Source organism: Mesorhizobium sp. M1142 (genome assembly GCF_040318565.1).
GTDB lineage: Bacteria > Pseudomonadota > Alphaproteobacteria > Rhizobiales > Rhizobiaceae > Mesorhizobium.
Window position 1 is genome coordinate 110154 of the sequence record NZ_JAMYMK010000005.1, and the last position, 110452, is coordinate 220605.

At 63.6% G+C, this 110452-nt stretch carries 114 protein-coding genes, 1 tRNA gene and 1 pseudogene (2 of these 116 only partly in view); 58 read left to right on the forward strand and 58 right to left on the reverse strand.

Features of this window, described 5'->3' with window-relative positions; all coding sequences use genetic code 11:
* Positions 1 to 217, reverse strand: the 5' end (the start) of a protein-coding gene (gene holA, locus NKH42_RS10700; protein ID WP_352751414.1) for a DNA polymerase III subunit delta. 830 nt of this gene lie to the left of the window's left edge; only the first 217 of its 1047 coding nucleotides appear in the window; its start codon is at positions 215 to 217; its stop codon lies beyond the left edge, outside the window.
* 350 nt (positions 218 to 567) lie between these two features.
* On the opposite strand from holA, the gene NKH42_RS10705 reads away from it, so the two are divergent.
* From NKH42_RS10705 to lpdA (NKH42_RS10720), 4 genes are all read left to right on the forward strand, one after another.
* The gene (locus NKH42_RS10705; protein WP_254817940.1) at positions 568 to 1800 is read left to right on the forward strand and encodes a 3-methyl-2-oxobutanoate dehydrogenase (2-methylpropanoyl-transferring) subunit alpha; all 1233 of its coding nucleotides are present in this window, start codon (positions 568 to 570) and stop codon (positions 1798 to 1800) included.
* Positions 1801 to 1802: 2 nt separating this feature from the next.
* The gene (locus NKH42_RS10710) at positions 1803 to 2816 is read left to right on the forward strand and encodes an alpha-ketoacid dehydrogenase subunit beta (RefSeq protein WP_352701186.1); all 1014 of its coding nucleotides are present in this window, start codon (positions 1803 to 1805) and stop codon (positions 2814 to 2816) included.
* A gap of 11 nt (positions 2817 to 2827) precedes the next feature.
* Complete coding sequence (locus NKH42_RS10715) at positions 2828 to 4201, forward strand: dihydrolipoamide acetyltransferase family protein (RefSeq protein ID WP_352701187.1); 1374 nt, start codon at positions 2828 to 2830, stop codon at positions 4199 to 4201.
* A 174-nt stretch (positions 4202 to 4375) separates the two neighbouring features.
* On the forward strand, positions 4376 to 5770 hold the full coding sequence (lpdA, locus tag NKH42_RS10720) for a dihydrolipoyl dehydrogenase (protein WP_352751415.1): 1395 nt from the start codon (positions 4376 to 4378) through the stop codon (positions 5768 to 5770).
* Between the two features lie 168 nt (positions 5771 to 5938).
* Here lpdA (NKH42_RS10720) and NKH42_RS10725 read toward each other — a convergent pair whose 3' ends face one another.
* Entirely contained in the window at positions 5939 to 7042 is a 1104-nt protein-coding gene (locus tag NKH42_RS10725) for a saccharopine dehydrogenase family protein (RefSeq protein ID WP_352751416.1), read from the reverse strand.
* 123 nt (positions 7043 to 7165) lie between these two features.
* Here NKH42_RS10725 and NKH42_RS10730 point away from each other — a divergent pair, with 123 nt between their 5' ends.
* The 3 genes from NKH42_RS10730 (at position 7166) to NKH42_RS10740 (ending at position 9390) form a co-directional block, all read left to right on the forward strand.
* Positions 7166 to 7594, forward strand: a complete 429-nt coding sequence (locus NKH42_RS10730) for an Lrp/AsnC family transcriptional regulator (RefSeq protein ID WP_254817936.1) — start codon at positions 7166 to 7168, stop codon at positions 7592 to 7594.
* Between the two features lie 178 nt (positions 7595 to 7772).
* Positions 7773 to 8138: a RidA family protein gene (locus NKH42_RS10735; protein WP_254817935.1), complete on the forward strand. Its 366-nt coding sequence runs from the start codon at positions 7773 to 7775 to the stop codon at positions 8136 to 8138.
* A gap of 22 nt (positions 8139 to 8160) precedes the next feature.
* Positions 8161 to 9390, forward strand: coding sequence for an amidohydrolase/deacetylase family metallohydrolase (locus tag NKH42_RS10740; RefSeq protein ID WP_352751417.1), 1230 nt, complete (start codon positions 8161 to 8163; stop codon positions 9388 to 9390).
* A gap of 29 nt (positions 9391 to 9419) precedes the next feature.
* Here the strand turns inward: NKH42_RS10740 and NKH42_RS10745 are convergent, their stop codons facing one another.
* From NKH42_RS10745 to NKH42_RS10770, 6 genes and pseudogenes are all read right to left on the reverse strand, one after another.
* Positions 9420 to 11198 carry an NAD(P)-binding domain-containing protein gene (locus tag NKH42_RS10745; protein WP_352754089.1) on the reverse strand — a complete coding sequence of 593 codons (1779 nt, stop codon included), beginning with the start codon at positions 11196 to 11198 and terminating at the stop codon, positions 9420 to 9422.
* 132 nt (positions 11199 to 11330) lie between these two features.
* On the reverse strand, positions 11331 to 13364 hold the full coding sequence (locus tag NKH42_RS10750; protein WP_352751421.1) for an aldo/keto reductase: 2034 nt from the start codon (positions 13362 to 13364) through the stop codon (positions 11331 to 11333).
* Between the two features lie 59 nt (positions 13365 to 13423).
* On the reverse strand, positions 13424 to 14521 hold the full coding sequence (locus NKH42_RS10755) for an ABC transporter ATP-binding protein (protein ID WP_023675944.1): 1098 nt from the start codon (positions 14519 to 14521) through the stop codon (positions 13424 to 13426).
* An 8-nt stretch (positions 14522 to 14529) separates the two neighbouring features.
* Positions 14530 to 15396 carry a carbohydrate ABC transporter permease gene (locus tag NKH42_RS10760; protein WP_352751471.1) on the reverse strand — a complete coding sequence of 289 codons (867 nt, stop codon included), beginning with the start codon at positions 15394 to 15396 and terminating at the stop codon, positions 14530 to 14532.
* Positions 15393 to 16253, reverse strand: a complete 861-nt coding sequence (locus NKH42_RS10765; protein WP_254817930.1) for a carbohydrate ABC transporter permease — start codon at positions 16251 to 16253, stop codon at positions 15393 to 15395. The genes NKH42_RS10760 and NKH42_RS10765 overlap by 4 nt, the downstream gene beginning before the upstream one ends.
* Before the next feature lie 232 nt (positions 16254 to 16485).
* A pseudogene (locus tag NKH42_RS10770) lies at positions 16486 to 17758 on the reverse strand (extracellular solute-binding protein).
* A 106-nt stretch (positions 17759 to 17864) separates the two neighbouring features.
* On the opposite strand from NKH42_RS10770, the gene NKH42_RS10775 reads away from it, so the two are divergent.
* Positions 17865 to 18737 (forward strand): helix-turn-helix domain-containing protein, encoded by an 873-nt coding sequence (locus NKH42_RS10775; RefSeq protein WP_352507383.1) that lies wholly within the window; start codon positions 17865 to 17867, stop codon positions 18735 to 18737.
* A 15-nt stretch (positions 18738 to 18752) separates the two neighbouring features.
* Here the strand turns inward: NKH42_RS10775 and NKH42_RS10780 are convergent, their stop codons facing one another.
* Both NKH42_RS10780 and NKH42_RS10785 read right to left on the reverse strand, forming a co-directional pair.
* Positions 18753 to 19991, reverse strand: coding sequence for a M24 family metallopeptidase (locus NKH42_RS10780; RefSeq protein ID WP_352507382.1), 1239 nt, complete (start codon positions 19989 to 19991; stop codon positions 18753 to 18755).
* Between the two features lie 188 nt (positions 19992 to 20179).
* Positions 20180 to 20518, reverse strand: coding sequence for a hypothetical protein (locus NKH42_RS10785; protein WP_254817926.1), 339 nt, complete (start codon positions 20516 to 20518; stop codon positions 20180 to 20182).
* Between the two features lie 398 nt (positions 20519 to 20916).
* On the opposite strand from NKH42_RS10785, the gene NKH42_RS10790 reads away from it, so the two are divergent.
* The gene (locus NKH42_RS10790) at positions 20917 to 21789 is read left to right on the forward strand and encodes a ferritin-like domain-containing protein (protein WP_352479722.1); all 873 of its coding nucleotides are present in this window, start codon (positions 20917 to 20919) and stop codon (positions 21787 to 21789) included.
* A 141-nt stretch (positions 21790 to 21930) separates the two neighbouring features.
* On the opposite strand, the gene NKH42_RS10795 is transcribed toward NKH42_RS10790, so the two are convergent.
* Positions 21931 to 22005: transfer RNA gene (locus NKH42_RS10795), tRNA-Gly, on the reverse strand.
* Positions 22006 to 22237: 232 nt separating this feature from the next.
* On the opposite strand from NKH42_RS10795, the gene NKH42_RS10800 reads away from it, so the two are divergent.
* From NKH42_RS10800 to NKH42_RS10815, 4 genes are all read left to right on the forward strand, one after another.
* Positions 22238 to 22735, forward strand: a complete 498-nt coding sequence (locus tag NKH42_RS10800) for a prolyl-tRNA synthetase associated domain-containing protein (RefSeq protein ID WP_254817917.1) — start codon at positions 22238 to 22240, stop codon at positions 22733 to 22735.
* 102 nt (positions 22736 to 22837) lie between these two features.
* Positions 22838 to 23830, forward strand: coding sequence for a thioredoxin (gene trxA, locus NKH42_RS10805; RefSeq protein ID WP_352507381.1), 993 nt, complete (start codon positions 22838 to 22840; stop codon positions 23828 to 23830).
* A gap of 163 nt (positions 23831 to 23993) precedes the next feature.
* Entirely contained in the window at positions 23994 to 24665 is a 672-nt protein-coding gene (locus NKH42_RS10810; RefSeq protein ID WP_023675985.1) for an LON peptidase substrate-binding domain-containing protein, read from the forward strand.
* Positions 24666 to 24749: 84 nt separating this feature from the next.
* Positions 24750 to 24989, forward strand: a complete 240-nt coding sequence (locus NKH42_RS10815) for a Trm112 family protein (protein WP_352507380.1) — start codon at positions 24750 to 24752, stop codon at positions 24987 to 24989.
* Between the two features lie 31 nt (positions 24990 to 25020).
* Here NKH42_RS10815 and NKH42_RS10820 read toward each other — a convergent pair whose 3' ends face one another.
* The 4 genes from NKH42_RS10820 to NKH42_RS10835 all read right to left on the reverse strand — a co-directional run bounded on the left by NKH42_RS10820 (position 25021) and on the right by NKH42_RS10835 (position 31743).
* Entirely contained in the window at positions 25021 to 28329 is a 3309-nt protein-coding gene (locus NKH42_RS10820; protein WP_352507379.1) for an error-prone DNA polymerase, read from the reverse strand.
* Positions 28326 to 29804, reverse strand: a complete 1479-nt coding sequence (locus tag NKH42_RS10825) for a DUF6504 family protein (protein WP_352974071.1) — start codon at positions 29802 to 29804, stop codon at positions 28326 to 28328. The genes NKH42_RS10820 and NKH42_RS10825 overlap by 4 nt, the downstream gene beginning before the upstream one ends.
* Positions 29737 to 30819, reverse strand: coding sequence for an ImuA family protein (locus NKH42_RS10830; RefSeq protein WP_352507377.1), 1083 nt, complete (start codon positions 30817 to 30819; stop codon positions 29737 to 29739). Before NKH42_RS10830 ends, NKH42_RS10825 begins: the two co-directional genes overlap by 68 nt.
* 171 nt (positions 30820 to 30990) lie before the next feature.
* On the reverse strand, positions 30991 to 31743 hold the full coding sequence (locus NKH42_RS10835; protein ID WP_352507376.1) for a DUF3800 domain-containing protein: 753 nt from the start codon (positions 31741 to 31743) through the stop codon (positions 30991 to 30993).
* Positions 31744 to 31976: 233 nt separating this feature from the next.
* On the opposite strand from NKH42_RS10835, the gene NKH42_RS10840 reads away from it, so the two are divergent.
* Entirely contained in the window at positions 31977 to 32399 is a 423-nt protein-coding gene (locus tag NKH42_RS10840; RefSeq protein ID WP_023680515.1) for a metallopeptidase family protein, read from the forward strand.
* A gap of 294 nt (positions 32400 to 32693) precedes the next feature.
* On the opposite strand, the gene NKH42_RS10845 is transcribed toward NKH42_RS10840, so the two are convergent.
* Together NKH42_RS10845 and NKH42_RS10850 are read right to left on the reverse strand one after the other, a co-directional pair.
* Positions 32694 to 32900 carry a DUF1737 domain-containing protein gene (locus tag NKH42_RS10845; protein WP_352470863.1) on the reverse strand — a complete coding sequence of 69 codons (207 nt, stop codon included), beginning with the start codon at positions 32898 to 32900 and terminating at the stop codon, positions 32694 to 32696.
* A 28-nt stretch (positions 32901 to 32928) separates the two neighbouring features.
* Positions 32929 to 33810: an HpcH/HpaI aldolase/citrate lyase family protein gene (locus NKH42_RS10850; RefSeq protein WP_352507375.1), complete on the reverse strand. Its 882-nt coding sequence runs from the start codon at positions 33808 to 33810 to the stop codon at positions 32929 to 32931.
* Positions 33811 to 34088: 278 nt separating this feature from the next.
* Here NKH42_RS10850 and NKH42_RS10855 point away from each other — a divergent pair, with 278 nt between their 5' ends.
* Genes NKH42_RS10855 through NKH42_RS10870 form a run of 4 tightly spaced genes read left to right on the forward strand, consistent with a single transcriptional unit; the run spans position 34089 to position 39101 of the window.
* On the forward strand, positions 34089 to 35633 hold the full coding sequence (locus NKH42_RS10855) for a DUF4153 domain-containing protein (protein WP_352507374.1): 1545 nt from the start codon (positions 34089 to 34091) through the stop codon (positions 35631 to 35633).
* 4 nt (positions 35634 to 35637) lie between these two features.
* Positions 35638 to 36330, forward strand: coding sequence for a response regulator transcription factor (locus NKH42_RS10860; RefSeq protein WP_352507373.1), 693 nt, complete (start codon positions 35638 to 35640; stop codon positions 36328 to 36330).
* Positions 36318 to 37904, forward strand: a complete 1587-nt coding sequence (locus NKH42_RS10865; protein WP_352690945.1) for an ATP-binding protein — start codon at positions 36318 to 36320, stop codon at positions 37902 to 37904. Before NKH42_RS10860 ends, NKH42_RS10865 begins: the two co-directional genes overlap by 13 nt.
* A gap of 30 nt (positions 37905 to 37934) precedes the next feature.
* Positions 37935 to 39101: an NAD(P)/FAD-dependent oxidoreductase gene (locus tag NKH42_RS10870; RefSeq protein WP_352751426.1), complete on the forward strand. Its 1167-nt coding sequence runs from the start codon at positions 37935 to 37937 to the stop codon at positions 39099 to 39101.
* 36 nt (positions 39102 to 39137) lie between these two features.
* Here NKH42_RS10870 and NKH42_RS10875 read toward each other — a convergent pair whose 3' ends face one another.
* The 4 genes from NKH42_RS10875 to NKH42_RS10890 all read right to left on the reverse strand — a co-directional run bounded on the left by NKH42_RS10875 (position 39138) and on the right by NKH42_RS10890 (position 40937).
* Positions 39138 to 39602 carry an SRPBCC family protein gene (locus NKH42_RS10875; protein WP_352690943.1) on the reverse strand — a complete coding sequence of 155 codons (465 nt, stop codon included), beginning with the start codon at positions 39600 to 39602 and terminating at the stop codon, positions 39138 to 39140.
* Positions 39599 to 40108 (reverse strand): SRPBCC family protein, encoded by a 510-nt coding sequence (locus NKH42_RS10880; RefSeq protein ID WP_352751428.1) that lies wholly within the window; start codon positions 40106 to 40108, stop codon positions 39599 to 39601. Before NKH42_RS10880 ends, NKH42_RS10875 begins: the two co-directional genes overlap by 4 nt.
* Positions 40108 to 40419 carry an ArsR/SmtB family transcription factor gene (locus NKH42_RS10885; protein ID WP_352690939.1) on the reverse strand — a complete coding sequence of 104 codons (312 nt, stop codon included), beginning with the start codon at positions 40417 to 40419 and terminating at the stop codon, positions 40108 to 40110. The genes NKH42_RS10880 and NKH42_RS10885 overlap by 1 nt, the downstream gene beginning before the upstream one ends.
* Before the next feature lie 92 nt (positions 40420 to 40511).
* Positions 40512 to 40937: a GNAT family N-acetyltransferase gene (locus NKH42_RS10890; protein ID WP_352690938.1), complete on the reverse strand. Its 426-nt coding sequence runs from the start codon at positions 40935 to 40937 to the stop codon at positions 40512 to 40514.
* A 155-nt stretch (positions 40938 to 41092) separates the two neighbouring features.
* On the opposite strand from NKH42_RS10890, the gene leuD reads away from it, so the two are divergent.
* The 6 genes from leuD to NKH42_RS10920 all read left to right on the forward strand — a co-directional run bounded on the left by leuD (position 41093) and on the right by NKH42_RS10920 (position 45526).
* Positions 41093 to 41698 (forward strand): 3-isopropylmalate dehydratase small subunit, encoded by a 606-nt coding sequence (gene leuD, locus NKH42_RS10895; protein WP_254817902.1) that lies wholly within the window; start codon positions 41093 to 41095, stop codon positions 41696 to 41698.
* Positions 41699 to 41759: 61 nt separating this feature from the next.
* The gene (locus NKH42_RS10900) at positions 41760 to 42686 is read left to right on the forward strand and encodes an Ivy family c-type lysozyme inhibitor (protein WP_352690936.1); all 927 of its coding nucleotides are present in this window, start codon (positions 41760 to 41762) and stop codon (positions 42684 to 42686) included.
* A gap of 321 nt (positions 42687 to 43007) precedes the next feature.
* Positions 43008 to 43391 carry a RidA family protein gene (locus tag NKH42_RS10905; RefSeq protein WP_254817900.1) on the forward strand — a complete coding sequence of 128 codons (384 nt, stop codon included), beginning with the start codon at positions 43008 to 43010 and terminating at the stop codon, positions 43389 to 43391.
* Positions 43392 to 43442: 51 nt separating this feature from the next.
* Complete coding sequence (locus tag NKH42_RS10910) at positions 43443 to 43793, forward strand: VOC family protein (RefSeq protein ID WP_352690956.1); 351 nt, start codon at positions 43443 to 43445, stop codon at positions 43791 to 43793.
* Positions 43794 to 43932: 139 nt separating this feature from the next.
* Positions 43933 to 45036 carry a 3-isopropylmalate dehydrogenase gene (gene leuB / locus NKH42_RS10915; protein ID WP_352751430.1) on the forward strand — a complete coding sequence of 368 codons (1104 nt, stop codon included), beginning with the start codon at positions 43933 to 43935 and terminating at the stop codon, positions 45034 to 45036.
* A 4-nt stretch (positions 45037 to 45040) separates the two neighbouring features.
* Positions 45041 to 45526 (forward strand): GNAT family N-acetyltransferase, encoded by a 486-nt coding sequence (locus NKH42_RS10920; protein WP_352690932.1) that lies wholly within the window; start codon positions 45041 to 45043, stop codon positions 45524 to 45526.
* Here NKH42_RS10920 and NKH42_RS10925 read toward each other — a convergent pair.
* The 3 genes from NKH42_RS10925 to NKH42_RS10935 form a co-directional block, all read right to left on the reverse strand.
* The gene (locus NKH42_RS10925) at positions 45516 to 46160 is read right to left on the reverse strand and encodes a DUF805 domain-containing protein (protein ID WP_352690931.1); all 645 of its coding nucleotides are present in this window, start codon (positions 46158 to 46160) and stop codon (positions 45516 to 45518) included. The genes NKH42_RS10920 and NKH42_RS10925 overlap by 11 nt on opposite strands.
* Before the next feature lie 108 nt (positions 46161 to 46268).
* On the reverse strand, positions 46269 to 46982 hold the full coding sequence (locus NKH42_RS10930; RefSeq protein WP_352690929.1) for a DUF805 domain-containing protein: 714 nt from the start codon (positions 46980 to 46982) through the stop codon (positions 46269 to 46271).
* 88 nt (positions 46983 to 47070) lie between these two features.
* Entirely contained in the window at positions 47071 to 48918 is a 1848-nt protein-coding gene (locus tag NKH42_RS10935) for a DEAD/DEAH box helicase (RefSeq protein ID WP_352751433.1), read from the reverse strand.
* Positions 48919 to 49118: 200 nt separating this feature from the next.
* On the opposite strand from NKH42_RS10935, the gene NKH42_RS10940 reads away from it, so the two are divergent.
* Positions 49119 to 49268, forward strand: a complete 150-nt coding sequence (locus tag NKH42_RS10940; protein ID WP_352650252.1) for a hypothetical protein — start codon at positions 49119 to 49121, stop codon at positions 49266 to 49268.
* Positions 49269 to 49374: 106 nt separating this feature from the next.
* The gene (locus NKH42_RS10945; RefSeq protein WP_352479700.1) at positions 49375 to 50409 is read left to right on the forward strand and encodes an aspartate-semialdehyde dehydrogenase; all 1035 of its coding nucleotides are present in this window, start codon (positions 49375 to 49377) and stop codon (positions 50407 to 50409) included.
* A 753-nt stretch (positions 50410 to 51162) separates the two neighbouring features.
* Here the strand turns inward: NKH42_RS10945 and NKH42_RS10950 are convergent.
* A complete protein-coding gene (locus tag NKH42_RS10950; RefSeq protein WP_352479699.1) occupies positions 51163 to 51570 on the reverse strand; it encodes an ACT domain-containing protein in 408 nt (135 codons plus the stop codon).
* 254 nt (positions 51571 to 51824) lie between these two features.
* On the opposite strand from NKH42_RS10950, the gene NKH42_RS10955 reads away from it, so the two are divergent.
* Both NKH42_RS10955 and NKH42_RS10960 read left to right on the forward strand, forming a co-directional pair.
* Complete coding sequence (locus NKH42_RS10955) at positions 51825 to 52235, forward strand: DoxX family protein (protein WP_352690925.1); 411 nt, start codon at positions 51825 to 51827, stop codon at positions 52233 to 52235.
* A gap of 142 nt (positions 52236 to 52377) precedes the next feature.
* Complete coding sequence (locus tag NKH42_RS10960; RefSeq protein ID WP_023680734.1) at positions 52378 to 52641, forward strand: YMGG-like glycine zipper-containing protein; 264 nt, start codon at positions 52378 to 52380, stop codon at positions 52639 to 52641.
* 70 nt (positions 52642 to 52711) lie between these two features.
* On the opposite strand, the gene rpsP is transcribed toward NKH42_RS10960, so the two are convergent.
* The 8 genes from rpsP to NKH42_RS11000 all read right to left on the reverse strand — a co-directional run bounded on the left by rpsP (position 52712) and on the right by NKH42_RS11000 (position 59751).
* Positions 52712 to 53113, reverse strand: coding sequence for a 30S ribosomal protein S16 (gene rpsP / locus NKH42_RS10965; protein ID WP_254817891.1), 402 nt, complete (start codon positions 53111 to 53113; stop codon positions 52712 to 52714).
* A 49-nt stretch (positions 53114 to 53162) separates the two neighbouring features.
* On the reverse strand, positions 53163 to 53489 hold the full coding sequence (locus NKH42_RS10970; protein ID WP_254817890.1) for a chorismate mutase: 327 nt from the start codon (positions 53487 to 53489) through the stop codon (positions 53163 to 53165).
* Between the two features lie 7 nt (positions 53490 to 53496).
* Positions 53497 to 55125, reverse strand: a complete 1629-nt coding sequence (gene ffh, locus NKH42_RS10975; protein ID WP_352690923.1) for a signal recognition particle protein — start codon at positions 55123 to 55125, stop codon at positions 53497 to 53499.
* A 411-nt stretch (positions 55126 to 55536) separates the two neighbouring features.
* A complete protein-coding gene (locus NKH42_RS10980) occupies positions 55537 to 56505 on the reverse strand; it encodes a CPBP family intramembrane glutamic endopeptidase (protein WP_352690921.1) in 969 nt (322 codons plus the stop codon).
* 147 nt (positions 56506 to 56652) lie between these two features.
* Positions 56653 to 57255, reverse strand: coding sequence for a DUF1236 domain-containing protein (locus tag NKH42_RS10985; RefSeq protein WP_352479695.1), 603 nt, complete (start codon positions 57253 to 57255; stop codon positions 56653 to 56655).
* Between the two features lie 63 nt (positions 57256 to 57318).
* Entirely contained in the window at positions 57319 to 58413 is a 1095-nt protein-coding gene (locus NKH42_RS10990) for a zinc-binding metallopeptidase family protein (protein WP_352479694.1), read from the reverse strand.
* Positions 58414 to 58503: 90 nt separating this feature from the next.
* Entirely contained in the window at positions 58504 to 59574 is a 1071-nt protein-coding gene (locus NKH42_RS10995) for a flavin monoamine oxidase family protein (protein WP_352507355.1), read from the reverse strand.
* Entirely contained in the window at positions 59575 to 59751 is a 177-nt protein-coding gene (locus tag NKH42_RS11000) for an FAD-dependent oxidoreductase (protein ID WP_352507354.1), read from the reverse strand.
* Positions 59752 to 59936: 185 nt separating this feature from the next.
* Between NKH42_RS11000 and NKH42_RS11005 the strand changes: the two genes are divergently transcribed.
* A complete protein-coding gene (locus tag NKH42_RS11005; protein ID WP_352507353.1) occupies positions 59937 to 60731 on the forward strand; it encodes a lytic murein transglycosylase in 795 nt (264 codons plus the stop codon).
* 92 nt (positions 60732 to 60823) lie between these two features.
* Here the strand turns inward: NKH42_RS11005 and NKH42_RS11010 are convergent, their stop codons facing one another.
* Positions 60824 to 61495 carry a hypothetical protein gene (locus NKH42_RS11010; RefSeq protein WP_352507352.1) on the reverse strand — a complete coding sequence of 224 codons (672 nt, stop codon included), beginning with the start codon at positions 61493 to 61495 and terminating at the stop codon, positions 60824 to 60826.
* Positions 61492 to 62715, reverse strand: coding sequence for an argininosuccinate synthase (locus NKH42_RS11015; protein ID WP_352974072.1), 1224 nt, complete (start codon positions 62713 to 62715; stop codon positions 61492 to 61494). The genes NKH42_RS11010 and NKH42_RS11015 overlap by 4 nt, the downstream gene beginning before the upstream one ends.
* A gap of 167 nt (positions 62716 to 62882) precedes the next feature.
* Between NKH42_RS11015 and NKH42_RS11020 the strand changes: the two genes are divergently transcribed.
* Positions 62883 to 63524 carry a LysE family translocator gene (locus NKH42_RS11020; protein ID WP_352507350.1) on the forward strand — a complete coding sequence of 214 codons (642 nt, stop codon included), beginning with the start codon at positions 62883 to 62885 and terminating at the stop codon, positions 63522 to 63524.
* Positions 63525 to 63570: 46 nt separating this feature from the next.
* On the opposite strand, the gene NKH42_RS11025 is transcribed toward NKH42_RS11020, so the two are convergent.
* From NKH42_RS11025 to NKH42_RS11035, 3 genes are all read right to left on the reverse strand, one after another.
* Positions 63571 to 64023 (reverse strand): hypothetical protein, encoded by a 453-nt coding sequence (locus NKH42_RS11025; RefSeq protein WP_352507349.1) that lies wholly within the window; start codon positions 64021 to 64023, stop codon positions 63571 to 63573.
* Positions 64020 to 65252 (reverse strand): dual-specificity RNA methyltransferase RlmN, encoded by a 1233-nt coding sequence (gene rlmN / locus NKH42_RS11030; RefSeq protein ID WP_352507348.1) that lies wholly within the window; start codon positions 65250 to 65252, stop codon positions 64020 to 64022. The genes NKH42_RS11025 and rlmN overlap by 4 nt, the downstream gene beginning before the upstream one ends.
* A gap of 261 nt (positions 65253 to 65513) precedes the next feature.
* Positions 65514 to 66020, reverse strand: a complete 507-nt coding sequence (locus tag NKH42_RS11035) for an invasion associated locus B family protein (protein ID WP_023721899.1) — start codon at positions 66018 to 66020, stop codon at positions 65514 to 65516.
* 361 nt (positions 66021 to 66381) lie between these two features.
* Between NKH42_RS11035 and NKH42_RS11040 the strand changes: the two genes are divergently transcribed.
* Positions 66382 to 66888 carry a methyltransferase family protein gene (locus NKH42_RS11040; RefSeq protein WP_352507347.1) on the forward strand — a complete coding sequence of 169 codons (507 nt, stop codon included), beginning with the start codon at positions 66382 to 66384 and terminating at the stop codon, positions 66886 to 66888.
* 142 nt (positions 66889 to 67030) lie between these two features.
* Here the strand turns inward: NKH42_RS11040 and NKH42_RS11045 are convergent, their stop codons facing one another.
* The 4 genes from NKH42_RS11045 to NKH42_RS11060 all read right to left on the reverse strand — a co-directional run bounded on the left by NKH42_RS11045 (position 67031) and on the right by NKH42_RS11060 (position 69167).
* On the reverse strand, positions 67031 to 67393 hold the full coding sequence (locus tag NKH42_RS11045) for a YkvA family protein (protein ID WP_352507346.1): 363 nt from the start codon (positions 67391 to 67393) through the stop codon (positions 67031 to 67033).
* Between the two features lie 92 nt (positions 67394 to 67485).
* Positions 67486 to 67782 carry a 4a-hydroxytetrahydrobiopterin dehydratase gene (locus NKH42_RS11050; protein WP_254817876.1) on the reverse strand — a complete coding sequence of 99 codons (297 nt, stop codon included), beginning with the start codon at positions 67780 to 67782 and terminating at the stop codon, positions 67486 to 67488.
* A gap of 6 nt (positions 67783 to 67788) precedes the next feature.
* Entirely contained in the window at positions 67789 to 68385 is a 597-nt protein-coding gene (gene thpR / locus NKH42_RS11055; RefSeq protein WP_352507345.1) for an RNA 2',3'-cyclic phosphodiesterase, read from the reverse strand.
* Between the two features lie 137 nt (positions 68386 to 68522).
* Positions 68523 to 69167: an arylesterase gene (locus NKH42_RS11060; RefSeq protein WP_352507344.1), complete on the reverse strand. Its 645-nt coding sequence runs from the start codon at positions 69165 to 69167 to the stop codon at positions 68523 to 68525.
* Between the two features lie 109 nt (positions 69168 to 69276).
* Here NKH42_RS11060 and NKH42_RS11065 point away from each other — a divergent pair, with 109 nt between their 5' ends.
* The 4 genes from NKH42_RS11065 to NKH42_RS11080 all read left to right on the forward strand — a co-directional run bounded on the left by NKH42_RS11065 (position 69277) and on the right by NKH42_RS11080 (position 74214).
* Complete coding sequence (locus NKH42_RS11065) at positions 69277 to 69987, forward strand: ABC transporter ATP-binding protein (protein WP_352751435.1); 711 nt, start codon at positions 69277 to 69279, stop codon at positions 69985 to 69987.
* Positions 69987 to 72536, forward strand: a complete 2550-nt coding sequence (locus tag NKH42_RS11070) for an ABC transporter permease (protein WP_352507342.1) — start codon at positions 69987 to 69989, stop codon at positions 72534 to 72536. The genes NKH42_RS11065 and NKH42_RS11070 overlap by 1 nt, the downstream gene beginning before the upstream one ends.
* A gap of 219 nt (positions 72537 to 72755) precedes the next feature.
* Positions 72756 to 73535 (forward strand): Bax inhibitor-1/YccA family protein, encoded by a 780-nt coding sequence (locus NKH42_RS11075; RefSeq protein ID WP_352507341.1) that lies wholly within the window; start codon positions 72756 to 72758, stop codon positions 73533 to 73535.
* Between the two features lie 109 nt (positions 73536 to 73644).
* Positions 73645 to 74214: a GNAT family N-acetyltransferase gene (locus NKH42_RS11080; protein ID WP_352691082.1), complete on the forward strand. Its 570-nt coding sequence runs from the start codon at positions 73645 to 73647 to the stop codon at positions 74212 to 74214.
* Between the two features lie 4 nt (positions 74215 to 74218).
* Here NKH42_RS11080 and NKH42_RS11085 read toward each other — a convergent pair whose 3' ends face one another.
* Both NKH42_RS11085 and NKH42_RS11090 read right to left on the reverse strand, forming a co-directional pair.
* Entirely contained in the window at positions 74219 to 74605 is a 387-nt protein-coding gene (locus tag NKH42_RS11085; protein WP_254817869.1) for a DUF2794 domain-containing protein, read from the reverse strand.
* Between the two features lie 477 nt (positions 74606 to 75082).
* A complete protein-coding gene (locus NKH42_RS11090; RefSeq protein ID WP_352507393.1) occupies positions 75083 to 75832 on the reverse strand; it encodes a DUF1223 domain-containing protein in 750 nt (249 codons plus the stop codon).
* Positions 75833 to 76007: 175 nt separating this feature from the next.
* On the opposite strand from NKH42_RS11090, the gene NKH42_RS11095 reads away from it, so the two are divergent.
* Complete coding sequence (locus NKH42_RS11095; protein WP_352507340.1) at positions 76008 to 76679, forward strand: ceramidase domain-containing protein; 672 nt, start codon at positions 76008 to 76010, stop codon at positions 76677 to 76679.
* Positions 76680 to 76719: 40 nt separating this feature from the next.
* On the opposite strand, the gene acnA is transcribed toward NKH42_RS11095, so the two are convergent.
* Positions 76720 to 79410 carry an aconitate hydratase AcnA gene (acnA, locus tag NKH42_RS11100; protein ID WP_352507339.1) on the reverse strand — a complete coding sequence of 897 codons (2691 nt, stop codon included), beginning with the start codon at positions 79408 to 79410 and terminating at the stop codon, positions 76720 to 76722.
* A 283-nt stretch (positions 79411 to 79693) separates the two neighbouring features.
* Here acnA and ccmA point away from each other — a divergent pair, with 283 nt between their 5' ends.
* The 4 genes from ccmA to NKH42_RS11120 all read left to right on the forward strand — a co-directional run bounded on the left by ccmA (position 79694) and on the right by NKH42_RS11120 (position 81922).
* The gene (gene ccmA, locus NKH42_RS11105; RefSeq protein ID WP_352507392.1) at positions 79694 to 80302 is read left to right on the forward strand and encodes a heme ABC exporter ATP-binding protein CcmA; all 609 of its coding nucleotides are present in this window, start codon (positions 79694 to 79696) and stop codon (positions 80300 to 80302) included.
* A gap of 88 nt (positions 80303 to 80390) precedes the next feature.
* Positions 80391 to 81056, forward strand: a complete 666-nt coding sequence (gene ccmB / locus NKH42_RS11110; protein ID WP_352507338.1) for a heme exporter protein CcmB — start codon at positions 80391 to 80393, stop codon at positions 81054 to 81056.
* Between the two features lie 126 nt (positions 81057 to 81182).
* Positions 81183 to 81350 carry a heme exporter protein CcmD gene (ccmD, locus tag NKH42_RS11115; protein WP_352479673.1) on the forward strand — a complete coding sequence of 56 codons (168 nt, stop codon included), beginning with the start codon at positions 81183 to 81185 and terminating at the stop codon, positions 81348 to 81350.
* Positions 81347 to 81922, forward strand: coding sequence for a DsbE family thiol:disulfide interchange protein (locus NKH42_RS11120; protein WP_254817862.1), 576 nt, complete (start codon positions 81347 to 81349; stop codon positions 81920 to 81922). The genes ccmD and NKH42_RS11120 overlap by 4 nt, the downstream gene beginning before the upstream one ends.
* 34 nt (positions 81923 to 81956) lie before the next feature.
* Here NKH42_RS11120 and NKH42_RS11125 read toward each other — a convergent pair whose 3' ends face one another.
* On the reverse strand, positions 81957 to 82124 hold the full coding sequence (locus NKH42_RS11125) for a hypothetical protein (protein WP_254817861.1): 168 nt from the start codon (positions 82122 to 82124) through the stop codon (positions 81957 to 81959).
* Between the two features lie 262 nt (positions 82125 to 82386).
* Here NKH42_RS11125 and NKH42_RS11130 point away from each other — a divergent pair, with 262 nt between their 5' ends.
* Positions 82387 to 83304: an SMP-30/gluconolactonase/LRE family protein gene (locus NKH42_RS11130; RefSeq protein ID WP_352507337.1), complete on the forward strand. Its 918-nt coding sequence runs from the start codon at positions 82387 to 82389 to the stop codon at positions 83302 to 83304.
* Between the two features lie 32 nt (positions 83305 to 83336).
* Entirely contained in the window at positions 83337 to 83546 is a 210-nt protein-coding gene (locus NKH42_RS11135; RefSeq protein WP_352691081.1) for a tautomerase family protein, read from the forward strand.
* 7 nt (positions 83547 to 83553) lie between these two features.
* On the opposite strand, the gene NKH42_RS11140 is transcribed toward NKH42_RS11135, so the two are convergent.
* From NKH42_RS11140 to NKH42_RS11175, 8 genes are all read right to left on the reverse strand, one after another.
* Entirely contained in the window at positions 83554 to 84087 is a 534-nt protein-coding gene (locus NKH42_RS11140; protein WP_352507335.1) for an NADPH-dependent FMN reductase, read from the reverse strand.
* A 33-nt stretch (positions 84088 to 84120) separates the two neighbouring features.
* Entirely contained in the window at positions 84121 to 84741 is a 621-nt protein-coding gene (locus NKH42_RS11145; protein WP_352479669.1) for a pyridoxamine 5'-phosphate oxidase family protein, read from the reverse strand.
* Between the two features lie 67 nt (positions 84742 to 84808).
* On the reverse strand, positions 84809 to 85483 hold the full coding sequence (locus NKH42_RS11150; protein ID WP_352507391.1) for a septation protein A: 675 nt from the start codon (positions 85481 to 85483) through the stop codon (positions 84809 to 84811).
* A 60-nt stretch (positions 85484 to 85543) separates the two neighbouring features.
* Positions 85544 to 87370 carry a signal recognition particle-docking protein FtsY gene (ftsY, locus tag NKH42_RS11155; protein WP_352479668.1) on the reverse strand — a complete coding sequence of 609 codons (1827 nt, stop codon included), beginning with the start codon at positions 87368 to 87370 and terminating at the stop codon, positions 85544 to 85546.
* 11 nt (positions 87371 to 87381) lie between these two features.
* On the reverse strand, positions 87382 to 88683 hold the full coding sequence (mtaB, locus tag NKH42_RS11160; protein ID WP_352507333.1) for a tRNA (N(6)-L-threonylcarbamoyladenosine(37)-C(2))-methylthiotransferase MtaB: 1302 nt from the start codon (positions 88681 to 88683) through the stop codon (positions 87382 to 87384).
* Entirely contained in the window at positions 88683 to 89567 is an 885-nt protein-coding gene (dapF, locus tag NKH42_RS11165; protein ID WP_352691079.1) for a diaminopimelate epimerase, read from the reverse strand. The genes mtaB and dapF overlap by 1 nt, the downstream gene beginning before the upstream one ends.
* Before the next feature lie 74 nt (positions 89568 to 89641).
* Complete coding sequence (locus NKH42_RS11170; protein WP_031195454.1) at positions 89642 to 89803, reverse strand: DUF1328 family protein; 162 nt, start codon at positions 89801 to 89803, stop codon at positions 89642 to 89644.
* A 71-nt stretch (positions 89804 to 89874) separates the two neighbouring features.
* Positions 89875 to 90885: an MBL fold metallo-hydrolase gene (locus NKH42_RS11175; RefSeq protein ID WP_352691078.1), complete on the reverse strand. Its 1011-nt coding sequence runs from the start codon at positions 90883 to 90885 to the stop codon at positions 89875 to 89877.
* Positions 90886 to 91198: 313 nt separating this feature from the next.
* Between NKH42_RS11175 and NKH42_RS11180 the strand changes: the two genes are divergently transcribed.
* Together NKH42_RS11180 and zapE are read left to right on the forward strand one after the other, a co-directional pair.
* On the forward strand, positions 91199 to 91738 hold the full coding sequence (locus NKH42_RS11180; RefSeq protein WP_352479663.1) for a protease inhibitor Inh/omp19 family protein: 540 nt from the start codon (positions 91199 to 91201) through the stop codon (positions 91736 to 91738).
* 144 nt (positions 91739 to 91882) lie between these two features.
* Positions 91883 to 93091 (forward strand): cell division protein ZapE, encoded by a 1209-nt coding sequence (gene zapE / locus NKH42_RS11185; RefSeq protein WP_352691077.1) that lies wholly within the window; start codon positions 91883 to 91885, stop codon positions 93089 to 93091.
* A 26-nt stretch (positions 93092 to 93117) separates the two neighbouring features.
* Here the strand turns inward: zapE and NKH42_RS11190 are convergent, their stop codons facing one another.
* Positions 93118 to 93546, reverse strand: coding sequence for a GNAT family N-acetyltransferase (locus NKH42_RS11190; RefSeq protein ID WP_352691076.1), 429 nt, complete (start codon positions 93544 to 93546; stop codon positions 93118 to 93120).
* Between the two features lie 232 nt (positions 93547 to 93778).
* Between NKH42_RS11190 and mdh the strand changes: the two genes are divergently transcribed.
* The 11 genes from mdh (at position 93779) to NKH42_RS11245 (ending at position 105384) form a co-directional block, all read left to right on the forward strand.
* Positions 93779 to 94747: a malate dehydrogenase gene (gene mdh, locus NKH42_RS11195; RefSeq protein WP_352507328.1), complete on the forward strand. Its 969-nt coding sequence runs from the start codon at positions 93779 to 93781 to the stop codon at positions 94745 to 94747.
* A 41-nt stretch (positions 94748 to 94788) separates the two neighbouring features.
* Entirely contained in the window at positions 94789 to 95985 is a 1197-nt protein-coding gene (gene sucC / locus NKH42_RS11200; RefSeq protein ID WP_352691074.1) for an ADP-forming succinate--CoA ligase subunit beta, read from the forward strand.
* Positions 95985 to 96476: a hypothetical protein gene (locus NKH42_RS11205; protein ID WP_352691072.1), complete on the forward strand. Its 492-nt coding sequence runs from the start codon at positions 95985 to 95987 to the stop codon at positions 96474 to 96476. The genes sucC and NKH42_RS11205 overlap by 1 nt, the downstream gene beginning before the upstream one ends.
* Positions 96477 to 96508: 32 nt before the next feature.
* The gene (locus NKH42_RS11210; RefSeq protein ID WP_352691071.1) at positions 96509 to 96880 is read left to right on the forward strand and encodes a cupin domain-containing protein; all 372 of its coding nucleotides are present in this window, start codon (positions 96509 to 96511) and stop codon (positions 96878 to 96880) included.
* A 49-nt stretch (positions 96881 to 96929) separates the two neighbouring features.
* Positions 96930 to 97832, forward strand: coding sequence for a succinate--CoA ligase subunit alpha (gene sucD, locus NKH42_RS11215; RefSeq protein ID WP_352691069.1), 903 nt, complete (start codon positions 96930 to 96932; stop codon positions 97830 to 97832).
* A 131-nt stretch (positions 97833 to 97963) separates the two neighbouring features.
* A complete protein-coding gene (locus tag NKH42_RS11220) occupies positions 97964 to 100951 on the forward strand; it encodes a 2-oxoglutarate dehydrogenase E1 component (RefSeq protein WP_352974074.1) in 2988 nt (995 codons plus the stop codon).
* Between the two features lie 29 nt (positions 100952 to 100980).
* Complete coding sequence (odhB, locus tag NKH42_RS11225) at positions 100981 to 102282, forward strand: 2-oxoglutarate dehydrogenase complex dihydrolipoyllysine-residue succinyltransferase (RefSeq protein WP_352974075.1); 1302 nt, start codon at positions 100981 to 100983, stop codon at positions 102280 to 102282.
* Between the two features lie 97 nt (positions 102283 to 102379).
* On the forward strand, positions 102380 to 102835 hold the full coding sequence (locus NKH42_RS11230) for a hypothetical protein (protein ID WP_502896082.1): 456 nt from the start codon (positions 102380 to 102382) through the stop codon (positions 102833 to 102835).
* Entirely contained in the window at positions 102832 to 103587 is a 756-nt protein-coding gene (locus tag NKH42_RS11235; RefSeq protein WP_352691065.1) for an SDR family oxidoreductase, read from the forward strand. The genes NKH42_RS11230 and NKH42_RS11235 overlap by 4 nt, the downstream gene beginning before the upstream one ends.
* Positions 103588 to 103605: 18 nt before the next feature.
* A complete protein-coding gene (lpdA, locus tag NKH42_RS11240; protein WP_352691063.1) occupies positions 103606 to 105012 on the forward strand; it encodes a dihydrolipoyl dehydrogenase in 1407 nt (468 codons plus the stop codon).
* Positions 105013 to 105042: 30 nt separating this feature from the next.
* Positions 105043 to 105384 (forward strand): hypothetical protein, encoded by a 342-nt coding sequence (locus tag NKH42_RS11245; protein WP_352691061.1) that lies wholly within the window; start codon positions 105043 to 105045, stop codon positions 105382 to 105384.
* Positions 105385 to 105757: 373 nt separating this feature from the next.
* Here NKH42_RS11245 and NKH42_RS11250 read toward each other — a convergent pair whose 3' ends face one another.
* Both NKH42_RS11250 and NKH42_RS11255 read right to left on the reverse strand, forming a co-directional pair.
* Positions 105758 to 106825, reverse strand: a complete 1068-nt coding sequence (locus tag NKH42_RS11250) for a TraB/GumN family protein (RefSeq protein ID WP_352691059.1) — start codon at positions 106823 to 106825, stop codon at positions 105758 to 105760.
* An 85-nt stretch (positions 106826 to 106910) separates the two neighbouring features.
* Entirely contained in the window at positions 106911 to 107849 is a 939-nt protein-coding gene (locus NKH42_RS11255; protein WP_352751441.1) for a tyrosine recombinase XerC, read from the reverse strand.
* Positions 107850 to 107964: 115 nt separating this feature from the next.
* On the opposite strand from NKH42_RS11255, the gene rimM reads away from it, so the two are divergent.
* Both rimM and trmD read left to right on the forward strand, forming a co-directional pair.
* Positions 107965 to 108558, forward strand: a complete 594-nt coding sequence (gene rimM / locus NKH42_RS11260) for a ribosome maturation factor RimM (RefSeq protein ID WP_352508963.1) — start codon at positions 107965 to 107967, stop codon at positions 108556 to 108558.
* Entirely contained in the window at positions 108555 to 109253 is a 699-nt protein-coding gene (gene trmD, locus NKH42_RS11265; RefSeq protein ID WP_352751445.1) for a tRNA (guanosine(37)-N1)-methyltransferase TrmD, read from the forward strand. Before rimM ends, trmD begins: the two co-directional genes overlap by 4 nt.
* Here trmD and NKH42_RS11270 read toward each other — a convergent pair.
* Complete coding sequence (locus NKH42_RS11270) at positions 109235 to 109987, reverse strand: sulfite exporter TauE/SafE family protein (RefSeq protein ID WP_023679781.1); 753 nt, start codon at positions 109985 to 109987, stop codon at positions 109235 to 109237. The two genes, trmD and NKH42_RS11270, sit on opposite strands and share 19 nt — an antisense overlap.
* Positions 109988 to 110343: 356 nt before the next feature.
* Here NKH42_RS11270 and rplS point away from each other — a divergent pair, with 356 nt between their 5' ends.
* Positions 110344 to 110452 carry the 5' end (the start) of a 50S ribosomal protein L19 gene (gene rplS / locus NKH42_RS11275; RefSeq protein ID WP_254817835.1) on the forward strand. 431 nt of this gene lie beyond the right edge of the window, so only the first 109 of its 540 coding nucleotides appear in the window; it begins with the start codon at positions 110344 to 110346; its stop codon lies off the right edge, out of view.

The following is a 110452-nucleotide window of genomic DNA, read 5'->3' on the forward strand; positions in this document are numbered from 1 at the left end:
CCTCGTCGAGCAGGCGGCCCTCGTCGCGGTCGACTTCCGATCCGTCCAGCCTGACCACTGAGAACGGATCGTCAAGCGGCAGGCCGGTCTTGCCGGCAAAGGCCTTTGCCCGCTCGGCAACCAGCCCGCGATCGGGACCGTAAAGCAGCACGATCGAGACGCGCGGATCCGGCTTCGCGAGCCATGCATCGACTTCGTATGCTTTCTTCTGTGCCATGGGCGCTGATTAGCACGAGGCGGGCGCAGGGTGAACGGAGGGTTGGCGGGATTGTATCGCGACGCCTATGGGACAGCGCCCCCCTCTATCCTGCCGGACAGAGGGGGGCGCGAAGGAACTCGACAGAGGGATCTTGCCAGCAGGAATCCCTTCTCATGCGCCAGATCAGGCCGGACCATTCGCCAAATTGCGCATGGCGGAGGAAGATCGACAAGAAATTTCGCGGACATATCTTCATCTTGACGAGTGCTGGCCGGCGCGGTCGTTGGCCCGAAGCCGCGCCCGACGAATTGGCACTGGTCCGGCGGTGTGCAACTATCCTGGCCGGGCAACAGTGGAGGACCGAGATCATGGCCGATGCCGGAATGTTGCGCTTCCATGTTCCGGAACCGGAAGTGCGGCCGGGCGGGACGCCGGATTTCTCCAATGTGAGCATTCCAAAAGCTGGCTCGGTGCCGCGCCCGAAGATCGACGTCGACCCGCGCGACATCCGCGATCTGGCCTTCTCGATCATCCGCGTGCTCAACCGCGCTGGCGAGGCGGTCGGGCCGTGGGCAGGGCTGCTTTCGGACGACGAGTTGCTGGAGGGGCTGCGCCATATGATGACGCTGCGCAGCTTCGATGCGCGCATGCAGATGGCGCAGCGCCAGGGCAAGACCTCTTTCTACATGCAGCATCTCGGCGAAGAGGCAGTGAGCTGCGCCTTCCGCAAGGCGCTGTCGCGGGGCGATATGAATTTTCCGACCTATCGGCAGGCCGGCCTGCTCATCGCCGACGGCTACCCGATGGTCACGATGATGAACCAGATCTATTCGAACGAGGCCGATCCGCTGAAAGGGCGGCAATTGCCGATCATGTATTCGTCGAAGGAGCACGGCTTCTTCTCGATCTCCGGCAATCTGGCGACGCAGTACATCCAGGCGGTCGGCTGGGCGATGGCCTCGGCAATCAGCAACGATTCAAAGATCGCCGCCGCCTGGATCGGCGACGGCTCGACCGCCGAGTCCGACTTCCATTCGGCGCTGGTGTTCGCCTCGACCTACAAGGCGCCGGTCGTGCTTAACGTCGTCAACAACCAGTGGGCGATTTCGACCTTCCAGGGCATCGCCCGCGGTGGCTCCGGTACTTTTGCCGCCCGTGGCCTCGGCTTCGGCATCCCGTCGCTGCGCGTCGACGGCAACGACTATCTCGCCGTCCATGCGGTGGCCAAATGGGCGGCGGAACGGGCGCGCAGCAATCTCGGGCCGACGCTGGTCGAATACGTCACCTACCGCGTCGGCGCGCATTCGAGCTCCGACGACCCGTCGGCCTACAGGCCGAAGGCCGAGTCCGACGCCTGGCCGCTCGGCGACCCGATCGTCAGGCTGAAGAACCACCTCATCCAGCGCGGCGTCTGGTCTGACGAACGCCACGCCCAGGCCGAGGCGGAAATCCTCGATACGGTGATTTCAGCGCAGCGGGAGGCCGAGCGCCACGGCACGCTGCATGCCGGCGGCAAGCCTTCGGCGCGCGATATGTTCGAGGGCGTCTATGCCGAGATGCCGCCGCATCTCAGGCGCCAGCGCCAACAGGCCGGGGTCTGACCATGCCGCGGCGGACCATGATCGAGGCGATCCGCGACGCCATGGACGTGTCGATGGCGCGCGACGAACGCGTCATCGTGTTCGGCGAGGATGTCGGCTTCTTCGGCGGCGTCTTCCGCTGCACGCAAGGCCTGCAGGCGAAATACGGCAAGAGCCGCTGCTTCGATGCGCCGATCAGCGAATCCGGGATTGTCGGCGCGGCCATCGGCATGGCGGCCTACGGGCTGAAGCCTTGTGTCGAGGTGCAGTTTGCCGACTATGTTTATCCGGCCTATGACCAGATCGTCTCGGAAGCGGCGCGGCTGCGCTACCGGTCGAACGGCGATTTCACCTGCCCGATCGTCGTGAGAATGCCGACCGGCGGCGGCATTTTCGGCGGCCAGACCCACAGCCAGAGCCCGGAGGCGCTGTTCACGCATGTCTCCGGCCTGAAAGTCGTGGTGCCGTCGAACCCGCACGACGCCAAGGGCCTGCTGATCGCAGCGATCGAGGATCCCGACCCGGTGATCTTCCTGGAGCCGAAGCGGCTGTATAACGGCCCCTTCGACGGTCATCACGAGCGGCCGGTGACGCCATGGTCGAAGCATCAGCTCGGCGAAGTCGCCGATGGCCACTACACGGTGCCGCTCGGCAAGGCGGTGATCCGGCGGCCTGGTGCGGCAGTTACCGTGCTTGCCTACGGCACGATGGTCTATGTCGCCCAAGCAGCAGCCGAGGAGACCGGCATCGATGCCGAGATCATCGATCTGAGGACACTGCTGCCGCTGGATCTCGAGACGATCGTCGCCTCGGTCAACAAGACCGGGCGCTGCGTGGTCGTGCATGAGGCGACGCTGACATCCGGCTTCGGCGCCGAACTTTCGGCGCTGGTTCAGGAGAACTGCTTCTACCATCTGGAAGCGCCGGTGGCGCGGGTCACCGGCTGGGACACGCCCTATCCGCATGCGCAGGAGTGGGACTATTTTCCCGGTCCCGCCCGGCTAGGCCGCGCGCTCGTCGAAACGATGGAAGCCTGAGGGGGAAGACGATGGGCGAATATGTCATCAAGCTGCCCGATGTCGGCGAAGGCGTCGCCGAGGCCGAGCTGGTCGAATGGCAGGTCAAGGTCGGCGATCTCGTGCGCGAGGACGCCGTGCTTGCCGCGGTCATGACCGACAAGGCGACGGTCGAAATTCCTTCGCCCGTCGATGGCGAGATCCTCTGGCTGGGTGCGGAGATCGGCGACACTGTGGCGATCGGCTCGCCGATTGTCAGGTTGAAAGTGGCGGGCGAGGGGAACGTCAGGGTTGGCGCGACGCTTGCAGACGTTACGGCGGAGGGTGCCCCTGACGATGCGCGGGCTCGCCCGTCCTCGGGCTTGGAGCCGTCATTACCCAATTTGGCGCCGTCATCCTCGGGCTTGTCCCGAGGATCTGCCGTCCCACACGGATATGACGCAATCAGTTCCGAGAGGTCGGTAGATTCTCGGGACAAGCCCGAGGATGACGGCGCCAGGTCCAAGGTCAACAGCGCGCCGCGTCCCGAGGGAGAAAAGCCACTGGCCTCGCCGGCCGTCCGCCTCAGGGCGAAAGAGGCCGGCATCGACCTTCGGCAGGTTTCGGGAACCGGCCCGGCCGGTCGCATCCGGCATGAGGACATCGACGCCTTCCTGGCGCGGGGGCCACAGCTGGCGAAGGCCCCTGGCCTCGCCCGCAACGAGACGGTCGAGGACATCAAGATAGTCGGGCTCAGGCGAAAGATCGCCGAGAAGATGACGCTGGCCAAGTCGCGCATCCCGCACATCACCTATGTCGAGGAGATCGACGTCACCGCACTCGAGGATTTGCGCGCCGCGCTTAACAAGGAGAAGCGGCCGGGCGCGGACAGGCCGAAGCTGACGCTGCTGCCGTTCCTGATGCGGGCGATGGTCAAGGCCATTGCCGACCAGCCGAACCTCAATGCGCTGTTCGACGACGAAGCCGGCATCGTCCACCAGCATGGCGGCGTCCATATCGGCATCGCGGCGCAGACGCCTGCGGGGCTGATGGTGCCGGTGGTCAAGCACGCCGAGGCGCGCGACATCTGGGACTGCGCCGCCGAGGTTAACAGGCTCGCCGAGGCGGCCAGGTCGGGCACGGCGACACGCGACGAGCTTTCGGGCTCGACCATCACCATCACTTCGCTCGGCGCCATGGGTGGCGTGGCGACGACGCCGGTGATCAATCATCCGGAAGTGGCGATCGTCGGCGTCAACAAGATGATGGTGCGGCCGGTATGGGACGGCAGCCAGTTCATCCCGCGCAAGATGATGAACCTGTCCTCCAGCTTCGACCATCGCGTCGTCGACGGCTGGGACGCTGCGGTGTTTATCCAGCGCATCAAGACGCTGCTAGAGACGCCCGCGTTGATTTTTGTGGACTGAGGTAATGAGAACGGTCGCAACGGCCCCCTCACCCGGCCTCCGCTTCGCTACCCTCTCCCCGAGGGGAGAGGAGGTCGCCAGCGCCGGCGCTAGCCTCTTCTCCCCAGCGGGGAGAAGGTGGCCGCGAAGCGGCCGGATGAGGGGGCCTTTCTTCGCCAACAAGAGCCTATCGCCATGAAGGAAATCTCCTGCAAGTTGCTGGTCATCGGCGCCGGTCCGGGCGGCTATGTCTGCGCTATCCGTGCCGGGCAGCTCGGCATAGATACGGTTATCGTCGAGTTCGGCAGACCGGGCGGCACCTGTCTCAATGTCGGCTGCATTCCGTCCAAGGCGCTGATTCATGCGGCCGAAGAGTTCCAGAAGCTCTCGCACATGGCGGGTGGAAAAAGCCCGCTCGGCATTGCGATCGCCGCACCATCGCTTGATCTCGCCGCCACCATGGCCTGGAAAGACGGGATCGTTAGCCGGCTGAACAACGGTGTTGCCGGTCTGCTGAAGAAAGCTGGCGTGAAGACGGTGCATGGCTGGGCGACATTTCGCGACGGCAAGACCGTTGCCGTCGACACCGAGATCGGCATGCAGGTGATCCGCGCCGAAACGGTGGTGATTGCGACCGGCTCGGCGCCGGTCGAGTTGCTATCGCTGCCGTTCGGCGGACCGGTCATTTCGTCGACCGAGGCGCTGGCGCTGAGCGAAGTTCCGGAGAGGCTGGCGGTGGTCGGCGGCGGCTATATCGGGCTGGAACTCGGTATCGCCTTTGCCAAGCTGGGGGCCAAGGTGACCGTGGTCGAGGCGTTGCCGCGCGTGCTGGCGCAATATGATGCGGAACTGACCAGGCCGGTGGTGAAGCGGCTGGCCGAGCTCGGCATCGAGGTGCTCGTGAACGCCAAGGCCAAGGGGCTGTCCACCAAGCGCGACGCACTGCTGGTCGAGGCGAATGGCGGCAAGAACGGCAAGATCGCTGCCGACAAGGTCCTGGTCACGGTCGGTCGGAAGCCGGTGACCAAAGGCTGGGGGTTGGAGCAGATCGACCTCGACATGGCCGGACCCTTCATCCGCATCGACGACCAGTGCCGCAGCTCGATGCGCGGTATCTTTGCCATTGGCGATGTCACCGGCGAGCCGATGCTGGCGCACCGGGCGATGGCGCAAGGCGAAATGGTCGCCGAGATCGTCGCCGGCCACAAGCGCAGCTGGGACAGACGAGCAATCCCGGCTGTCTGCTTCACCGACCCGGAGCTGGTCGCCGCGGGCCTGTCGCCGGAAGAGGCCAAGACGCGTGGCGAGATCAAGGTCGGACTGTTTCCCTTCACCGCCAATGGCCGGGCAATGACGAAGTTGGGCGAGGACGGATTCGTTCGGGTACTGGCGCGGGCGGACAACCATCTGGTGCTCGGCATCCAGGCCGTCGGCCAAGGCGTGTCGGAGCTGTCCACTGCGTTTGGGCTGGCGCTGGAGATGGGCGCGACGCTGGAGGATATCGCCGGGACGATCCATGCCCATCCGACACAGGGCGAGGGTTTTCAGGAAGCGGCGCTGAAGGCGCTAGGGCGGGCGGTGCATGTTTGAGGGCTCGCGCTCTCCCCCCTTGAGGGGGAGATGGCCGGCAGGCCAGAGGGGGTCGGTTCGACTGGATGCGACCGCCCTTGCGACAGATGGAGGTTGGCGCTCTTCGCGAGGCGACCCCCCTCTGTCGCCTTCGGCGACGTCTCCCCCTCGGGGGGGAGATTACGCAGCTCACCCCGCAAGCCGGCTAACCATCTCGTGCTGCGCGTAGGCGCGGCCGAAGCGGTTGGCCAGAAAAGCGTCAAGCGCGATGTCCTCCTGCTTGATGAAACCTCTTGCCGGCAAGGTGCCGTCGGCGAGCATGTCGAGCACGGCGCAGATCGCCGATGCGGTGGTGATCTGGATGGCGCTGCGCACCTTTTCGCCGTCGCGCCTGGCGTAGATCTTGTTGGCATAGGTCTCCTGCAGCAGACGGCCGTTCTTGCGGCCGCTGACGGTGACGAAGACGATAACCACGTCCTGCAGCGTTGCCGGCAGGGCGCTTTCGAAAATGTCCTTCAGCACGTCGCGGCGGTGGCGCAGGCCGAGGTCGTTGAGCAGCGCCTTCATGATCGCGGCATGGCCGGGATAACGGATGGTGCGGTAATTCAGCGTGCGCACCCTGCCTCTCAGCGTTTCGGCCAGCGTGCCCAGCCCGCCCGAGGTGTTGAACGCCTCATAGGTGACGCCGTCGAGCGAGAACTCCTCGCGCTCCTCGAGCGGCGGCACTTCGATCAGCTCGCCTTCGACGATCGCCTCGCAAGGCTCGCAATATTCGTTGATGACGCCGTCGGTGCTCCAGGTCAGATTGTAGTTCAGCGCATTCGACGGGTACTGCGGCAGCGCGCCAACCCGCATGCGCACGCTCTCCAGCGTGTCGAAGCGGCTGGCGAGGTCGTTGGCAACGATCGAGATGAAGCCGGGCGCCAGGCCGCATTGCGGAATGAAGGCGCTGTTGCCGGAGCGCGCCAGTTCCTTGACCCGCCTGGTGCTGACGACATCCTCGGTCAGATCGAGATAGTGCACGCCGGCACTGGCCGCCGCCTCCGCGATGCGCGTGGTCAGATGGAAGGGCGCGGCGCTGAGCACCGCGAATTTGCCGGCCAAGGCTGCTTCGAGGGTGCCGGCGGCTTCGATGTCGACTTCCAGCGTCTCGACCGTTTCAGGCAGTTCGGCCGCGCCGAGCTGCGCCGACGAGCGGTCGACGAGGGTGACGTGATAGTCGCCCGTGGAAGCCAGCATCTCGGCAATGGTCGAGCCGATCTTGCCGGCGCCGACGACGATGATTTCCTTCATGACAGGTCCCTCGCACCAACATTGGATTGACGGCTAGAATCGCAGCTTGCCTGTCGAAAGGAAGCGTGAGACTGTACGAAACGCAGTCTCTCTTTGTACAATGTGCCGGCAAGGTTCGTCGAAATGCTCAGCGATGCCGACCAGGCCCTGCTTTCCCTGCTGCGCATCAATGCACGCGCCTCCACTGCTGAACTGGCGCGACGGCTGGGCGTCTCACGAACGACGGTGCAGAGCCGGATCGAGCGGCTGGAACAGCGCGGCATCATCACCGGCTACGGTGTCAGGCTTTCGCCCGACTACGAACAGGGGCTGGTCAGGGCGCATGTCCTGCTTACCGTCACCCCCAAGCTCGCCGACAAGGTGGTGCGCAGCCTGCAGGCGCTGGCACCGGTTCGGACGCTGCACTCGGTCAGCGGCAATTTCGACATGATCGTTGTCGTCGAAGCGCCGTCGATCAGGGATCTCGACACGCTCCTCGACCAGATCGGCGCCATGGACGGGGTCGAGCGGACGTCGTCGTCGATCATCCTGTCGACGCGGATCGACCGCTGAGCCGGCTGGTGTCGCGGGTCCAGACGCTGGCGCGAAGGATCACCAAGGGCGGTGATCGTTCTGGCGTTACCGCAGCAAAGCGATATAGGCTTTCAAAATGTGGATCGATGGCGTGCAGCCGCCCCCAATCTCTCGCAGCATCGCGCGTTCACCCAAAGGACCTAGACAGGAGGCCCCCTTGCCCAAGCAGTGTTTCGGAAAATCCCATGTGCCGTTGTCGCCGGCGGTCAGGGCCGGCGATTTCGTCTATGTCTCAGGCCAGGTGCCGGTCGGCAGCGACGGGCTGGTGGTCAAGGGCGGCATCGCCGAGCAGACCGAACAGGTGCTGTCGAACGTCAAGGCGGCATTGGCGCTGGCCGGCTGCACGCTCGACGATGTGGTCAAGACGACGGTCTGGCTCGAGGACGCGCGCGATTTCGGCATCTTCAACACCGTCTACGCCCGGCATTTCCCGAAAGATCCGCCGGCACGCACGACGGTGGAGTCACGGCTTATGATCGACATCAAGATCGAGGTCGAAGCCGTCGCCTACAGGCCGGCGTGACGGAAAAGCGGAGACGGGCGCAATGCAATTCGATCTCCTGATAAAAGGCGGCCGCCTCATCGATCCGGCGTCCGGCCTCGACGCACAACGCGATCTGGCGATTGCCGACGGCCGTATCGCCGCCATCGACGCCGAAATCCCCTTCGAACGTGCAGCCCGCGTCATCGACGCCACGGGCTCGATCGTCGCGCCCGGCCTGATCGACCTGCACAGCCATGTCTATTGGGGCGGCACGTCGCTCGGCGTCGATGCCGACCGGCTCGCCGCGAAGAGCGGCACCACCACCTTCGTCGATGCCGGAAGCGCCGGCGCCGGCAATTTCCTCGGCTTTCGCCGCCACGTCATCGAGCGCTCGAAGGTCCGTATCCTGGCATACGTCAACATTTCCTTTGCCGGCATTTTCGGCTTCTCGCAGACCGTCGCGGTCGGCGAATGCAGCGACCTCAGGCTCTGCGAACCGCGCGAAACGGTGGCGGCGGCGCGCGAGCACGCGGACGTGGTAGTCGGCGTCAAGGTCCGCTCCGGTCGCCACGCCGGCGGCAGCAGCGGCATCGCGCCGCTCGATCTCGGGCTGGAGGCCGCCGACAAGGCCGGCCTGCCGCTGATGGCGCATATAGACGAGCCGCCGCCGGGCCGCTCGGAAGTGCTGCCGCGGCTGCGCAAAGGCGATATCCTCACCCACTGCTTCCGGCCGTTTCCCAACGCGCCGGTCTTCGCTTCGGGCGCGGTGCGGCCGGACATGCGGCTGGCGCGCGAGCGCGGCGTCATCTTCGATATCGGCCACGGCATGGGCTCGTTCGATTTCGAGGTGGCCAAGGCGATGCTGAGCGAGGGACTGGCGCCGGACGTGATCAGCAGCGACGTGCACCTCTACTGCGTCGACGGGCCGGCCTTCGACATTCTGGTGTGCATGTCGAAGCTGCTGGTCCTCGGCATGCCGCTGGTCGAGGTGCTGCGCGCCGCGACACAGCGGCCGGCCGAAGCGATCGCCAAGCCCGATTTGGGCAGGCTTGCGGTTGGTGCGGTCGGCGACATCGCGGTGCTGCGGCTGCGTCCGGGCCGCTTCACCTTTGTCGACTCGGTCGGCGCCTCGCTGGTCGCCGGGCACAGGCTGGTCTCGGACGGCATCGTGGTCGGCGGCACGTGGTGGCCGAACGACGCGCTGGACGATCTCGGCGAAACCGAGCGCTTCGAAGCGCATGCGCACGACACGCATGTCGAGGTTGCCGCCCGGCATTTCGGGCGTGGGTGATCTCCCCCTCAAGGGGGGAGATCACAGCTTCACCGCGGCGTCCCATAAACCGGCGTCGCAATGCCTTCCATCCTCGCCTTGATCTGCAGCGCCACGAACTTCGAATAAAATCGCGACAGCGCCAGATTGCCGCCGTGGAACCACAGCGCTTCCTGCGCGGTCGGCTTCCACATGTTGCGCAATTCCCCTTGCCATGGACCCGGGTCGCCTTTCACGCCCGAGCCAATCCCCCAGCACGGCCCGACCTTGTCAGCGACTTCACGGGAGACGATCGCCGCCACCGTTTCGTTCATCGAGAGATAGCCGGTGCAGGCGATGATTGCGTCGGCCGCCAGTTCGGTGCCGTCGTCGAAGAGGATGCCTGTCGGCGTCAGCGACTTGATCCCGACGCCGCTGCGGATGCCGATCTCGCCGTCGATGATCAGATCGCAGGCGCCGACATCGATGTAGAAGCCCGAGCCGGTGCGGTAGGCCTTCATCAAAAGCCCGGTCTCGTCGTCGCCGAAATCGATGGCGAAGCCGGCGCCGCGCAAGCGGTCGTAGAAGGCCGCGTCGCGCGCCTTGATGATGTCGTAGAGTGCGCGCTGGCCCTGTGGCAGCAGCGCGAACGGCGTCGAGGCGACGATCATGTCGGCCTTCTCAGTGGTGATGCCGCGGGCCAGCGCCTTTTCCGAAAAGATTTCGAAGCCGATTTCCATCAGCGTGTCCGACTTGACCACCGTCGTCGGCGAGCGCTGGACCATCGTCACCTCGGCGCCGCTCTCCCACAGATCGACGCTGACGTCATGGCCGGAACTTGCGGCGCCGATAACGGCGACCTTTTTGCCGCGGAATTTCTCGCCGCTGAAATATTGGCTGGAGTGCAGGATCTCGCCCTGGAAGGTCTCGGCGCCCGGCAGGTCGATCTGCCTGGGCGGGCCATAAGCACCGGTTGCAAAGACGATGTGCTTCGGCTTTAGCGTGATGCGCTGGCCGGCGCGGTCGACCTCGACCGTCCAGACCTTTTCGGCCTCGTCGTAGGACGCGCTGATGCATCTTGTGGAGGTCCAGTAGTTGAGCTCCATGACGCGCGTGTACATTTCCAGCCAGTCGCCCATCTTGTCCTTGGGCGTGAACACCGGCCAGTTCTCGGGAAACGGGATGTAGGGCAGATGGTCGTACCAGACCGGGTCGTGCAGCACGAGCGAGCGATAGCGACTGCGCCAGGAATCGCCGGCCTGCGCATTCTTCTCGATGATGATGGCCGGCACGCCGAGTTGCCTGAGCCGTGCGCCCAGCATGATGCCGCCCTGGCCGCCGCCGATGACCAGGCAATAAGGCTGCTGGCCGGCGCCGAGTTCACGCGTCTCGCGCGCCCTCGCCTCCAGCCAGGTCTCGCGCTCCGGATCGGCCTTGTGGCGGACGCCCAGAGGCCGCGCCGGGCCCTTGCGCTCCTCAAACCCCTTGAGATCGCTCATCGCCGTAAACAGTGTCCGGCATTTGCCGTCCCTGAGGCGCATGATACCTTGGCTCCACGCTGATGACGTCTCGAAAGAAAACCAGGCTTCGATAATGCCTTCGTCCGAAGTCGCTTCGCTGCTGAGCTGCCACCGAGCAGGCCTTGTCATTGCCAGCGTGGCTTCCAGCATGTCGCGGATCGCCGCGCGGCCTTCCATGGTCTTGATGTTCCAGGTGAAGGTCAGCAGGTCGCGCCAGTAACAGTCCTCGACGAACAGGTTGATTGCGGCCGCGACGTCGCCCGCCTCGAGCGCTCGCGCAAAAGAACCGAGCCAGGTGGCCGCCTGTTTCGACGGTGATATGTCGAGCATCTGTCTTCCCTATGTCCAGCGACTTCGGCGCTGCCCTTTAACCTTATCCTCTCTCCCGAAGAGCGGGGAGAGGGTAGGTGAGGGGCAGCGCAAACAGTCCGGAAATTAAGGGCGCAGCGCAAGACCCCGCTATCAGGCGCGCGCGCGGGCCTGATCCGAACCGCTATCAAGCCATGCAAGATCGTCCGGCGAAAGTGAGATGTCGAGCGCCTGGAGGCTGTCTTCCAACTCGTCGAGCGTGCGCGGCCCGATCAGCGGGACGGACGGAAAGGGCTGTGCCAGGACATAGGCGAGCGCGACGTGGATCGGGCTTTTGCCCAGCCGTTTGGCGAGCTCGATGGCGCGGTCGCGGCGGCCGAAGTTCCTCTCCGAGTACCAGACCCGGACCAGTTCCTCATTGTCGCGCCGGTCGCGGCCGGCGCGGTCGGTGAAGAAGCCGCGGCCCTGGCTCGACCAGGCGAAGTTCGGCATTTGCCGGGCGGTAAGCCAGGCCTTCCACTCGTCGCTGGAGGACGTGACGCAGCCTGCCCAGATCGGCTCCAGCATCTCGGCCAGCGAGAAATTGTTGGAAAGGGCGCCGGGTTTCTGCTTGCCGGTGCGCTCGGCATAGGCAATCGCCTCGTCCATGCGTTCCATCGTCCAGTTCGAGCCACCGAACGGACCGCGAATGCGGCCGGCCTTGACCTCGCGATCCATCGCATCGACGAACTCGTCGACCGGCACGTCCGGGTTGTCGCGATGCATGAAATAAACGTCGATATGGTCGGTCTGCAGCCGCTCAAGCGACTGGGTGAGCTGCTTGCCGATGACGTCGGGATAGCAGAGCGGCGAGTGCGCACCCTTGCCGATGACCACCGATTGCTCGCGCACGCCGCGGTTCTTCAGCCACTGGCCGAGCAGCGTCTCGGTATAGCCGGAACCGTAGACGAAGGCGGTGTCGAACAGATTGCCGCCGGCCTCAAAATAGGCGTCGAGCAGGATGGCGCCCGACGAAAAGGTGCGGAAATCCTCGAAGCCGAGCGCCAGGCACGAGGCCGGCCGCGGCAGGCCCGGAATGCCGCGCTTGGGGATGGCGGTCCCGCCGGAGCGCAGCTTCCGCCCGGAGATCGTGTTGACGCGCTTTGCCGGTTTCTCGATGTCATATTCGAGCCCGATGGCGGCCCGCCATCTATCGAGCACGCGCAGATTGCCGAGACTGTCGGCCCAGCTCATGCCCGGCCAGGCGAACTCCTGCTTCCCGCCGAGAATGGCCTCGCCGGCGGCGTCCACCTCGAATGCGTAAAGCCAGCCGTCCTCCTTGACCTCGACCACCTCGGTGTCACCCGGACGGATGATGCGGATTTCGCCGGTGCCGCCTTGCTGGCCGCCGGCATACCAGAAATCCGCCACCTCGATGCGGCCCTTGCTGCCGAGAATACGCAATACGTTGTCCTGCGCGAGCGAAATGCTGCAGGAGACTTCCGCGACGATGCCGCCCGGAAAATGCAACAGCGCCGACGCCCATTCGTCGACGCCGGATTGGCCGAGATGCGCAGCGCCGACCACTTTGTCCGGCTCGGCGAAGGGCTTCTCCGCCGCGGCGCCGGCAATCAGCCGCGCCATCGAGACGGGATAGCCGCCGACATCGAGAATGCCGCCGCCGGCGAGATCCTTGGCGTAAAGCCGGTGCTCCGGCATGAAGCCCGGCATGGCGAAGCCGAAACTGGATTTGATCATCTTGATGTCGCCGATCGCGCCGGCCCTGATCAGCTCGACCAGCCTGGCCGTCTGCGGATGCAGCCGGTACATGAAGGCTTCGCCGAGAAAGGTGCCGGTCTTGCGCGCGGCATGGATCATGGCGTCGGCCTCGAAGGCGGTCAGGCCAAGCGGCTTTTCGCAAAGCACATGTTTTCCGGCCTCGGCTGCCTTGATCGCCCATTCGGCATGGCTCGGATGCGGCGTTGAAATATAAATCGCGTCGACGTCCGGAGCGCTAAGCAAAGCCTCGTAGCCATCGAGGATGCGGGCGCCGGGGAAAGCCTCAGTGAGCCCGGCCTTGCCGGGATTACGCGCCCCTAAGGCGACCAATGTGCCGGTGCGCGAATGGGCGACGCCGCCGGCAAAGGCCTTGGCGATGTTGCCGGGCCCGAGAATGCCCCAGCGAATTTTTTCTGGCTTGGACGTCATGTCAAATCTCCGTGGGGTGGCCGCGACCAATCGCGATCGGACAAAAGAAACTAGATGGGTTAGCGAATGCGTGCGCCGGTGGCGTCGAAGAGAAGCGAGCGGTCGGCCTTGATCGACACCACCAGGTCGTCGCCGTTCGCGCGATGCCGCGAGGCCTCGCGCTCGATGATCAGTTCCTCGCGCCCGCCCCCAGTCCCGGAATTGGCATAGACATAGCTCACCGACCCCAAGTGCTCGGCGACGTCGGCCTTGAGGGTAAGGTCGCAATCGCCCTGGCCGGCGTCGAAGAAATGCTCCGGCCGCACGCCAAGCACGACATCGCCGCCTGTCGCAGGCAGAGCATCCGAAAGCGGCTTGCGCAGTCGCGCGCCGCGATGATTTACCAGTTCGACGACCGCAGCGCCGTTGTCGGCCCCGACCATTTTCGCCGCCAAGAAGTTCATTTTCGGGGAGCCGACGAAGCCGGCAACGAAGCGGTTGGCGGGGTCGTCGTAGAGATCGAGCGGCGCGCCGATCTGCTCGATATTGCCGGCGTTGAGGACGACGATCCTGTCGGCCAGCGTCATCGCCTCGGTCTGATCGTGCGTCACATAGACCATGGTAACGCCAAGCTCCTTGTGAAGGCGCGATATCTCGACGCGCATCTGCACCCTGAGCTCGGCGTCGAGATTGCTGAGCGGTTCGTCGAACAGGAACACTTGCGGCTCGCGCACGATGGCGCGGCCGATGGCGACGCGCTGGCGCTGGCCGCCCGACAATTGCCGCGGCCGCCGCTTCATCAGCTCGGCGATACGCAGGATTTCGGAAGCCCGCTTCACCCGCCGCTCGGTATCTGCCTTGGGGTTGCCGGTCATTCTTAGGCCGAAGCTCAGATTCTGCTCGACCGTCATGTGCGGATAGAGCGCGTAGGACTGGAACACCATGGCGATGCCGCGATCGGCTGCCTCGACGTCGTTCACCACCTTGCCGCCAATGGCGATCTCGCCGTCGCTGATGTCCTCGAGCCCGGCGATCATCCGGAGCAGCGTGGACTTGCCGCAGCCGGAAGGGCCGACGAAGACGACGAATTCGCCGTCATCGATGTCGATATTGGCGCCGTGGACGATCTCGAAGACGCCGAAGCGCTTGATGACGTTTTTGAGAGTGACTGCCGCCATGCTGATCCTTACTTGATGGCGCCGGCGGCGATGCCGGCGACGAAATGGCGCTGCAGAAGCACGAACACGACGAGCATTGGCGCCGTCAGCATCACCGCGCCCGCCATGATGCCGCCCCAGGACACCTTGGTGAGACCGATCAGCGTGCCGAGCGCCACCGGCGCGGTCATTGCGCCCGGCTTGGAATTAATCAGCAGCGGCCACAGATAATTGTTCCAGGAAGCAAGGAAGAGAATGATGGCGAGCGCCGCCAGCATCGGCCGCGCCAGAGGCAATGCGACGAACAGGAATATCCGCCATTCCTTGACGCCCTCGACCTTGGCCGCGTCGAACAGCTCGTGCGGCATCATCGAAAAACTCTGCCGCATGAACAGCACGCCCAGCGAGTTGAACAGCGGCGGCACGATCAGCGCCACCCAGGTGTTGGCGAGCTTGAAGTCGCGCGCCACCATGATGAATTGCGGGATCAGCACGACCGCATAGGGCAGCGTGATGGTGCCGAAGATGATGGCGACGACCATGCCCTTGCCGAAGAAGTTGTAACGCGCCAGCGCCCAGCCGGCCATCGAGGTGAGCATCACCGACAGGAAAGTATAGGTCACCGCCACCGAGACGGAGATGCCGATGGCGCCGATGAAATTGGTGCCGCGCTGCAGATTGCTGACATTGTCGAGGAAATTGCCGTGCGGCAAAAGCTCGATGTCGGGGCTGAAGATGCCATTGTCGGGCATCGTGGAAAAGACCACCATCATCCACAGCGGAAACAGCCAGACCAGCGCCAGCGGCGTCAGGAACAGATGCAGCGCGATGCTGCGGCCCAATCTGGCCTGGGAACGGCTGACCCGGGAATGGCTGATTGAGGAGCGCGAGGTCATTTCGGTTCCCTCGTCAGCCATATCTGCACCAGCGAAATGGCAATCGCCAGCCCGGCCATGGTGTAGGCGACGGCCGAAGCGTAGCCGAAATTGAGCGACCGGAAGCCCTGGCGGTAAAGCAGTAGCCCGAGCGTTTCGGTGCCGCCGCCCGGCCCGCCGCGCTCGGTGATCAGGAAGGGCTCGGTGAACAGCTGCATGGTGCCGATGATCGACAGCACGGCGCAGAACACGATGATCGGCTTGAGCAGCGGCAGCGTGATGTAAAAGAACTGTTTGACCTTGCTGACCCGGTCCAGGGTCGCCGCCTCGTAGACATCCTCGGGGATGGACTGCAGGCCGGCGAGAAGGATGATGGCGTTGTAGCCGGCCCAGCGCCAGGTCACCGCCATCATGATCACCGCCATCGCCGGGGTGACGTTGGTAAACCAGTCGACACTGGGCAGGCCGATGCTGTTCAGCAATTTGTTGATGATGCCGTAGTCGAGATTGAACATCAGCCGGAAAACCGCCGAATAGGCGACCTCGCCGACCACGACCGGCGCGAAGAAGGCAAAGCGGAACAGGCCACGCGCCTTGAGCAGCGGCGAATTCAAAAGCACCGCCATCACTATCGCCAGGGAAATCATCACCGGCACCTGGATGACGAGGATCAGCAATGTGTTCTTCAAGGCGTTGAAGAAGGCGGGATCGCCGATCAGCCGGCCCCAGTTGAAGGTCGGCGCGAACCGCCACGGCACGGTGCGCGTCGCCTGGAACGAGATCAGGAAGGAATCGATGATCGGCCACAGCCAGAAGATCGAGAAGATCAGCAGATAGGGCGCGAGGAAGCGATAAGCCGTGGCGTTCTGGTAGCGCATTCGTTTTCCTCCTTTCTGCTTTCGCCTGCTGGGGCGCGCGGTGTTGATGTTCAGGTGATGCGCCGCCGCAAACGGTGGCTTGTTCGAAGGCCGGCGCCGCCCCTCATCCGCCTGCCTGGCCGCAATGCTGGGGGATTCCCCTCTCCCCGTTCTTCACGGGGAGAGGGTAAGGGTGAGGGGCAGCGCCAGCGTTCGAAATAGATCACGAAGTCTGGAGCCATCCCGTATCAGATCACGACTTGACCGGCAGGCCGGTCGCCGCGGCGATCTGGCTTGCGGCATCGTCGAGCGCTGCCTTGGCGTCGGGATAGCCGCCGGCCAGATATTTGGTCTGCACCGCGCGGATGATGATTTCGGCGTCGCTCTGGAACGGAGTGCCGCGGCTGGGGACGACCTTGGGCAAGGTGCCGAGGATGTCCTTCCACACGGCTTGGCCACCCCAATAGGGCAGGCCTTCGGAGACATAAGGGTCGTTGAGCGCCGAGATCAGCGACGGCACCAGGCCGAAGCCTTTCAGCATGGTGATCTGGCCCTCATTCGTCCCTAGCGTGTATTTCAGATAGGCATAGGCGGCTTCCTTGTTCTTCGACACCGAAGTGATGGCGAGCGAGGAGCCGCCGAGATTGGCGGCGCGCGGACCGTCGGCGGTCAGGCTCGGCATCAGATAGACGCCCCCATTTGCCTGCGCCATCGGGCGATTCCGTGCGTATGGTGCCTTCATACCAGCCGCCATACATCTGGCTGGCGACCTTGCCGGCGGTGTTGTTAGTGATCTTGGTGCTCCAGTCGGCAGAGGAAATGATGCCGGCGTCCTTCATCTCCTTGATCTTGGTCATGGCATCGACGCATTTGGGCTGATTGACGGTGATCGATTGACCATCGGCGGAGAAATAGGCGCAGCCCTGCTCGTTGGAGATCATGCGGAAGAATTCGGAATCGCCGTTGAAATCGGCGTTGGTCATCGTCACGCCAGGATTGGCGGCCTGGATCTTCTTGGCGGCGGCGATGAAATCGTCCCAGGTCTTGATCGAAGACGGGTCGACGCCGGCCTTCTCATAGAAGTCGCGGCGGTAGAACATCGCTACTGGACCGGAATCCCAGGGCATCGCATAGGCCTTGTCGTCAACCTCGAGCTCGGTACGTTTGAAGTCGGGGAATTTTGCCTGGTCTTCTGCGGTGTAGCCGAGCGTGTGCAGGTCGACGAAGCAATCCGGGAACTGGCTCCAGTAGTTTTCCGCCTCGCCGTTCTCGATCGTCACGATATCCGGCAGGCCCTCGCCGCCGGCGGCACAGCCGGCGATCGATTTGTCGTAGGTCGGCTGGTTGCCGAGGTCCTCGACCGTGACCTTGATGTCGGGATACTGCTTGTTGAAGCCCGCTATGGTGGCCTTCAGCGACGAAGCGGCGATGTTCCAGCTCCAGATCGTGATTTCACCGGACTGCGCAAAGGCTGGGCTGGAGCCCAGGGCAAGCGCGAGCGCGGCGCAGGTCAATTTTAAGCGCATTGAAATCCTCCCATTTCAGTTGCTCTCTGTTTGCGAGCGTGGCTAGACTAGGCTTCGGGAAAGCCTTGTCCGCGACAAAGGGAATAAGAAATGAGCGGAAAGTAAGATGCCGGAAAGGCCGTTTTACCAGCCTGGCGCCAGCAGCGTGGAGGGCCTGCCGCTGCTGCTGCAAATGTTCCACACCCAGCCCCTGGTGATGCTCAAGCCACATTGGCATGCCCAGGTCGAGGTGAATTTCATCGTGCGTGGCGCCGTGCATTACCGCATGGACGGGCACGGGCTTTCGCTTTCTGCGGGCGACATGTGCCTGTTCTGGGGCGGCCTGCCGCACCAGATGGACGAAGCCTCCGACGATGCCATCTACGCCGGCGCGCATCTGCCGCTGGTTCATTTCTTCCGGCTGCATTTGCCCGTCGACGTCCGCAACAGGCTGATGACCGGCGCGACGCTGGTGACCGACGCCACAGACCGGTCGGACGACCACAATTTCGAGCGCTGGAACCGCTATGCCCGCTCCGGCGACCCGGTCAAGGCGGAGCATGCCGTCAACGAGCTTTTGCTGCGGCTTGAGCGGGTGCGGTTCGAGCCCTACCGGCTGGTGCCGGAAACGCCGGTCGAACAGGAGCTAGGCAGCCCGTTCGATCAGCAATCGCTGCGCAATGTCGGGCGCATGTGCGACTTCATCGCCGAGAATTTCCTCTACGAGATCGATTGCGTCGACATCGCCGCGGCGGCCGACATCCATCCCAAATACGCCATGAGCATCTTCAAGAAATCGACCGGCATGACGCTCAATGAATATGTGAATCTGCTGCGCCTCAGCTACGCGCAGGCGCTGCTGATGCATCAGGATGCCAATGTGCTGCGCGTCGCCATGGAATCGGGCTTCGGCTCGCTCAGCGCGTTCAACAAGTCGTTCCGCAAGCTTTCCGGCATGTCGCCGTCGGATTTCCGCAGGGGCGTGGCCGGCGCCAGATAAGGGCGCCGGCTGGATTCAGCCGATAACCCCCAGACGTCTCGGCAGGCGGTTCATCGGCGACGGCCCGTTGGCGGTGATCAGGAACTGGTCCTCGAGATTGAAGCTGGCGAGACTGTCGATGTAGAGCGGAATCTCGAATGCCAGCACCATGCCGGGTTCGATCGCGACATCGCAGTCGGCCGAGATGAACGGCCATTGCTCGGAAAACACGGAATGGCCGACGCCGTGGCCGAAATGGCCGCGGCGATAGGAACGCAGGCCCTGGCGCGCCAGGCTGTCACTGGCGGCGCGATGCACGGCGGCCAACGGCTTTCCGGGCATAAGCGCGGCAAGCCCGTCGGCGAAGGCGCGTTCGGCTATCGCATGCAATTCGGCCTGTTCGGGCGACGGCGGCCCGAAGGTGAAATTCCGCGACATATCCGAGGCATAGCCGTTCACGCTGCACACCATGTCGGCCTTCAGCGGATCGCCGGCGGCGGCGACCGCGTCGGCGCCTTTTGGGCGAGCGCCCAGCGTGACGTATTCCGCCGTCGAGATTTGCTGCGACGACCCGCCGGCTACATCCGCGACGCCTTGCCGGTAAAGCGCGACCAGCTCAGACTGACGCATGCCGGCCGCTGCATGCTGCTGCAGCCGCGACAGGCCGGCCTCCGACAGGACGATGCCCTGCTGCAACAGGTCGATCTCGCTCTGCGACTTGATCGCCCGCAGCCGGTCGAGGATCGGCGAACCGTTGACCAGGGCAGTGCCCGGCAACATCGCCTGCATCGCGGAAAAATCGCTGGCCGAGACGAAATCCAGCTCGATGCCGAGCGTCGCACGCTCCAGCCCGAATTCTGCGAGGATCGTCTTCAGCTCGCGGACGGAGCGGGCAAGCTCGAAGGTCGCCGGACGTGAAAAACCGGGGGCGCGGCCAACCAGGCCGGCCTCGATGCGCTGCGCAACAGGCCGGTCGGCCGTCGCCGGCTCGAGCGACGCCGATTCGATCCAGATCGGATGCGTGCGTACCATGGCGCCGGCCATCGCCGCCGGGAGCTGGGCAGCCTGGAAATCCGCCACCACGACGCCGATCGGCAGGTTGCCTCGCTTGGGAATAACGACGAAACCGGCGCCGGCCCGCCGGAACAGGCCTGCCGGGCCGATCCAGGCACCGGTGGCATATTGGAACGCCTCGGGCTCGCAAAGCACCAGCGCCTCGATGCCGGCGCGCTGCATCAGGTCAGTCGCGCGCTCGCGGTCGACAAAGCCGGTCATGGGATCTCCTCGAATGCAATCGAAACCGACGCCGATGCGGCGGCGTTTGGCCTTAGCGTAGCTTCAGTGCCGCCGTGGAGCAGCTTTTTTCTGGAAGCGCTGTTCACCTTGAGAGTTCGTCGTCGGGAAACGAAAAAGCCGCGGCGAACCGCGGCTTTTCAACACAACAAGCGGCTGCTTCGAAAGCTTTATTCGGTTTCGTCGGAAGTGTCGTCGGCAGTGTCTGCCGCGTCATCCGCGGTCTGCCTTGCCAGCGCTGCCTGCAAGGCCAACGTGGCCTGTGGCGAGGCCGGTGTCGTCGCAACGACCGCCGCTGCGTGAGCAACTCCGTGCGTCGACTTGTCCCTGGCCGCGGCGGAAGTGGCGGCTCCGTGTCCCTGCGAGCCGGCCCCGGCCGAGTTTCCGCCATTGCCGTTGCTGCCGCCATTGCCGTTGCCATTGCCATTGCCGCCGGGAGCAGCGAGTACCGGAGATGCGACAAGGGTGAGAGCGGCTACAGTCGCGAATAGACAGGTGCGCGTTTTCATAGTTCCTCCTTCGAGTCGCCCTCCCGCCAGGATGGGTTCCAAATGAAAAACGTCAGGACTTCCAATGTGAAAGCCGGCTGTTACCTAGCTTTGTTCAAATACAGTATTCTGCAAGATGGACCTTGGTCCGAAACCGGCACGCAAAAGTCCTGAATTTTATCGACAGCGTACTTCGGACGACCGCAACGGCTGGATTTTGCTGCCGTCAGATCCAGCGCCGCTACAGCGCATGTGCGTCGGCTGACATGAGGTTACAATCGAGGAAACCTCGGTGCTCGCCATCCGGCGAGATCATTTAAGGCGATTGAGGAACATTCCACAGTTCGTGAAGTTGGGAGCGCAGGCCCGCTTTTGAGGTGCCAAAATGTTTGATGCCGGCGGGCTTTTGGGAGGAAGCCATGATCCGCGTCACGCCTGCATTTCGTGTTTCACGCCGCCGCGCATTGCAGTTTGGCCTGGGAGCGACGCTCGCTTCGGCCACCGGGCTTGCCCCGGTTTCCCGCGCCTATGCGCAGGATGAGGTCAAAGACGAAGACATTTTCCGGTTCGCCCTCAATCTCGAATATATGGAAGCCGAATATTACCTGCGCGGCACAACCGGAAAAGGGATCGATGACTCGGATGCCGGCCCGAAGGCCGGCGCTGTGGCTGGCGGCAAACAGGTTCGCTTTGACACGCCTGCAATCGGCGAGTTCATGCGTGAGGTCGCCGAAAACGAACTTGCCCATGTCAGGTTCTATCGCAAGACACTTGGAAGCGATGCCGTCGACCGGCCGGCAATCGATTTCGATGCGGGCTTTGCGGCGGTTGCCAAGGCGGCGGGGCTCGGAGCGGACTTCGATCCTTTCGGCAACCAGATGAACTTCGTGCTCGGCGGCATGCTGTTCGAGGATGTCGGCGTCACTGCCTATGCCGGCGCCGCGCCCCTTCTGAAAAACAAGGATTTCCAGGCCGCCGCCGCTGGCATTCTGGCCGTTGAGGCCTACCACATGGGGATGGCGCGATCGTCGCTTTACCGAATGGGCGAGGATGCCTGGAAGGCCGCCAATGCGGTTTCCGACGCCCGCGACAAGATCGATGGACCGGAAGACAAGGACCAGGGCATCCGAGTGGACGGCAAAGCCAATATCGTTCCATCGACCCCGGATGCAATCGCCTTCACGAGGACGCCGCAAGAAGTGCTTCGGATCGTCTATCTGACCGACCAGAAAGGCGTCAGCAAGGGCGGCTTCTACCCGAACGGAATGAACGGAACGCTCAAAAGCACCTGAGCGGTCTGCGGATGAATCTCGTGGCAAATGAACTTGCGCGCGCGGCCAGCCGATTCGGCGCGCTGCGCCCTGTTGGCGCGCAAAAACGAAAAAGCCGCGGCGGACCGCGGCTTTTCGATGCTTGATTTCCCTTGAGAGAAATGGAGCGGGTGAAGCGATTCGAACGCTCGACCCCAACCTTGGCAAGGTTGTGCTCTACCCCTGAGCTACACCCGCTCGCGCGGCTTTTGGGCCGCAAGCCGCGCCTATATGGCTGAAGAGCGCGGCGATTGCAACAGGGAATTCGCAGGCTTTTTTGCTTCGCCGGCAATGCGGAGAAGCGCTCCTCCGGACGTCGCAAGGCAATCACCCCCCGCGTTGCGCGACGGACTTGTCTTGGCCGCATCATTGGCCGTAAACGGCGTTAGCCAAACAAGCCGTTGAAAGCGGGCCACCAGAAGAAAGACCGATGCCGAAGACCGAAGCCGAACTTTTCGCCTTTCTTGCCGGACTCGGGATCGAGGTATCGACGCGGCGGCATCCGCCGCTGTTCACGGTCGCCGATTCGCAGGCGCTGCGCGGTGAGATTGCCGGCGGCCACACCAAGAACCTGTTCCTCAAGGACAAGAAGGACAATTTCTTCCTGGTCAGCGTCGACGAGGAGGCGGTGGTCGATCTCAAGCAGATCCACCATCTGATCGGCGCTGCGGGGCGCGTGTCTTTCGGCCGGCCGGAGATGCTGATGGAGCTTCTCGGCGTCGTCCCGGGCGCGGTCACGGTGTTCGGGCTGATCAACGACACCGAGCGAAGGGTCAAGGTCGTTTTGGACGAGAAGCTGATGAGCCATGCGGTGGTCAATGCCCACCCGCTGACCAATGAAGCGACGACTTCCATCGCTGCCGCGGACCTGGTCAAATTCGTCGAGGCAACCGGACATGATGCTGTTATCTTGAAAGTCTCGGCATGATCGCCACATGGGTGACTAAGACCGGGGTGACTGAAACCGGGTTCTAAAGAAGGATGTTGCGCCCGTCCCTTGGCCGGCGGCGCGACCGAAAGGCGACGAGAGATGAGCGATAGCAACCCCTTTGGCGGCCCATTTGGCAGCAATGGCCGCCAGTATGCCACCACCGTGCAATATGGCGGCACCGATGCCGCGCGTGAGAAGGTCGCGCTTGCGAAGGCGCCGGCCGACGTCATCAAGGACACAACGACCGCTGGATTTGCTGCAGACGTCATCCAGGAATCGCGTCGCCAGCCGGTGCTGGTCGATTTCTGGGCGCCGTGGTGCGGTCCCTGCAAGCAATTGACGCCGCTGCTGGAGAAGGCGGTGAAAGCCGCCGGCGGCAAGGTCAAGCTGGTCAAGATGAATATCGACGACCATCCGTCGATCGCCGGCCAGCTTGGCATCCAGTCGATACCGGCGGTCATTGCCTTCAAGGACGGCCAGCCGGTCGACGGCTTCATGGGCGCCATTCCCGAGAGCCAGATCACGCAATTCATCCAGAAGGTTGGCGGCAAGAACGGTGGCGCGCCGCAAGTGGCCGAAGCGCTGGCCGCGGCTGCCGAGGCGCGCGACGCCGGGGATGTGCAGACAGCGGCCGACATCTACGATGCCATCCTGGAACAGGCGCCGGAGACGATCGAGGCGATCGCCGGCTTGGGCGACCTGCTGTTCGAGGCCGGCGATGCCGAAGGTGCCGAGGCGGTGCTGGCGCGGGCGCCGGAAGCGAAGAAGGATGCGCCCCAGCTCGCCGCGCTGCGGGCCAAAATGGCGCTCGCCGCGCAAGCAGCAGTGCTCGGCAATCCGGCGGAACTGGAACGGCGGCTGGCCGAAAATCCCGGGGATCACCAGGCACGGTTCGAGCTTGCCATGATCCAGAACGGCAAGGGTGATCGCATGGCGGCGGCCGACAATCTGCTGGCGATCATCAAGGCAGACCGCTCGTGGAACGACGACGGCGCCAGAACCCAGTTGCTGCAGCTCTTCGAGGCATGGGGCATGACCGACGAAGCAACGCTGTCGGCACGGCGCAAATTGTCGTCGCTGCTGTTTTCCTGAGCCGGCGCAGACTGTTTTGTCGCGCGGGCTTGCGGTGGGCGGCAGCTGCGCCAGATTAGGTTTTCGGACGGCGTTCGATTTCAGGTTTCCGGTGTTGCGCCTTGTGCCGGCCGGGAGGAGACGGATTTGGTGCGCTTCCTGACAAAGCGATCGGAGGATTGAGGTGCAGGCGGGAAACGCGCATTACCGGCTCGCTGCGGACTTACCGTCGACCATGCCGATCTTTCCGCTTGAGGGCGCATTGCTGTTGCCGGGAGGCCGTATGCCGCTCAACATCTTCGAGCCGCGCTATCTGCAGATGGTCGACGAAGCGATCGCCGGGCCGCGGCTGATCGGCATGATCCAGCCCAGCCTCGACGGTGCGCTGCGTCCAGACGGCGAGCCGGAGCTCTGCAATGTCGGCTGTGCCGGGCGCATCATTGCGCTGTCCGAGAGCGGCGACGGCCGTTACCTGATTTCGCTGCAGGGCGTGTGCCGGTTCCGCATTGTTCAGGAACTCACGGTCAAGACGCCGTTCCGCCAGTGCCGGCTGGCACCTTTTCTCGCCGATCTCGACGAGGAGCAGGCAGACGCCGAGATCGACCGGCCGGCGCTGCTGAAAGCGTTTCGCGCCTATCTGCAGGCCAACGATCTGGAGGCCGACTGGGAGAGCGTCAGCCGCGCCGAAAACGCCATGCTGGTCAACGCACTGTCGATGATGGCACCCTACGGGCCGGCCGAGAAACAGGCGCTGCTCGAAGCGGCCGATCTGAAGACACGCGCCGAGACCCTGATCGCCATCACCGAAATGGCGCTGGCGCGCGACAATGAGGATTTCGGTTCGAGTTTGCAGTAGGTTGGCCCTCCTTCTCCCACAAGGGAGAAGGGGAGGCCACGCGCAAAAACCTGAAGCGGTCGCCTTGTGGAAAGGATGGATCGAATGGCGGATGGACGTGACGGGAACAGGACTGTCGATCCCAAGCTGCTGGAACTCTTGGCCTGCCCGCTGACCAAGGGGCCGCTTGCCTGGGATCCGGAGCGCGGCGAGCTTATCTCGCGGGTGGCAAAGCTTGCCTATCCGGTGCGGGACGGCATTCCGATCATGCTGCCCTCGGAGGCACGTACGATCACCATTGACGATGCCGTGCCCACGCCACCGCGCCTGGGCGGAACGGCCTGACGAAGAGAAGAGGCCAATAGCCAGCCATGTTCTACTGAAAATTGCGCCCTTTGGGCATGACCTTCTCTGCCTTTCCCAATAGTTCCGTTTGCGCGATGCTATCGGGCCGCTTCTCCTCGGGGCCGCTCGAAGGTTCATCCACAAGCCTTGCCTCCTCGAGCAGCACCGACAGCCACGGCGTCAGATCCTCGACCTTCTCGGCGACGATATGGATGACGTCCGATTCCGATTGCAGCTTGCCGGTGACGCGGATGAAACGCGCGCCCATGACGATGGGGCGGAAGCGGTTGAAGGTTCTTTCCCAGAAAATGATATTGGCGACCGCATTCTCGTCTTCCAGCGTCAGGAAAATCGCCTTGCCATTGCCCGGCCGCTGCCGCACCAGCACGAGGCCGGCGACCGAAACGCGGCGGCCGTCCCGCACCTGGCCGAGCCGCGCATTGGGCGTGACGCCGGACCGATCCAGCCTTTGACGCAGGAAGGCGACCGGGTGCGCCTTCAGCGACAGGCCGAGCGAGCGGTAGTCGTGGACGACGTGCTCGCCGAGCGGCATTGCCGGGAGCCGGGTTTCAGGCTCGAGATCGCGCAAGCGGATCGCCGGCTGATCGAACAGCGGCAGCTTTTCGGCGGCACTCTTGCCGTCGAGCGCGCGGACCGCCCATAGAGCGTCGCGGCGGTTCAATCCAAGCGAGCGGAAAGCGTCGGCCTGTGCCAGTTTTTCGATCTCGTCGACGTTGAGGCCCGAGCGCAGCCAGACATCGCGCACGGATGCGTAGCCGTCGCCGCGTCGCAGCACAAAGGTCTCCATGCGCTCCTTCGACAGGCCCTTGACCTGGCGAAAACCCAGCCGGACGGCATGGCTGGTCCGGATGACGCCGCGCATCTGGGCATGGCGGTCAAGGATACGATCCGGATCGAAAGGCGATTTCTCCAAGGCGCAATCCCAGCCGGAAAAATTGACGTCGACGTCGCGGATCTCGACGCCGTGGTCATGCGCGTCGCGGACAAGCTGAGCCGGCTGGTAAAACCCCATCGGCTGGGAATTGAGGATCGCGGCACAGAACACGTCGGGATAGAAGGTCTTGAACCAGCAGGAGGCATAGACCAGCAGGGCGAAGGAGGCGGCGTGGCTTTCGGGAAAGCCGTATTCGCCAAAGCCTTCGATCTGTTTGAAGCAGCGCTCGGCGAAGTCTTTTTCGTAGCCCTTGGCGACCATGCCGTCGACCATTCTCTTGCGGTAATTGCCGATCGTGCCGGTGCGCTTGAACGTCGCCATGGCGCGGCGCAGTTCATCGGCCTCGCCCGGCCTGAAGCCGCCGGCGACGATGGCGATCTTCATCGCCTGCTCCTGGAACAACGGCACGCCCAGCGTCCTGCCGAGGATTTTTTCCAGTTCCGGCTTGGGGTATTCGGGTTTTTCCTTGCCTTGCCGGCGGCGCAGATAGGGATGGACCATGTCGCCCTGGATCGGGCCGGGCCGCACGATCGCCACCTCGATGACGAGATCGTAAAAGTTTTTCGGCCGCAGCCGCGGCAGCATCGACATCTGCGCGCGGGATTCGATCTGGAAGACGCCGATCGTGTCGGCGCGGCAGATCATGTCGTAGACACGCTTGTCCTCGGCAGGCAGAGTGGCCAGCACATAGGGTTGGCCGTAATCGTCCCGCGCCTCCGGATAATGATCCCGGAGCAGGGTGAAGGCGCGCTGCAGGCAGGTCAGCATGCCGAGCGCCAGCACGTCCACTTTAAGGATTTTCACCGCGTCGAGGTCGTCCTTGTCCCACTCGACCATCTTGCGCTCGTCCATCGCCGTCTTGACGATGGGCACGATCTCGTCGAGCCGGTCCCTGGTGATGACAAAACCGCCGACATGCTGCGACAAATGACGGGGAAAGCCCATGATCTCGTTGGCGCATTCGATCACGTGCCTTGTCGATGGATCGGTCTGATCGAGGCCGCCGGCTTTTGTCTCCTTTTCGCCGAGTTCCGAGGTCGACCAGCCCCAGATCGAACTGGACAGCGCGCTGCGGACGTCGTCCGACAGGCCCATCGCCTTGGCCACTTCGCGCATCGCCGAGCGGCCCCGGTAGCTGACGACGGCAGCGGCCAGCGCGGTGCGCTTGGTACTGTATTTGGAATAGATGTACTGGATGACCTCCTCGCGCTTTTCATGCTCGAAATCGACGTCGATGTCGGGCGGTTCGTTTCTTTCCTCGGAAATGAAGCGCTCGAAAAGCGTGTCGATCTTGTCCGGGCCAACTTCGGTGATGCCGATGCAGAAGCAGACGATCGAGTTGGCGGCGGAGCCGCGCCCCTGGCAGAGAATGTTCTGGCTGCGGGCGAATTTGACGATGTCGTGGACAGTCAGGAAATAGCGCGCGTAGTTCAGGCGCTCGATCAGGGCGAGCTCCTCCTCGATGCGTTGCGTCACAAAAGCGGGCACGCCCGAGGGGTAGCGGATGGCGGCCCCCTCCTTGGCCAGCCTTTCCAGCTCGGCCTGCGGCCCGAGGCCCGATTCCGTCGGCTCGTCGGGATAGTTGTATTGCAGATCACTGAGCGAGAAGGTCAGCTCGCCGGCAAAACGCAGCGTTTCCGCCAGCGCTTGCGGATGCCTGCGGAAAAGCCGTGCCATCTCCAGCGGCGGCTTTAAGTGACGCTCGGCATTGGCCGCCAGCTCCAGCCCCACCTCGGCGACGGGCACATTGAGGCGGATCGCCGTCAGCACGTCCTGCAGCGGGCGCCGTTCCGACGTATGGTAGAGCACGTCGTTGGTGGCCATCAGCGGGATGCCGGCCAGCTCGGCCATCGCCGCCGCCTGCTCGATACGGAAGCGGTCGTTACCGCGGTAATCCGGCGAAACCGCCAGCCTCAGGTTTTCGCCGAAGCGATCCCTGAGCCGGCTAATCAGTTCGAGGCCAGCTTCCGCGTCCGCCGACAGATCCGGCAGTATGGCCAGCGACAGGAGATCGCCCCATTCGAGAAGATCGCTCTGTTTGAGAAGCGCTGCGCCCTTTTCGTTCTCGTCGCGCAGATTGGCCTGCGTCAGCATGCGGCACAGATGACCCCAGCCCTTGCGGTCCTGCGGGTAGGCGAGGATGTCCGGCGTGCCGTCGCAAAAAACCAGGCGGCAGCCGGGATGATAGGAAACACCCTCCACCTTGGCCTGCTGCCAGGCGCGCACCACGCCCGCCACCGTGTTTCGGTCGGCGAGACCGATCGCCGAAAACCCCAGGAATTTTGCCGCGACCACCAGCTCCTCCGGTTTCGAGGCACCGCGCAGGAACGAGAAGTTCGACTGAATGCCGAATTCGGCATAGGGGATGGCCGTCAGCGCATTCATGCGAAGATCCCATGCATGAACCAGCGCGGCGGGACTTGAGAGGCGCCGTAAAGGCCCTGGCGATAGAGCCAGTAACGGCGGCCGTCGGCATCCTCGATGCGGAAATAATCCCGGGTCGGGGCATCTTCTCGTCCCGCCGCCCCTCGCCACCATTCCGGCGCGATGCGCTCCGGCCCTTCGGCGCGCGCGACCCGGTAGAGCGCGCGCCGCCAGCGGAAGTTCAAAGGCGGGCCTTCCGGCATTTCGGTGGCCGGCACCTCGATCGGCTCGGGCGCACGGAAAAGCCGGATCGGCCGTTCCGGCTGGAAGACGGTCGTGGGAGCGTCCTTCGCCTTGTCCGGCTGCTTCGGCGGCGAGGTTCTCTGCGGCACTTCCGCGAAGGGAAGGGTGGCGACGGCGCGCTCCGGCAGATGGCTCTCGACGGCGACCGGTTTCAAGACCGCACCTTCGCCGAGCCGGGCGCGGATGCGGTCGGCAAAAAGCGCGATATCGGCACCGTCGTCGCTCGTCTCGCCGGCAAGGTCGGCCTGCTGCATGTCGAAGGCGGCGGCGGTCAGCACCGAAAGGCGCACGAGATCGAAGCCATAGCCGGCGTCGATATCCTGTTCGAGCGCGGCAAGCCTTTCGTGGAACAATTTCTGGATCAGCCGCGGCTCGCGCAGAGGCCGCGAGGTGCCGACGGCGATGCGGCTGACGCCGCCATCGACGCGGAAAAGCAGCAGCGCCAGCCGCCTTGCGCCCTCGCCGCGACGCTCGAGGTCGCTCTTCAAGGTGGTCGCCAGCATGCCGGTCAGCCGCTCGATGTCCTCGGTCAGCATGATCGGCTCGGCAAGGTGACGCTCGACCGAAAGCGGTGCGACCGGCAGGCGCGGCGACACGGCCTCCTCGAGGCGGCCAAGCGCCTGGTCGAGACGCAAGAGCAGCGATGCGCCGAAGCGGCGGGCCAGCGGCGCGCGCGATGCCGCCATGACGGCGCCCGCCGTGCGCAGGCCGACGCTTTCGAGGCTGGCGCGTACCTCCGGGTCGATGCGCAGCGCCGCCAGCGGCAAGGGCGCGAGAAGCGCTTCCTCCTTACCATCGGGCACGATGCGGTCGCCAGCAAACCGCGCCGCCGCCCAGGCAGCCCCAGGCGTGGCGGCAAGCCCGGCGCGGACATCGAAGCCCTGATGGAAAAAACGCGACAGGATATCGTCCAGCATCGAGCGTTCGCCGCCGAAAAGATGGGTGCAGCCGGTGACGTCGAGATAGAGGCCGTCGGTCCCGTCAAGCGCCACCAGCGGGGTATAGCGGTCGCACCAGTCGGCGAGGCCTTCGAGCAGGCGCCGGTCGGCCTCCGGATCGGCCTCCACGATGTCGATCGAGGGATGCATGGCGCGTGCGTCGGCTATGCCCATGCCGCGCTTCAGATTAAGCGCCTCGGCCCGCTCGTCGAGGGCGGCGATGCGCTGGGCGTTCCGGTCGCGGTGACTGATCACCAGCGGCAGGTGATCCGACGGCCGGGAACGCCAGGACCGCCCCAGACGCTGCCGCAGGATTCTCTCGGCGGCGAGATGCGGAAACCACAGGGATAGGATTCTTTGGCCGTTCTGGGGCCCATTCCTGAGACCTTCCTTGCTCGCCCCGTCTTTCTTCGAATATGCGTTCATCGGGGTTCCACTCCAGTGTGAATTTTCCGGGCAAGGCCGTGCGGCTCTTGCCGATGGCGACGGTGAAGGCGGGCCGGCCGATCGAGCCGGCGAGCGGCCCGGCAAGCGTCTTACGCGTTGCCGCCGGTGCCGCCGACAGGATGAGGCGGACGGGCGCTGCCGTCGGTTCGGGCTCGCCGGCCTGGCGCAGCAGGAACAGCGGCCGGCCCGCACTCTGCGCGCGGGCGTGCAGCCGCCGCGTCGCGGTGAGGTCAAGCCGCTGCGGGCTGCCGCGGATTTCGAGGATGACGGCGGCCAGCGCCGTCATCCGGGCAGCCTCCTCGGCGATCCACAGCGCATCGAGCAGCCTTGGCGCCTCGGAAAACAGCAATTGCTCCGGCTCGATGCCGAAGAAGGCGTGAAGCCCCCTGGCATAGGGAAAGCCGGCCTCGCGGAAAACCTCTGATGTGCCGATCCACAGCACCGGCAATCGCGGCCCCTGGCTTAGGATCAGGCTGACGAGCGACAAGGCAAAACCGGCAACGACCCCGGCATCGCGGGTCGCGGCGCCATGAAACTCGCTCACCGCCGCCTTCGGCAGGCCGCCGCTCAGCGCAGCATCGAGGCGCTCGGCGCCGGTGCGCAAAAACGCATCGGGCGGCGCCACGGCGAGGCCGCGCCGGACAATGGTCAGATTCCGAGCGGGTGTCGGATGCCGAGAGGGTGTCAGACTCTGACGAGGGACATCCGCGTCAAACGACGAACTGGCCGGCGCCTCCAGGCGCTCGGGCAAGGTCCCTTCGATCTTCGCGATCTGGCGGCGCAGGGCAAAAACAGTCTCCCGCGCCACGGCGCTTGTCGCCATGACGGTCAGCTTCCACTCACAATTGTTCCCGTTATGTTCCTATAGATTCCAGAGGCCGCCCGAAGAGTCAAGCGGAGTCATGGGGAATTTATTCCCAGAAAGAGCAATCCGAGCTTTTCAAGGAAACCGCTCGGGAGCCTGGGGTTGATAAAAAGGGGGCGGCTTTTGACTCTAGCCTGAAGCCAATTCTGAAGCGACGCGTCTCAAATATTGGGCGGTAAAGTCGGCGATTTGATCGACTTCTTCATCGTCATATTTGCGAAAGCTAAAGCGGCTGAAGCTAGGGTCGATAGCTTGGAGGGTTTTTCGTAGGGGACCGCGAAAATTCCTCATTTGATGGTTCCCCTCATATGCCAATACGTCTGCGCATTGAAGCGGTGGGTGCCTAGTTTTTGAGCCGAAATTGAAAGTCGCCGATTTTCCCGGAAAATGCCGCTGGACTTGCTGGAACGCCTCAGTCGCCGCCGCGCTGTACTGGTTGGCTTCATGGACGAATGCGATGTTATCGTGGCCTTCCGATGCGAGTTTCTCCCACGTGCTGCGAAGGGCCCATTGCAGGCAGATGTAGTACCAGCCGCGTACCATGTCTTCCGGCTTGATGGCTAAGCTATGTTTGTGAGCCAAGACCTCGCTCAGTTTCCGCCTGTCGACGGCGGCGATAATGCCCCGAATGTAGTGGTTTTTGACTACCGGCAGGATGCGCTTGACGTGTCTATCTCGCTCTTCACGGGTCCACCCTTCGTACTCCCCATGCCTGTTATGGCAATCGACCGAGTGGTGAATTTTTATCGGCGCCTTCGCCACGATCCACTCGAGGGTCCAGATCTGCCAGTCTTCTTTTGAAGCCCAAACGGCGGATACGGAAAGAATTTGCGAGTCATGGTCAGTGCCAGATTCGTCTAGGTAGACCTCAATCACGACCACCAAACCTTCCCGAGGGGCAAGAAAGGTGTCGCGGAACTCTAGGACGCGCCTTCCACCATTTCCGTCGACTCATCGGCTCGAAATTTGTTCAGCACGGTACCACCTCCTCAGTGCGTACGCGAATTACGACACGCTGAATTTATTCCTGCTTATGATCCTGGGGCAAAGGCGGCAGCCCGACCATTTGCCGAGTTCGGCCTGAAAGCCTATATGCCGGGATCAAAGGACAAAGCATGGCTCGCATCTACCAAACACGCATCTGGCACGACCAGCTTTCGCCAACGATGGAGGAAATCGAGCTCCTGGCGCTGGAGGCCTATGCCCATCTGCCGGAGGACTTTCGCAAGTTGACCGGCGAGATCGTCATTCAGATCGCCGAATTCCCGACCGACGAGATCATGGACGACCTTTCGCTGGAAACGCCCTTCGACCTGCTCGGCCTGTTCGAGGGGCGCGGCATCGCCGAGCGCTGGAATCCGCAGACCGGCGAGGGGCCGAACCGCATCACCCTCTATCGTCGCGCCATCCTCGACTACTGGGCCGAGAACGAGGAAACGCTGGGCGACATCGTCACCCATGTGCTGATCCACGAGATCGGCCACCATTTCGGCCTGTCGGACGACGATATGGAGAAGATCGAAGAGGCAGCGGAGTGAGCGACCCCGCTCCTCGTCATCCTGGGGCGGAGCAAGGAGCGAAGCGACGCGGCGCAGACCCCAGGATCCATGCCGTGATAGTGATGCAGTGCGCCGGCGGTGCAGAACCGAACGCTCATCATCCCGTTCTGGGTAACGGGGCTATCCCGATCGGTGGTAGATCACACTAGACTAATCCTGATCCGCCGTGCCCTTCGGCAGAGGTAACGGCATGGATCCTAGGGTACTCCGCGACGTCGCTTCGCGACTGCTACGCCCTAGGATGACGAAGGACGAGCGCTTCAGCGAACCTCCCTACCAATCGCTGAGCTTGGTGTCGGGGCCGTATTCCTGGCCCTCGATGTCCTTCACCACGGCCTGGCCGCAGCGCATGGTCTTGGCTTCCTGGTCATAGGCATAGGTCGGCGAGCCGAACAGGTGCCAGCCCTTGTTCAACGCCGCCGTCACCTTGTGGCAGAAGCTGGAATCGTCCGGACCGGACAGAAAACGGTAGAGTTTCATTCTTCAATCCTGTCGTCAGTTGCGTTAGTCATGCGCGAACAGCGGCGGCCTTCGCCAGCAGTTTTTCGGCCTGCGCCAGATGCAGCCGCTCGACCATCTTGCCGTTCAGCGCAACTACCGCCCTACCGGTATTTTGGGCGAGCGCGAAGGCATCCTTGACCGCGCGCGCTTCGGCTATTGCTTCGGGCGACGGTGCAAAGGCGCGGTTCGCGGCTTCGATCTGAGCCGGATGGATCAGCGACTTGCCGTCAAAACCCATGGCGGCCGCTTCCGTGCACTCGCGCGCAAACCCGTCCATATCGCGAAAATCATTGAAGACACCATCGAGCAGGTCGAGGCCGCCGGCGCGCGCGGCGAGCACCATCTGCATCAGCCATGGAACGAGATAGCGCCGATCGGGCGTGGCGAGAATGCCGGTGTCCTTGACCAGGTCGTTCGTTCCGGCAACGAAACAAACCAGTCGAGAGGCCGGGTCGCGGCCGAGCTCAGCGATCGGCCCGATATTGAGCAGCGCCCTGGGCGTCTCGATCATCGCCCATAGCTTGACTTCGTCGGCGATAAAATTGTCGTCGAGCACGTCGCCGGCCTCGAGAATGTCGCGCGGCGTGTCGACCTTGGGCAGCAGGATGGCGTCGGGCGAGCATTTTGCCGCGGCCAGCAGGTCGGCGCCGCCCCACTCGCTCGACAGCGCGTTGATGCGCACGACCATCTCGCAGCGCCGGTTGGAATGGCCGGCGAAAATCGCCACCAGCTTTTCGCGCGCGGAAGGCTTGTCGGCCGGGGCGACGGCGTCCTCGAGATCGATGACGACGGTATCGCAGGCCAGCGATTGGATCTTGGCCAGCGCCTTGTCGTTCGAAGCCGGGACGTAAAGCACCGAGCGGCGCGGGCGGTAGCTTTCGGTGGTCATCTCCGATCTATGCCGTCTGCAGCCGGCCGAGGCAAGCCGTGCATAAAAACTGCACGCAACTTCGGAAAATCTCCTCGTCTCCGCCCCGCTTGCCACCCGACCGGATGCGACAAGGGCGGCATGCAAGAGCAAACGAACTCCCGTTGGTCCCTGCCGTACCGGCTTCGCCGCGAAAGCTGGTGGCTCGTCGATCCGCCCCGGACTTCGGTAAACCTCCTCCCTTTCGTCCGGAAATCCCCGCCCACCGGCCGCATCAAAGCCGCCGAGAAAGCCCGATCATGATAGTATTCCTCCCGGCGGCGCCGAGCTATTGCAACCGCTTCGGCGTTGCCGTCCTGCTCGTCGCGCTGGCCGATTTTTTCTTCTATGGCCAACCGGCGGGCATCACGCTTTTCCTGTTCGGCGTTGCGATTGCCGCGGCGAGCATGGCTCTCCATCCTCTCGGCTCCTTCAACGATGGCAAATTCTGGTTCAAGCCGGTTGCGCTGCTCATGGCGCTGCTGCCGCTTGTGGAAAATGTCAGCGCACTGTCCGTCTCGATCGCGCTGGCGGGGCTGGCCATCTTCGCGCTTTCACTGGCCGGACGGTTGCGGCGCGGCCTTGCCCGTATTGCCGGCCAACTCTCGCTGTTCCTGCTTGCAACGCCATTTCGGCTCGTCCTTGATTTCTTCCGCTGGCGCACGGCGGCGCGGCGGCTTGGCCGGCGGCGCGTGCGCCTTGCGGCGATCGCCGTCTGGGTCATGCCGCTGGGCCTCGGCGCAGTGTTCCTCGCGCTGTTCGGCGCCGCCAATCCGGTCATTGAATATTGGTTCTCGCTGATCGACCTGATGGCACTGCTCGACCTCGTCCAGCTGCCACGTCTCGCCTTCTGGCTGTTCGTGCTTGCCTGCGTCTGGGCATTTCTGCAGCCGCGCCTGCCGCGCTTTCTCCGCCGCCGCAGGGTGTCGCCAGCCAGCGCACCGGCGACGCCGGCCACCAGGACCACCATCGAGGACATCGTCTTCGGCAAGGCCGCTATCCTCCGCGCGCTCGTCGTCTTCAACATCCTGTTCGCGGTGCAGAGCGCACTCGACGCCACCTATCTGTGGGGCGGCATCGCGCTTCCAGACCGGCTGACCTATGCCGCCTACGCGCATCGCGGCGCCTATCCGCTGATCGTCACGGCGCTGCTGGCCGCCGGCTTCGTGCTGGCGGCGCTGCGGCCGGGAAGTGCGACCTCCGGCGATCCGCTCATCCGCCGGCTGGTTTATGCCTGGGTGGCGCAGAACATCCTCCTGGTGGTCTCGTCGATCCTGCGGCTCGATCTCTATGTCGGTATCTATGCGCTGACCTATTGGCGTGTCGCTGCGTTCGTCTGGATGGGGCTGGTGGCGGCGGGCCTTGTCCTGATCATAGCCCGCATCGCGCGCGAAAAGTCCAACGAATGGCTGTTTGCCGCCAATCTTCTGACGCTATCGGCGACGCTCTATGCCTGCTCGTTCATCAACTTTGCCGCGCTGATCGCCAACTACAATGTCGACCATTGCTTCGAAATGACCGGCCAAGGCACCCAGCTCGACGTCTGGTACCTGCGCTCGCTCGGGCCCGGCGCCTTGCCAGCGCTCGATCGCTTCGTCCAGCACCAGAGCAGGACGGTTTCCGCGGAGGATGCCTCCATCCGCGAACTCGCCGGCTGGTATGCACAGGACGAAGCACGCTTCCGCGCCGGCCAGGAAAACTGGCGGGGCTGGAGCTTTCGTGACTGGCGGCTCAACCGCGCCCTCGACAGGCGTGGCCCGTTCGTGGTTCCTCCGATGTCCGAACCCTTCATGCCGGGCCGCTGATTTGATGCCGAACCACATACTGGTCGCCGACGACGACCCGCACATTCGCGAAATCATCTGCTTCGCGCTGGAAAAGGCCGGCATGAAAACGCTGGCGGTGCCGGACGGCGCGGCTGCCCTGCAGGCGATAGAGCGCCATGCGCCCGATCTCGTCGTGCTCGACATCGGCATGCCGGAAATGGACGGGCTGGAAGTGTGCCGGCGGCTGCGCCACACATCCGACCTGCCGGTGCTGTTCCTGTCCGCGCGGGATGAAGAGATCGACCGCGTGCTCGGGCTGGAGATGGGCGGCGATGATTATGTCACCAAGCCGTTCAGCCCGCGCGAGCTGGTCGCCCGCGTCAACGTCATCCTGCGCCGCTCCCGGCCCACGCCGGAACCAGCCGACGACCGGCAATTCTCGCATGGCAGACTGTTGCTGGTTCCGGCAAGCCATACAGCCAGCTTCGACGGCAAGCCGCTGGCGCTGACGTCGATCGAATTCGCGATTCTGAAAGGCTTTTTGGCGCGGCCGGCGCATGTGCTTGGCCGCGACATGGTGATGGCCAACGCCTATGCGGCCAATATCCATGTCGCAGACCGCACCGTCGACAGCCATATCCGCAATATCCGCGCCAAGCTGGCGGCCGTCGGCTGCGTCGACGCGATCGAGACCGTGCACGGCGTCGGTTTTCGGCTGGGCGGATGCGGCGCGTGAGCGCCCAAGAACTGATTGGCAGCAAATGGCGGCCTCGCCTCGCCACGGTCGTCATCGCCATCCTGATCATGGTGATGGCGCTGCCGCTGGCCGGCCTGTTTTTCTTCCGGCTCTACGAGAACCAGCTGATCAGGCAGACCGAGGCCGAGCTGATCGCCCAAGGCGCCGCCCTTGGCGCGATCTATGCGCAAGAGGTTCGCGAGGCCGGCCTTGCCCCGGAAAAGCTAGGCGCACCCGTGCCTTCACCCAACACCAGCGATCGGGCCTCTCCCTACCAGCCGATCGAACCGGGCCTCGATCTTGCGTCCGACGGGATCCTGCCGACCCGGCCCGCGGCCACCGCGGCCAGCGCCGATCCCGCCTTGGCGGCAATCGGCGCACGCCTGTCGGGCATTCTTGCCGAGACGCAGAAGACCACGCTCGCCGGCTTCCGGCTGCTCGATCCCAGAGGCGTGGTCATCGCCGGCCGTGAGGAGGCCGGCCTGTCGCTCGCGGCTGTCGAAGAGGTTCGCGCAGCGCTTGCCGGCCGCTACGCCAGCGCGCTCAGGCTGCGGGTTCCCGACCAGCCGTCGCCGCCGCTCTATTCGGTCAGCCGCGGCACCAAGGTTCGCGTCTTCGTGGCCATGCCGGTTGCGGTCTCCGGCAAGGTCGCCGGCGTCGTCTATCTGTCGCGGACGCCGAACAACATCGTCAAGCATCTCTATGGCGAGCGCGGCAAGGTGGCGCTGGCGGCAATCGCCATCCTCGGCGGCGCGCTGCTGATCGGGCTGGTCTTCCTGCGCGCCGTCAGCCGTCCGATCTATGCGCTGATGGAACGCACGAAACGCATCGCCGCCGGCGACCGCGCGGCGATCAGGCCGCTCGATCACCACGGCACGCGCGAAATGGGTGAACTCTCTGCTGCTTTCCTCGACATGGCCGAAAAGCTGCACGCACGCTCCGACGGCATCCAGACCTTTGCCACCCACGTCTCGCACGAGCTCAAATCGCCGCTGACGGCGATCCAGGGGGCCGCCGAACTGCTGCGCGATTCGGGCAGCGCGATGGACGAGGCCGAGCGGCGGCGGTTTTCGGACAATATCGTCACCGATGCCGGCCGGCTCAACCTTCTGGTGCGCCGCCTGCTCGACCTGGCGCGCGCCGAAAATCTCGAGCCGAGCGGCGAAAGCACGTCGCTCGGTGCTGCGCTGGCGCTGCTGCCGGCCGAGGACAGGCTGGCGATGCGCCTCGAGGCCGGCAGCGATATCGGCCTGCGCATCTCGGCCGAGAACGCGGCAATCGTGCTGGCCAATCTCATCGACAATTCGGCGCGGCATGGCGCAACGCTCGTTTCCGTTGCGGCGGCGAGCGCGGACGGCAAGGCGACGATCCAGGTGAGCGACGACGGCGCCGGCATTTCGCCCAGCAACCAGGCTCGCATCTTCGAGCCGTTTTTCACCACGCGCCGCGATTCAGGCGGCACCGGTATGGGCCTCGGCATCGTGCTGGCCCTCCTGAAAGCGCATGATGGCACGATCCGGCTGGTTGACTCAGCGAGCGGCACGCGCTTCGAGATCATCCTGCCGGCGGCGTGACTCGGCGGTTCAGATCGGAAGGGCCAAAAGGTGCATTATGACATCGTCATCATCGGCGGAGCCATCGTCGGCTCCTCGGTCGCCTATTATCTGCGCGAGGAAGGGTTTTCGGACTCGATCGCGCTTGTCGAGCGCGACCCGCAATTTTCCCGCGCCGCGACCACGCTGTCCTGCGCCTCCATCCGCCAGCAGTTCTCGATCCCGGAAAACATCCGGCTGTCGCAATTCACGCTGAAACTGTTCCGGCGGCTCAGGGAAGAGTTTGGCGCGGACGCCGATATCGGCTTTCGCGAAGGCGGCTATCTTATCCTTGCCGGCGAAAACGGGCTGCCGATCCTCAAGGCCAACCACGAGGCGCAGATGGCCGAGGGCGCCGACATCGTGCTTGAGGATGCGGAGGCGCTTGTCCGCCGGTTTCCATGGCTGTCGGCCGAGGGCATCACCGCCGGCGCCTATGGCCGCAGCGGCGAAGGCTGGTTCGATGCGCATGCGATGCTGATGCTGTTCCGCAAGGCGCTGCGGGGCGAAAACATCGATTTCATCACCGCCGATGTGACCGGCATCGAGCGCCAGGGCGACCGCGTCGCCAGCGTCAGCCTCGACAATGGCGAGCGGCTCGAGGCCGGCACCGTTATCAACGCCGCCGGGCCGAATGCCGGCAAGGTGGCTGATATGGCCGGGCTGGCGCTGCCGGTGGAGCCGCGCAAGCGCAACGTCTTCGTCTTCGAGGCACGCGAAAAATACGCCGACATGCCGCTGCTGGTCGATCCCTCAGGCATCTATGTCCGGCCGGAGGGCTCGGTCTACATCACCGGCGGTGCCGAGCCGGAAGAGGGCGACGGTCCTGCCGACCCCGGTGATTTCGAGCCCGACTGGCCGCTGTTCGAAGAGGTGATCTGGCCGGTGCTGGCCACCCGCATTCCCGCCTTCGAGGCGATCAAGCCGACACGTGCCTGGGCCGGCCATTACGACTACAACACGCTCGACCAGAATGCGGTGATCGGCCCGCATCCTGAGGTGAAGAATTTCCTCTTCGCCAACGGCTTTTCCGGCCACGGCCTGCAGCAGGCGCCGGCCGTCGGCAAGGCGCTGGCCGAACTGATCGTGCATGGCGGCTATCGCACGGTGGATTGCTCGGCGTTCGGGTATAGCCGGATCGCCGATGGGCGGCCGTTTCGGGAATTGAATGTAATTTAACGCTAGCCCGAAGGGATGCTACCGTTGCTTGGTGGATTAAGCCGCCGCCAAGCCGTCCGTACCAAGATACGCCTGAAGCCAGCCCAGCACCTGGGCCCAGCCTTCGGCATGCTTCGTCGCGGCAGCAGCGAGGCCGGCGAAGCCGCCATGGCAGATGGTGACGCGTGTGCCGCCGGCGATCGGCTCCAGCAGCCAGGCGACTTTGGTTTGGCGGCGGCCAAGCGTCGGATGGTCCCAGCCGTATCTCCGCGTCTGCACGATTCGGCGCGGCTCTTCGATCTCCAGGAATTCGCCGCTGGCGGGCAGGTGTCTGCCGGCCGCCGTCTCGACGGTGACGCTCCAGCGGCCGCCGACGTGGAGGTCGGCCGTCCATCCGGTCATCCGGTAGGTCGTGGCGGACCCCCACCAGCGCTCGACCTCGCGTGTAACGAGCGCGTCAAAGATCCGCTCGGGCGGCGCGCAAACATCGGCGCTCGCCATAACGGCCTTGCCATTCGTCATGCTGTGCACCGCGGCACTGTACATCGCTGTCTCCAGAAACGTTTCGCTATCGAAACAACCTCAAGCTTCGACGCCGGGCGCGACAGGCCTTTGCCGGTTTCGAGCAGGCTCTTCAGGCTGGACAGGATGAGCGGCCAGCCGTTCGCCACATGGCCAAGCAGCTTGTGCGGTCCATCGGCTTCGTGTGTGATGGCGAGCTTCACCATCTCGCCCTCCTGCTCGATGGCGAAGGTGCAGCGTGTGTAGCCGTCCGCCTTGATCTCGGGCATGAACTCGTTGCGCCATTTGAGCACGATGCGCTTGGGTGGATCGATCTCGAGGACCTCGCCGTTGTCGGTGACGCGGCCGTCGGTGTAAACCATCTTCCACGCCGAACCTTGTTTCCAGTCGCTTAGCATCTGGGCGCCGAGGAAATATTGCCGCTGGAACTCCGGCTCGGTCAGCGCTTGCCAGAGTTTTTCGGGCGAGGTGCGGATGTAGGTGATATAAACGAAAATGTTGCTCATCAGTCTTCCCTTTCGAGGCGTTTCTTCAAATCGCTGAGGGCGCCCAGTCGCCCCCGCTCGAATTTGCCGATCCAGCGTTCGGCGATCTCGTTGATGGGAACCGGATTCAGATAATGTTGCTTCTCGCGTCCCTGGCGGATGGTGGTGACGAGGTTTGCTTCTTCCAGGATCGCCAGATGCTTGGTCACCGCCTGGCGCGTCATGTCCATCTCACCGCACAGCGCGTTCAGCGTCTGCCCGTTCCTTGCATGAAGGCTGTCCAGTAATCGCCGACGTGTCGGGTCGGCCAAGGCGCGAAAGACGGCATCCATGCTCATGACCCTAATATGCAACCATATGGTTGCATGTCAAGAGGCAGAACCTTGGCCGAGGATGCGCAGGTTGAGGTCGCTGAAAGTGGATTTCAGCGCTTGCGGCCGAACCAGAATGCGTTGGGCATGCGCTCCATGCCGATACGCTCATAGAAGCCGACGGCGTCGGGCATGGAGATCAGGCTGATGGCGACGGACGGTCCGAGTTGCCGGCGTGCCTCATCCATCAGGCCCTTGCCGATACCCAGCCCTTGCGCCGATGCAGAAACAGCGAGCTCGGAGATATAGCAGACCCAGGAAAAGTCGGTGATGCCGCGAGCGACACCGACCAGCGGCTTGCCTTCTGTGTCGAGACGCGCGGTGAGCACCAAATTGGCCGCTGACAACATCGCCTTCAATCGAGTGTTGTCATCGACGGGCCGTGTCTCGCCGAGGCCGGATTCCACCAGCACGCGGCGGAACTCGGCGGTGCCGAGGTCCGGTTCGCTGGCGTAGAGGACCGTGGATCGCGTTGTCATGTCGATAAAAGTGCACCATGGGCCGGTGGTTTTGAAGCGTTTTGTGTTTCGATCGACGACGGAAGTCCAGAAACAGCCGCCTTTTATTTGCCCGCGGCTTTGTGTAAACCGGGCGCCAGCAATTCCCCGCAACGAGAAGAAGACGGGCAAGAACCATGGAAAAATTCACCAAGCTCACCGGCGTCGCCGCGCCGATGCCGATCGTCAATGTCGACACCGACATGATCATCCCCAAGGATTATCTCAAGACGATCAAGCGCACCGGGCTCGGCACCGGCTTGTTCGCCGAAATGCGCTACAAGGACGACGGTTCGGAAAACCCGGACTTCGTGCTCAACAAGCCGGCCTACCGCAAGGCGCAGATCCTGGTCGCCGGCGACAATTTCGGCTGCGGTTCGAGCCGGGAACATGCACCGTGGGCGCTGCTCGATTTCGGCATCCGCTGCGTCATCTCGACCTCGTTCGCCGACATTTTCTACAACAACTGCTTCAAGAACGGCATCCTGCCGATCACCGTCAGCGCTGAAGACCTGGAGAAGCTGATGGACGATGCGTCGCGCGGTTCCAACGCGACGCTGTCGGTCGATCTCGAGACCAAGGAAATCCGCGGGCCGGACGGCGGCGTGGTCAAGTTCGACCTCGACGAGTTCAAGCGCCACTGCCTGCTCAACGGGCTCGACGATATCGGTCTGACCATGGAGAAGGCTGGCGCCATCGCTTCGTTCGAGAAGAAGAATGCTGCTGAGCGCCCCTGGGCCTGAGCGGTACGATGACCTGGCCGCGACAGACCGGATTCGTGGCGGCTGAACGGAGGGGACAGTCATGACACGTTCGCTTCTTGCAGGGGCCTGCGCGCTGGCGTGGATTCTGATGCCAGTGGCAGGCGCGCATGCACAGACCGATATGGTGCTCGTGCCGGCTGACGATGCGTCCGGCGGGGCCGACCAGGGCGCGTTGAGCAATGCGGCCCTAGCCGACAATGACAAACAGGCGCCGATCCCGTTCGAGGGTGGCCAGCTGACCATCACCCAGGAGGAAGAGTACGGGGAACGGGTGCTCGCCTTCGACGGCAAGGAACTGGCGCGCAATTACGACGTCTTCTTCGACAAGGTCGTCGAGGTCGGCGGTGTCAAGGTGGCGCTGGTCGATGTCGGCGACGGCGGCAATCAATGCGGCCCGGCCAAGGTGATCGTGTGGAAGCCGGAAGGCGGCACGATCCAGACGACCACGGTCGAGCAGGATGAATGCGGCGCACCACCGGCCGCGATCTCCGACAGCGCCATCTATTTCGTACCCTATCTTTTGCCGGGCGATTCCAAGCCGGCGCTGCAATGGTCGCCGACGGACGGGCTGACGACGTCCGGTAATCTGACCTACATGCCGGAGCCGGGCACGGAGTGGAAAGACGTCGATCCGTCGAAATACGATAACATCATTGATGCCTTTCACAACGAGGCCGTCTACAGGCTAGCCGAGACGCTGCTCGGCAAGGACATGCCCGACATGGCGACCAGCCTGCTGGTCGGCGGCGGTACTGAGGAGACCGCTTCGGGCGCCTTTTTTGCCAGCGGCTGCGTGCCGCATGATTGCGGCGGCAATGACGGTTTCATGGCCGTCGACCCGGTCAACCATAAGCTCTATTTCGCCCGCCGCGGCGACAAGCCCGAGCCGGACGCGTGGCCGGCGGTGAGTACATGGCCGGCCGACGTCAAGGAAGCGCTGGACAAGGCGCTGGGGTCGGCCAATTAAGGTTTCGACAAGGGGTCGCAACTGCGCATTCGTCATCCTCGGGCTTGACCCGAGGATCCTTGCTGCGACCGTTGTCGGAAGGCGGCTGAGCAGAAATTCTGCACCGTGGCAAAGCCCGTGATGTCTCGGCATGGATCCTATGGTCTACGCTGCGTCGATACGCTCCTTGCTCCGCCATAGGATGACGACGGGATAGATGCTCCGGCCAATCTCCGAGGTTTTCGTCTTGCCGCCTCGTGACAACAATTTGCCTAGCTTGGCTCATGACCCGCCCGGCCCCCCTCTGCTAGACGACGCTCAGCAACCCAGCGAGGCCGCCCCATGCGAAAACTGATCTCCACCGGTTCGCCCTTCGAGAAGACCGCCGGCTATTCGCGTGCCGTGGTGCAGGGCGACTGGTGTTTCGTCTCCGGAACGACCGGTTACGACTATGCCACTATGACGATGCCGGAGACGGTCGAGGCGCAGACCCGTAATTGCCTCGCTACCATCGCCAAGGCATTGCAAGACGGCGGCTTCGAAATGGCCGATGTGGTGCGGGCACATTACTATATCACCGATGCGGCTTTCGTGGATGTGGTGTTCCCGATCCTCGGCGAGGCCTTTGGCGAGATCAGGCCGGCGGCAACGATGATCGTGTGCCAGCTCAACAAGCCGGAGATGAAGATCGAGATCGAGGTGACGGCGCTGCGGCGCACAGCCTGATGCCTGTCACGGTTGCGACAACGACACGGTTAGCACGAGGATCGGCCCATGGTGAAGGTCAGGCGCATCGTTGCAAACATAGACACGCAGGATATCGCGGCGGCAAAACCCTTCTATCAGGATGTGCTCGGCCTCGATCTCAAGATGGATATGGGCTGGATCGCTACCTACGGCTCGCAAGAGACGATGTCCGTGCAGGTCAGTTTCATGGCCGAAGGAGGGTCAGGAACGCCGGTGCCGGACATCTCTATCGAAATCGACGACGTCGATGCCGCGCTTGAAAGCATGAGGACGGCCGGCTTTGCCATCGAATACGGTCCGGCGGACGAACCCTGGGGCGTGCGGCGCTTCTTCGTACGCGACCCGTTCGGCAGGCTGGTCAATATCCTTTCGCATCTGTAGGCGTTTTGGCTTGAGCATCGGATTCTCCCAAAACCGGTTTCCACTTTTGGGTCCGATGCTCTGAACCGCAGGCTTGCGCGCCGGCTGCTTGGCGTTTAGCAAGGCCGCGTTCATGTGCTAAACAATCGGGACGGTTCTCATGGCTTCGAAAAATCTTCTCCTGCTTGCCGGCGACGGCATCGGCCCCGAGGCGATGGCCGAGTTGAAGAAGCTGATCGCCGCCATGAACGACAGGCTTGGCAGCGATTTCGTCACCGATGAGGGCCTTGTCGGCGGCTGCGCCTATGACGCGCATGGCGCGGCGATCTCCGATGCCGACATGGCCAAGGCTATGGCCGCGGACGCAGTGCTGTTCGGCGCCGTCGGCGGACCGAAATGGGATGCGGTGCCTTACGAGGTGCGCCCGGAGGCGGGTCTGCTGCGGCTCCGCAAGGACATGGAGCTGTTTGCCAATCTAAGGCCGGCAATCTGCTATCCGGCGCTGGCGGCGTCCTCCTCGCTCAAGCAGGAGGTGGTCGAAGGGCTCGATATCCTCATCGTGCGCGAGCTCACCGGCGGCGTCTATTTCGGCGAGCCGAAGCAGATCATCGATCTCGGCAACGGCCAGAAGCGCGGCATCGATACTCAAGTTTACGACACGTTCGAGATCGAGCGCATTTCGGGCGTTGCCTTCGAGTTGGCACGCACGCGCAAGAACCACGTCACCTCGATGGAAAAGCGCAATGTGATGAAATCTGGCGTGCTGTGGAACGAGGTCGTCACCCAGACGCACAAGGCGCGCTATGCCGACGTCAAGCTCGATCACATGTTGGCCGATGCCGGCGGAATGCAGCTGGTGCGCTGGCCGAAGCAGTTCGACGTCATCGTCACCGACAATCTGTTCGGCGACATGCTGTCCGACATCGCCGCCATGCTGACCGGCTCGATCGGCATGCTGCCGTCGGCTTCGCTCGGCGCGCCGGATGCGAAGACAAAACAGCGCAAGGCGCTCTACGAGCCGGTGCACGGCTCGGCGCCCGACATCGCCGGCAAGGGCATCGCCAATCCGATCGCCATGATCGCCTCATTCGCCATGTGCATGCGCTATTCCTTCGGCATGGTTGAAGAGGCCGACCGGCTGGAAGGCGCGATCGCCGCCGTTCTCGACCAGGGCTTGCGCACCAGGGATATTCATTCGCCGGGGATGACCGAGGTCGGCACCGCTGAGATGGGCGACGCGATCATCGCCAAGTTCCTGGGCTGATCCTGTGTCGGTCGACGTCCGCTGGGCGACGACCGGGGATGCCGCGGCACTCGCCGCCATGCTTTGCGAAATGGCGGTGCATTACCGGCAGCCGCCACTCGACGCCAGCCAAGCTTTGTCGGCGGCGCAGAAATGGCTTGGCGACGAAAGTCCGGCCTATCCGCATTTTGCGCTCGCCTTTGTCGATGGTGAAGTTTGCGGGCTGGCCTCGGTTGCGATCGCGCATCCCGGCATCGATCTCGAGCGGCTGCTGTTCCTCAAGGACCTATTCGTACGCGATGATGCCCGCAATGGCGGTGTCGGTCGAGCGCTGATGGCATTCCTTGCCGGCCATTGCCTGCGCGAAGGCATCGGCCGCATCGACCTGACCACCGAGGACTGGAACGAGCGTGCGCTGCGCTTCTACGTCGGACTCGGCGCGGAGCGCCAGGGTCGGAAGGTCTTCCTCAGGCTTTCGAGCGAGACGCTGAAGGCGATCGCTAAACCCTGACGCCCGCCGGCACCGGCCCCCAAGGGTTTTCACTGACCTTGGATGGGATAAGCCCAAGCGCCAACAGACCCAGCGTGTTGAAGCCGGGAACGAAGTACAGCAAAACGAACCAGCCGCTCAGGCCGATGTCATGCAGGCGTCGTACCATAAGGGCAAACCACGGCAGGACAGTCAATAGCAGGAACACGAAGGCTGGCGCATAACCCAAAGCTCCAAATTCCAGGTCGCCTCTGACAGCTGTGATCGCTGCATTGATGAGGACGCCGAACGCAAGAAGCGCGAAGAACACGATCAGCGTGAGCAGAAAAAAGCCCCAAAATTCCTTGCGGCGGGCGCGGCCGGTGAAGCTGACATGTCTCACTTTGAATGCGCGCCAGAAATAAGCCCATAATCCGGTGGATTGGGCAGGTTCAACGCCGTTGGGAATGAGGCTGCGGGATTCGGCAGCCCTTGGCCTTCCTGCAATGACGGCGCGCGCAGTCCCATCGTCCGGCTGGAACTCGACGGGTGCGCCTCTGACCAACGCCACGCCGGGACTCAGATCCTCATGCCCGACGATGTAACGCTTGCCGTCGGCTCCATTGATGTATCCGAAACCCTGATCCTGGTCATAATGATAAATCGCGCCGCGCATTGCTTGCCCCCAAATACTGTGCCGTACGGATACTATCCAAGGTTGTTTCCAATTGCAATATGCACGCATCACATGTGCGAATGGAGCGGCTGCTAGGCACGGCGCCGGCTAAACCCTGACGCCTGCCGGCACCGGACCCCACTGGTTTTCACGCGGCTGGGTCGGGATCAGCGCAAAGATCAGGATGATCACGATGCCGAAGGTCGGGATCAGGAAAAGCAGGAAGAGCCAGCCGGTCAGGCCGATGTCGTGCAGGCGACGCACGTTCAGCCCGAACCATGGCAGGGCTGTCGCCAGCAGGAAGAGGCCGAAAAGGCCGACCGTTACTGCCGGCAGTTCACTGTTGTCGAGATTGCCCATGGCGTCATCGATGAAGACGCCGAGTCCTATGACCACGATCAGCGCGATCGTCCAGAACAGGCAATAGCCCCAATATTCCTTGCGGCGGGCACGGCCGGCGAAGTTGAAGTAATTCTCGGTCAGACCCAGCCAGAAATAGTTCCACAGGCCGGCGGATTCGGCCGGACTTTGTTCAGCGGAACGGCCGAAATGTTGCGGCTGACGTGCCGCTGGCGCATTGCCGGCCTGAGATGGCACGGCGGTTGCAGTGGAGGCGTCGGCAGGCGCACTGCGAGGTTGGACGCGGATCGAAAAAACATCGCGTGCCCGTCCGCCAGCCGGCTGGAATTCGACGGTCGTACCTCCGGCAACCGATGCTTCGCGGCGCAAATCTTCGCGCGCCAAAGTGTAGCGGTTGCCGTCGGCTCCGGTGATGAAACCAAAACCCTGGTCTTCGTCGTAATGAAGAACTTCGCCGCGCATGTCCTGCCCACCCCCATTTCCCCGCCCCAGACTGTGCAAAGTTCCGGCAGACCGCAAGGGGCGTGCGGAAATGGAGAGTGCTGGCTATTTACCCCGGCCGTTTCTTCGATTTCTTGTGTTTCGCAGGTCCGCCTTCGAACTTCGCCTTGGCCGGTTTCCCGGCCCAGGGCTTCGCCTCGAATGCCGGGCGCTGGTCGGCCGGTGCGCGCTTCTCGAATTTGGGCGCGTGCTGATCGAAGGTGCGCTTGCCGCGATGCGGCTTCTTGTCGGGCCGCGGTTCCTGATAGCCGGCTCGCGACAAATCCGGCGTAGCGTCCAGCCGCTTGACCGCAATGTTGCCCTGCAGCTTGCGGTCGGGACCGATCGCAGCGAGGAAGCGCTCGGCCCAGTCCGCCGCGATCTGCACGAAGGTTTCCTCCGGCTGCATCTTGATCGCGCCTATCTCGCGCTTGGAAATGCCGCCTGTCCGGCACAGCATCGGGATCAGCCAGCGCGGCTCGGCGTTCTGCCGGCGTCCGACCGACAGCGAGAACCAGACGCTGTCGCCGAAATCGTCGCGGCGGCTCGCTGCCTCGTCGCGGCGGGCGGCTCTGTCGCCAGCGGGTCTGTCGCCGGACGGCGTGAACGGAGCGACGTCCAAGAGATCCTCGGGCGCCGAGCGGCTGGAGCGGCAGAGACGCACGAAGGCCGCCGCCACCAGTTCGGCGCCACGTTGGTCGAGAAGCGCGTTGACGAAGCCGCGCTCATCGTCCGTCACCGGCTCGCTGAAGACCGGGGCGGCGAGGATGCGTTCGTCGTCGCGGCGCAAGACGTCGTCGGCCGAAGGCGGGCTCGCCCACGTCGCCGCAAGGCCGGCGCTTTGCAGCAGGCGTTCGGTGCGCCTGCGGGCATTGTTGGGCACGATCAGCGCGCTGACGCCCTTGCGTCCTGCCCGTCCCGTCCGCCCGCTTCGGTGCAGGAGCGTCTCCGGGTTGGTCGGCAAGTCGGCGTGGATGACCAGCTCGAGGTTGGGCAGGTCGATGCCGCGTGCCGCGACGTCGGTGGCGATGCAGACTTTTGCGCGGCCGTCGCGCATCGCCTGCAGCGCGTGGCTGCGCTCGTTCTGGCTAAGCTCGCCGGACAGCGCCACGACGGAAAAGTTGCGGTTGTTGAAGCGCGCCGTCAGATGGTTGACGGCGGCGCGGGTGTTGCAGAACACCAGCGCGTTCTTGGCTTCGTAAAAGCGCAGCACGTTGATGATGGCGTTTTCGCGATCCGCCTGGGCGACGCTCAGCGCGCGGTATTCGATGTCGAGATGTTGTTTCTCCTCGCCACCAGCCGAGATGCGTACCGCATCGCGCTGGTAGCCCTTGGCCAGCGTGGCGATGGAGCGCGGCACAGTGGCGGAAAACATCAGCGTGCGGCGATCGGCAGGGGCAGCATCGAGGATGAATTCCAGATCCTCGCGAAAGCCGAGGTCGAGCATCTCGTCGGCTTCGTCGAGCACCACTGCCTTAAGCGCCGACATGTCGAGCGAGTTGCGGGTGATGTGGTCGCGCAGGCGGCCGGGCGTGCCGACGACGATGTGGGCACCGCGTTCCAGCGTGCGCCGCTCGGTGCGCATGTCCATGCCGCCGACGCAGGAGGCTATCGCTGCCCCGGTCAGTTCGTAAAGCCATTCCAACTCGCGCGTCACCTGCAGGGCCAGCTCCCGCGTCGGCGCCACGGCAAGCGCCAAGGGTGCCGCCGCGTGGGAAAAGCGCTCCGCGCCATCGAGAAGGGTCGGCGCCAAAGCCAGACCGAAGGCGACGGTCTTGCCGGAGCCGGTCTGGGCCGAAACCAGCGCATCGGCCTGGCCAAGCTCGAGAACCGCTTTCTGCACCGGCGTCAGCTCGACATAGCCGCGTTTTTCCAGCGCCTTTGCCAGCGCGGGAACAATAGCTTCGAAATTGGACATCTTGCTCTTTCGAAATTCGGATTCTTAAATACCCGGCGACGGGTAAATGTCGGCAAGCGCCACGGACGGGCGCCACGAGCCAGACGATACCCGTTCGTACTTGGTGCCGATGTCATTGTACAGGGCGGACGGGTCGGCCTGGTTGCGATTGACTCTGGACGCAAACCGCGTAAAAGCCGGCACCGAACGGGATAGTTTCGATGCGCGGCCTTCTGATGGCGCTCCTTGCATTCGACATCCCCGGCCCCAATGCGAACCATTGGGCCGGGTGCGTCGGTGCGTCTCCTCGTTCCAGCAAACCCACGTTGTTGCTCAAAAAAACCGGCAAAACGACCACCAAAACGGTCTGATTCCCTTGGCCTAACCACCCTCTCCCGGGTCCGGCCCGGGGGTTGAAACCCGCATCGGCCGGCGGGTTTTCTCCAGAAACCGAGCGGAGAGGGACAGGAGATTTCGATGAGTTTCAAGGTTGCGATCGTCGGCGCCACGGGCAATGTGGGCCGGGAAATGCTCAACATACTGGAGGAACGCGGCTTTCCGGTGAGCGAGGTGGTGGCGCTGGCCTCGCGGCGCAGCCAGGGCACGGAAGTGTCGTTCGGCGACCGCACGCTGAAGGTCAGGGCGCTCGACCAATATGATTTTTCAGACACCGACATCTGCATCATGTCGGCTGGCGGCAACGTCTCGAAGGAATGGTCGCCGAAGATCGGCAAGCAGGGCTGCGTCGTCATCGACAATTCGTCGGCCTTCCGTTACGACCAGGACGTGCCGCTGATCGTTCCGGAAGTGAACCCGGATGCGATCTCGCTGTTCACGCGCAAGAACATCATCGCCAACCCGAACTGCTCGACGGCGCAGCTGGTCGTGGCGCTGAAGCCGCTGCATGACGCTGCCACCATCAAGCGCGTCGTCGTCGCCACCTACCAGTCGGTCTCCGGCGCCGGCAAGGAAGGCATGGACGAATTGTTCACGCAGACTCGCGCGGTGTTCGTCGCCGACACCGTCGACGTCAAGAAGTTCACCAAGCGTATCGCCTTCAACGTAATCCCGCATATCGACGTCTTCCTCGACGACGGCTTCACCAAGGAAGAGTGGAAGATGGTGGCCGAGACCAAGAAGATGCTCGACCCCAAGATCAAGCTGACGGCGACCTGCGTGCGGGTGCCGGTGTTCATCGGTCATTCGGAAGCGGTCAACATCGAGTTCGAAAAGCCGATCACCGCCGATGAGGCGCGCGAGATCCTGCGCGAGGCGCCGGGCTGCCAGGTCATCGACAAGCGCGAGGACGGAGGCTACATCACGCCACTGGAATCGGCCGGCGAGGACGCCACCTTCATCTCGCGCATCCGCGAGGATTCGACCATCGACAACGGCCTGTCGATGTGGATCGTCTCCGACAATCTGCGCAAGGGCGCGGCACTCAATGCGGTTCAGATCGCCGAGCTGCTGGTCGAGCGCGGGCTGATCCAGCCAAAGAAGAAGGCGGCGTAGTTTCGCTCACGGCCGTATCGCCGCTAACGCGGCTGGCCTCCGCGGGGCGCCGGACGACCGGCGGCCTGCGGTCGCAGGCACGGCCTTCGCGATCTCTGCTCAGCTTGCTTTTCGCTCACGGGCCGTATCGCCGCTAACGCGGCTGGCCTCCGCGGGGGCGCCGGACGACCGGCGGCCTGCGGTCGCAGGCACGGCCTTCGGCCGCGATTTTTGCTCAGCCTGCTTTTCGCTCACGGCCGTATCGCCGCTAACGCGGCTGGCCTCCGCGGGGGCGCCGGACGACCGGCAGCCTGCGGTCGCAGGCTCGGCCTTCGGCCGTGTTTTTTGCTCAGCTTGCTTTTCGCTCGCGGGGCGTATCGCCGCTAACGCGGCTGGCCTCCGCGGGGGCGCCGGACGACCGGCGGCCTGCGGTCGCAGGCTCGGCCTTCGGCCGCGATTTTTGCTCAGCTTGCTTTTCGCTCACGGCCGCATCGCCGCTAACGCGGCTGGCCCTCGCGGGGCGCCGGACGACCGGCGGTCTGCGGTCGCAGGCTCGGCCTTCGGCCGCGATTTTTGCTCAGCTTGCTTTTCGCTCACGTGCCGTATCGCCGCTATCGCGGCTGGCCCTCCGCGGGGGCGCCGGAAGGCCGGCGGCCGCAGTCGCGGGCTCGGCCTTCGGCCGTTAGCGCCCTTCTCCCCGCTCACGGGGAAAAGGTTCCGGCAGGAGGATGAGGGGCAGCGCAGGCGTCTCAAATGGCCAGCAAGGTGCCGGCGTCACAGCCGGTTCTCCTCCGCTAGGTCCAACAGCAACTCCAGCGCCTCCTCCGCCCGGTCGGCGGGCACGAACAGGTGATCGTGGTAGAAGGCCGAGACCGGATTGACGCCGATGCCGGCCGCGGCCAGTCGTGCGGTGATGGCGGCGAGGAAGCCGACCGCGTCCAGCGACGAATGGATGTTCAGCGTCAGCATCCGGCAGCGGAACACGGTTTTCAGTCCAGCGGCCTTGGCATGGTCTTCATGCACGATCAGCGTCATGCCCTCGCGCTCGCGAAATAGCATCACCGGGTGGAGCCTGTCGGGAACGGGCGCATCGGGTGGCAACGTGGTGAACACATGAACCCCGGCAAGCAATTCCGGCGTCATTGCGGCCAGCAACTGTTTCAGGTCGGTCTCTCCGGCCATCGATTGCTTTCGTTGTGCGACTAGGCGGCTGCTGCGTCGAGCGCTCGAAGACACTTCTATGGATTTTCGATAACGCCCTCCACCTCACCCCGCAAGGTGGACTTGGCCAGGTTCGTTGCTGACTGAACGTACACACCCAAGGTTCGCCGCTGGAGTGAAAAGAACTGGAGGCATGTCGGATCGCCGTAATGGGCCGCGTCCTTGGTTCGAGCTGGCGGAGGAGCCAGTGCTCACAACGACCGGAGGGAACATCAATGACCATGTCTCAGGCAGCACCCGTCTCATCGCGTGCCTTGTGGGCCGGCCGCGTGCTCAGCGCCGTCGTCGTGCTGTTCATGATCTTCGACGGCGTGATCAAGCTACCGCCGCTCGAAATCGTCACCCAGACCATGGTGCAGCTCGGCTGGCCGGCCGATGCCAATGTCTCGCGCATTCTCGGCATCATTGGACTGGTCTCGACAGCGCTTTACGCGCTGCCGCGCACCTCGGTGCTCGGCGCCATCCTGCTCACCGCTTATCTCGGCGGCGCCGTCGCCACGCATGTGCGGATCGGCAGCCCTTTGTTCTCGCACATACTGTTCGGCGTCTATCTCGGCGCCATCCTCTGGGGTGGCCTGTATCTGCGCGATCCAAGGGTGCGCGGGTTGTTCCCATTCAGCCAATAGCGGCGACTTCGAAAGCCGTTCGATGGTGGCCACGCCGCCAGAGCGCCGGGCGGCAGCCGATCTTCTTCTTTGGATCAAATCGCCTGGTTGCGAGTTAGGAGGTGCAGCGGCGAGGACGGCACCCTGTTGGAGAGGAACGACAATGAAAAAGGTGATGATCTTGATGGCCTTGCTGGTACCGCTCGGTGCCTGCTCCCGCACTGAGCAAGGCGCGGCAGTTGGTGGCCTGGGCGGTGCGGCGGTCGGCGCTGCGGTGGCCGGCAACCCAACCAAGGGCGCGGTGATCGGCGGTGCGGCCGGCGCTTTGGCCGGTGCGCTGATCGGCCGTGCCAGCGAAAGCGGCCAGTGCCGTTATCGCGATCGTAACGGTCGTGTGTACGTTGCGAGTTGCCCCGAGGGCTATTGATCAGGCCGCACCATGCGGACGAACAGCAAACGGCGGGCAAGGCCCGCCGTTTCGTGGTGGTGGAGATGATTTATTCGGCGCTGGCGGCTTCCGCCTCGGCCGGCGCGGCTGCAGCGGCGGCTACGGCCGCGGCGGCATCTTCCTGCGCCTTCTTCAGCAAGGCTGCGCGCTCCTGCGCCTTCTTGCCGGGCTCGGCCTTCTTCGGGTTGGAGCGGGCTTCGCGCTTGGCGATGCCGGCTTCATCAAGGAAGCGCAGCACGCGGTCGGTCGGCTGGGCGCCATGCGACAGCCAATGCTTGACGCGCTCGGCGTCGACCTTGACGCGTTCGCCGTCCTTGGGCAGCAGCGGGTTCCACGAGCCGAGCGACTCGATGAAACGACCGTCGCGCGGCGAACGCGCGTCGGCGACGACGACATGGTAATAGGGACGCTTCTTCGAGCCCGCACGGGCCAATCGGATTTTCAGTGGCATTTCTCTTCTCCTAAAGCTCTGATTTGGTTGATCGGTTGGTGGCTGGTCCTCAGCCGGTTTTCGTCACGCCGTTGGATGCGGCGATCTGCTCGTGATGGCGGATCACTTCGCGGACGACGAAGTTCAGGAATTTCTCCGCGAAATCCGGGTCGAGATGGGCGTCCTTGGCCAGTTGGCGAAGACGGGCGATCTGCTCCTGCTCGCGCGCCGGGTCGGCAGGCGGCAGGCCATGTTCCGCCTTCAGCACGCCGACTGCCTTGGTGCAGCGGAAGCGCTCGGCCAGCATGTGGATCAGCGCCGCGTCGATGTTGTCGATCGAGGCGCGATAATTGGCCAGCGCCGCACGCGCGTCCGCCATGTCCTTCTCTTCGTTCATGGCGCTCTCACTTCTTCTTGCCGAGGCCATTCTTGCCAAGCATTGGCAGCCCACCACCGCCCGGCAGGCCGGGAAGTTTCATGCCGCCGGGCAGCCCAGGCAGGCCACCGCCACCGGGAAGACCACCGGGCAGGCCCTTCATGCCGCCGAGCCCGGCCGCCTGCGCCTGCTTCTGCAAGGCTTCGAGCTGCTTGGGGTCCATCTTGGAGAGATCCGGCATGCCGCCGCCCATCATGCCGCCTCCGGGACCGCCTGCGCCGCCAGGCATCATGCCGCCGAGCCCCATCTTGGAAGCGAGGCCGCCCATCATGCCGCGCATCAGGCCGCCGCCTTTGCCCTTGCCGCCCATCGCCTTCATCATGTCGGCCATGCCGCGATGCATCTTCAACAGTTTGTTGATTTCGGCCGCGTCGGTACCCGAGCCGGCGGCGATGCGCTTCTTGCGCGAGTGCTTCAGAATATCCGGGTTGGCGCGCTCGGCCTTAGTCATCGACGAGATGATGGCGAGCTGGCGGCCGAACATCTTGTCGTCGAGACCGGCGGCGGCCATCTGGTCCTTCATCTTGCCCATACCGGGCATCATCCCCATGATGCCTCCCATGCCGCCCATTTTCGACATTTGCTGAAGCTGGCCGGCGAGGTCGTTCAGGTCGAACTTGCCCGACTGCATTTTCCTGGCCATCGCCGCCGCCTGCTCGGCGTCGATGTTCTCGGCCGCCTTTTCGACGAGGCTGACGATGTCGCCCATGCCGAGGATGCGGTCGGCGATACGCTTGGGATGGAATTCCTCCAGCGCGTCCATTTTTTCGCCGGTGCCGATCAGCTTGATCGGCTGGCCGGTAACGGCGCGCATCGAGAGCGCCGCACCACCGCGGCCGTCGCCGTCCATGCGGGTCAGCACGAGGCCGGTGATGCCGACGCGCTCGTCGAAGCTTTTTGCCAGATTAACGGCGTCCTGGCCGGTCAGCGAATCGGCAACCAGCAGGATCTCGTGCGGCGACGACATCTTCTTGATGTCGGCCATCTCGACCATCAGCGGCTCGTCTATATGGGTGCGGCCGGCAGTGTCGAGGATGACGACGTCATGGCCGCCGAGCTTGGCCGCCTGCACGGCGCGGCGGGCGATATCGACCGGCGTCTGGCCGGCGACGATCGGCAATGTGGCGACCTTGACCTGCTCGCCGAGCTGGCGGAGCTGCTCTTGTGCGGCGGGACGCCGCGTGTCGAGCGAGGCCATCAAAACCTTCTTGTTTTGACGGTCGGTGAGGCGCCTGGCGATCTTGGCCGAGGTCGTCGTCTTGCCGGAACCCTGCAAGCCGACCATCATGATGACGACCGGAGCCGGTGCATTGAGATCGATGGCGACGCCCTCGGCGCCGAGCATCTCGACCAGCTCGTCATGGACGATCTTGACGACCATCTGGCCGGGCTTGATCGACTTGACCACGGCGGCGCCGACGGCCTTTTCGCGCACCTTGTCGGTGAAGGAACGCACCACTTCCAGGGCCACGTCGGCCTCGAGCAACGCACGGCGCACCTCGCGCAGCGCCGCCGAGACGTCAGCCTCCGACAAGGCGCCGCGGCCGGTGAGGCCGTTCAGGATCGAACCAAGGCGCTCTTGCAGGGACTCAAACATTGGTCAACCCACCGCGCGACAGCGCCTTGGATTGATTTTGATCCCTGTCGGGCCGATGGCCCTCCACGCCTCTTGTGCGTTCCTGTAGCGATTCAAACATTCTTTTTCCTTTTCCCTGGCACCCGGATGATGCCCGAGAGGTAATGCGTTCGCGCCAACTGTCCAAGCAAAAGCCGGTCCGGGCAAAAGCCCAAAGCCAAAAAGCACCCGGGGGCGCACAGCGCTGCCGGGTGTTGGCCTCCGGGATCGATTTACAGCACTTCACCTCAAGGAGGTTTCGGCGTCCCGGTCGGTTTGCTCGGAGGAATACTCGTCGCGGATTTCGCGGCGTGTAGACAGGAAATCGGCTGCAGAGTCAAGCTTTCGTCAGGCTTTGCGCCAAATATGCTCGGGGCGGCCAGGCAAGGCGCATCAGCGCACGCCGCCGGCGAGCGGCATATCCGGCTCGACCTTCAGCGGTGAGCGCGGATGCAAAAGCAACAGAACAGTCAACAGGCTGCTGACGATGCCGATCACGGCGATGAGGACGGCGTCTAAAGTCGTCCAGCCGGCGGATTCGAGCGGCTTGGCGTTGAACAGGGCGAAGGAATTATAGCTTTGCTGGTGCGAAATCAGCAGGAAACCGGTTAGATTGTTGCCGAGATGGGCGCCGAAGCCGGCACCGAGATTGCCGGTCGCATAGACCAGAAGCGTCAGCAACAGCGCAAAGGCGGCGATCGAGGCCAGCACGCAGGCATTGATGGCGGCGCTCGAACCTGGGCTCCAGTGCAGGGAGGTGAACAGCAATCCCGGCAGCAGCGCCCAGATGAAAGGGTTCTGGAACCGGCTCGCCAGGCTCCTGAGCAGATAACCGCGAAAAAGCATCTCCTCCGACGAGGTCTGCAGAAAGGTCAGGGCGGCGATCGGGATCAGGAACAAAAGCCACCAGGACAGGCCGATCGCGCCGCGCGCGATGTCGGGCTGCAAACCATAAAGCAGGATCTCGGAAAGCAGCGAGGTGATCAGCACCGCGGTCAGCCCTTTCAGGAACCCCGCCCAAGAAATGCGCCGGCTGACGCCAATCAGGGCGGTCAGCTTTTCGCGATGGATCCAGCGCATTGCAGCCCAAAGGCCGAGCCAGATTCCGGCAAATGAAGCCAGCGCCGCGAGGATGCCCGCAGGAGAGGCCATGAAATCCTGCACCGCTCCTCCACCTGGCGGGGCGGTGCCAGATGACGCCTGCCAAACGGCAAAGGCATATGTGCCGCCGAACAGCACGGCGGCAGTTGTTCCGAGCCAGAACAGGATGACGACCACCGCTCCAAGCAGAAGCCGCGGCAAAGTGGTCTTGTTGTTGGTGGTGTGCCGGTACTGTTGGAAGGCGGTTGGGTCGATCGTCACGCGGGCTCGCTGGCTGGTGCTTCGGCTCGCAAGGTCTAGAACATCGGCCGCAATGTGGAAACCGGTATTGCAGCGGCAGTACCGGCTTGTGGCAATGTCGGCAGTGCGAGCGGCCGCCGCTATAGGGCGACCGCCCTGCTTGTATCGTCAGCGCTCGACGTACATGATGCGCCTGGTGCCTGGATCGACCAGTGCCGGCTGGCCGTTCACATAAACATAGCGGTAATCATAGTCCGGAATCTCGCGCAGCTCGACGGTGTCAGGCAACGTCGCGCCGGTAACCACCTCACCCTCGAGATAGACCGGTTCGAGCCGATGCGTACGGACATAGGTGCGGATCTCGGCCGGCGGTCTGCGGATGGGCTCGATCGCCTCGCCGGCAACGATCGCTCCGGTATAGGTGTCGGAATATTCGGCGCTATCGGCAGGCGGTGTCACGACGGCAATGTCGGCGCTGGCCGGACGCTGTGTCAGGACCACACGGCTGCCGCCGAAATCGGCCGTCACATAGTCGGAATAGACCCAGCCCTGGCCGTTGGCCTCGGCGATGGTGCACCATTTGCTATTGGCGATGCAGCCGTCGAGCGTCGCGGACTGGCCGGCCGCGAGCACACCGATGACCGGATATTGTGGGCCGGGGCCGGCGCGTACATTGAGATCGGTGATGGCCGAGACGGCGGTGTCGGCCAAAGCAGAGCCCGACATCGCTATGAGCGCTCCGGCCACCGCCGGAAACAATATGCGTTTCATGGTTTTCTCTCCGTTTCACAGTCCCTTGGCACGGAAAACGAAGCAAAGCCGCATGCGTTCCGGCTAAAAGGCTTCGGCCGGCTCACGATTTGTTCCAGTCGTTTTCGGCAGGTCGGTCAAAAGCTCGTGAACAAAAGCAAGTTTTTGCGCCGCCACGTCCGAGATGACGAACGGATAGAGATCGGGCAGGCCCATGCAGCGGTTGATCGAGTTGGATGCCTCCGACAGCACCAGCCAGCGCTCGAGAATCCTTTCGAAGGGCTCTGGCCTGGGGGCGGGTTCCGATGGTGCCGGCTGCAACTTGCCGCCGGTATCGGCGCGCGGCAGCTCGTTGGCTTCAACGGTCTCCAGCCGGCCGAGCGGGAAATTCAGGGCATGCACCATCTCCAGCGTGTCGGTGATGTGCATGTGATGCGCCCATGTCTCGGCCCAGTCCTCCCATGGGTGCGACGTCGCATAGGCCGAGATATGGCGCTGCTGCCAGTCGGGCGGCGCGCCATCGGCATAATAGGTCTTCAGCGCCTGTTCGTAATCGGCGCGCTCGTCGCCGAACAAAGCGCGAAAACCGGCAAGCCTTTGCGGATCGTCGCGGATCAGGCGGTCCCAGTAATAATGGCCGAGTTCATGGCGGAAATGGCCGAGCAGCGTGCGGTAGTTCTCGCCCATCTCGACGCGCCGTCGCTCGCGCTCTGCCGAATCCGCCTCGGCGACGTTGAGCGTGATCCGGCCGTTGTCGTGGCCGGTCAAGATACGCTCGCCGCCGGGACCGCCGCCGATCGGATCGGCAAGAAAATCGAAAGCGAGGCCGATCTCGTCGCCGGGATTCTGCTTGGGTGCGACCGGCAGGCCGAAGGCGAGCAGCGAATACACGGCACGCTTCTTTGCCGCCTCGACACGGATCCAGCGGCGGCGGTTGCCGTCGACCGACAGATCCGGAATCAGCTGGTTCAGCGCACAGGCGCGGCAGAAGGCGTGGCCGGGCTCCGCCATCCAGTTGCAGGCGCATTCGTCGGCATTGGTGCAATGGAAGACGTCGCCGCCGGACAGCGCGAAGCGCGCATGCTCGGGATCGTAGACCACGAGGCTGGCGCAGTTCAGGCATTGCGCGTTCTCGAAATAGAGACGGTGGCCGCAATGCGGGCAGTCGAAAAGCTTCATTGGCGTCTCAAATCATTCGAAATGCGAAGGACAATACGAACAGGAGAACGCCAAACGCCTGTCAGCTGCCCACGTTCCTGCCGGCCGACGCTATTTTGCCGCAAGCTGGGCGACGACCTCCTTGGCCACTGCCGCGCCCGATAGCCTGGCGCCGCCGCAGGTCTGCATCAGCGGACCGGCCAAATGCTCGCCGGCGAAGAAGATCTTTTCCGCCACCGGCTGCATCAGCGTGGCGCGCGCTTGCGAGCGGCCTGGCCGCGCCGCCGCATAGGCGCCGCGCACGAACCGCTCAGCGCCCCAATTGGTCATCATCGCGCGTCCGACATGTTTTCGCACGTCGCCGCCAAAGATGCCGCAGAGCCGGTCGACGACGAAGTCGATGCCGGCCGCCTCGCCCGCCGCCGACATCTCCCAGGCGAAATCGCCGCCGACGAAACCGACCATCAGATCGAGGTCGAAGGGAAAGCAGAGGAAGTAGATGTCGTGTCTGGCCAGCCGCTCGATCAGCAAATCGTCGAACGGCTCCAGGCCGAGCCTTGTACCGGATATTTCGACCGGCAGCTTGGTCAGCATGCCCATCGGCAGGTCAAAGAAGGCGGCGAAATGCGCGTCGGGGAGTGCAGGCGAGAACGCAATCTCCTCGAAGGCGAGCACTGCCGGCGAGGCGGTGACGATAACCGCCTTGGCGCAGATGGTACCGCGATCGGTGACGCAGGCTACGCCCGGCCCATCCCAGACGATCTTGCGCACCGGCGTCGACAGTGCCACCGGCACATCGGCGCCGAAGCGCGCAACCAGCGTACCGAAGCCTTCCCTGGTGAAATAGTTCGGATCGAGATCGGCGGCGGCCTGAAAGTCGCGGATCGATATCTCGTCCTCGTCGGCGCCGAAATCCATCGGCCCGGCGAAGGTTGCGGCGGCGCGCGGCGCGTGTCCCTTGGCGAGCAATGCCGAAAGACGGTCGTCGTCGCCTTCCCTCACCTGATGTGCCGCCACCAGTTCGAACAGCCTTGCGTCGGCCACCTTCATCGCCGCCTCTTCGGCTTCGCTTGCCTTTCGCTCGCGGTAGTAGAGATGATCGACATTCATGTCGTGATGGTGAAGCGTCCAGGCGGCGGCTTTCGCCTCGGGAAAATAGGGATTGCGGTCCGCGGCATGCAACTAGGCGCAGCCGATGTCGAACGGCACGCCGAAATGCTGATCGCTGGTCCAGGCGCGGCCGCCAATGCGGTTCATCGCTTCCAACAATTTGAAGGAAAAACCGGCAGCGCGCAGGGTCTTGGCAGCCGAAAGCCCGGCTGAACCGGCGCCGATGATCACGACGTCAACGTCTTCCATGCTTATTCTGCCCCCGCCACAATAATTACTTGATCGTAGGCAAATTCCCGGGTGTCCGCCAGTGTGGTGGATTTGAGGTTCCTGCTGTATTGAGTGCATCGGCGTGGCGCCGGGGCAGTGACAAGCAGGTGTTTCGCAGGCAAGTTCGCAATTGGGAACGTGATTCAGGCAACCAGGAGAGCAGCATGGCATTTCTTGCCAAGAAGATGTTTGTAGTGGCCACGGTGGTGGCGGTGCTTGCGCTGGCGACGGGCGCAGGGGCGGCCAGCTGTGGCAAGAGCGGCGCCGGCTTCGAGGCGTGGAAACCGGAGTTCGCCGCAGAGGCCAAGGCCGACGGCGTCGGCTCGAAGGGTCTGGCCGCTCTGGCTCGCGCAACCTACGCGACAAAGACGATCTCCGTTGACCGCGCCATCCATAAGGCTTTCAGCGGCTCGGTGGAAGCTTTCATGAAGCGCCGTGGCGCGTCCGCGATCATTGCCAGGGGCCGTGCACTGAAGAAGGCCAATGCTGCGCTGTTCGACAAGATCGAACAGAATTACGGCGTGTCGCCGGGCGTGTTGCTCGCCATCTGGGGCATGGAAACCGGCTTCGGTTCCGCCATGGGCAACCAGAATACGGTCTCCGCCATTTTAACGCTCGCTTATGACTGCCGCCGTCCGGAGTTCTTCTACCCGCATGCCATTGCGGCCCTGAAGCTGGTTGATCGCGGAGCGTTGAGCGCCTCGTCGGTCGGTGCCGCGCATGGCGAGATTGGTCACACGCAGTTCCTGCCCGGAAATGTTTTGACATATGGCGTAGGCAACAAAAACCTGCGCGACAAGGCCACTGCGTTGGCTTCTACCGCCAACTTCCTCAAGAGTCATGGTTGGCGACCGGGCGCCAGCGCGCAGGCGAATATCGGTGCAATTGCCGGCTGGAATTCCGCGAGCGTCTACCAACAGGCCATCGCCCAGATCGCCGACGCGATCGACGGCGGCTGACTAGAAATGTCCGTTCGACAAAAAGCCCGGCCGTGTGCCGGGCTTTTTTGTCGGTGCGTGTGGCATGCCAAGAGAGGCGAGCGCCTGGGCTCTCAATTGTTCACGTAACCGCCGCCCAATGGGCATTTCTTGGAAGCGGGAACCTCGAAGGAGCCTGCGTAAACATTTGAGCAGGTACGGAACTTGGAGTTCCGTGGCGTTGAAGGAGCCGCCTTTGGCCTGCCCTCGATCACCGTCGGGACTCCGGCAGCTTGCGAGTAGCTGCCGCCCAAGGGGCATTTCTCGGAAGCGGCAACCTCGAAGGAGCCGGTGATAACATTTGAGCAGGTACGGAATTTGGGGTTCCGCGGCGCCGGGGTGGCCCTAGCAGCCGCCTTTGACTTGCCCTTGATGACCATCCAGATTTCGGTCGGTTGATCTAGCTGCAGGCTGTTTATGTCGGAGTAGCTGATGCGTCCGGTGCGCACCCCTTCGGCAAGGCGCTGGCAGAACAGGGCCGGCATGTGCTCCTGCGAGACGCCCATGAAAGAGGCGATATCGTGCTTGAGCGTGATGCTCCACAGGTGGACAGCAGAGATGCACCCGTCTGGATTCTGCTCGCGTTTCGAGGCCGCCTGCGAGGACTGGCATCCAATAAAGACGATGGCTGCCGCAAGCAGGAGAAAAATGGCGTTTTCATTATCAGAATCCCTCCGTCCCGCGAGGGATACCAAATAGAAACCCGGCGTCTCCGCCGGGTTTTCCTGGAATAGTGTTTGGCTCAACCCGTGCGGCTGCGCGCGGCCAATGTCCTAAGCCTGAGCGCGTTGAGGCGGATGAAACCTTCGGCATCCTTCTGATCATAGGCGCCGCGGTCGTCCTCGAAGGTGACCAGCGCATCGGAATAGAGCGTCTTCCTCGACTTGCGGCCGGTGACAATCACGTTGCCCTTGTAGAGCTTCAGCCGCACGGTGCCTTCAACGTCTTCCTGGCTCTTGTCGATCATCGCCTGCAGCATCAGCCGCTCGGGCGCGAACCAGAAGCCGTTATAGATCAGCTCGGCATAGCGCGGCATGAACTCGTCCTTGAGATGGGCGGCTCCGCGGTCGAGCGTGATCGATTCGATCGCCCGGTGGGCCGATATCAGGATGGTGCCGCCGGGGGTCTCGTAGACGCCGCGCGATTTCATGCCGACGAAACGGTTCTCGACCAGATCTAGCCTGCCAATGCCGTTGTCGCGGCCGAGATCATTGAGCGCCGCCAGCATCGTCGCCGGCGACAGTTTCTTGCCGTCGAGCGCGATCGGATCGCCTTTGAGGAATTCGATCTCGATCTCGGTGACCTCATCCGGCGCATCCATCGGCGATATGGTGCGCTGGTGGACGAATTCCGGCGGCTCGCTCCACGGGTCCTCTAGCACCTTGCCCTCGGAGGAGGAGTGCAGAAGGTTGGCGTCGACCGAGAACGGCGCATCGCCCTTCTTGTCCTTCGGCACCGGGATCTGGTGCTGCTCAGCGAAGTTGATCAGGTCGGTGCGCGACTTGAACGACCAGTCGCGCCAGGGTGCGATGACCTTGATGTCGGGGTTCAGCGAATAGGCGGAAAGCTCGAAACGCACCTGATCGTTACCCTTGCCGGTGGCCCCATGCGCGATCGCGTCGGCGCCGGTCTCCCTGGCGATCTCGACAAGATGTTTCGAGATCAGCGGCCGGGCGATCGAGGTGCCGAGCAGATAGCTGCCCTCATAGACGGCGTTGGCGCGGAACATCGGGAAGACGAAATCGGATACGAACTCCTCGCGGACATCTACGATGCGGATGTCCTTGATGCCCATCATCTCGGCCTTGCGCCTAGCCGGCTCCAGTTCGCCACCCTGGCCGAGATCGGCGGTGAAGGTGACGACCTCGGCGCCGAGCTCGGTCTGCAGCCATTTCAGGATGATCGAGGTATCGAGGCCGCCGGAATAGGCGAGCACGACTTTCTTGACGGCTTTTGCTTTCGACATGGTGGGCAGTTCCGCGACAGGGGTTCTTCGCGGGCGAGGTATCACGGCGTTTTAGGCCAGCGCAAGGGACGAACGATGCTGGACCAGATGCTGTATCGCTCAGAGGCTGGCGAGCACACGGGTCCTGCGCTATGGCTGCGCCGTCTTTTGCCGCTACGAGACGAGCCATGTCCTTCATCCCCGACAGTGCCACGCTTATCCAGTTCTCCATCGCCACCTTCATCCTGGCGATCACGCCCGGGCCTGACATGACGCTGTTCGTCTCGCGCACGCTGAGCCAGGGCCGTGCCACCGGTTTTGCCTCGATGACCGGCGCCTTGTGCGGCACGCTGATTCACACCACGCTGGTGGTGGTCGGCGTCTCGGCGCTGATCGTCGCCTCGCCGATGGCGTTCTTCGTGCTGAAGATTTTCGGCGCCGGCTATCTGGTCTTCCTGGCATGGCAGGCGATCACAAAAGGGTCGGCGTTTTCACCGGAGAAGAAGAGCGGGCCGCAGATCTCACTGTTCCGCAGCTGGGCCGCGGGGCTCGGGGTCAACCTGCTCAACCCGAAGATCATCCTGTTCTTCATGACCTTCCTGCCGCAATTTGTCTCCGCCCATGACCCCAATGCGCCGGGAAAGCTGTTCTTCCTCGGCGCGATGTTCGTCGTGCTGGCAATCCCGGTGACGGCGCCGATGGTGCTGGCGGCGGAAAAATTCTCGGCCGCGATGAAATCCAGCCCGCGTGTGACCCGCGTCGTCGACTATCTGTTTGCCGGAGTTTTTTCGGCCTTCGCGCTCAAGATCCTGACGGCCCAGGCGAAATAGGTACTTTCATTTTGCCCATGATCCTTTCCGAACCTTTGGTTCGGGGTCATGCGCTGATCTGGCGCCAGCTTCCGGCCGAGCGCCCGGCGCTCAGCCAGTAGAAAATACCGCCGACCATACCGCAGCCGATCACCGCCAGCATGACGCTGGTGTTGGTAACCTCGAAATTGGCATCGGCCGTCTGGTGGACGAAGCCGAGGAAGACCGCCGCCACCGCCGCGCCCGCCAGTGCATAGAACAGCCAGTCCCGCCGGCCAAGGACCTCGGAAACCAGGATGGCGATGGCCGCCGGCATGAAAGCGAAATAGGCGACGAACAGCCCGACGAAGGGGACTGAAAACCACAGCGAAGCCTGCGCCGCCGGTTGAATCTCGTCCGTCATCAGCCCAAGAGACGCCAGGAACATGATGTTAAGGAAGGCGCTTGCCGCCAGCGAAGCAACGCCATAGCCGACAAGGATGACGGCGAAGCGGATCAGATAGGCGACGACGCGGTTCACACCTCGCCATGCCCCGCGATCATCATCGCTTCCAGCGCCAGCCGGTCGACCTTGCGCATACGCTCGGAGTCCGACTTGAGCTGGCCGCAGGCGGCGAGGATGTCGCGGCCGCGCGGCGTGCGGATCGGCGAGGCATAGCCGGCATTGTTGATGTAGTCGGCGAACTTCTCGATCGTTTCCCAGTCCGAGCACTGATAGTTGGTGCCCGGCCACGGATTGAACGGAATCAGATTGATCTTGGCGGGGATGCCCTTGAGCAACTTGACCAGCGCCTTGGCGTCCTCGATTGAATCGTTGACGTCCTTCAGCATCACATATTCGAAGGTGATCCGCTTGGCGTTGGACAGGCCGGGATAGGCCCGGCAGGCAGCGATCAGCTCGTTCAGCGGATACTTCTTGTTGATCGGCACCAAAAGGTCGCGCAGATCGTCATTGGTGGCGTGCAGCGAGATCGCCAGCATCACACCGATCTCCTCGCCGGTGCGGAAGATCTCGGGCACGACACCCGATGTCGAGAGCGTGATGCGCCTCTTCGACAGGGAAAGCCCGTCGCCGTCGGATGCGATCAGCAGCGCCTTCTTCACCGCCTCGAAATTATAGAGCGGCTCGCCCATGCCCATCATGACGACGTTGGACACTTTCCGGCCCTCGGCCGGCACGATGGCGCCGTCGGGTGTGTCGCGGTCGGGGAAATCGCCGAGCCGGTCGCGGGCGGTCAAAAGCTGGGCGAGGATTTCCTCGGCGGTCAGGTTGCGCACCAGCTTCTGCGTGCCGGTGTGGCAGAAGGAGCAGGTCAGGGTGCAGCCGACCTGCGAAGAGATGCAGAGCGTGCCGCGGCCTTCTTCGGGAATGTAGACGGTCTCGATCTCGACCGGCCGGCCGGCGCCGCGCGGCGGAAAGCGGAACAGCCATTTGCGCGTGCCGTCGGAGGAAATCTGCTCCTCGACGATCTCGGGCCTGGCAACGGTGAAATGCGTGTCAAGGGCGGCGCGCAGATCCTTGGAGATGTTGAACATGCCGGCAAAGTTGGAAACGCCGCGCACATAGATCCAATGCCAGAGCTGTTGGGCGCGCATTTTCGCCTGGCGCTCCGGCACGATGCCGGCGGCGACGAGGGCGGCCCCGAGTTCGGCGCGCGTCAGGCCGATCAGCGACGGCTTTTCAGGCGTCGTGCGGGTGCGCAACGCGTCACGCGCGCCCTCAGTGGTGAGATCGAATGAAAGGGTCATTGTTGCGCCAATATAAGCGATTTGCGGCCGAGTACAGCATCGTGCCCGAAATGAAGCGCGGCGCATAGCACAGGTTAGCGGCGGAGTCATGCAGGTGGTCTTCCCTTCTCCCCTGGGAGAAGGTGGCCCGAGCGTAGCTCGGTCGGGGGTGTTCCAGCTTGGCGCCGACCGCGTTCCGTCCAACACCCCTCTTCCGTCTCGGCGCTGCGCGCCGATCCACCTTCTCCCACAAGGAGGGAAGGGAAGACCGCGCCTAACCGCCTACTTGCACTTGGCGATCGAGGCCAGCGCCGCCGAGATGCCCTTCAGCGAGAAGACGTAAGTGGTGGTGTTGCCGCGGCCGGACTTGGCCGACACCTTCATGTCCGTGCCGGTCTTCATCGCGGCGATCAGCACCGGCTCCTCGGCGGCGTTCTCGACCCAGGCCGACTTGCCGCGCGTGAACATCGAGAAAGACTTCTTGTCGATGGTGACGGTGGCCTTGGAACCCTCCTGGAAGGTATAGCCGGCAATGAATTGCGGCTCGTAGGACACTTGCTGCCCCGGCCGCTGGCTGACGAAGAAGAACATGTCGCCGTGATCGAGCGTCGGCGGCTGCTTGTCGGTTGGCACGGTCAGGACATAGCAGACCTTGCCGCCGCCCGACGCCTGATAGCTGTAGGTGCCCCAGGCATTATGCTGGCCGATCTTGGTGGCCGACTGCGCCAGCGCGGGCGCCGTCAGGGCCACCAGGGCCAGGCTGGAAACTATAGCAATCAATCCGCGCATCGCTTTTCCCGTATTCCACTGGTGCGGCGGCAGGCCGGCTCGGCGTCCTGCCCGTCGCTTCATTTTGATTTAATCTGGGTTACCAAACGGTGAATTTCCCTAAGAAAAGGATGTTCACGCCAGGAAACCGCCGCCGTCTTCGCGCTGCCGCCCGAAAAAGCGGCTGGCGCACTGTCCCTGCCGCGACTTGGAGGCCACGAAAACGGCAAGAGTTTGACTTTTCAAGCAGCTAGGTTTCGCGGCGATTCCCGCTTTTCTTGAGGTACGTGACGAATTTCCCTGCAGGCGGTACCATGTCTGCGTTCGTTGCCACGGCACTCGGCCAGGGTGCCCTCCTTGGCGGCTTACGGGAGATTTGGCCATGGCCATTTCCGAGACAGTCCTGATCCTCGCGGGCGGCACAGTCGTCCTGGCGATTGTGTTCGGCATTCGTGTCGCCGTCCGCGCGGCGGCTAGCGGCGCGGTGCCCCGGTCGGATGGCGGAGAGGCGGCGGGCGGATCGGGCGCGTCCGACGTTCCCGGGGTCATTGCGCTACCGCCTTTGATTTTCCTCGGCTTCCTGGCGGCGGCAACCGTGCTCGAGGTGCTCGCGCCCCTCCCGGTCATGGCCGGGCAGGCGCTCGCCCGCTATCTGGCCGGCGCCGTGCTCGCGGTGTGCGGCTTCGTGTTCCTCTTTATGGCGGCGGGCCGCTTTCAGGCCGCTGGAACCAACATACCACCGACCTTGCCAACGACGGCGCTGGTCGTCGACGGTATCTATCGGCGGACCAGAAACCCCTTGTATCTGGGAGCGACCCTCATTTATCTGGGCCTCGGCGTCGCCGCCGGAAGTCTTTGGGCTATCGCGCTCGTCATCCCCCTGCTGTAGGTGATCAATACCGGCGTCATCGCGCCGGAAGAGCGCTATCTCGAGCGGAAGTTCGGAGATGCCTATCGCGCCTACAAGGCGCGGGTGCGGCGGTGGGTTTGACGGCCGGAAAGTCTCGCGCGATTTTTTGCGCCGTGCCGGCTCAGCTCTTGTCGGCGATGGCCTGTTTGGCGGCGAGCCGGTGCGCGGGCGTGATGTGGGCGCTGACGGTTGTGATCGCGGCGGTCAGCACGGCGATGTCGTCGGTGAAGCCAAGCCCAACCATGAAATCGGGGATGACGTCCGTCGGCAGCACGAAATAGCCGAGCGCAGCCAGCAATGTGCCCTTGGCGCGAAGCGGCGTCTTCTTGTCCATGGCGCAGTAATAGGCGGCGACCACCTCTTCCATAAACGGGATATGACGGGCGGCTTTCTTCGCCGTACGCCAGAACTTGTCGCGCACGTCACTCTCGTTGCCCGGCTTGCTGCCGAGGCCGAAGAAATCAAAACCGGATTTTTGCGCCATTAATCTCTCCTTGCGGCCGTCGCGTGACTTCACGCATGACCGCGAGGCAAAATGTGGTGAAAGCCGAACCTCGCTGCAAGGTGTAGCTAGGCTCAGCCGCCGAAATAGCGGTTCATCTTTCTGGCCAGATCGAAATCCAGCGCCGTCAGGCCGCCGGCGTCGTGCGTGTTGAGGGTCACGTTTACCGTCTTGTAGACATTCGACCAGTCGGGATGGTGGTCCATCTTCTCCGCCGCCAGGGCGACGCGGGTCATGAAGGCAAAGGCTTCGGAGAAATTCTTGAAGGTGAAGGTGCGGGTGATCGAGCCGCCATCCTTGGCAAGCGACCAGCCTTCGAGGCCGGCAAGTTCGGCGCGGATCGCCTCTTTTGCTAGTTTCTCCCTGGCCATATCCGCCTACCGCATGATCCGCGAAGCGTCGGCGGCGCCGACCAAACGGCTGGCGACGCGGTTGTCGGCACCTGAAAGCGGCCAGGCCTCCTCGACGACGTAAGGCCCGCCGCCGACCGAATCGCGCGACGACATCAGCACGAAGCGGCCGACCCGGAACGGCAGCGTCGAAAAATTGCCGCGTGCCGACAGGTACTGGGCGACATCGAGCGGGCTCGAATTGCGCAGGCGGGCCAGCGTCACATGCGGCATGAACTTGCGCGGGTCGGCCGGGATGCCGAGCCGCTGGCAGATGCGCTCGATCTCGGCCTGCAATGCGGAAAGATCGGGCGAAGCGGCGACCCCGGCCCACACCGCATGCGGCTTCTTCTGGCCGAAGGCGCCGACGCCGGACAGCGTCAGCGGGAAGGAGGAGCGGTGAACACGGTCGAGCGCGTTGGCGATTTCGTCGGCGACATGGCCCTCGACATCGCCGATGAAGCGCAGCGTCAGATGGTAGTTCTCGACGTCGATCCAGCGGGCTCCGGGCAGGCCGCCCCTGAGCAGGGACAGCGAAAGAGCGGCATCACGCGGTATTTCGAGGGCGGTAAAAAGACGCGGCATGGGAAGCCTCCTGTCCTCGAATCGAACTCTTGCACCTAGCGAATCATCGATATTCGAACGGGGCAAGCGGTTTGTTGGTCGCAGGGCTGCCTAAAAGCTTCCCCAACGGAATGTGGTGCGGCGGCGAACCCTCGCCTTCAGGAATTACCCCGCACCGTTGCAATGGCCTTCTCCACACCGGGCAGCATACCCTCGACGATGCGGTCGACGCCTCCGGCGTTCGGATGAAGGCCGTCCTCGAGCTGCAGGACGGATTGACCAGCGATGCCCTCGAGAAAGAAAGGATAGAGCGGCACGCCGTATTTTTCAGCCAGTCGCGGAAAGATTGCGTCGAACGCCTTCTGGTAGTCGGCGCCGAGATTGGGCGCCGCGCGCATTCCGGCAAGCAAAACGGCGATCTTGCGCTGCTTCAGTTTTGCCAGCATGGCGTCCAGGTTTTTTTCCGCTATGGCGGGCGAAACGCCGCGCAGCATGTCGTTGGCGCCGAGCTCCAGGATGACGAGTTGCGTTCCGTCCGGCACCGACCAGTCGAGCCGTGACAGGCCGCCGCTCGTCGTATCGCCGGAGACGCCAGCATTGGCGACCGTGACATCGTAGCCCTTGGCGCGAAGCGCCGACTGCAGCTTTTCGGTGAAGCCCTGACCTGGCCCGAGGCCATAACCCGCCATCAAGCTGTCGCCCAAACCGACAATGGTGAACGGTTCGGCGCTCGCCGACGAAATGGCGCCGCAAACGGCGAGAAAAAGGGCGAAGGCTGCGGCAAAGGTGTGTTTGAAAGCCATGCGGCAGGCCCCATATGAACCAGGAACATCTGTTGGCGAAGGCAGGTTTTCATCTTTTGTCGAGCATCGGATGCTCTAGCCTTCATCCTCCATATAGGACGATTTGATTTTGGAAGAAGCCGTCATTTCGCTGAAAGACGTATCGCTGACGCTTGGTGAAGGTGGCTCCTCGGTCCATGTGCTGAAGGGCGTCAGCCTCGATGTGGCGGGCGGCGAAGCGACAGGCATCGTTGGACCCTCAGGTTCGGGAAAGTCGACATTGCTGATGGTTTTGGCTGGGCTTGAAAGGGTCGATTCGGGCACGGTTCGAATTGCCGGCGAGCTGCTCAACGGCAAAAGCGAAGACCAGATCGCATCGTTTCGGGGGCGAAACATCGGCATCGTATTCCAGTCTTTCCATCTCATCCCCAACATGACGGCGCTGGAAAACGTTGCCGTCCCGCTGGAGCTTGCCGGCCATGCCGATCCGTTCGGCGTGGCGGCGCGCGAGCTGGCGGCGGTCGGCCTCAGCGATCGCGTCACCCATTACCCCGGCGAATTGTCTGGCGGCGAGCAACAGCGCGTGGCGATCGCCCGGGCGCTGGCGCCGTCGCCGCGCATCCTGATCGCCGACGAGCCGACCGGCAATCTCGACCAGGCGACGGGGCGGCACGTCGCCGACCTGCTGTTTGCCAAGGCCGCGGAACGCGGCATGACGCTGGTGCTGGTCACACATGACCCGGTACTCGCGGCGCGCTGCTCGCGCCAGGTGTCGATGCGGTCGGGGCTGATCGAGGACGCGCCTGAGCCGGCCACCAGGGCCGGCAAGGTGACCGCCTGATGCCGCTGTCGCAAACACTGAGGCTCGCCTTTCGGTTTTCGCTGCGCGAAATGCGTGGCGGGCTGTCCGGCTTCCTGATCTTCCTTGCCTGCATCGCGCTCGGCGTCGCGGCAATCGGCGGCGTCAATTCGGTGGCGCAAGCGATTTCCGCCGGTGTTGCCGACCAGGGCCAGACGCTGCTCGGCGGCGATCTCCGCTTCCAGCTCAACCAGCGCGATCTTACCAGAGCCGAACGCAGCTTCGTCGACCGGCTTGGCGCGGTTTCGCACAGTGCCAACCTGCGCTCGATGGCCAGGCTCGAGGACGGCTCCGACCAGGCGCTGGTCGAGGCCAAGGCGGTCGACGGCGCCTATCCGCTCTATGGCGCGCTGGAGACTGAGCCGGTGCTGTCGCGAGAGGATCTGTTCGGCGAAAAATCCGGCGTCTTCGGCGCCGCCGCCCCGGCTCTCTTGTTCGAGCGGCTACATCTTGGCATCGGCGACCGGCTGAAGCTCGGCAGCGCGACATTCGAGCTGCGTGCAAGGCTGGTCAACGAGCCGGATGCGGTGTCGGATGGCTTCGGCTTTGCGCCGCGGCTGATGGTGTCGACCGACGGGCTTGCCGCTTCCGGCCTGATCCAGCCGGGCAGCCTGGTCGAGAACGCCTATAGGGTCCGGCTGCCCGGCGGCACCGGCGACGCACAGATCAAGGCGATCCAGGAGCAGGCGGCAAAAGAGTTCCCGCAGGCCGGCTGGTCGATCCGCACGCGCAGCAACGCGGCGCCGGCGTTGTCCTCGAACATCGAGCGGTTCTCGCAATTCCTGACGCTGGTTGGGCTGACGGCGCTGGTGGTCGGCGGCGTCGGCGTGGCCAATGCCGTGCGTGCCTATCTCGACGGCAAGCGCGGCGTCATCGCCACCTTCAAGAGCCTAGGGGCTTCGGGCGGGTTCGTCTTTGCCGTCTATCTGGTGCAGATCCTGATGATCGCCGCCCTCGGCATTACGCTGGGCCTGGTGCTCGGCGCATTGATGCCGTTCGCGGCCAGCGCCGCACTCCAATCGGTTATTCCTGTGCCGGCGGAAGGTGGGTTCTATCCCGGCGCCCTCGGCATGGCAGCGCTGTTCGGGCTGCTGGTGACGCTGGCTTTCGCCTTGCTTCCGCTCGGCCGCGCCCGCGACGTGCCGGCAACGGCGCTGTTTCGCGAAATGGGTTTCGAGGGCCGCGGTTTTCCCCACCCGCTCTACATCGCCGCGGCATTGGGCATCGCCCTGCTCCTGGCGGTACTGGTGATCCTGTTTTCCGGCGACCGCCGTATTGCCTCGATCTTCATTGGGGCCACGGTGTTGTCGTTCCTGGTGCTGCGCGTCGTCGGCTCGCTGGTGCAGTGGGCGGCGAAGAAAAGCCCGCGCGTGCGTTCGACCGCGCTCAGGCTCGCCATCGGCAACATCCATCGGCCAGGCGCCTTGACGCCATCGGTGGTTCTGTCACTTGGCCTCGGGCTGACGTTGCTGGTGACGCTGGCGCTGATCGACGGCAATCTCAGGCGGCAGATCTCGGGCAGCCTGCCGGAACGGGCGCCGAACTTCTTCTTCGTCGATATCCAGAGCGGCGACGTCGATGCTTTCTCTGCGCTGGTCGGCAAAGAGGCGCCGCAGGGCAGGCTGATCAAGGTGCCGATGCTGCGCGGCCGGGTGATGGCGCTCAACGGCGTCGCTGTCGACAAGGTCAAGGTTCCGGCCGAGGGCGCCTGGGTGCTGCGCGGCGATCGCGGCCTGACCTATGACGCAAAGCTGCCGGAGAATGCGACGCTGACCGAGGGCAGCTGGTGGCCGGAGAACTATGCCGGCGAGCCGCTGGTCTCGTTTTCCGCCGAGGAAGGCAACGAGATTGGGCTGAAGCTCGGCGACACCATCACCGTCAACGTGCTCGGCCGCAACATCACGGCCAAGATCGCCAATTTCCGCCAGGTCGAATGGGAAACCATGGGCATCAATTTCGTCATGGTGTTCTCGCCCAACACATTCGCCGGGGCGCCGCACGGCTGGTTGGCTACGCTGACCGAGACGAATGCGTCGGCAGCCGACGACGCGCACCTTCTCAACGCCGTCACGCGTGCCTTTCCCGCGGTCACGACGGTCAGGGTCAAGGACGCGCTCGAAATCGTCAACCGGCTGGTGGCGCAGCTCGGCACAGCAATCAGGGCGGCAGCGGGCGTGGCGTTGATCGCCTCGGTGCTGGTGCTGGCCGGCGCGCTCGCCGCCGGCAACCGGGCTCGCATCCACGACGCGGTGGTGCTGAAGACCCTGGGTGCGACCAGGAAAACGCTGATCGCCGCTTTTTCGCTGGAATACATGCTGATCGGCCTTGCCACCGCGATCTTCGCACTGGCGGCGGGCGGTGTAGCGGCATGGTTCGTCGTCGCGCGCATCATGACGCTGCCATCGCACTTCATGCCCGAGGTGGCGGTGGCGACCATCGGCTTTTCACTGGTGGTCACCGTCGGCATCGGCCTTGCCGGCACGTGGCGGGTGCTGGGCCACAAGGCGGCGCCGGTGCTGCGGAATCTTTGAGCCAGAGCCGGTTTTGATTAAATCTCGTTAATGTTTCGGGCGGGAAGGCCAATAAAACCGGATCTCTGGCACTTCACGGAGCATTACGTTTGGTTACGGTCTTGTCCTTTACACCAAGAACCATCATATTTCGGCGCAGGCATGCTGGAGCCCCGCCAGCGGCGCCTGGGTTCAAATGGACCTGACACCGGACGGGGCAGAAGCAATATGAGGATTTCCATGGCTGATCCCGTTCGCAATTATCAGACGCGCGCCGTGCCCGGCGCCGGCGTCGATGCTGCCATCGACCAGGGCCTGCGGGCCTACATGATCAAGGTCTACAATCTGATGGGGCTTGGCCTCCTCATCACCGGCCTTGCCGCGGTCGGCACAATCATGCTGGCCACGACCAGCGATCCCGCCTCGGCGGTCGCGACGTTGCCAAGCGGCGAGATGCTGACCTCGTTCGGCTACGCGATCTTCGGCTCGCCGCTGAAATGGCTGGTGATCTTTGCCCCGCTGGCAGCGGTGATGTTCCTGTCGTTCCGCGTCCAGTCGATGAGCGTTTCGGCCGCACAGACGACGTTCTGGGTCTATGCCGGCCTCGTCGGCCTGTCGCTGTCGTCGATCTTCCTGGTCTACACCACCGCCAGTATCTCGCAGACCTTCTTCGCCACCGCCGCCGCCTTTGGCGGGCTGTCCCTCTACGGCTACACGACCAAGCGCGATCTCTCGGCGTTCGGGTCGTTCCTGGTCATGGGCCTGGTCGGCCTGATCATCGCGATGGTGATCAACATCTTCCTGCAGTCGTCGGCGCTTTCCTTTGCCGTTTCGGCGATCGGCGTGCTGATCTTCGCAGGCCTCACCGCCTACGACACGCAGAACATCAAGGAGATGTATTTCGAGGGTGACGAGACTGATGTCGCCGGCCGCAAGGCGATCATGGGCGCATTGAGGCTCTATCTCGATTTCGTCAACCTGTTCATGTTCCTGCTGCAGTTCATGGGCGACCGTCGCTAAATACGGTTTTCCTGGACCAGGAGTGTGGAAAGGGCGGCCCAATGGCCGCCCTTTTCTTTTGTGCCGGCTTTTGCTGTGATATGGGGCAGATGAACGACGTGCCTAAATTATGAGCAGCATCACCTTGCGGGCCGCGACGTCGGCCGATCTCGACCGGATCACGGAAATCTATGCCGACGCGGTGACGAATGGCACTGCCAGCTATGAACTCGAGCCACCAAGCCGCACCGAGATGGGCGCGCGCTTCGACAACCTGATGGCGGGCGGCTTTCCTTATCTGGTTGCGGAAAAGGCCGGCAGCGTGCTCGGCTATGCCTATGCCGGGGCGTTCCGGCCGCGCCCGGCCTACCGCTTCGTCGTTGAGGATTCCGTCTATGTCGCGCCCGAGGCCAAAGGGCAAGGCGTCGGGCTGCTCTTGATGCAAGGGCTGATCGAAGCGGCCAAGGCGGCAGGTTTTCGCCAGATTATCGCGGTGATCGGCGACGGCCGGCCCGATAGCGCCTCGGTACGGTTGCACGAGAAGCTCGGCTTTCGTCATTCCGGCCGCCTGGAAGGCTCAGGGTATAAGCACGGACGCTGGCTCGACACGGTGTTCATGCAGTTGCCGATCAATGGCGGGGCGTCGATCCCGCCCGATCCGCAGTCACTGCCCGAGCGGAAGTTCCGCGAACAAAAATAAGAGGTTACGCTTCGACCAGCTTCAGCGTTCGGTCGAACACGCCAAGCACCCGGCCGAGCTCCTGGCCGCGCTTGAGGATGCGCCCGCCGGCGGCGATGACGGCGAACGCGCCTTGCCGGCGCGCCAGCTTCGGATCCTTGACGATCTGGAAAAGCGGCACTTCGCTGGTGCGGCGGAAGACAGAAAAAACGGCGCGGTCGGCGAGATGGTCGATGGCATAGTCGCGCCACTCATTGGCGGCAACCATACGGCCGTAGAGTCTGAGGATCTGGTCCAGTTCGCGCCGGTCGAACTGCACCGGCTGGTCGAGGCGTTCGCGTCTTGCCTCATGCAGCGGGATCAGTATTGCGGATGCGTCCCCATCCTCCATCCCGCTGCTGCGATCAGTCATGCCTGGATCCTCGCAATGAATCGTACGCCGACCAAAGTTGGCGCTTTCGTTGCCGAATTGCAAGGCCCGGCCGAGCAAGGGCAGCGTCGTGCGGTTTCTGCAGCGTCCAGTCACGTTTGCGAAACGCCTGTTGGAATTGGTGATGCTTCGCCACAATCCTGCCTTTTTTTATCCGTGCTCATGCCCCAATGTCCGACGAATTTACCGGTGTTGCCTGAGACGGTTCGGTCCGGCACCGGCTCGTAAACCCCAAGCCCCCCGCCCACGGGTCTGCGTCGGATCGAACCAACCTCGGTTTTTCCTTGGAAAGATCGGGTGCGACGATCCCAAAACCTAAATGACCGGCGTCAGAAGCAAGCTGACGCCGGTTTTTTATTGGCCGGAGCCGTGGCGGTGCGATCCCTCCAGACAGGCTGTCGTCGGACGCTTGAGCGCGGTTATCCTCTTCTCCCACAGGGAAGAAGGGGAGCGCTCTATTTAAGGCTTGCGGATAAAGGCTGCACCCAGGATCGGACCGGGCATGCCGTCCTTGCCAACTGACTGCAGCAGCACGGCGCAGCCGCCCTTCTTGGCGATCTCGCTCATCGGCAGTTCGTAGCGCTGCGCCTTGCCGTGCCACATGCCGGCGGTCTGGATGCTGGTGACGGCGTTCCAGTAGGTCATGCTGCGGCCGCTGTTTTCGCCCTTGCCGATCTTTATCGTCTGTGGCGGGTTGAAATAGACGATGACGACATGCGCGTCGGCGGGGCCGGTCACGGCGTCGCCGGCATCGATCATGACGCGATCGCTGGTCCGGCTGACTTTGATGCCGACGCGCATGCCTTCGCCGACCCTCTCCATGCGGGCCAGCGCGCCGTCGACTTCCTTGCGGCTGGCGCCGTTGACATGGCTGCGGCCGTTTATGACGGCTTGCGGGGTGTAGACGGAACGGCTGCCGAAGGCGCGCATATACTCATATTGCCGCTCGGTATTTTCCTTGCGGCTCAGCGTGTCCTGCCAGCCGAGGTAATCCCAATAATCGACATGATAGGCGAGCGCGACGATGTCCTCCTTGGCGGCGAGCTCGGCGAAGAATTCGTCGGCCGGCGGACAGGAGTTGCATCCCTGGCTGGTGAAGAGCTCGACGACGCCTAATGGCTTGTCGGTTGGCTCGGCAAGGGCCCCGCCGGCAAACGCCGAGAGGGCCAGCGCAAGGGCCGCAAGCCGCAATGGTCTTCGAGATGGCATGGCCGTTCCGATCCCGCCGGTGACGCCGGCTTTGTTCTGGTTGTCGAAATATGTGGCAGAAGCGTCAGTCAACGGGAAGTCACGTTGCGGTGAAATTTTGCCGTTGCAACCGCTGGCAAGGGCGCAATAGGTGGACTTGCACTACACGATGGAAGCGATTCGGGCGGCAATCAGCATGTGGCAATCTCTCCTGGCGCCGGTCGACCTGTACTGCGAGCGGACCGGGCCGGAACTCTGGGCCGAACCGCTCAATGCGCTGAGCAATCTGGCTTTTTTTGCCGCCGGGCTGTGGGGTGTCTGGCAGGTGCGCAGGCGCGGCACCGGCATCTTCGCCGAAGTGCTGGCCTGGTGGGTGGTGGCGATTGGCGTCGGCTCGTCGCTGTTCCACACCTTTGCCAACCGTGGCACGGTCTGGGCCGACGTGCTGCCAATCGCCGGGTTCACGCTGGCCTACACGCTGTTCAACCTGCGGCGTTTTCTCGGCATGAAATGGGGCAAGGCGATCGCCATCTTCGTCGCCTTCTATGCCGTCGCCGGGCTGGTGACCTTTGCCGTGCCGGACTGGCTGCGCGAGGCGTCGAACGGCACGACCGGCTATCTGCCGCCCTTCCTGGCGCTCGCCTTCTTCGGCGCCTTGGTGGCGGCGAGCGGCAACCGTGCCGGCTGGTACAATCTGGCGGGCTCGGCGATCTTCGTCGTATCGGTCGTCTGCCGGATGATCGATCCGCTGGTCTGCGGCAGCTTCCCGCTCGGCACGCACTTCCTGTGGCACATCCTCAACGGGCTGATGCTCGGTGTGCTGCTGGCGGCGACAGCGCGGTTTGGAAAGCCGGGAATAGGGGAATAGGGGAAGCGTTCCCTACTCCCTTACTGCCCTACTCCTCTCTCTATGCTGCCAGATCGCGCAGCACGTATTGCAGGATGCCGCCATTCTTGAAGTAGTCGAGCTCGTCCAGCGTATCGATGCGGCAGATGATCGGAACCTCTTTGACGCTGCCGTCGCCGTAGGTGATTCTGGCGGTCATCTTCTGCCGCGGCTTGATGTTGCCCAGTCCGTCGATCTCAACCAGTTCGTCGCCCTTGAGGTTGAGCGAGGCCCATGAGGTGCCTTCCTCGAAGACGAAGGGGATGACGCCCATACCGACAAGATTGGAGCGGTGGATGCGCTCGAAGGACTGGGCGATGACGGCGCGAACGCCCAGCAAATTGGTGCCCTTGGCCGCCCAGTCGCGCGACGAGCCGTTGCCATATTCGACGCCGGCGAAGATGACCAGCGGCACGCCTTCCTTCTTGTAGCGCATGGCGGCGTCGTAGATCGATTCCTCTTCTTTCGACGGGTAATGGATGGTGTAGCCGCCCTCGCGGCCGTTCTCGCCCAGCATGTGGTTGCGGATGCGGATGTTGGCGAAGGTGCCGCGCATCATTACCTCATGATTGCCGCGGCGCGTGCCGTACTGGTTGAAATCGGCGACGCCGACGCCGTGGTCGGTGAGGTACTTGCCGGCCGGGGAGGCCGCCTTGATCGAACCGGCCGGCGAAATGTGGTCGGTGGTGATCTTGTCGCCGAACAGACCGAGCACACGCGCGCCCTTGATATCGCCGATCTTGCCGAAGCCTGACGTCATGCCGGCGAAATAGGGCGGGTTCTGCACATAGGTGGAATTGTCGTCCCAGGCATAGGTCTGGCCTTCCGGCGCCTTGACGTTCTGCCAGTACTCGTCGCCCTTGAAGACGTCGGCATATTTGCGGGCGAACAATTCGCGTGTGACGTTCTTCTCGATGAATTCCTGGATCTCGACCGAACTCGGCCAGATATCCTTGAGATAGACCGGATTGCCGTTGCGATCCTCGCCGAGCGGCTCGGTGGTCAGATCCTTGGTCACGGTCCCAGCCAGCGCGTGGGCGACGACCAGTGGCGGCGAGGCGAGATAGTTCGCCTGCACGTCGGGCGAGACGCGGCCTTCGAAATTGCGGTTGCCGGACAAGACTGCCGCAGCGATCAAGCCCTTATCATTGATGGTCTTAGAGATCGGCGCCGGCAGCGGGCCGGAATTGCCGATGCAGGTGGTGCAGCCGAAGCCGACCAGGTTGAAGCCGATCTGGTCGAGCTCCTTCTGCAGGCCGGATTTCTCGAGATATTCGGCCACGACCTGGCTGCCCGGCGCCAATGAGGTCTTGACCCACGGCTTCTGCTTGAGGCCGAGCCGGTTGGCGTTGCGCGCCAACAGCCCGGCGCCGATCAGCACGCTCGGGTTCGAGGTGTTGGTGCAGGAGGTGATGGCGGCGATGACGACATCGCCATGGCCAAGATCGTAGTCCGTCCCCTCGACGGCATAGCGCTTGTCGATTTCGGCGGCCTTCTTGTATTCGGTCTCCATCGCCTTGGCGAAGCCAGCCGGAATGTCTTCAAGTGCGACCCGGCCTTCCGGCCGCTTGGGGCCGGCCATCGACGGGACGACGCTGCCGAGATCGAGCTCCAGCAGGTCGGTGAAGACCGGATCGGCCGAGCCGGCATCGCGCCACAAGCCTTGCGCCTTCGAATAAGCCTCGACCAGGGCGATGCGGCCTTCGTCGCGACCGGACATGGTGAGATAGCGGAGGGTTTCGCTGTCGACCGGGAAGAAGCCGCAGGTTGCACCATATTCCGGCGCCATGTTGCCAATGGTGGCGCGATCGGCCAGCGTCATGTTGGACAGGCCCGGACCGAAGAATTCGACGAACTTGCCGACGACGCCCTTCTTGCGCAGCATCTGGGTGACTGTGAGCACCAGGTCGGTGGCGGTGACGCCTTCCCTCAGCCTGCCCGTGAGGCGAAAGCCGATGACTTCCGGCAGCAGCATGGAAACCGGCTGGCCGAGCATCGCGGCCTCCGCCTCGATGCCGCCGACGCCCCAGCCGAGCACGCCAAGACCGTTGATCATGGTGGTGTGCGAATCGGTGCCGACGCAGGTGTCGGGATAGGCGGTGGTCTCGCCGTCTTCGCTGTTGGTCCACACCACCTGGCCGAGGTACTCGAGATTGACCTGATGGCAGATGCCGGTGCCGGGCGGCACCACGCGGAAATTGCGGAACGCCTGCTGGCCCCATTTCAGGAATTTGTAGCGTTCCTCGTTGCGCTCATATTCAAGCTCGACATTGCGGGCGAAAGCCAGCGGCGTACCGAATTCATCGACGATGACCGAATGGTCGATGACCAGATCGACCGGCACCAGCGGATTGATCTTTTGCGGGTCGCCGCCGAGCGAGGCCATGGCGTCGCGCATGGCGGCAAGGTCGACCACAGCCGGAACGCCGGTGAAATCCTGCATCAGAACGCGGGCCGGGCGATAGGCGATCTCGACGCCGGCAGTGCCCCGGTCGGTCAGCCAGCCGGCGACCGCCTGGATGCTCTCCTTGGTAACGGAACGGCCGTCCTCGTTGCGCAACAGGTTCTCCAGCAGCACCTTCATCGAATAGGGCAATTGGGCAATGCCTGTGAGGCCGTTCTTTTCGGCCTCGACAAGGTCATAGTAGATGTACTCGGTGCCGCTGGCGGTCAGCGTGCGGCGGCAATTGAAGCTGTCGAGTGATTTGGACACGTGCGATCCCTAACTGTCGGTTGCCGGGAGGGAACGGACGCCAGTGGGCATGCAAATCACGCGCAAAGGTGCGGGTACGGCCATTTCCGCTGTCCGTTCCCAAGCGTCCGGGCCGTTCAAGGCGGCACGCGCGCTGGTTCGGCGCAAATTCGGTTCCCGTGCCGACCGCTGGCACGGATGATGCGGATATAGAGAATTTTCTGGAATAGTTCTAGACACGGAATCGCCATTTTTGCTGCGGCGCACCGAAGCCGCACTTGAACTTTTCGGCGAAGGGGAACGGATGCGGCTGATCGCCGAAAATCTGGGCGGCGAACGCGGCGGCGAGACGGTATTTTCCGGCATCGAATTCGCGCTGGGGGATGGCCAGGCGCTGGTCGTCACCGGGGCGAACGGCGCCGGCAAATCGACGCTGCTCAGGATCGTCGCCGGTCTGTTGCCGGTGGCGGCAGGCCGTGTGCGGTTCGAAGGTGGTGGCGAAGACTTCCCGTCGGTCGCCTCGGCCTGTCACTATCTCGGCCACCTCAACGCGATGAAGACGGCGCTGAGCGTCAAGGAGAATCTGTGCTTTTGGCGCGATTTTTCGGGCGCGGGCTCTGCGGGTGTCGAAGAGGCGCTGGAAACCGTCGGCCTGGGCCGCATCGGCCATCTGCCGTTCGGCTATCTCTCGACCGGCCAGCGCCGGCGCGCGGCGATTGCAAAACTGCTGGTCAGCCATCGGCCATTGTGGCTGCTTGATGAGCCGACCGCAGGACTGGACAAGGTTTCGGAGGAGAGAGTCGGCGAATTGATGGAGAAGCACCTCGAGAGTGGGGGGATCGTGGTCGCGGCGACGCATTTGCCGCTGGGGATCGAGCGGGCACAAGGGCTGGTGATGGGCGAGGCCGTTTGATGTTGGTGCTCTACGGCGCCCCCCTCTGTCCTGCGACGGAACTCCATCCTTTGCTTGGCCTTCACGCCTGCATCAGGACCAAACCATAATGTGGTCCCTCTTCCTGCGCGACATCCGCCTGAGCATCCGCGCCGGCGGCGGAGCGCTGACTGGAGTGATTTTCTTTCTCGCCGTCATCACGACCATCCCGTTCGGCGTCGGTCCCGACCTGAGGCTGCTGGCCCGCATCGGCCCGGCGATCCTGTGGATTGCCGCCTTGCTTGCCTGCCTGCTCGGCCTCGACCGGCTGTTCCAGGCTGATCGGGAAGACGGCTCTCTCGATCTTCTGGTGCTTGGCAACGACCGGCAAATGCTGGCCTTGACCGTGCTGACGAAATGCCTGGCGCATTGGGCGGGAAGCGTGCTGCCGCTGGTCGTCGCCGCGCCCCTGCTCGGCCTGTTCATGAACATGGAGCCGGCCGGCATCGGCGCCACGGCGCTGACGCTGCTGGTCGGCACGCCGGCGATTACCTTCATCGGTGCCGCCGGTGCTGCGGTGGCGGTAGCGTTGCCGCGGGGCGGGCTGCTGATCTCGGTGCTGGTGCTGCCGCTGACCATTCCCGTGCTGATCTTCGGCGTATCGGCAAGCTATGGCGCGGTAGCGGACCCCGATCCGTTCCTGCAGCCCTTCCTCATTCTTGCCGCGCTGACCCTGTTCCTTGCCGTGCTCGGGCCGGTGGCGGCGGCGCTGGCGCTGCGGCACGGAACGGATTGATGTGTTGGCTTCAGCTCATCCCTGCGGCGCGGCGAACAATTGCGGAGCCGATGGCGCGGCGTTAAGAGAGGACATGTCGGAACAAGGCGAGACGGACCGTTTGGAAAGCGCCGCGGAGCGAGAAGCATGAGCGTACACGCGCTTTATGTCACCGCCGCCTATGCGATCACGGCCGTGGTGCTGGGCGGGCTGATCGGCTGGATCCTGCTGGACCAGCGCGGCCGCAAGCGAGAACTCGCCGAGCTGGAAGCATCCGGCGTGCGCCGGCGCTCCGATAGGGCAGTCAAGCCATGAGCACGGAAACGGAAACACCGGCGCGCCGCCGCCTGATCGTGCTGCTGCCGCTGCTGGTCTTTCTCGGGCTGGCGGGATTGTTCCTGGCGCAGCTCTTGTCCGGGCGCGACGTGTCGGAAGTGCCGTCGGCGCTGATCGGCCTGCCGGCGCCGCAGACCAACCTGCCGGCGCTCGAGGGCACCAATTTGCCGGGCCTCGATTCAAAACAGTTCGCCGGCAAGGTGACGCTGGTCAACGTCTTCGCGTCGTGGTGCGCGCCGTGCCGCGAAGAGCACCCGGTGCTGCTGGCGCTGTCGCAGGACAGACGCTTCGTCATGGCAGCGTTGAACTACAAGGACCAGCCGGAAAACGCCCGTCGGTTCCTTGGCGATCTCGGCAATCCGTTCCAGGCGATCGGCGTCGACCAGGCCGGGCGCACGGCGATCGACTGGGGTGTCTACGGTGTGCCGGAGACCTTCGTCATCGGCAAGGATGGCAAGATCGCCTACAAGCATGTCGGGCCGCTGACGCCGGACTCGGCGCAGACGCTGCTGCTGCCGGAGATCGAGAAGGCGCTGGCCGTGCCGGGCTGATTGCCCGCCGTTTCATCAAAGGTCGACGGAAGACTCAGCCGTAGATCTGCTTGTGGACCTGGTAGAGCATTTCTGAGCGATCGGCGCGCATGTCGGCGAGGTCGCGGCTGGTGAAGCTGTCGATTTCGGCGACGAGGCGGTTGTAATGCCGGCGCTTGGCGATGCTGGCGCGAGCGCGGCTCATGAGGCTGTCGATGATCATAGCGAGTCTCCTTTTGCGCCGCATTTGCGGCCAGTTGTTCCTCCCTTGATCGATACGAAGCATGACATAGTTATGGTGCGTTGCAAAAATAAGATGTTGCAATGCACCATTGCGCTGGGCGCATAGCCGGTTAACCGGATGTGACCTGCCGTCCGCGCCAGCATTCGCTTCCATAAGGCTTCTGACGCATCATCGATCTTGCTATATCGAGCGTGGGCTGGCTTGATCGCGCCTCGCCAAGCGACTGCTACCGGGAGGAACCATGGCCAGCGAATTCTACGAAGTTCTCGATCCGCGCTTTTCGCGGCTGTTCAACGGCAATGCACAGGTCGACAGGCTGTTTACCGGCTGCCGATGGGCGGAAGGACCGGCCTGGTTTGCAGCCGGGCGCTATGTGGTATGGTCCGACATCCCGAACAATCGCATGCTGCGTTACGACGAGACCGACGGCAGTGTCAGCGTGTTCCGTCAGCCGTCGGGCAATTCCAACGGCAACACCGTCGACCGGCAAGGCCGGCTGGTTACTTGCGAGCATTCCGGCCGCCGTGTCAGCCGGACCGAGCATGACGGCTCGGTCATCACCATCACCGACAAATGGCGCGGCAAGCGGCTGAACTCGCCCAATGACGCGGTGGTCAAGTCCGATGGCTCGATCTGGTTCACCGATCCGAGCTACGGCATCGATACCGATTACGAGGGCGACAAGGCCGAAAGCGAGATCGGCGCCTGCCATGTCTATCGGGTCGATCCCGGCACCGGCGAGACCGAGGCGGTGATCACCGACATGGTCAGGCCCAACGGGCTCGCCTTCTCGCTCGACGAGAGCAAGCTCTATGTAGCGGATACCGGCCGTACGCATGGTGCGCAAAACCCGGCGCACATCCGGGTGTTCAATGTCGGCCAGGGCGGCAAGACGGTCTCAGGCGGAAAGGTCTTTGCCGACTGCACCGCCGGCCTGTTCGACGGTTTCAGGCTGGATGCGGACGGCCGCATCTGGACCAGCGCCGCCGACGGCATCCACTGCTACGATCCAGACGGGACGCTGATCGGCAAGGTCAAGGTACCGGAAGTCGTTGCCAATTGCGTGTTCGGCGGCAACAAGCTGAACTGCCTCTACATCGCCGGCACGACCTCGCTCTACATGGTCCGGCTTATGGTCAACGGCGCCAAAACCTACTGAGCGGATGCCAAGCATATCCAAGGGAGGGAACCATGCCGTTCGTGAACATCCGCCTGGTCAAGGAGGTGATTGCCGATGACCCGGCCGGCAAAAAGGCCGCGATCGCCGCCCAGGTGACAGCGGCTATCACCGCCGTCACCGGCCTGACCAACAACGATGTCTGGGTGGTCTTCGAGGAGGTCGCTGCACGCGACTGGTTCGTCGGCGAAACCGACGTCGAGACGCGGAGAGGCAAGGGTTGAGCGCCGCTCAGCCAGCGCGGATGAACTCGGCGAAATCCGAAACGGCGCCGCGCATCGCCAGCCGGTTTTCCGGTTCCGCCAGGATTTTCTCAACCTCCGGCCGCCTCTTGCCGAGCAGCGCGATTTCGAGCGCTGCTTCGTCATAGAGCGCGAAAGACATTGTCCGCATGACCTCGACCAGTGCGGCGCGGGCAAACAGCGAGCGCGGCGAAGCATGCACCAGCATGGCTGGCTTGCCGACGGCGGCATCGCGCGACACCAGCCAGTCGAGCGCGTTCTTCAGGCCGCCTGGCACGCCGTGTGCGTATTCCGGGCAGGAGACGATGACGCCGTCAGCGGCGGTGACCGCATCGATCAGCGCCGCTGCTTGCGGCGGCGTCCGCTCGCCTTCGTCGTCGGGGTTGAAGATCGGCAGCCGACCAAGCCCGTCATAGACGGAGATGTGACAGTCCGGCGGCGCGTTTTGCGTGAGGGCCGCGACCAGGGCCGAATTGGTCGAGGCGGCGCGCAGGCTGCCGGAAATGGCGAGAATGTTCAGCAAAGGGACCGGCTCGGCGATTCGTTGCCGGGCACGCTACCACATGGTCTGCTTGTAATCCTCGTCAAGCCAGCGGTCGGTGGCCTCCGCCGTTTCGGCAAGCGCCAGCTGGTCGCGCAGGATCTGGCCGAGCGTCGGCAGCGTCGCACGGTCGTACCAGGTTTCGGGCTTCCACAGTTCGGAGCGCATGAAGGCCTTGGCACAATGCATGTAGGCAGCCTTGACCGTCACCACGACGACGCTTTGCGGTGCCTTGCCGTCGACCGCCAGCCGCTCGCGCAATGCCGCATCGACGGTGATGCGGGCATCGCCGTTGACACGCAGCGTCTCGTTCATGCCGGGAATGAGGAAGAGCAGCCCGACCGAGGGATTGAGAAGGATGTTCTCCAGCGTGTCGAGCCGGTTGTTGCCCGGCCGGTCGGGGATGGCGATGGTCTTCTCGTCGAGCACTGCCACAAAGCCCGGCCTGTCGCCCTTGGGCGTCACATCGGCATTGCCGGCGCCGTCGGACGAGCCGATCAGCACGAACGGGCTCTTGCCGATGAAGGAACGGCAGTGGCCGTCCAATGTCTTCAATTCCTTGCGAATCGAGCCGTCGGTCGGCCGAGGCGTCTTGTAGATCGTCCTCAGCTCGTCGCGCGTGATGATGAATTCCATCCACGTCCCCTCCTATTCTGACGCAATTCCCAGGGGAAACCGCTGCACAGACCTTTTCCTGGAGTTGCTACTTGCCGGCCTTTCCCGCTTTCTCGGTCTTGTCCTCGAGCGAATGGCGCAGGATCAGCGGCATCTGGCTGAAGGTGAACAGAAGCGTGATCGGCATGATGCCCCAGACCTTGAAGGTAACCCATGTATCGGTGGAAAAATTCCGCCAGACCGCTTCGTTGACAAGGGCTAGGAACAGGAAGAACAGGCCCCAGCGGAAGGTGAGCTTGCGCCAACCCTCGGCGTCGAGATTGAAGGCCGATTCGAAGACATAGCCGAGCAGCGATTTGCCGAAGAACAGGCCGCCGAGCAGCACGCCGCCGAACAGCGTGTTGACGATGGTCGGCTTCATCTTGATGAAGATATCGTCCTGCAGGTAGAGCGTCAGCGCACCGAAGATGAAGACGACGACGCCCGACACCATCGGCATGATCGGCAAGGTACGGGTCAGCAGCCAGGAAGCGATCAGCGCGACCGCGGTCGCGGCCATGAACAGGCCGGTGGCGACGAAGATCGGTCCGCCGAACTCGCCCAGCGCCGGGAATTTCTGCACCAGCCATGCGCCGCGCGCATTGGCGAAGAAGAATACCATCAGCGGGCCAAGCTCCAGTACCAGCTTGAGCAGCGGATTGACGGCTTCCTTCTTCTGCTTTTGCGGGTCGGATGGGTCGCGTTCGAGAATGGGTGGGCTCATAAGGTCCTTCTTACGCATGATTCAATCCAAAAAGCCTGCACCTTATTGGGATCATGCTCGTCAAGCCACGCCAGCGATCGCCCTGGCGAATTCGCTTGCGGAAAAGGGTTCGAGGTCGTCGACCTGTTCGCCGACGCCGATGAAATAGACCGGCAATTTATGCTTCGCCGCGATCGCCACCAGAATACCGCCGCGCGCCGTGCCGTCCAGCTTGGTCATCACCAGGCCGTTGACGCCGGCGACATTGCGGAAGATCTCGACCTGGTTGAGCGCGTTCTGGCCGGTGGTGGCATCGACCGTCTGCAGCACCGTGTGCGGCGCTTCCGGATCGAGCTTGCCCAGTACGCGGACGATCTTTTCCAGTTCCGCCATCAGTTCGGTCTTGTTCTGCAGCCGCCCGGCGGTGTCGATGATCAGCACGTCCGAGCCGGCCTCCTTCGCCCGCTCGAATGCGTCATAGGCGAGGCCAGCGGCGTCGGCGCCGAGCTTCGAGGCAATGACTGGCGAGTTGGTGCGCTCGCCCCAGATCTTCAGCTGCTCGATGGCGGCTGCGCGGAAAGTATCGCCGGCGGCGAGCATCACCGAGAGGCCGCCATCGGTGAGCTTTGCGGCGAGCTTGCCGATAGTCGTTGTTTTCCCGGTGCCGTTGACGCCGACCACCAGGATGACATGCGGCTTATGGCTGAGGTCGAGTTCCAGCGGCATGGCGACATGGGACAGCACCTTCTCCACCTCGGCCGCCATGATGGCGCGGACTTCGGTATCGGAGACGTCCTTGCCGTAGCGGCTGGCGGAGAGTGCATCGGTTACGCGCAAAGCCGTCTCCATGCCGAGATCGGCGCGGATCAGCACGTCCTCCAGGTCCTGCAGCGTGTCCTCGTCGAGTTTCCGCTTGGTGAAGACGCCGGCGATGTTGCCCGACAACTCCCGGGAGGAGCGCGCAAGCCCGTCTCGCATGCGCTGGAACCAGGAGCGCCTCGGCGTCGGTTCGGGCGCCTTCTGCGGCTCGGCTTTCTGCTCGACCTTCTTGGTTACGGTGACTTTGCCGGGGGCGGGCTTTGGCTCCGGCGATGGTTGCGGGACGGCCTCCGGCTCGGGCGCGATCTCGGCGAGCGGCGGCTTCGTCTCGACGGGCGCTGGCTGGCGGATCGGCGGCGGGATTTCGGCCGGCGGCGGCGCTTCGGGTGCTGGTGGCGTGATTTCGGCAGTGGGTGCCGCGTCTTGCGCAGGTTGGCGCTGCCCCTCACCCTCACCCGTTCCGGGGCGCGCCGCTTGTCTCACCCGTCCTTCGGACCCCCGTAAGGGACGGGGAGAGGGGGGCGTCAGCGCCGGAGCTTTTTCTTTGCCGCTTTCAAAACGAGGCTCGGCGTGACGATCAGCACCCTTCTCCCCGTCACTATACGGGGAGAACGTGCCTGCAGGCGGATGAGGGGCAGCGCCACGTTCGGATGGCGGAGGCTCAGTCTGGACGATTTCTGGCTGCGTCGGCTCTGGCTCAGGAATTTCCTTCGGCTCTGGCTCTGGGGCTGGCTCGGGAACGACGGGAGCGGCGTCTGACGCAGCCTGTTCAGCAGGCGCCTCTGGCTCCTCGACCGGAGCGGGTTCTGGCTGGGTGTCCGGCTCGACCAGAAGGGTCGGCGCAGGTTCGGGCTCGGCCTCTTCAACAGGCGCCGGCTGCGGCGCGGGTGCTTCCGCCTCGACCGGCGGTACGGCTTCGGGGCGAGGCTCTTCGCGTTTCAAAAACTCCGGAACGGTCTGCTCGGCGGCCGGCTTCAGCGCCTCCAGTTCGTCCCATTTGATCGGCGGCAGCGGTGCGGTCTCGTCGGGCCGCTCCTCGACCACTTCCTTCTTGCCGAACGAAAATATCTTCTTGAAAAAACCAGCCATGTCTTGCGCTCTCAGACGCCGCGGGCGGCAAGCGGCGCGGCGATCAGTCTGATACCGTCATGGCCGGCGATATCAGCCTCGACGATGTCGCCAGGCGCGCCCGCCGACAACACTGCCAGCGTAAACCCCTCGGTGCGGCCAAGGCCGTCACGCTCGACCAGGATCGACTGATGCGTTCCGGCGAGCGAGGCAAGATGGCGGCGATAGGCGGCCTCGCCGGCGGTGCGCAGGCGTGCCGCGCGTTGCTTGACGACGTCGCGGCGGAGCTGCGGCATGCGCGCGGCGGGCGTGCCTTCGCGCGGCGAAAACGGGAAGACATGAAGATGCGTCAGGCCGCATTCCTCGACGATCTCCAGCGAGTTTTCGAACATGGCGTCCGTCTCGGTCGGGAAGCCGGCGATGATGTCTGCGCCGAAAACGATACCGGGGCGCAGTTTGCGCACATCCTCGCAAAAGCGGATCGACTGGTCGCGGCTGTGCCGGCGCTTCATCCGCTTCAGGATCATGTCGTCACCCGATTGCAGCGACAGATGCAGATGCGGCATCAGCCTGGGCTCGGTGGCGATGGCGTCCAGCAGATCGTCGTCGGCCTCGATCGAATCGATGGAGGAAAGCCGCAGGCGCTTCATGTCGGGCGCCTGCTTCAGGATGGTCTTGACCAATTTGCCGAGCTTCGGTGCGCCAGCCAGGTCGGCGCCGAAACTGGTCATGTCGACGCCGGTCAGCACGATCTCGGCATAACCATTGCCGACGAGTCGCTTGACCTGCTCGACCACGGCGCCCATCGGCACGGAGCGCGAATTGCCGCGACCGTAGGGAATGATGCAGAAGGTGCAGCGGTGGTCGCAGCCGTTCTGCACCTGGACGAAAGCGCGTGCCCGGCCCTCGATGGCGTCGACCATGTGGGCGGCCGTCTCGCGTACCGAAAAAATATCGTTGACGCGCGCCTTTTCGGTGTCGTTGACGCCGAAATCCGGCAGCGCGCGATAGGAATGCGCCTTCAGCTTTTCCTCATTGCCGAGGACGAGGTCGACCTCGTCCATGGCGACGAAATCCTGCGGGCCGGTCTGCGCGGCGCAGCCGGTGACGATGATGCGGGCGGCCGGGTTCTCACGGCGGGCTTTTCTGATCGACTGCTTGGCTTGGCGTACAGCCTCGCCGGTGACGGCGCAGGTGTTGAAGATGATGGCGCCGCCTTCGAGGCCGCCGAGGCCCGCACTTTCGGCTTCACGCCGCATCACCTCGGATTCATAGGTGTTCAGCCGGCAACCGAAGGTGACGACCTCGATGCCCTTGTTGCCAAGAGGAGCCATCAGGCGGCGCTTTCGGTGTCGCGCGCCCACGCCCCGGTCGCCGGATCGAAGCTGCCGGAAAATTCCCATTCGGCGGCACCGGTGAGGATGACGTGGTCGTCGTCGCGCCACAGAACATGCAGCGAGCCGCCGCCGGGCGTTATCAGTGTGACGCTGCGGCCGGTGCGCCGGGTGCGGGCCGCGGCGACCACGGCGGCGCAAGCGGCCGAGCCGCAGGCCCTGGTCAGGCCGGCGCCGCGCTCCCAGGTGCGGATGATCATGGTCTCCGGCGAAGTCACCTGCGCGATGGTGATGTTGGCGCGCTCGGGGAAGATCGGGTGGTTTTCGAGCAGCGGGCCGAAGCGCTCGAGCTCGTAGGACCAGACGTCGCGGTCGACCCAGAAGATAGCGTGCGGATTGCCCATCGAGACGACCGACGGCGAATGCAGCACCGGGGCATCGATCGGGCCGATCTGCAGCTCGATCATGCGGGTGTCGCGGAATTCCTCGGCCAGCGGGATGTCCTGCCAGCCAAAGCGCGGCCTGCCCATGTCGACCGAGATCATTCCGTCGGCATGTTCCTCGGCGTTTAGGATGCCGGCGACTGTTTCAAAGGCAAATGTCTTCTGGCCGGTCTCGGCGGCGAGCGCCTGGACGACACAGCGCATGCCGTTGCCGCAAGCTTGCGCGCTGGTCCCGTCGGAATTCAAGATATCGATGAAAAAGGCGGTGCCCGGCGTCTTGGCGTCGTGGATCGCCATGATCTGGTCGAACCGGGTCGACGTGTCGGCATTGAGCGCGACGGCTGCCGCAGACGTCACGCGATCGGCACGGCCACGCATATCGGCAACGATGATTTCGTTGCCGATGCCGTTCATCTTGGCGAAAGGGGCCGCGCTTGCCATCGATCGAAAGGTCTCTTGCCGGTTTGGCGCCTATATGGCGGATAGCGGCAGAAATTACCAGCGCGGCGTGATTTTCACGTCACCGCGAAGACGCCAAGCACGATCAGCAGGAAGATGATCAGCACGATGCCGATGAGGATGCGCGCGCCAGTAGCGGCGGCTCCGGCCAGTGCCGGCATGCCGAGCAGGCTCGCCGCGGCCGCGATAATCAAAAGAATGATAATCCACCTGATCATAAGAGGCACCTCGCAACCGACAGGTTTGAACAACCTACAAACGTCTATGTGATGCCTCAGGTTCCGCCGCGCTAAACCTCCGGTACGTCCCAGACTTCGCCCGGCCGCAAGGCGCGAAAACGTTGCCGCGGCAGGCCGGCAGCATCGAGCGCTTCGCCGAGCTTTCTGGGCGGCTCCTCGATCGGCTCGTTGGTGAGCCGGAACGTGCCCCAGTGACAGCCGGCGGCATAGGCGGCGTTGCACAAAAGCATGCCTTGCACCGCCTCTTCCGGATCCTGGTGATGAGGCGCCATGAACCAGCGCGGCTCGTAGGCGCCGATCGGCAGGATGGCGAGGCGGAAGCCACCGTGCTTTTGCGCCATCAGCCGGTAATTGATGCCGCCATGGAAGCCGGTGTCGCCGGCGAAATAGATCTTTGCGTCGGGTGTCTCGACGACGAAACCCGCCCACAGCGCCATGCGCCGGTCGCGAGTACCGCGGGCCGACCAGTGATGCACCGGCTCGACATGGACGGCGACGCCATCGCCGATATCGACTCGGTCGCCCCAGTCATGCGCGGAAAGCCGCATACCGGGCACGGCGGCGCCGATGATTGTGTCATTGCCAAGCGGCGTCAGCAGCAGCGGGTCGTGTTTTGCCTTCAGGCGCTTCAGCGTGGCGAGGTCGAGATGGTCGTAATGGTTGTGGCTGACCAGCACGAGGTCGATCGGCGGCAAATGCGAAAAGGCGATGCCCGGCGGATTGACGCGTTTCGGCCCGGCGAAGGAGAGCGGCGAGACACGCCGCGACCAGACCGGATCGGTCAGGATGTTCAGGCCTGCTGTCTGGACGAGCAGCGAGGAATGACCGACCATGGTGAGGCGCAGCGCAGAACCATCGATGCGCTCGACCGGTCTTGCCGGCGGAAACGGGCTCGGATCCGCCGTCGGCCATTTCGAGCGCTCGCGGCTCAGTTGCCACTTCAACAGATCGGCAAAGCGACCCGGCGGCCGTCCGCCGGGATTGAAGAACAAGGTGCCGTCGAAATGATCGCTGGGCGGCCCGCTGTAATAGCGGTTGGCGGCTCTCTTTCTCGCGGCCAAGAAATCGGCTCCCTGCAGTTTGCTGATCGCCAAGAGATAATGCCGGAGCCGGCCCGCACAAGCATTGAGGTGAACGCCAAGGAAACGCCAAGGATTTGACGCCAGCGCGCCGTATCGCATCAACCGGAGAGGCCGGCCAAAGGCCAAGGCGCGACGCAATTCAGGCAATGTGCATTTTGCGACAAATTTGCAACATTAGCGGCGCAAACCGTATTTTAACCATATCGGGTTGAAATTTCGCCACCTTCTCCATCTTGGTGAGGGGGACATTGCGCGGACGGCTTCCCCAGCTCGATCCGACGGAGGTTGAAGAATGAAATTTTCGAAAACCGGCCTGCTGGCCGTATCGCTGGCCGCGCTCGTTGCGAGCGGCTGTTCGACCTCGCGGTTCTCATCGATGGACGAGCAGCAGCCGGCGCCGCTGGAAGCTGCGCCTGCCGGCAAGGTGACTGCAAACCAGTTGCCGCCACCGGCGACACCCGGCGCCGCCGACCCGTCGAAATTTCCGACTGCGCCGCAGAACACGCAGGTCGCCTCGCTGCCGCCCGACGGGACGGCGCCGGCCGGTGCGGCCGACCTGACCGCCTCTAGCGTCGCTGGTGTGTGGAAAGCAAGCGTGTCCGGCCAGAGCTGTCAGGTGGCGACGCCGCAGACCAAATTCGGGTCGGGCTACCGCGCCGGACCGCTGCATTGCCCGGCGCCGATCGACGGCATCAAATCCTGGAACGTCGCCGGCAAGCAACTGACGCTCTATGACGAGAATGGCGGCACGCTGGCACGGCTTTATTCCTCGGGCGGCGAGAAATTCGACGGCCAGACTTCCAACGGCCTGCCGATCTCGCTTACAAGGTAAGAGAACGGCCCCCATTGGTACGCAATTCCGGACGGAAAACCGCTACATACTTTTCCTGGAATTGCTCTCTTTTGTTTTTTACGCAATTCCGGACAGAAAACCGCTACACACTTTTCTTGGAATTGCTCCGGAACGACGTGACCGATGCATCTGCGTGACGGCCTCCAGACCCATGCGACCGTCAAGCAGCGCTATGACCATCTGGTCGAGACGGGCGCCATCGGGCGCGATCCGGCGCAGGAGCGGATCGCCGCTGCGCTCGACCGGCTGATCGACGAGATATCGGCAAAGCGGCTGGCGCATAAATCAAGCGCGCTGGGGTGGTTGTTCGCCCGCAAGCGCGAGGGGCACGAGGCGGTCAAGGGCCTCTATATCCATGGCGGCGTCGGCCGCGGCAAGACCATGCTGATGGACATGTTCTTCGAGCTGTTGCCGGTGCGGCGCAAGCGCCGCGTGCATTTCAACGATTTCATGGCCGACGTGCAGGACCGCATCCAGAAGCACCGGCAGGCGCGTAAAGAGGGTACGGTCAAGGAGGACGACCCGATCCCGCCGGTGGCGCGCGCGCTTGCCGAGGAAGCCTGGGTGCTGTGCTTCGACGAGTTTTCGGTCACCGACATCGCCGATGCGATGATCCTGTCCAGGTTGTTTTCGGCGTTGTTTGCCAATGGCGTGGTGCTGGTCGCCACCTCCAATGTCGCGCCGCAGGATCTCTACCGCGACGGCCTGAACCGTCAGTTGTTTTTGCCGTTTGTCGCTATCCTGGAGCGCCACGCGCACGTGCTGGCGCTGGACGCCGACAAGGATTACCGCCTAGACAAGCTCAGCCGCATGCCGGTCTACATCACCCCGGCCGATGCCGCCGCCGACCATGCGCTCGACGAGCTATGGGCGGTGATGACGCATGGCAGGCCGACGGCCGAGACGATGCTGACGGTTAAGGGCCGACACGTCGTGGTGCCGCGTACTGCCGGCGAGGCGGCGCGGTTTTCGTTCGCCGATCTCTGCGAGAGGCCGCTCGGGGCCCGCGACTATCTTGCCATTGCCAGCCGTTTCTCGACCATTGTCATCGACCGGGTGCCGGTGCTCGGCGAAGGCAAGCGCAACGAAGCCAAGCGCTTCATCCTGCTGGTCGATACGCTCTACGATCATCATGTACGGCTGGTGATGAGCGCCGCGGCACCGCCGGCGCAGCTCTATACGGCCAAGCGCGGCAACGAAGTCTTCGAGTTCGAGCGCACCGCATCGCGGCTGATCGAGATGCAGAGCCACGACTGGCTGGAGAACTGGGCGGAGAGGCAGAGGGCGCAGGGATCATCGACCGAGGCACGGCAGCTTAGGCGTGAGGGATAGTTAAGAGAGGCCGCTGCCGCCGGCGCCTATAACCGATAAACATACATGACGAACCCCTCCGCCTGCCCACGCGGCTCTTTTCGCGACTCGTAAAGTGCGCGAGCAGCAACATTGTCCGGCTCGGTGCCGACCCACGCCTCCTCACAGCCATGCTCGCAACCGAGTGCGAACATGGCGTCGAGCATCCTCGTCGCAATGCCCTGGCGTTGAAAGGCCGGCGCCACGCCGACCTCGTCTATGTAGAGTTCGCTCACCTTGTCCGGGTGGCGGTGGATGACGGCTGCGCATTGGCCAACGACGATGCCGCCGGCGAGGGCCACGACCATGAAATGACCGGGCTCCGCGAGATAGGCGGAGAGCCGATCCGGCCTGACCGGCTCGTCGAAGACTTCGTCGGCAACCCGCATCAAAAGAGCGTCATCGCCAGGAAACAGCCTTCTGATTTCCAGTGCCATTGTGTAGAATTCCTCTAGTCGGCGCCAGAATGTTGACGTTTACGTAATCCCCATTGTTTCTAACCGATTGAAATTATTCACTGCAAAATAATCGTTTGAATTTTTGTGCGGCCGGGGCTATTGCGTGCGGCGAATTTCGCGGTTCCGCAGCATTCCGGCCTCTTCCTCCGACGCCGTCATCAAATCGTCAAGGATTTGGGCGCCGTCATAGTCAAAGGGAAAACATCCTGACATGGCACGCAACAAGATAGCGCTCATCGGCTCGGGCATGATCGGCGGCACCCTCGCCCACATGGTCGGCCTCAAGGATCTCGGCGACGTCGTGCTGTTCGATATCGCCGAAGGCATCCCGCAAGGCAAGGGGCTGGACATCGCGCAGTCGTCGCCGGTCGATGGGTTCGACTCCAGGCTGACCGGCGTCAACGACTATGCCGGCATCGAGGGCGCCGACGTCTGCATCGTCACCGCCGGCGTGCCGCGCAAGCCCGGCATGAGCCGCGACGATCTTCTGGGCATCAATCTGAAGGTGATGGAGCAGGTTGGCGCCGGCCTCAAGAAATACGCGCCGAAAGCCTTCGTCATCTGCATCACCAATCCGCTCGACGCCATGGTCTGGGCGCTGCAGAAGTTTTCCGGCCTGCCCAAGAGCCATGTCGTCGGCATGGCCGGCGTGCTCGACAGTTCGCGCTTCCGTTATTTCCTGGCCGAGGAATTCAAGGTCTCGGTCGAGGACGTCACCGCCTTCGTGCTCGGCGGCCATGGCGATTCCATGGTGCCGATGATCCGCTATTCGACGGTTGCCGGCATCCCGTTGCCCGACCTCATCAAGATGGGCTGGACCTCGAAGGAGCGGCTCGACCAGATCGTGCAGCGCACCCGCGACGGCGGCGCCGAGATCGTCGGCCTGCTCAAGACCGGCTCTGCCTTTTATGCGCCGGCCGCCTCGGCCATCGCCATGGCCGAAGCCTATCTCAAGGACAAGAAGCGGGTGCTGCCCTGTGCGGCGTACCTCTCCGGCCAATATGGCGTCAAGAACACCTATGTCGGCGTTCCCGTGGTGATCGGCGCCGGCGGCGTCGAGCGGATCATCGAGATCGAGCTCACAAAGAACGAGCAGAAGATGTTCGACAATTCGGTCGCGGCGGTGCAGGGCCTGTGCGACGCCTGCGTCAAGATCGCTCCACATCTCGCGGCCAAGTAAGCCGGTAACCAAGCCCGCCAAGCAAGCTGGAGACATAGCGCATGAACATCCATGAGTATCAGGGCAAGGCGCTGCTGAAAGGCTTTGGCGCACCGGTGGCCGAGGGCGTGCCGGTGTTCAAGGCGAGCGAGGCGGAAGCTGCCGCCAAGGCGCTGCCCGGCCCACTCTATGTGGTCAAGAGCCAGATCCATGCCGGCGGCCGCGGCAAGGGCAAGTTCAAGGAGCTCGGGCCCGATGCCAAGGGCGGCGTCAGGCTGGCGAAGTCGGTGGCCGAGGTCGTCGCCAACGCCAAGGAGATGCTCGGCCACACGCTGGTCACCAAGCAGACCGGCCCGTCCGGCAAGCAGGTCAACCGCCTCTATATAGAGGACGGCGCCGACATCGAGCGCGAGCTCTATCTGTCGATCCTGGTCGACCGCTCGGTCGGGCGCGTCGCCTTCGTCGTCTCGACCGAGGGCGGCATGGACATCGAGGCGGTCGCCCACGACACGCCGGAAAAGATCATTACCGTCGCCATCGACCCGGAAAAGGGCGTGACGGCCGACGATGTGAAGAAGCTCAACGCCGCACTGAGGCTCGACGGCGACGCCGCCAAGGACGGCTCCACGCTGTTTCCGATCCTCTACAAGGCGTTTGTCGAGAAGGACATGAGCCTGCTCGAGGTCAACCCGCTGATCGTCATGAAGAGCGGCCGGCTTCGCGTGCTCGACGCAAAAGTGTCGTTCGACAACAATGCGCTGTTCCGTCACCCGGATGTGCTCGAATTGCGCGACACCACCGAAGAGGACGAGAAGGAGATCGAGGCGTCGAAATACGACCTCGCCTATGTCGCGCTCGACGGCAATATCGGCTGCATGGTCAACGGCGCCGGCCTTGCCATGGCGACGATGGACATCATCAAGCTCTACGGCGCCGAGCCCGCCAACTTCCTCGATGTCGGCGGCGGCGCGTCGAAAGAAAAGGTGACGGCGGCGTTCAAGATCATCACCAAGGATCCGGCGGTCAAAGGCATCCTGATCAACATCTTCGGCGGCATCATGAAGTGCGACATCATCGCCGAGGGCGTCATCGCCGCGGTCAAGGAGGTCGGCCTGCAAGTGCCGCTGGTGGTGCGGCTGGAAGGCACCAATGCCGAGCTTGGCAAGAAGATCATCAACGACAGTGGACTGAACGTGGTGTCGGCCGATGACCTCGATGACGCAGCCAAGAAGATTGTCGCGGCGGTGAAGGGCGACTGATGCATCGGTTGCTGGCCATAGCGCTCTGCGGCATGGCTTTTTGGGCCAGCGCGGCGACTTCGGCTGAAGATCCGGCATCGCCTGCCTGGATCGGCAAGCGGGTGAATTTGTTCATGAGTCTGTGCCCGGCGACCGCGCCTCGGTTCGGCAGGTTTAATGCGGCCGCCCGGAATAGCGGCTTCCTGGCCGGCGCGAAGGGACGTCTGATTTACAAAGCTACAGAAGTCGTTGCCTCGATCAGAAATTCGGGTGGCAGATGCGATTGCCTGGTTTCCTTTGGCACAGACAATCCGAAGCTCGCGGCGGATATGATCCTGAAAAGACTGCTTTCCAGATATGGTAGCAGGTTCCAGGCGGATGAAGATCCCAATTCCCTCGGGGAGCTCAAGACCGCAGACGGCAATCTGCCTATCCAAGTGGTGACTACGCGTGAGGCTAAGGGCCAATGGATCGGTGCTGTCGTTCACGGAAATAAAAAATGCCCAGCTTGAACACAGAACTTCATGGTCGAGGTCGCTAGGCGATGCCTCCACACAAGATAAACCTCGTCGAGGCGGCGGATGCGAAGATCAAGAAGGTCTTCGATCCGCATATTGCCGGCGACGTGAATGACAGCCAGGTCAAGATCGCCAAGTTCGGCGAGGCCTTCGACTGGCACGCACATGACAATGAGGACGAGGCGTTCCTGGTGCTGCGCGGCCGCATCGCCATCGATTTCCGCGACGGCACGGTGGAACTTGGCAGCGGCGAGTTCATCGTCGTGCCGCGCGCCGTCGAGCACCGGCCGCGCTCGCTGAGCGAGGAACCTGTCGTGCTGATGTTCGAGCCGGCGACGACGCTCAACACTGGCAACGCCAAAAGCGACCTCACCGTCGCCGACCTGAAGCGGTTGTGACCATGAGCGTGCGGCCTTCCCCGATCAACGGTTTTTAAAAAGGACCACCATGTCCATTCTCGTCGACAAGAACACCAAGGTGCTAGTGCAGGGCCTGACCGGCAAGACCGGCACGTTCCACACCGAACAGGCGCTCGCCTATCACGGCACAAAGATGGTCGGCGGCATCCACCCCAAGAAGGGCGGCGAGACCTGGACCGGCGCCAAGGGCGAGACGCTGCCGATCTTCTCCACCGTTGCCGAAGGCAAGGCGAAGACCGGCGCCAATGCCTCCGTCGTCTACGTGCCGCCGGCGGGTGCTGCCGAAGCGATCCTGGAAGCGATCGAGGCCGAGATCCCGCTGATCGTCTGCATCACCGAGGGCATACCGGTGATGGACATGATCAAGGTCAAGGCAAGGCTCGACCGCTCGACATCGCGGCTGATCGGGCCGAACTGCCCCGGCGTGCTGACGCCCGACGAATGCAAGATCGGCATCATGCCCGGCAACATCTTCCGCAAGGGCTCGGTCGGCGTTGTTTCGCGCTCGGGAACGCTTACTTATGAGGCGGTGTTCCAGACCACCAATGTCGGTCTCGGCCAGACCACCGCCGTCGGCATCGGCGGCGACCCGGTCAAAGGCACGGAGTTCATAGACGTGCTGGAGATGTTCCTCGCCGACGACGAGACCAAGTCGATCATCATGATCGGTGAGATCGGCGGTTCGGCCGAGGAAGACGCCGCGCAGTTCCTCAAGGACGAGGCAAAGCGCGGCCGCAGCAAGCCGATGGCCGGCTTTATCGCCGGGCGCACAGCGCCGGCCGGCCGCACCATGGGTCATGCGGGCGCGGTCATCTCCGGCGGCAAGGGCGGTGCGGAAGACAAGATCGCGGCGATGGAATCGGCCGGCATCAAGGTTTCGCCATCGCCGGCCCGGCTCGGCACGACGCTGGTCGAGGCGATCAAAGGTTAGTGAGTAGCGAGTAGTGAATAGCGAATAGGTAAGAACAGAGTAACGGCGCGAACCAGGGAAAATCCCTACTCGCTATTCGCTACTCTCTATTCGCTCTGAAAAGGAGACGGAGCGCGGCTCCGCGGACAAAAATGGCAAGACAAGATCAGGCCAACGACCAGTTTTCGCTTACCTCTTTCCTCTATGGCGGTAATGCCGATTATATCGACGCGCTCTATGCCGCCTACGAGGACGATCCCGCTTCGGTCGATCCCGAATGGCAGGACTTCTTCGCGGCGCTGAAGGATGACGCCGGCGACGTGCGCAGGAACGCCAAGGGCGCGTCTTGGGCCAAGCCCTCCTGGCCGATGCAGGCCAATGGCGAGCTGGTCTCGGCGCTGGACGGCAATTGGGGCCTGGTCGAAAAGCACATCGAAAAGAAGGTCAAGGACAGGGCAGCCGGCAACGGCGCAGCGCTTTCCGACGCCGACGTGCATCAGGCGACGCGCGATTCCGTCCGCGCCATCATGATGATCCGCGCCTTCCGCATGCGCGGCCACCTGCACGCCAATCTCGATCCGCTTGGCATTGCCAAGCCGCTGGAGGATTATAACGAGCTGTCGCCGGAGAATTACGGCTTCACCGAAGCCGACTACGACCGGCCGATCTTCCTCGACAATGTGCTCGGGCTGGAATTCGGCACCATCCGACAGATGCTCGATATCCTGACCCGGACCTATTGCTCGACGCTCGGCGTCGAATTCATGCATATTTCCGATCCCGAGGAGAAGGCCTGGATCCAGGCGCGCATCGAGGGTACCGACAAGGAGATCTCCTTCACCGCAGCCGGCAAGAAGGCGATCCTGCAGAAGCTTGTCGAGGCGGAAGGCTTCGAGCAATTCATCGACGTCAAGTACAAGGGCACCAAGCGCTTCGGCCTTGATGGCGGCGAGTCGCTGATCCCGGCGCTGGAGCAGATCATCAAGCGCGGCGGCCAGCTCGGCATGAAGGAGATCGTGCTCGGCATGGCGCATCGCGGCCGGCTGAACGTGCTGTCACAGGTGATGGCCAAGCCGCACCGCGCCATTTTCCACGAGTTCAAGGGCGGCTCGGCCGCGCCCGACGAGGTCGAAGGCTCGGGCGACGTGAAGTACCATCTCGGTGCTTCGTCGGATCGCGAGTTCGACGGCAACAAGGTGCATCTGTCGCTGACCGCCAATCCTTCGCATCTGGAAATCGTCGATCCGGTGGTGATGGGCAAGGCGCGCGCCAAACAGGACTATTTGTTCGGCCGCAGCCGCGAGGAGATCGTGCCGCTGGAGGAGCGTGCCAAGGTGCTGCCGTTGCTGCTGCACGGCGACGCCGCCTTTGCCGGCCAGGGCGTGATTGCCGAAATCCTCGGCCTGTCCGGCCTGCGCGGCCACCGCGTCGCCGGCACGCTGCATTTCATCATCAACAACCAGATCGGCTTCACCACCAACCCGCGCTTTTCGCGTTCGTCGCCCTATCCGTCCGACGTGGCCAAGATGATCGAGGCGCCGATCTTCCACGTCAACGGCGACGATCCGGAAGCCGTGGTCCATGCCACCAAGGTGGCGATCGAATTCCGCATGAAGTTCCACAAGCCTGTCGTGGTGGACATGTTCTGCTACCGCCGCTTCGGCCACAATGAGGGCGACGAGCCCGCCTTCACCCAGCCGATCATGTATCGCAAGATCCGCAACCAGAAGACGACGGTGCAGATCTATGCCGACCGGCTGATTTCCGAAGGCCACATCACCCAGGCCGAGTTCGAAAAGATGAAGGCCGATTGGCGGGCGCATCTCGAGCAGGAATTCGAGGTCGGCCAGCATTACAAACCGAACAAGGCCGACTGGCTGGACGGCGCGTGGTCCGGCTTGCGCTCGGCCGACAACCAGGACGAACAGCGGCGCGGCAAGACCGCCGTGCCGGTCAAGACGCTGAAGGAGATCGGCAAGAAACTGACCGAGGTGCCGAAGGATTTCGAGGCGCACAAGACGATCATCCGCTTCCTCGACAATCGCCGCCAGGCGATCGAGTCCGGCGAAGGCATCGACTGGTCGACGGCCGAGGCGCTGGCCTTCGGCGCCATCCTGCTCGACGGCAATCCGATCCGGCTGTCCGGACAGGATTCGGAGCGCGGCACCTTCTCGCAGCGCCATTCCGTGCTCTACGACCAGCGCGACGAGACACGCTATATCCCGCTCAACAATCTGTCGGCGGCGCAGGCCGGCTTCGAGGTCATCAACTCGATGTTGTCGGAAGAGGCCGTGCTCGGCTTCGAATATGGCTACTCGCTGGCCGAGCCGAAGGCGCTGACGCTGTGGGAAGCGCAGTTCGGCGACTTCGCCAACGGCGCCCAGGTGGTGTTCGACCAGTTCATCTCGTCGGGCGAGCGCAAATGGCTCAGAATGTCGGGCCTCGTCTGCCTGCTGCCGCATGGCTATGAAGGCCAGGGGCCTGAGCATTCGTCGGCCCGGCTCGAGCGCTTCCTGCAGCTTTGCGCCGAAGACAACATGCAGGTCGCCAACGTCACGACGCCGGCCAATTACTTCCACATCTTGCGTCGGCAATTGAAGCGGGACTTCCGTAAGCCGCTGATCCTGATGACGCCGAAGTCGCTGCTGCGCCACAAGCGGGCGGTGTCGACGCTGCCGGAAATGTCGGGCGAAAGCGCCTTTCACCGGCTGTTGTGGGACGACGCGCAGCTGCTGTCAGGCCAGGCCATCAAGCTCACCAAGGATTCGAAAATCCGCCGTGTCGTGCTCTGTTCGGGCAAGGTCTATTACGACCTCTACGAAGAGCGCGAGAAGCGCGGCATCAACGACATCTATTTGCTGCGCGTCGAGCAGCTCTATCCGTTCCCGGCCAAGGCGCTGATCACCGAACTGTCGCGCTTCCGTAATGCCGAGATGGTGTGGTGCCAGGAGGAGCCCAAGAACATGGGCGCCTGGTCGTTCATCGACCCGTATCTCGAATGGGTGCTGGCACATATCGACGCCAAGCATCAGCGGGTGCGCTATACCGGCGGGCCGGCCGCCGCCTCGCCGGCGACCGGATTGATGTCGAAGCATCTCGCCCAGCTTGCCGCCTTGCTCGACGACGCGCTTGGTGAATAGAACAGAACCGAAAGAAACGGACAGGCACAATGGCAACCGAAATCCGCGTTCCGACACTTGGTGAGTCAGTCACCGAGGCGACCATCGGCAAGTGGTTCAAGAAGGTCGGCGACGCGATCGCCGCCGATGAGCCGCTCGTCGAGCTCGAAACCGACAAGGTGACGGTGGAAGTGCCGGCCGTCGCCGCGGGCACGCTCGCCGAGATCGCCGTCAAAGAAGGCGAGACGGTCGGCGTCGGCGCACTGCTCGGCACGATTTCGGCAGGCGCCGGCGGGGCAGCCAATGCCGCCGCCGCTCCGGCAACGAAGCAGGAGGCGGTGTCGCAGGCCTCGGCTCCGACTGCGGCCTCGAGCGTCAAGCAGGCTGCGGCCGAGACGGCCAAGATTGCCGGCGACGCCGGCGCGATCGAGACGCGCACCATGCCGCCGGCGCCGTCGGCGGCAAAGCTGCTGGCCGAGCACAATCTCGCGGTCGACCAGGTGTCGGGCTCGGGCAAGCGCGGCCAGGTGCTGAAAGGCGACGTGCTCGACCTTATCGCCAGGGGCGCGCCGTCGCAGCCGGCAGAAATGCCCAAGGCCGCGCCTGTACCGGCACCCGTTGCCGCGCGCGCGCCGTCCGCTGCCGACGATGCGTCGCGCGAGGAGCGCGTGCGCATGACCAAGCTGCGCCAGACCATTGCGCGGCGCCTCAAGGAAGCGCAATCGACCGCCGCCATGCTGACCACCTTCAACGAGGTCGACATGAGCGCGGTGATGGCGCTGAGGAGCAAATACAAGGACGTGTTCGAGAAGAAGCACGGCGTGAAGCTCGGCTTCATGGGCTTCTTCACCAAGGCCGTCACCCATGCGCTGAAGGAGATCCCGTCGGTCAATGCCGAGATCGACGGCACCGACATCATCTTTAAGAACTACGCTCATATCGGCGTTGCCGTCGGTACAGAGAAAGGCCTTGTCGTGCCGGTTGTGCGCAATGCCGACCAGATGTCCATCGCCGAAATCGAGAAGGACATCGGCAGGCTGGGGCTTGCGGCGCGCGACGGCAAGCTTTCCGTCGCCGATATGCAAGGCGGCACGTTCACGATTTCCAACGGTGGCGTTTACGGGTCGCTGATGTCGACGCCGATCCTCAATGCACCGCAGTCCGGCATTCTGGGTATGCACAAGATCCAGGAGCGGCCGGTGGTGGTCGGCGGCCAGATCGTCATCCGGCCGATGATGTATCTGGCGCTGTCCTACGACCACCGCATCGTCGACGGCAAGGAAGCGGTGACCTTCCTGGTGCGGGTCAAGGAAAGCCTGGAGGATCCTGAGCGGCTGGTGCTCGACCTCTAAGGGGGCGGCCGACGTGGGCCGGAGCATGGATCTGCGCCGCCGGATGAGTTCGTGCCGTTTCCGGTCCGGTTTGTTTGTCACAATCTGCGCACTCGGCGTGCAGACGGTCTCCGCGGCCCTTGCCGCCTGCCCGCTCGAACTGGCCGTCTATGGCGATCCTGAGAACGCCGCCGAGATCGATTTCAGGCCGACCATGGGGTCGGCTACCGTCACCAATACCTTCAAGATGGTGCTCGACAACGGCGTCGTGCTCGACGGCATCGTCATGTGGACGGAGGGCGTGGCGCGGCCGCATGGGTCGCTGATGTATAAATGCCCGGCCGGCGACGTCACCGGCGACGAGCTCGCCGCCTGCACGGTGTGGGAGAGCGTCATCTACACTGCCGACGACCAGGGCAATATCGCGTTGCTGCCGGGCGAAGGAAAGGATGCGCCGAAGAAGCTGATCTTGCCTGACTTGGGAGCGTCGTTGCAGATGTCGGCGGCCTATGGCGCCAACGGCTTTTCCAGGGTGCCCTGGGACGTCTTTGCCCTGAAGGGATGTCAGGAATGAGCGCGAGCGGAAAGATCCTGCTGGTGACCGGCGGTAGCCGCGGCATTGGCGCCGCTACATGCAGGCTTGCCGCCAAGGCCGGCTATCGCATTGCGGTCAATTACGCGTCGAATGCAAAAGCCGCCGAAACGGTGGTCGCCGACATCGAGGCTGCTGGCGGAGAAGCCTTCACAGTCAAGGCCGATGTCGGCAGCGAGACGGACGTATTGGCCATGTTCGAGGCTGTCGATGCCCGTTTCGGTCGGCTCGACGCGCTCGTCAACAATGCCGGCGTGGTCGACCAGAGCGCGCGCGTCGACGAGTTTAGCGCTGCAAGGCTGGAGCGCATGATGCGCATCAATGTGATCGCGCCGATGCTTTGCGCCCGCGAGGCGGTGAAGCGGATGTCGACCAGGCATGGCGGCAAGGGTGGCGCCATCGCCAATGTTTCTTCGATCGCGGCAAGGCTTGGCGGGCCGGGTCAATATGTCGACTACGCCGCCTCGAAGGGCGCGCTCGATTCCTTCACCATCGGGCTTGCCCGCGAAGTGGCCGGCGAAGGCATTCGTGTCAACGCGGTCAGCCCGGGCATCATCGACACCGAAATTCATGCCTCCGGCGGTCAGCCGGATCGCGCCGAGAGAATGCGCAAGGTGGTGCCCATGCAGCGCGTCGGCACCGCCGAGGAAGTCGCAGCCGCAATTCTGTGGCTGCTGTCGGACGAGGCGTCCTACACAACAGGCGCCAATCTGGAAATCGGCGGCGGCCGCTAAAGCAAAAGGGACAGTATCATGGCCTATGATGTCGTTATCATCGGATCGGGACCAGGCGGCTATGTCTGCGCCATCAAGGCGGCGCAGCTCGGTCTGAAGACGGCGGTGGTCGAAAAGGACCCGACCTTCGGCGGTACCTGCCTCAACATCGGCTGCATCCCGTCGAAGGCGCTGCTGCATGCGTCCGAGATGTTTGCCGAGGCCGGCCATTCCTTCGAGGCGCTCGGCGTCGAGATCGGCGCGCCCAAGCTCAACCTTGGGAAGATGATGGCACACAAGGATGCGACGGTAACGGCCAACGTCAATGGCGTCGCCTTCCTGTTCAAGAAGAATAAGATCGACAGTTTTCGTGGCACCGGCAAGGTAGTTGCGGCCGGCAAGGTGTCGGTGACCTCCGATGACGGCAAGGTCGAGGAGATCGAGACCAAGAACATCGTCATCGCCACCGGCTCCGACGTCGCCGGCATTCCCGGCGTCAAGGTCGATTTCGATGAGAAGGTGATCATCTCGTCGACCGGCGCGCTGTCGCTGGACAAGGTGCCGGGCCATCTGGTGGTGGTCGGCGGCGGTGTCATCGGTCTGGAGCTCGGCTCGGTCTGGGCGCGGCTTGGCGCCAAGGTCACCGTGGTCGAGTTCCTCGACACCATCCTGGGCGGCATGGATGGCGAGGTCTCCAAGCAGTTCCAGCGCCTGCTGTCGAAGCAGGGATTTGAGTTCAGGCTGGGCGCCAAGGTGACCGGCGTCGCCAAGGCCAAGAAGGGAGCGATTGTCACCTTCGAGCCGGTCAAGGGCGGAGCAGCCGAGACGATCGAGGCGGACGCGGTGCTGATTGCGACGGGACGACGGGCCTATTCGGACGCTCTCGGGCTGAAGGAGACCGGCGTCGACGTCGATGAGCGCGGCCGGGTCAAGACCGACGGCCATCTCAGGACCAACGTGCCTGGCATCTATGCCATCGGCGATGTCATCGCCGGACCGATGCTTGCACACAAGGCTGAGGACGAGGGCGTGGCGGTGGCCGAAACCATCGCCGGCCAGGCCGGGCATGTGAACTATGACGTGATTCCGAGCGTCGTCTACACCACGCCGGAAATCGCCTCGGTCGGCAAGACCGAAGAAGAATTGAAAAAAGCCGGCGTCGACTACAAGGCCGGAAAATTCCCGTTCAGCGCCAATGGCCGCGCGCGCGCCATGCTGCATACCGACGGCTTTGTGAAAATCCTGGCCGACAAGGCCAGCGACCGTGTGCTCGGCGTCCACATCGTCGGGTTCGGCGCCGGCGAGATGATCCACGAGGCGGCCGTGCTGATGGAATTTGGCGGCTCGTCGGAAGACCTGGCCCGCACCTGTCACGCCCATCCGACAATGTCGGAAGCGGTAAAGGAGGCGGCATTGGCGACGTTCTTCAAGCCGATCCATATCTGAGCAAACGCGGTGAATCGCAAACCTTAGAGATTGGCTGAAACGTCCAAAGCCCTCGACGGCTGCTCCCAAAAACAAAACGGCCCGCTTTTCAGCGGGCCGTTCATATATCAAATCAGCAGTTTGATCACTGAGCCGGGGCAGGTGCTGGTGCCGGGGCCGGGGCTGGCGCAGGGGCCGGAGCGGGTGCAGGCTCTGCCGGAGCGGGAGCCGGAGCGGGTGTTGCCGGAGCTGGCGCAGGAGCCGGTTCGGCTGGTTTCATCGGCTCGGCGGGCGCTGGGGCCGGAGCTGGTGTGCTGGCTGCGGGCGGTTCGGCAGGCGCAGGTGCCTCGCTACGTCTTCCAAAAACATAATAGGCGACAATTGCCAGGATAACGACGACCAGGGCAATCAGCCAGCCGCTGCCGCCGCCGCTTGGCCGCGCGGAGCCCGGCGAGGTGAATGGGTCGTTCGGATTGGGTGTGTTCGCCATAAAAGTGTCCTCCGTGGATGAAAAACATCAAGTAATAGCCATCAACGTACAATCGTTGAATCGGTTTCACATTAGGCGTTGAAAACGCCGAAAACAGGGCAATTCTGATCCGGAATCCCTTGCAGGCATGCATTTCCACCGCAAAATGGGTTCGGTCGAGCCAAAGCGAACCTTTTTCAGTTTCTTGACACGAAGCGCGGCTGGTCCGCCGTCGCGCCGCGAGTAGGGGTTGACCCAGGCGTGGCGATGATTCGGTGTGCAACTCCGCCGTGTTGTTCAGTTGACGGCAGTCACCGTATAGCCGGTCTTGCGGAAACCCTCGACCAAGCCTTGCGCTCCGGGAAGGTGCATGGCGCCGACCGCCATGAAGACATTGCCGTGGGCGAGGATCGGCGCTGCACGATCAACCATCACCCTGTTGCGGCTGGTGATCATGGTCTGCTCGAATTCGGCGTAACCCGATTGGTCGTCGACCTGTTCGGGGACGACAGCCCGAAACAGCGGTACGTACATGCCAGTGTCGCCACGGCGGTAAAGCACGATCATGGTTTCGTTGACGTCGTTCACCTTGTCGCCAAGCTTCAGCGTATCGACCAGACCCTTCAGGTGAAAGGCGATCGGCAGCGAAGCCATGGCGCGCAGCTGGTCGGCGATTGTCTCCAGCCCCTCGACTGATTTGCCCGCAGCCTCGGCGTCCTTGGCAAGCTTGACGTCGAGCACCGGCGCGCCGCCAGCCTGGCGGGCGACTTCGCATGCTGGTAGCGCCACCATCGCCGACAGCAACCAAGGTTTCATCTTGGCGACAGTCGCTGGCGGGATGCCACGCGCGTCGAGCGCCTTGTCGACCACCGCCGCGTCCTCTGGCGACAGCAGCGACGAAAGCGTCGTCTTGTCGGTGAACATCATCAGATCCGGCTCTTTCAGCAATGCTGCCATCATCTTCTGCTTATCGAGCACTTCGGTGGTTTCGATGATGACGGTGCCAGCCGCATCAAACGCCTTCTGCGCGGCGGGTGGCAGCGTGGTGACGCGCGGGTCGGTAAGGTGCATGGTGCCGAACAGGAAGGACGGTTTTTCGCCCGATTTTTCCAGCTTCCACAGCAAGCCTTTGCCGTTCGGTGTTGCTGCCGCGTCCGCCTCGATCTTGCGGTAGCCAGCCGGGTCGTTCTTTTGCAACGCGCTGAGCATATCGGTACCGGTGCAGGCCGGGGCCTCGGCGCGTGCCTTGCCCGCGGCGAGCAGCGCGATGATGAGGAAGGAGAGGAAAAACAGGGCGTTGAGCGCGACGAGCAGCTTCAGCGACACTTGGGTCGCGCGGTCGGCGATGGCGATGAGGCGTTTCATGCTGCGCTTCTAGGCGCAAAAAGCGGCAAAACGGTTAATCAGCGCATCAAAATTGTTGCGAGATCGTCACCTATTCAAGCGTCCATCACGCACGAGGATGAGCTGCTTCGTAAATCTCGAGCAGCCTCGCGGTGTCGACGCCGGTGTATATCTGGGTTGTCGACAGGCTGGCGTGGCCGAGCAACTCCTGGATGGTGCGCAGGTCGCCGCCGCGCCCAAGCAGATGCGTGGCGAAAGAATGGCGCAGCGCATGCGGCGTCGCGGTCTCGGGCAGGTTGAGCGCCGAGCGCAGCTTGGCCATGTCGCGCTGAACGATCGCGGGGTTCAGCGGGCCGCCGCGCGCACCGCGAAACAGCAGGCCCTTGGGATCGAGATGCCAGGGGCAGAGGCGGCGGTATTCGGCAATCGCCCGCAGCGCTACCGGCAGCACCGGCACCAGCCGCGTCTTGCCGCCCTTGCCGGTGACGCGCAGCACAGTATCACCAGGTGAGGATAGATCGGCGCCCGACAGGCCGAGCGCCTCGGAGATCCGCAAGCCGGACCCATAAAGCAGAGTCAGCACGGCGGCGTTGCGCGCGGCAATCCACGGCTCCTCCGCCAGTTGGCCTTCCACCGAGACGACGTGTTTTGCATCGCTTGCGGTCAGCGGCTTGGGCAGCGATTTCGGCTGCCGCGGTGCGCGCAAGGCTGCCGCACCTGCCGCATTGGCGAGGCCGCGCCGTTCCAGGAAACGCAGCAGCGAGCGGATGCCGGCCAGCCCGCGCCCGAGCGTGCGGGCACCGGCGCCCTCGGCACGGCGGGCAGCGAGAAAGCCGCGCAGATCGGCTGGGCGCAGATCGGCGATGTCTGAAATACCAGGCGAGCCGCCGCAATGGCTGGTCAGGAAATGCAGGAACTGGCGCGTGTCGCGCTCATAGGCCTCGACGGTTTCGGGCGACAGCCGGCGTTCGCGCGCCAGCATCTTCAGCCAGGCCTCGCGCGCCGCCTGAAGATCGGGTTTTGCCGGTATGAGGAATTCCTGCATTGCGCTCTTCCAGTTCCCCGCCATCTTCCGGCATGCGGGTTAGGAAGCGGTGAAGAGCGGCATCATTGAAATGACGATGGGCTGGGGTTAGAGCAAGGCAAAGGATTTTCCGCAGATGAGCAAACCGCAAAACCCCGTCCAGATGGCCGTGATCGGTGCCGCGCACGGCATCAAGGGCGAATTGCGCGTCAAGAGCTTTACCGGCGACCCGCTGGCGCTGGCCGATTACGGTCCGCTCTACGCCAGGGATGGCCGCGCCTTCCAGATCGTCGACATCAGGCCTGCCAACACCGTCGTGGTGGTGCGCTTCAAAGGCGTCAACGATCGCAATGCCGCCGAGGCGCTTGCCGGCACCGAATTGTTCGTCGACCGTTCGGTGTTGCCTGATGAGGGCGAAGAGGACGAATTCTACCACGCCGATCTCGTCGGGCTGGAGGTCAAGGACGACACCGGTGCCATTATCGGCAAGGTCGTCGCCGTGCATAATTTTGGCGGCGGCGACATTCTCGACGTGACGCTGGCGGGGCGCAAAGGCGTGCTTATCCCGTTCACGCGGGCCGCTGTTCCGGAAGTGTCGATCGCCGGCGGCTTTGTCCGCATCGATCCGGCTGCGGCAGGGTTGGTCGAGGACGGAGAATCTGCCGAGCGCGACAGCTTCGACCCCAAGGGCCGGCCGCGCGGGCCGAGGGACGCCGGAGGCAACCGGTGAGTTTTTCGGCTTCGGTGCTGACGCTCTATCCCGAGATGTTTCCCGGCGCGCTTGGCCTGTCGCTGGCCGGCCGCGCGCTCGACACCGGCATTTGGTCGCTCGAAACGATCCAGATCCGCGACTTTGCCCGCGATCGTCACCGGACCGTGGACGACACGCCGGCCGGCGGCGGCGCCGGCATGGTGATGCGGGCAGACGTGCTGGCCAGCGCTATCGACCATGCCTCGCCGGCAGGCGATCCACGTCCGCGCCTGCTGATGAGCCCTCGCGGCAAGCCGCTGACACAGCGCCGTGTGCGTGAGCTCGCCGCCGGGCCGGGTGCGGTGATCGTCTGCGGCCGCTTCGAAGGCGTCGACCAGCGGGTCATCGAATCGCGAGGCCTCGAGGAAGTCTCGATCGGCGATTTCATCCTGTCCGGCGGCGAGCCGGCGGCACTCGTGCTGCTCGACGCCGTGGTGCGCCTGCTGCCCGGCGTGATGGGCAATGCGGTATCGGGCGAGGAAGAGAGCTTTGAAAACGGCCTGCTCGAACATCCGCATTATACGCGGCCGCAGGAATTCGAGGGCCGGCCGATTCCCGAAGTGTTGATTTCGGGCAATCACAGCAAGATCGCGGCGTGGCGGCGGGCCGAAGCGGAGAGGCTGACGAAGGAGCGACGGCCGGATCTTTTAGCCGCTCAGCCCTTATCGAAATAGTAGAAGGCCAGGAACAGGCCGACGGCAATGACGAAGCCGCGCACCGCGTTCTGCGGCACGCGCCTGGCGATCCAGACGCCGGCATAGCCGCCAAGCGCGCCACCCGGGATCATGATGATCGCCTGCAGCCAGGCGATGACGCCGCCAGAGACGAAGACCAGGATGGCAACCGCAGCGATGACCACGGCCAGCATGTTCTTCAATGCGTTCAGCCGATGATAATCGCCGGACTGGGTGAGACCGAGCGTCGCCAGCATCATGACGCCCATGCCGGCGCCGAAGAAGCCGCCATAGACGGCGGTGGCGAACTGCGCCAGCGACCCGACCAGCGAACCCACGGCGGCTTCATGCTCCGGCTTGGGCGCCGGCTTCAGCCATGGCCCGGCAGCGAACAACGCTGTTGCCGCCAGCAGCAGCCACGGCACCAAGGCGCGGAACGACGGGTTGTCGAGGCCTAGAAGGATGAGCGCGCCAGACAGCGCACCGAGAGCCGAAATGAGGCTGAGCAGCAGTGCGCCGCGCCAGAAATGCTTGATGTCGTGCCAATAGGCCAGCGTCGAGGTGATATAGCCAGGAAATTGCGTCACCGACGATGTCGCGTTGGCGACGATCGGCGGCAGGCCGGCCAGGGTCATGGCGCCAAAGGTTATGAACGTGCCGCCGCCGGCAACGGCGTTGACCGCGCCTGATAGAAAGCCGGCGAGAAAGAGCAGGACCGCGTCCAAGATTGGCATGAGGGGTGTCGTCGCTGGAGGAAAAATGCTTATCTTCCGGCTTAGAAAGCTTGACGCGCGGGCGCAACCCCCTGGACCACAAGCGATCACGGGATTGCCACAGCGGCGCCAGCCAAAAAGAAGCAGCGCCAAAAAAGAGCCAGCGAAGGCGTGACAAAGCGCCGAAATAGCTGTATGTGCGCGCCGAACCGGAAGAAAATTCTCCCGGACCCGTCAACAGTGACGGTGTAGTCGCCCCTGCCCGATGTTCTCGAACAGAAGTTCTCGAACGAAGGGCATAGCCGAGCGGTCGATGCGACTGCAAGGCGAGTGTCGGACGCTCTGACTGTCGGAAGAACAAGAAGTGGATTATTGAGATGGACATCCTCCGTCAGCTCGAGGCCGAGCAGGCCGCCAAGATCGAAGCCAAGCGCAAGCTTCCCGAATTCCAGCCCGGCGACACCGTGCGCGTCCAGGTCCGTGTGA

What these genes read in the sequence shown, in the direction of transcription:
- NKH42_RS10705 (WP_254817940.1), top strand. Translation starts at nt 568, where the DNA reads ATGGCCGATGCCGGAATGTTGCGCTTCCATGTTCCGGAACCGGAAGTG.
- NKH42_RS10710 (WP_352701186.1), top strand. Translation starts at nt 1,803, where the DNA reads ATGCCGCGGCGGACCATGATCGAGGCGATCCGCGACGCCATGGACGTG.
- NKH42_RS10715 (WP_352701187.1), top strand. Translation starts at nt 2,828, where the DNA reads ATGGGCGAATATGTCATCAAGCTGCCCGATGTCGGCGAAGGCGTCGCC.
- lpdA (WP_352751415.1), top strand. Translation starts at nt 4,376, where the DNA reads ATGAAGGAAATCTCCTGCAAGTTGCTGGTCATCGGCGCCGGTCCGGGC.
- NKH42_RS10725 (WP_352751416.1), bottom strand. Translation starts at nt 7,042, where the DNA reads ATGAAGGAAATCATCGTCGTCGGCGCCGGCAAGATCGGCTCGACCATT.
- NKH42_RS10730 (WP_254817936.1), top strand. Translation starts at nt 7,166, where the DNA reads ATGCTCAGCGATGCCGACCAGGCCCTGCTTTCCCTGCTGCGCATCAAT.
- NKH42_RS10740 (WP_352751417.1), top strand. Translation starts at nt 8,161, where the DNA reads ATGCAATTCGATCTCCTGATAAAAGGCGGCCGCCTCATCGATCCGGCG.
- NKH42_RS10745 (WP_352754089.1), bottom strand. Translation starts at nt 11,198, where the DNA reads ATGCTCGACATATCACCGTCGAAACAGGCGGCCACCTGGCTCGGTTCT.
- NKH42_RS10750 (WP_352751421.1), bottom strand. Translation starts at nt 13,364, where the DNA reads ATGACGTCCAAGCCAGAAAAAATTCGCTGGGGCATTCTCGGGCCCGGC.
- NKH42_RS10755 (WP_023675944.1), bottom strand. Translation starts at nt 14,521, where the DNA reads ATGGCGGCAGTCACTCTCAAAAACGTCATCAAGCGCTTCGGCGTCTTC.
- NKH42_RS10760 (WP_352751471.1), bottom strand. Translation starts at nt 15,396, where the DNA reads ATGACCTCGCGCTCCTCAATCAGCCATTCCCGGGTCAGCCGTTCCCAG.
- NKH42_RS10765 (WP_254817930.1), bottom strand. Translation starts at nt 16,253, where the DNA reads ATGCGCTACCAGAACGCCACGGCTTATCGCTTCCTCGCGCCCTATCTG.
- NKH42_RS10775 (WP_352507383.1), top strand. Translation starts at nt 17,865, where the DNA reads ATGCCGGAAAGGCCGTTTTACCAGCCTGGCGCCAGCAGCGTGGAGGGC.
- NKH42_RS10780 (WP_352507382.1), bottom strand. Translation starts at nt 19,991, where the DNA reads ATGACCGGCTTTGTCGACCGCGAGCGCGCGACTGACCTGATGCAGCGC.
- NKH42_RS10785 (WP_254817926.1), bottom strand. Translation starts at nt 20,518, where the DNA reads ATGAAAACGCGCACCTGTCTATTCGCGACTGTAGCCGCTCTCACCCTT.
- NKH42_RS10790 (WP_352479722.1), top strand. Translation starts at nt 20,917, where the DNA reads ATGATCCGCGTCACGCCTGCATTTCGTGTTTCACGCCGCCGCGCATTG.
- NKH42_RS10800 (WP_254817917.1), top strand. Translation starts at nt 22,238, where the DNA reads ATGCCGAAGACCGAAGCCGAACTTTTCGCCTTTCTTGCCGGACTCGGG.
- trxA (WP_352507381.1), top strand. Translation starts at nt 22,838, where the DNA reads ATGAGCGATAGCAACCCCTTTGGCGGCCCATTTGGCAGCAATGGCCGC.
- NKH42_RS10815 (WP_352507380.1), top strand. Translation starts at nt 24,750, where the DNA reads ATGGCGGATGGACGTGACGGGAACAGGACTGTCGATCCCAAGCTGCTG.
- NKH42_RS10820 (WP_352507379.1), bottom strand. Translation starts at nt 28,329, where the DNA reads ATGAATGCGCTGACGGCCATCCCCTATGCCGAATTCGGCATTCAGTCG.
- NKH42_RS10830 (WP_352507377.1), bottom strand. Translation starts at nt 30,819, where the DNA reads ATGGCGACAAGCGCCGTGGCGCGGGAGACTGTTTTTGCCCTGCGCCGC.
- NKH42_RS10840 (WP_023680515.1), top strand. Translation starts at nt 31,977, where the DNA reads ATGGCTCGCATCTACCAAACACGCATCTGGCACGACCAGCTTTCGCCA.
- NKH42_RS10845 (WP_352470863.1), bottom strand. Translation starts at nt 32,900, where the DNA reads ATGAAACTCTACCGTTTTCTGTCCGGTCCGGACGATTCCAGCTTCTGC.
- NKH42_RS10850 (WP_352507375.1), bottom strand. Translation starts at nt 33,810, where the DNA reads ATGACCACCGAAAGCTACCGCCCGCGCCGCTCGGTGCTTTACGTCCCG.
- NKH42_RS10855 (WP_352507374.1), top strand. Translation starts at nt 34,089, where the DNA reads ATGATAGTATTCCTCCCGGCGGCGCCGAGCTATTGCAACCGCTTCGGC.
- NKH42_RS10860 (WP_352507373.1), top strand. Translation starts at nt 35,638, where the DNA reads ATGCCGAACCACATACTGGTCGCCGACGACGACCCGCACATTCGCGAA.
- NKH42_RS10865 (WP_352690945.1), top strand. Translation starts at nt 36,318, where the DNA reads ATGCGGCGCGTGAGCGCCCAAGAACTGATTGGCAGCAAATGGCGGCCT.
- NKH42_RS10875 (WP_352690943.1), bottom strand. Translation starts at nt 39,602, where the DNA reads ATGACGAATGGCAAGGCCGTTATGGCGAGCGCCGATGTTTGCGCGCCG.
- NKH42_RS10880 (WP_352751428.1), bottom strand. Translation starts at nt 40,108, where the DNA reads ATGAGCAACATTTTCGTTTATATCACCTACATCCGCACCTCGCCCGAA.
- NKH42_RS10885 (WP_352690939.1), bottom strand. Translation starts at nt 40,419, where the DNA reads ATGGATGCCGTCTTTCGCGCCTTGGCCGACCCGACACGTCGGCGATTA.
- NKH42_RS10890 (WP_352690938.1), bottom strand. Translation starts at nt 40,937, where the DNA reads ATGACAACGCGATCCACGGTCCTCTACGCCAGCGAACCGGACCTCGGC.
- leuD (WP_254817902.1), top strand. Translation starts at nt 41,093, where the DNA reads ATGGAAAAATTCACCAAGCTCACCGGCGTCGCCGCGCCGATGCCGATC.
- NKH42_RS10900 (WP_352690936.1), top strand. Translation starts at nt 41,760, where the DNA reads ATGACACGTTCGCTTCTTGCAGGGGCCTGCGCGCTGGCGTGGATTCTG.
- NKH42_RS10905 (WP_254817900.1), top strand. Translation starts at nt 43,008, where the DNA reads ATGCGAAAACTGATCTCCACCGGTTCGCCCTTCGAGAAGACCGCCGGC.
- leuB (WP_352751430.1), top strand. Translation starts at nt 43,933, where the DNA reads ATGGCTTCGAAAAATCTTCTCCTGCTTGCCGGCGACGGCATCGGCCCC.
- NKH42_RS10925 (WP_352690931.1), bottom strand. Translation starts at nt 46,160, where the DNA reads ATGCGCGGCGCGATTTATCATTATGACCAGGATCAGGGTTTCGGATAC.
- NKH42_RS10930 (WP_352690929.1), bottom strand. Translation starts at nt 46,982, where the DNA reads ATGCGCGGCGAAGTTCTTCATTACGACGAAGACCAGGGTTTTGGTTTC.
- NKH42_RS10935 (WP_352751433.1), bottom strand. Translation starts at nt 48,918, where the DNA reads ATGTCCAATTTCGAAGCTATTGTTCCCGCGCTGGCAAAGGCGCTGGAA.
- NKH42_RS10940 (WP_352650252.1), top strand. Translation starts at nt 49,119, where the DNA reads ATGCGCGGCCTTCTGATGGCGCTCCTTGCATTCGACATCCCCGGCCCC.
- NKH42_RS10945 (WP_352479700.1), top strand. Translation starts at nt 49,375, where the DNA reads ATGAGTTTCAAGGTTGCGATCGTCGGCGCCACGGGCAATGTGGGCCGG.
- NKH42_RS10950 (WP_352479699.1), bottom strand. Translation starts at nt 51,570, where the DNA reads ATGGCCGGAGAGACCGACCTGAAACAGTTGCTGGCCGCAATGACGCCG.
- NKH42_RS10955 (WP_352690925.1), top strand. Translation starts at nt 51,825, where the DNA reads ATGACCATGTCTCAGGCAGCACCCGTCTCATCGCGTGCCTTGTGGGCC.
- NKH42_RS10960 (WP_023680734.1), top strand. Translation starts at nt 52,378, where the DNA reads ATGAAAAAGGTGATGATCTTGATGGCCTTGCTGGTACCGCTCGGTGCC.
- rpsP (WP_254817891.1), bottom strand. Translation starts at nt 53,113, where the DNA reads ATGCCACTGAAAATCCGATTGGCCCGTGCGGGCTCGAAGAAGCGTCCC.
- NKH42_RS10970 (WP_254817890.1), bottom strand. Translation starts at nt 53,489, where the DNA reads ATGAACGAAGAGAAGGACATGGCGGACGCGCGTGCGGCGCTGGCCAAT.
- ffh (WP_352690923.1), bottom strand. Translation starts at nt 55,125, where the DNA reads ATGTTTGAGTCCCTGCAAGAGCGCCTTGGTTCGATCCTGAACGGCCTC.
- NKH42_RS10985 (WP_352479695.1), bottom strand. Translation starts at nt 57,255, where the DNA reads ATGAAACGCATATTGTTTCCGGCGGTGGCCGGAGCGCTCATAGCGATG.
- NKH42_RS10990 (WP_352479694.1), bottom strand. Translation starts at nt 58,413, where the DNA reads ATGAAGCTTTTCGACTGCCCGCATTGCGGCCACCGTCTCTATTTCGAG.
- NKH42_RS11000 (WP_352507354.1), bottom strand. Translation starts at nt 59,751, where the DNA reads ATGGAAGACGTTGACGTCGTGATCATCGGCGCCGGTTCAGCCGGGCTT.
- NKH42_RS11005 (WP_352507353.1), top strand. Translation starts at nt 59,937, where the DNA reads ATGGCATTTCTTGCCAAGAAGATGTTTGTAGTGGCCACGGTGGTGGCG.
- NKH42_RS11015 (WP_352974072.1), bottom strand. Translation starts at nt 62,715, where the DNA reads ATGTCGAAAGCAAAAGCCGTCAAGAAAGTCGTGCTCGCCTATTCCGGC.
- NKH42_RS11020 (WP_352507350.1), top strand. Translation starts at nt 62,883, where the DNA reads ATGTCCTTCATCCCCGACAGTGCCACGCTTATCCAGTTCTCCATCGCC.
- rlmN (WP_352507348.1), bottom strand. Translation starts at nt 65,252, where the DNA reads ATGACCCTTTCATTCGATCTCACCACTGAGGGCGCGCGTGACGCGTTG.
- NKH42_RS11035 (WP_023721899.1), bottom strand. Translation starts at nt 66,020, where the DNA reads ATGCGCGGATTGATTGCTATAGTTTCCAGCCTGGCCCTGGTGGCCCTG.
- NKH42_RS11040 (WP_352507347.1), top strand. Translation starts at nt 66,382, where the DNA reads ATGGCCATTTCCGAGACAGTCCTGATCCTCGCGGGCGGCACAGTCGTC.
- NKH42_RS11045 (WP_352507346.1), bottom strand. Translation starts at nt 67,393, where the DNA reads ATGGCGCAAAAATCCGGTTTTGATTTCTTCGGCCTCGGCAGCAAGCCG.
- NKH42_RS11050 (WP_254817876.1), bottom strand. Translation starts at nt 67,782, where the DNA reads ATGGCCAGGGAGAAACTAGCAAAAGAGGCGATCCGCGCCGAACTTGCC.
- thpR (WP_352507345.1), bottom strand. Translation starts at nt 68,385, where the DNA reads ATGCCGCGTCTTTTTACCGCCCTCGAAATACCGCGTGATGCCGCTCTT.
- NKH42_RS11060 (WP_352507344.1), bottom strand. Translation starts at nt 69,167, where the DNA reads ATGGCTTTCAAACACACCTTTGCCGCAGCCTTCGCCCTTTTTCTCGCC.
- NKH42_RS11070 (WP_352507342.1), top strand. Translation starts at nt 69,987, where the DNA reads ATGCCGCTGTCGCAAACACTGAGGCTCGCCTTTCGGTTTTCGCTGCGC.
- NKH42_RS11075 (WP_352507341.1), top strand. Translation starts at nt 72,756, where the DNA reads ATGGCTGATCCCGTTCGCAATTATCAGACGCGCGCCGTGCCCGGCGCC.
- NKH42_RS11080 (WP_352691082.1), top strand. Translation starts at nt 73,645, where the DNA reads ATGAGCAGCATCACCTTGCGGGCCGCGACGTCGGCCGATCTCGACCGG.
- NKH42_RS11085 (WP_254817869.1), bottom strand. Translation starts at nt 74,605, where the DNA reads ATGACTGATCGCAGCAGCGGGATGGAGGATGGGGACGCATCCGCAATA.
- NKH42_RS11090 (WP_352507393.1), bottom strand. Translation starts at nt 75,832, where the DNA reads ATGCCATCTCGAAGACCATTGCGGCTTGCGGCCCTTGCGCTGGCCCTC.
- NKH42_RS11095 (WP_352507340.1), top strand. Translation starts at nt 76,008, where the DNA reads ATGTGGCAATCTCTCCTGGCGCCGGTCGACCTGTACTGCGAGCGGACC.
- ccmA (WP_352507392.1), top strand. Translation starts at nt 79,694, where the DNA reads ATGCGGCTGATCGCCGAAAATCTGGGCGGCGAACGCGGCGGCGAGACG.
- ccmB (WP_352507338.1), top strand. Translation starts at nt 80,391, where the DNA reads ATGTGGTCCCTCTTCCTGCGCGACATCCGCCTGAGCATCCGCGCCGGC.
- ccmD (WP_352479673.1), top strand. Translation starts at nt 81,183, where the DNA reads ATGAGCGTACACGCGCTTTATGTCACCGCCGCCTATGCGATCACGGCC.
- NKH42_RS11120 (WP_254817862.1), top strand. Translation starts at nt 81,347, where the DNA reads ATGAGCACGGAAACGGAAACACCGGCGCGCCGCCGCCTGATCGTGCTG.
- NKH42_RS11125 (WP_254817861.1), bottom strand. Translation starts at nt 82,124, where the DNA reads ATGATCATCGACAGCCTCATGAGCCGCGCTCGCGCCAGCATCGCCAAG.
- NKH42_RS11130 (WP_352507337.1), top strand. Translation starts at nt 82,387, where the DNA reads ATGGCCAGCGAATTCTACGAAGTTCTCGATCCGCGCTTTTCGCGGCTG.
- NKH42_RS11135 (WP_352691081.1), top strand. Translation starts at nt 83,337, where the DNA reads ATGCCGTTCGTGAACATCCGCCTGGTCAAGGAGGTGATTGCCGATGAC.
- NKH42_RS11145 (WP_352479669.1), bottom strand. Translation starts at nt 84,741, where the DNA reads ATGGAATTCATCATCACGCGCGACGAGCTGAGGACGATCTACAAGACG.
- NKH42_RS11150 (WP_352507391.1), bottom strand. Translation starts at nt 85,483, where the DNA reads ATGAGCCCACCCATTCTCGAACGCGACCCATCCGACCCGCAAAAGCAG.
- ftsY (WP_352479668.1), bottom strand. Translation starts at nt 87,370, where the DNA reads ATGGCTGGTTTTTTCAAGAAGATATTTTCGTTCGGCAAGAAGGAAGTG.
- mtaB (WP_352507333.1), bottom strand. Translation starts at nt 88,683, where the DNA reads ATGGCTCCTCTTGGCAACAAGGGCATCGAGGTCGTCACCTTCGGTTGC.
- dapF (WP_352691079.1), bottom strand. Translation starts at nt 89,567, where the DNA reads ATGGCAAGCGCGGCCCCTTTCGCCAAGATGAACGGCATCGGCAACGAA.
- NKH42_RS11170 (WP_031195454.1), bottom strand. Translation starts at nt 89,803, where the DNA reads ATGATCAGGTGGATTATCATTCTTTTGATTATCGCGGCCGCGGCGAGC.
- NKH42_RS11180 (WP_352479663.1), top strand. Translation starts at nt 91,199, where the DNA reads ATGAAATTTTCGAAAACCGGCCTGCTGGCCGTATCGCTGGCCGCGCTC.
- zapE (WP_352691077.1), top strand. Translation starts at nt 91,883, where the DNA reads ATGCATCTGCGTGACGGCCTCCAGACCCATGCGACCGTCAAGCAGCGC.
- NKH42_RS11190 (WP_352691076.1), bottom strand. Translation starts at nt 93,546, where the DNA reads ATGGCACTGGAAATCAGAAGGCTGTTTCCTGGCGATGACGCTCTTTTG.
- mdh (WP_352507328.1), top strand. Translation starts at nt 93,779, where the DNA reads ATGGCACGCAACAAGATAGCGCTCATCGGCTCGGGCATGATCGGCGGC.
- sucC (WP_352691074.1), top strand. Translation starts at nt 94,789, where the DNA reads ATGAACATCCATGAGTATCAGGGCAAGGCGCTGCTGAAAGGCTTTGGC.
- NKH42_RS11205 (WP_352691072.1), top strand. Translation starts at nt 95,985, where the DNA reads ATGCATCGGTTGCTGGCCATAGCGCTCTGCGGCATGGCTTTTTGGGCC.
- NKH42_RS11210 (WP_352691071.1), top strand. Translation starts at nt 96,509, where the DNA reads ATGCCTCCACACAAGATAAACCTCGTCGAGGCGGCGGATGCGAAGATC.
- sucD (WP_352691069.1), top strand. Translation starts at nt 96,930, where the DNA reads ATGTCCATTCTCGTCGACAAGAACACCAAGGTGCTAGTGCAGGGCCTG.
- NKH42_RS11220 (WP_352974074.1), top strand. Translation starts at nt 97,964, where the DNA reads ATGGCAAGACAAGATCAGGCCAACGACCAGTTTTCGCTTACCTCTTTC.
- odhB (WP_352974075.1), top strand. Translation starts at nt 100,981, where the DNA reads ATGGCAACCGAAATCCGCGTTCCGACACTTGGTGAGTCAGTCACCGAG.
- NKH42_RS11235 (WP_352691065.1), top strand. Translation starts at nt 102,832, where the DNA reads ATGAGCGCGAGCGGAAAGATCCTGCTGGTGACCGGCGGTAGCCGCGGC.
- lpdA (WP_352691063.1), top strand. Translation starts at nt 103,606, where the DNA reads ATGGCCTATGATGTCGTTATCATCGGATCGGGACCAGGCGGCTATGTC.
- NKH42_RS11250 (WP_352691059.1), bottom strand. Translation starts at nt 106,825, where the DNA reads ATGAAACGCCTCATCGCCATCGCCGACCGCGCGACCCAAGTGTCGCTG.
- NKH42_RS11255 (WP_352751441.1), bottom strand. Translation starts at nt 107,849, where the DNA reads ATGCAGGAATTCCTCATACCGGCAAAACCCGATCTTCAGGCGGCGCGC.
- rimM (WP_352508963.1), top strand. Translation starts at nt 107,965, where the DNA reads ATGAGCAAACCGCAAAACCCCGTCCAGATGGCCGTGATCGGTGCCGCG.
- NKH42_RS11270 (WP_023679781.1), bottom strand. Translation starts at nt 109,987, where the DNA reads ATGCCAATCTTGGACGCGGTCCTGCTCTTTCTCGCCGGCTTTCTATCA.